General features: G+C 64.8%; 110 protein-coding genes, 1 tRNA gene and 4 pseudogenes (1 of these 115 only partly in view). 43 read left to right on the top strand and 72 right to left on the bottom strand.

Annotated features, from left to right (window positions below; translation table 11 throughout):
* The 8 genes from B0G57_RS12470 to B0G57_RS12435 all read right to left on the bottom strand — a co-directional run.
* Window positions 1-828, bottom strand: the 5' portion of a protein-coding gene (locus B0G57_RS12470) for an alpha/beta hydrolase (RefSeq protein WP_018443684.1). The gene continues 189 nt to the left of window position 1, outside the view; 828 of the gene's 1017 nt are visible here — the first part of the coding sequence; its start codon is at window positions 826-828; the stop codon falls past the left edge of the window.
* A gap of 103 nt (window positions 829-931) precedes the next feature.
* Entirely contained in the window at window positions 932-1381 is a 450-nt protein-coding gene (locus B0G57_RS12465; protein ID WP_026230232.1) for a CHRD domain-containing protein, read from the bottom strand.
* 115 nt (window positions 1382-1496) lie between these two features.
* The gene (locus tag B0G57_RS12460) at window positions 1497-2006 is read right to left on the bottom strand and encodes a surface-adhesin E family protein (RefSeq protein WP_146013361.1); all 510 of its coding nucleotides are present in this window, start codon (window positions 2004-2006) and stop codon (window positions 1497-1499) included.
* 137 nt (window positions 2007-2143) lie between these two features.
* A complete protein-coding gene (locus B0G57_RS12455; protein WP_018443681.1) occupies window positions 2144-2776 on the bottom strand; it encodes a lytic transglycosylase domain-containing protein in 633 nt (210 codons plus the stop codon).
* Window positions 2777-2975: 199 nt separating this feature from the next.
* Complete coding sequence (locus B0G57_RS12450; RefSeq protein WP_018443680.1) at window positions 2976-3758, bottom strand: ATP-binding cassette domain-containing protein; 783 nt, start codon at window positions 3756-3758, stop codon at window positions 2976-2978.
* An 11-nt stretch (window positions 3759-3769) separates the two neighbouring features.
* Window positions 3770-4627, bottom strand: coding sequence for an aliphatic sulfonate ABC transporter permease SsuC (ssuC, locus tag B0G57_RS12445; RefSeq protein WP_018443679.1), 858 nt, complete (start codon window positions 4625-4627; stop codon window positions 3770-3772).
* A gap of 72 nt (window positions 4628-4699) precedes the next feature.
* Window positions 4700-5857 (bottom strand): FMNH2-dependent alkanesulfonate monooxygenase, encoded by a 1158-nt coding sequence (gene ssuD / locus B0G57_RS12440; RefSeq protein WP_018443678.1) that lies wholly within the window; start codon window positions 5855-5857, stop codon window positions 4700-4702.
* Window positions 5858-5875: 18 nt separating this feature from the next.
* Window positions 5876-6874 (bottom strand): sulfonate ABC transporter substrate-binding protein, encoded by a 999-nt coding sequence (locus B0G57_RS12435; RefSeq protein WP_018443677.1) that lies wholly within the window; start codon window positions 6872-6874, stop codon window positions 5876-5878.
* 269 nt (window positions 6875-7143) lie between these two features.
* Here B0G57_RS12435 and B0G57_RS12430 point away from each other — a divergent pair, with 269 nt between their 5' ends.
* Window positions 7144-7518, top strand: a complete 375-nt coding sequence (locus B0G57_RS12430; RefSeq protein ID WP_051090134.1) for a hypothetical protein — start codon at window positions 7144-7146, stop codon at window positions 7516-7518.
* Window positions 7519-7646: 128 nt separating this feature from the next.
* Here B0G57_RS12430 and B0G57_RS12425 read toward each other — a convergent pair whose 3' ends face one another.
* Window positions 7647-8162: a hypothetical protein gene (locus B0G57_RS12425; protein ID WP_026230230.1), complete on the bottom strand. Its 516-nt coding sequence runs from the start codon at window positions 8160-8162 to the stop codon at window positions 7647-7649.
* Window positions 8159-8788 carry a hypothetical protein gene (locus tag B0G57_RS12420; RefSeq protein WP_223258654.1) on the bottom strand — a complete coding sequence of 210 codons (630 nt, stop codon included), beginning with the start codon at window positions 8786-8788 and terminating at the stop codon, window positions 8159-8161. The genes B0G57_RS12425 and B0G57_RS12420 overlap by 4 nt, the downstream gene beginning before the upstream one ends.
* Before the next feature lie 114 nt (window positions 8789-8902).
* On the opposite strand from B0G57_RS12420, the gene B0G57_RS12415 reads away from it, so the two are divergent.
* Window positions 8903-9280 (top strand): YcgJ family protein, encoded by a 378-nt coding sequence (locus tag B0G57_RS12415; RefSeq protein ID WP_051090129.1) that lies wholly within the window; start codon window positions 8903-8905, stop codon window positions 9278-9280.
* A 353-nt stretch (window positions 9281-9633) separates the two neighbouring features.
* Here B0G57_RS12415 and B0G57_RS12410 read toward each other — a convergent pair whose 3' ends face one another.
* The gene (locus tag B0G57_RS12410) at window positions 9634-10161 is read right to left on the bottom strand and encodes a single-stranded DNA-binding protein (RefSeq protein ID WP_018443672.1); all 528 of its coding nucleotides are present in this window, start codon (window positions 10159-10161) and stop codon (window positions 9634-9636) included.
* Window positions 10162-10365: 204 nt separating this feature from the next.
* Window positions 10366-11553 (bottom strand): MFS transporter, encoded by a 1188-nt coding sequence (locus B0G57_RS12405; RefSeq protein ID WP_223258655.1) that lies wholly within the window; start codon window positions 11551-11553, stop codon window positions 10366-10368.
* Window positions 11554-11754: 201 nt separating this feature from the next.
* Between B0G57_RS12405 and uvrA the strand changes: the two genes are divergently transcribed.
* Complete coding sequence (gene uvrA / locus B0G57_RS12400; RefSeq protein ID WP_018443670.1) at window positions 11755-14616, top strand: excinuclease ABC subunit UvrA; 2862 nt, start codon at window positions 11755-11757, stop codon at window positions 14614-14616.
* A 73-nt stretch (window positions 14617-14689) separates the two neighbouring features.
* Complete coding sequence (locus tag B0G57_RS12395) at window positions 14690-15775, top strand: AI-2E family transporter (RefSeq protein ID WP_018443669.1); 1086 nt, start codon at window positions 14690-14692, stop codon at window positions 15773-15775.
* Between the two features lie 47 nt (window positions 15776-15822).
* Here the strand turns inward: B0G57_RS12395 and purU are convergent, their stop codons facing one another.
* The 4 genes from purU to B0G57_RS12375 all read right to left on the bottom strand — a co-directional run bounded on the left by purU (window position 15823) and on the right by B0G57_RS12375 (window position 20359).
* Window positions 15823-16692 (bottom strand): formyltetrahydrofolate deformylase, encoded by an 870-nt coding sequence (purU, locus tag B0G57_RS12390; protein WP_018443668.1) that lies wholly within the window; start codon window positions 16690-16692, stop codon window positions 15823-15825.
* A 57-nt stretch (window positions 16693-16749) separates the two neighbouring features.
* The gene (locus B0G57_RS12385) at window positions 16750-17616 is read right to left on the bottom strand and encodes an NUDIX hydrolase (RefSeq protein WP_018443667.1); all 867 of its coding nucleotides are present in this window, start codon (window positions 17614-17616) and stop codon (window positions 16750-16752) included.
* Window positions 17617-17674: 58 nt separating this feature from the next.
* Window positions 17675-18241, bottom strand: coding sequence for an adenine phosphoribosyltransferase (locus tag B0G57_RS12380; RefSeq protein ID WP_018443666.1), 567 nt, complete (start codon window positions 18239-18241; stop codon window positions 17675-17677).
* A gap of 114 nt (window positions 18242-18355) precedes the next feature.
* The gene (locus tag B0G57_RS12375; RefSeq protein WP_026230227.1) at window positions 18356-20359 is read right to left on the bottom strand and encodes a monovalent cation:proton antiporter family protein; all 2004 of its coding nucleotides are present in this window, start codon (window positions 20357-20359) and stop codon (window positions 18356-18358) included.
* A gap of 137 nt (window positions 20360-20496) precedes the next feature.
* On the opposite strand from B0G57_RS12375, the gene kdsD reads away from it, so the two are divergent.
* The 11 genes and pseudogenes from kdsD to B0G57_RS12320 all read left to right on the top strand — a co-directional run bounded on the left by kdsD (window position 20497) and on the right by B0G57_RS12320 (window position 29987).
* The gene (kdsD, locus tag B0G57_RS12370) at window positions 20497-21480 is read left to right on the top strand and encodes an arabinose 5-phosphate isomerase KdsD (RefSeq protein WP_018443664.1); all 984 of its coding nucleotides are present in this window, start codon (window positions 20497-20499) and stop codon (window positions 21478-21480) included.
* The gene (locus B0G57_RS12365; RefSeq protein WP_018443663.1) at window positions 21480-22028 is read left to right on the top strand and encodes a KdsC family phosphatase; all 549 of its coding nucleotides are present in this window, start codon (window positions 21480-21482) and stop codon (window positions 22026-22028) included. Before kdsD ends, B0G57_RS12365 begins: the two co-directional genes overlap by 1 nt.
* Window positions 22025-22624 carry an LPS export ABC transporter periplasmic protein LptC gene (lptC, locus tag B0G57_RS12360; RefSeq protein WP_018443662.1) on the top strand — a complete coding sequence of 200 codons (600 nt, stop codon included), beginning with the start codon at window positions 22025-22027 and terminating at the stop codon, window positions 22622-22624. Before B0G57_RS12365 ends, lptC begins: the two co-directional genes overlap by 4 nt.
* 23 nt (window positions 22625-22647) lie before the next feature.
* Window positions 22648-23307 (top strand): lipopolysaccharide transport periplasmic protein LptA, encoded by a 660-nt coding sequence (lptA, locus tag B0G57_RS12355; RefSeq protein ID WP_026230226.1) that lies wholly within the window; start codon window positions 22648-22650, stop codon window positions 23305-23307.
* Window positions 23304-24110, top strand: coding sequence for an LPS export ABC transporter ATP-binding protein (gene lptB / locus B0G57_RS12350; RefSeq protein WP_018443660.1), 807 nt, complete (start codon window positions 23304-23306; stop codon window positions 24108-24110). The genes lptA and lptB overlap by 4 nt, the downstream gene beginning before the upstream one ends.
* A 220-nt stretch (window positions 24111-24330) precedes the next feature.
* Window positions 24331-25836 carry an RNA polymerase factor sigma-54 gene (locus B0G57_RS12345; RefSeq protein WP_018443659.1) on the top strand — a complete coding sequence of 502 codons (1506 nt, stop codon included), beginning with the start codon at window positions 24331-24333 and terminating at the stop codon, window positions 25834-25836.
* A 181-nt stretch (window positions 25837-26017) separates the two neighbouring features.
* Window positions 26018-26374 (top strand): ribosome hibernation-promoting factor, HPF/YfiA family, encoded by a 357-nt coding sequence (gene hpf / locus B0G57_RS12340; RefSeq protein ID WP_018443657.1) that lies wholly within the window; start codon window positions 26018-26020, stop codon window positions 26372-26374.
* Between the two features lie 344 nt (window positions 26375-26718).
* Window positions 26719-27232 (top strand): annotated as a pseudogene (ptsN, locus tag B0G57_RS12335) (PTS IIA-like nitrogen regulatory protein PtsN).
* Window positions 27233-27360: 128 nt separating this feature from the next.
* A complete protein-coding gene (gene hprK / locus B0G57_RS12330) occupies window positions 27361-28329 on the top strand; it encodes an HPr(Ser) kinase/phosphatase (protein WP_018443655.1) in 969 nt (322 codons plus the stop codon).
* A 70-nt stretch (window positions 28330-28399) separates the two neighbouring features.
* Window positions 28400-29314 (top strand): RNase adapter RapZ, encoded by a 915-nt coding sequence (gene rapZ / locus B0G57_RS12325; protein ID WP_018443654.1) that lies wholly within the window; start codon window positions 28400-28402, stop codon window positions 29312-29314.
* Between the two features lie 37 nt (window positions 29315-29351).
* Entirely contained in the window at window positions 29352-29987 is a 636-nt protein-coding gene (locus tag B0G57_RS12320) for an LON peptidase substrate-binding domain-containing protein (RefSeq protein ID WP_018443653.1), read from the top strand.
* 44 nt (window positions 29988-30031) lie between these two features.
* On the opposite strand, the gene mutY is transcribed toward B0G57_RS12320, so the two are convergent.
* Entirely contained in the window at window positions 30032-31144 is a 1113-nt protein-coding gene (gene mutY / locus B0G57_RS12315; protein ID WP_018443652.1) for an A/G-specific adenine glycosylase, read from the bottom strand.
* Window positions 31145-31180: 36 nt separating this feature from the next.
* Window positions 31181-32008, bottom strand: coding sequence for a bifunctional DNA-formamidopyrimidine glycosylase/DNA-(apurinic or apyrimidinic site) lyase (gene mutM / locus B0G57_RS12310; RefSeq protein WP_018443651.1), 828 nt, complete (start codon window positions 32006-32008; stop codon window positions 31181-31183).
* 157 nt (window positions 32009-32165) lie between these two features.
* Between mutM and B0G57_RS12305 the strand changes: the two genes are divergently transcribed.
* The 7 genes from B0G57_RS12305 to pth all read left to right on the top strand — a co-directional run bounded on the left by B0G57_RS12305 (window position 32166) and on the right by pth (window position 38367).
* Window positions 32166-34007 (top strand): tetratricopeptide repeat protein, encoded by a 1842-nt coding sequence (locus B0G57_RS12305; protein ID WP_018443650.1) that lies wholly within the window; start codon window positions 32166-32168, stop codon window positions 34005-34007.
* 62 nt (window positions 34008-34069) lie between these two features.
* Window positions 34070-34720, top strand: a complete 651-nt coding sequence (gene lolB, locus B0G57_RS12300; protein WP_026230223.1) for a lipoprotein insertase outer membrane protein LolB — start codon at window positions 34070-34072, stop codon at window positions 34718-34720.
* 82 nt (window positions 34721-34802) lie between these two features.
* Window positions 34803-35708, top strand: a complete 906-nt coding sequence (gene ispE, locus B0G57_RS12295) for a 4-(cytidine 5'-diphospho)-2-C-methyl-D-erythritol kinase (RefSeq protein ID WP_018443648.1) — start codon at window positions 34803-34805, stop codon at window positions 35706-35708.
* A gap of 53 nt (window positions 35709-35761) precedes the next feature.
* Window positions 35762-35838: transfer RNA gene (locus tag B0G57_RS12290), tRNA-Gln, on the top strand.
* Window positions 35839-35877: 39 nt separating this feature from the next.
* Window positions 35878-36834: a ribose-phosphate pyrophosphokinase gene (locus tag B0G57_RS12285; protein ID WP_026230222.1), complete on the top strand. Its 957-nt coding sequence runs from the start codon at window positions 35878-35880 to the stop codon at window positions 36832-36834.
* A 207-nt stretch (window positions 36835-37041) separates the two neighbouring features.
* A complete protein-coding gene (locus B0G57_RS12280) occupies window positions 37042-37659 on the top strand; it encodes a 50S ribosomal protein L25/general stress protein Ctc (protein ID WP_018443646.1) in 618 nt (205 codons plus the stop codon).
* A gap of 105 nt (window positions 37660-37764) precedes the next feature.
* On the top strand, window positions 37765-38367 hold the full coding sequence (pth, locus tag B0G57_RS12275; RefSeq protein WP_018443645.1) for an aminoacyl-tRNA hydrolase: 603 nt from the start codon (window positions 37765-37767) through the stop codon (window positions 38365-38367).
* Between the two features lie 130 nt (window positions 38368-38497).
* Here the strand turns inward: pth and B0G57_RS12270 are convergent, their stop codons facing one another.
* On the bottom strand, window positions 38498-38764 hold the full coding sequence (locus B0G57_RS12270) for a YfhL family 4Fe-4S dicluster ferredoxin (RefSeq protein WP_018443644.1): 267 nt from the start codon (window positions 38762-38764) through the stop codon (window positions 38498-38500).
* 297 nt (window positions 38765-39061) lie between these two features.
* On the opposite strand from B0G57_RS12270, the gene B0G57_RS12265 reads away from it, so the two are divergent.
* Entirely contained in the window at window positions 39062-39541 is a 480-nt protein-coding gene (locus B0G57_RS12265) for a tetratricopeptide repeat protein (RefSeq protein WP_018443643.1), read from the top strand.
* Between the two features lie 90 nt (window positions 39542-39631).
* A complete protein-coding gene (locus tag B0G57_RS12260) occupies window positions 39632-40432 on the top strand; it encodes a hypothetical protein (protein ID WP_018443642.1) in 801 nt (266 codons plus the stop codon).
* 85 nt (window positions 40433-40517) lie between these two features.
* Here B0G57_RS12260 and coaD read toward each other — a convergent pair whose 3' ends face one another.
* A complete protein-coding gene (gene coaD / locus B0G57_RS12255; RefSeq protein ID WP_018443641.1) occupies window positions 40518-41024 on the bottom strand; it encodes a pantetheine-phosphate adenylyltransferase in 507 nt (168 codons plus the stop codon).
* Window positions 41025-41135: 111 nt separating this feature from the next.
* A complete protein-coding gene (gene rsmD, locus B0G57_RS12250; protein WP_051090128.1) occupies window positions 41136-41804 on the bottom strand; it encodes a 16S rRNA (guanine(966)-N(2))-methyltransferase RsmD in 669 nt (222 codons plus the stop codon).
* Between the two features lie 293 nt (window positions 41805-42097).
* On the opposite strand from rsmD, the gene ftsY reads away from it, so the two are divergent.
* Window positions 42098-43312 carry a signal recognition particle-docking protein FtsY gene (ftsY, locus tag B0G57_RS12245; RefSeq protein WP_018443639.1) on the top strand — a complete coding sequence of 405 codons (1215 nt, stop codon included), beginning with the start codon at window positions 42098-42100 and terminating at the stop codon, window positions 43310-43312.
* Window positions 43313-43334: 22 nt separating this feature from the next.
* On the opposite strand, the gene maiA is transcribed toward ftsY, so the two are convergent.
* Together maiA and B0G57_RS12235 are read right to left on the bottom strand one after the other, a co-directional pair.
* Window positions 43335-43979 (bottom strand): maleylacetoacetate isomerase, encoded by a 645-nt coding sequence (maiA, locus tag B0G57_RS12240; RefSeq protein ID WP_018443638.1) that lies wholly within the window; start codon window positions 43977-43979, stop codon window positions 43335-43337.
* Window positions 43980-44028: 49 nt separating this feature from the next.
* A complete protein-coding gene (locus B0G57_RS12235) occupies window positions 44029-44745 on the bottom strand; it encodes a fumarylacetoacetate hydrolase family protein (RefSeq protein WP_018443637.1) in 717 nt (238 codons plus the stop codon).
* Between the two features lie 217 nt (window positions 44746-44962).
* On the opposite strand from B0G57_RS12235, the gene ybiB reads away from it, so the two are divergent.
* Together ybiB and leuA are read left to right on the top strand one after the other, a co-directional pair.
* The gene (gene ybiB / locus B0G57_RS12230) at window positions 44963-45937 is read left to right on the top strand and encodes a DNA-binding protein YbiB (protein WP_018443636.1); all 975 of its coding nucleotides are present in this window, start codon (window positions 44963-44965) and stop codon (window positions 45935-45937) included.
* A gap of 409 nt (window positions 45938-46346) precedes the next feature.
* Window positions 46347-47993, top strand: a complete 1647-nt coding sequence (leuA, locus tag B0G57_RS12220; protein ID WP_018443635.1) for a 2-isopropylmalate synthase — start codon at window positions 46347-46349, stop codon at window positions 47991-47993.
* An 89-nt stretch (window positions 47994-48082) separates the two neighbouring features.
* Here the strand turns inward: leuA and B0G57_RS12215 are convergent, their stop codons facing one another.
* Window positions 48083-48466 (bottom strand): nuclear transport factor 2 family protein, encoded by a 384-nt coding sequence (locus B0G57_RS12215; protein ID WP_018443634.1) that lies wholly within the window; start codon window positions 48464-48466, stop codon window positions 48083-48085.
* A 94-nt stretch (window positions 48467-48560) separates the two neighbouring features.
* Window positions 48561-49127, bottom strand: coding sequence for an acyloxyacyl hydrolase (locus B0G57_RS12210; protein ID WP_018443633.1), 567 nt, complete (start codon window positions 49125-49127; stop codon window positions 48561-48563).
* 380 nt (window positions 49128-49507) lie between these two features.
* On the opposite strand from B0G57_RS12210, the gene rpoH reads away from it, so the two are divergent.
* Window positions 49508-50443, top strand: a complete 936-nt coding sequence (rpoH, locus tag B0G57_RS12200) for an RNA polymerase sigma factor RpoH (protein ID WP_018443632.1) — start codon at window positions 49508-49510, stop codon at window positions 50441-50443.
* Between the two features lie 79 nt (window positions 50444-50522).
* Here the strand turns inward: rpoH and nagE are convergent, their stop codons facing one another.
* From nagE to B0G57_RS12150, 10 genes are all read right to left on the bottom strand, one after another.
* Window positions 50523-52289, bottom strand: coding sequence for an N-acetylglucosamine-specific PTS transporter subunit IIBC (gene nagE, locus B0G57_RS12195; protein WP_026230221.1), 1767 nt, complete (start codon window positions 52287-52289; stop codon window positions 50523-50525).
* Between the two features lie 114 nt (window positions 52290-52403).
* Window positions 52404-55001 (bottom strand): phosphoenolpyruvate--protein phosphotransferase, encoded by a 2598-nt coding sequence (ptsP, locus tag B0G57_RS12190; protein ID WP_018443630.1) that lies wholly within the window; start codon window positions 54999-55001, stop codon window positions 52404-52406.
* A 40-nt stretch (window positions 55002-55041) separates the two neighbouring features.
* On the bottom strand, window positions 55042-56058 hold the full coding sequence (locus B0G57_RS12185; RefSeq protein WP_026230220.1) for an SIS domain-containing protein: 1017 nt from the start codon (window positions 56056-56058) through the stop codon (window positions 55042-55044).
* Entirely contained in the window at window positions 56042-57145 is a 1104-nt protein-coding gene (gene nagA / locus B0G57_RS12180; RefSeq protein WP_018443628.1) for an N-acetylglucosamine-6-phosphate deacetylase, read from the bottom strand. Before nagA ends, B0G57_RS12185 begins: the two co-directional genes overlap by 17 nt.
* A gap of 464 nt (window positions 57146-57609) precedes the next feature.
* Window positions 57610-58362 (bottom strand): MetQ/NlpA family ABC transporter substrate-binding protein, encoded by a 753-nt coding sequence (locus B0G57_RS12175; protein WP_223258663.1) that lies wholly within the window; start codon window positions 58360-58362, stop codon window positions 57610-57612.
* 248 nt (window positions 58363-58610) lie between these two features.
* Window positions 58611-59231: an SCO family protein gene (locus tag B0G57_RS12170; protein WP_018443625.1), complete on the bottom strand. Its 621-nt coding sequence runs from the start codon at window positions 59229-59231 to the stop codon at window positions 58611-58613.
* Window positions 59231-60139 (bottom strand): heme o synthase, encoded by a 909-nt coding sequence (cyoE, locus tag B0G57_RS12165; protein ID WP_018443624.1) that lies wholly within the window; start codon window positions 60137-60139, stop codon window positions 59231-59233. Before cyoE ends, B0G57_RS12170 begins: the two co-directional genes overlap by 1 nt.
* Before the next feature lie 15 nt (window positions 60140-60154).
* The gene (locus B0G57_RS12160) at window positions 60155-61264 is read right to left on the bottom strand and encodes a COX15/CtaA family protein (RefSeq protein WP_018443623.1); all 1110 of its coding nucleotides are present in this window, start codon (window positions 61262-61264) and stop codon (window positions 60155-60157) included.
* A gap of 73 nt (window positions 61265-61337) precedes the next feature.
* The gene (locus B0G57_RS12155) at window positions 61338-62018 is read right to left on the bottom strand and encodes an SCO family protein (RefSeq protein WP_223258656.1); all 681 of its coding nucleotides are present in this window, start codon (window positions 62016-62018) and stop codon (window positions 61338-61340) included.
* A gap of 16 nt (window positions 62019-62034) precedes the next feature.
* Window positions 62035-62742 carry an SURF1 family protein gene (locus B0G57_RS12150; protein WP_026230217.1) on the bottom strand — a complete coding sequence of 236 codons (708 nt, stop codon included), beginning with the start codon at window positions 62740-62742 and terminating at the stop codon, window positions 62035-62037.
* 111 nt (window positions 62743-62853) lie between these two features.
* Here B0G57_RS12150 and B0G57_RS12145 point away from each other — a divergent pair, with 111 nt between their 5' ends.
* Window positions 62854-63063 (top strand): twin transmembrane helix small protein, encoded by a 210-nt coding sequence (locus B0G57_RS12145; protein ID WP_018443620.1) that lies wholly within the window; start codon window positions 62854-62856, stop codon window positions 63061-63063.
* A gap of 240 nt (window positions 63064-63303) precedes the next feature.
* On the opposite strand, the gene B0G57_RS12140 is transcribed toward B0G57_RS12145, so the two are convergent.
* The 7 genes from B0G57_RS12140 to B0G57_RS12110 all read right to left on the bottom strand — a co-directional run bounded on the left by B0G57_RS12140 (window position 63304) and on the right by B0G57_RS12110 (window position 69427).
* Entirely contained in the window at window positions 63304-64161 is an 858-nt protein-coding gene (locus B0G57_RS12140) for a cytochrome c oxidase subunit 3 (RefSeq protein WP_018443618.1), read from the bottom strand.
* 29 nt (window positions 64162-64190) lie between these two features.
* Window positions 64191-64388: a DUF2970 domain-containing protein gene (locus B0G57_RS12135; RefSeq protein ID WP_018443617.1), complete on the bottom strand. Its 198-nt coding sequence runs from the start codon at window positions 64386-64388 to the stop codon at window positions 64191-64193.
* A 36-nt stretch (window positions 64389-64424) separates the two neighbouring features.
* Entirely contained in the window at window positions 64425-64559 is a 135-nt protein-coding gene (locus B0G57_RS12130) for a cytochrome oxidase small assembly protein (protein WP_083925817.1), read from the bottom strand.
* A gap of 119 nt (window positions 64560-64678) precedes the next feature.
* Window positions 64679-66286 (bottom strand): cytochrome c oxidase subunit I, encoded by a 1608-nt coding sequence (gene ctaD / locus B0G57_RS12125; RefSeq protein ID WP_018443616.1) that lies wholly within the window; start codon window positions 66284-66286, stop codon window positions 64679-64681.
* 53 nt (window positions 66287-66339) lie between these two features.
* Window positions 66340-67731: a cytochrome c oxidase subunit II gene (gene coxB / locus B0G57_RS12120; RefSeq protein ID WP_083925810.1), complete on the bottom strand. Its 1392-nt coding sequence runs from the start codon at window positions 67729-67731 to the stop codon at window positions 66340-66342.
* Window positions 67732-67799: 68 nt separating this feature from the next.
* Window positions 67800-68276, bottom strand: a complete 477-nt coding sequence (locus tag B0G57_RS12115; RefSeq protein WP_018443614.1) for a DUF2244 domain-containing protein — start codon at window positions 68274-68276, stop codon at window positions 67800-67802.
* A 149-nt stretch (window positions 68277-68425) separates the two neighbouring features.
* The gene (locus B0G57_RS12110; protein ID WP_018443613.1) at window positions 68426-69427 is read right to left on the bottom strand and encodes a methyltransferase domain-containing protein; all 1002 of its coding nucleotides are present in this window, start codon (window positions 69425-69427) and stop codon (window positions 68426-68428) included.
* A 97-nt stretch (window positions 69428-69524) separates the two neighbouring features.
* On the opposite strand from B0G57_RS12110, the gene B0G57_RS12105 reads away from it, so the two are divergent.
* Complete coding sequence (locus B0G57_RS12105; protein WP_035469660.1) at window positions 69525-70361, top strand: ComF family protein; 837 nt, start codon at window positions 69525-69527, stop codon at window positions 70359-70361.
* 17 nt (window positions 70362-70378) lie between these two features.
* The gene (trmL, locus tag B0G57_RS12100) at window positions 70379-70849 is read left to right on the top strand and encodes a tRNA (uridine(34)/cytosine(34)/5-carboxymethylaminomethyluridine(34)-2'-O)-methyltransferase TrmL (RefSeq protein ID WP_018443611.1); all 471 of its coding nucleotides are present in this window, start codon (window positions 70379-70381) and stop codon (window positions 70847-70849) included.
* Between the two features lie 83 nt (window positions 70850-70932).
* Here trmL and B0G57_RS12095 read toward each other — a convergent pair whose 3' ends face one another.
* From B0G57_RS12095 to B0G57_RS12080, 4 genes are all read right to left on the bottom strand, one after another.
* Complete coding sequence (locus B0G57_RS12095; RefSeq protein ID WP_020566536.1) at window positions 70933-71940, bottom strand: NAD(P)H-dependent glycerol-3-phosphate dehydrogenase; 1008 nt, start codon at window positions 71938-71940, stop codon at window positions 70933-70935.
* Between the two features lie 37 nt (window positions 71941-71977).
* Window positions 71978-72448, bottom strand: coding sequence for a protein-export chaperone SecB (gene secB, locus B0G57_RS12090; RefSeq protein ID WP_026230215.1), 471 nt, complete (start codon window positions 72446-72448; stop codon window positions 71978-71980).
* Window positions 72449-72629: 181 nt separating this feature from the next.
* Complete coding sequence (gene grxC, locus B0G57_RS12085; RefSeq protein ID WP_026230214.1) at window positions 72630-72890, bottom strand: glutaredoxin 3; 261 nt, start codon at window positions 72888-72890, stop codon at window positions 72630-72632.
* 13 nt (window positions 72891-72903) lie between these two features.
* The gene (locus tag B0G57_RS12080; protein WP_026230213.1) at window positions 72904-73314 is read right to left on the bottom strand and encodes a rhodanese-like domain-containing protein; all 411 of its coding nucleotides are present in this window, start codon (window positions 73312-73314) and stop codon (window positions 72904-72906) included.
* 178 nt (window positions 73315-73492) lie between these two features.
* Here B0G57_RS12080 and gpmA point away from each other — a divergent pair, with 178 nt between their 5' ends.
* The 3 genes from gpmA (at window position 73493) to B0G57_RS12065 (ending at window position 76687) form a co-directional block, all read left to right on the top strand.
* Entirely contained in the window at window positions 73493-74239 is a 747-nt protein-coding gene (gene gpmA, locus B0G57_RS12075) for a 2,3-diphosphoglycerate-dependent phosphoglycerate mutase (RefSeq protein ID WP_018443606.1), read from the top strand.
* Window positions 74240-74367: 128 nt separating this feature from the next.
* Window positions 74368-75921, top strand: coding sequence for a S41 family peptidase (locus B0G57_RS12070; RefSeq protein WP_018443605.1), 1554 nt, complete (start codon window positions 74368-74370; stop codon window positions 75919-75921).
* A gap of 13 nt (window positions 75922-75934) precedes the next feature.
* Window positions 75935-76687, top strand: coding sequence for a HesA/MoeB/ThiF family protein (locus B0G57_RS12065; protein ID WP_018443604.1), 753 nt, complete (start codon window positions 75935-75937; stop codon window positions 76685-76687).
* A gap of 61 nt (window positions 76688-76748) precedes the next feature.
* On the opposite strand, the gene ptsP (B0G57_RS12060) is transcribed toward B0G57_RS12065, so the two are convergent.
* The 7 genes from ptsP (B0G57_RS12060) to B0G57_RS12030 all read right to left on the bottom strand — a co-directional run bounded on the left by ptsP (B0G57_RS12060) (window position 76749) and on the right by B0G57_RS12030 (window position 84551).
* The gene (gene ptsP / locus B0G57_RS12060) at window positions 76749-78506 is read right to left on the bottom strand and encodes a phosphoenolpyruvate--protein phosphotransferase (RefSeq protein WP_026230212.1); all 1758 of its coding nucleotides are present in this window, start codon (window positions 78504-78506) and stop codon (window positions 76749-76751) included.
* A gap of 290 nt (window positions 78507-78796) precedes the next feature.
* Window positions 78797-79066, bottom strand: a complete 270-nt coding sequence (locus B0G57_RS12055; protein WP_018443602.1) for an HPr family phosphocarrier protein — start codon at window positions 79064-79066, stop codon at window positions 78797-78799.
* A 44-nt stretch (window positions 79067-79110) separates the two neighbouring features.
* Window positions 79111-79632 (bottom strand): PTS sugar transporter subunit IIA, encoded by a 522-nt coding sequence (locus B0G57_RS12050; RefSeq protein ID WP_018443601.1) that lies wholly within the window; start codon window positions 79630-79632, stop codon window positions 79111-79113.
* Window positions 79633-79863: 231 nt separating this feature from the next.
* A complete protein-coding gene (gene gshB / locus B0G57_RS12045; RefSeq protein WP_018443600.1) occupies window positions 79864-80820 on the bottom strand; it encodes a glutathione synthase in 957 nt (318 codons plus the stop codon).
* Window positions 80821-80919: 99 nt separating this feature from the next.
* Entirely contained in the window at window positions 80920-82209 is a 1290-nt protein-coding gene (gene gshA, locus B0G57_RS12040; RefSeq protein WP_018443599.1) for a glutamate--cysteine ligase, read from the bottom strand.
* Window positions 82210-82717: 508 nt separating this feature from the next.
* Window positions 82718-84178 carry an ammonium transporter gene (locus tag B0G57_RS12035; protein WP_020566535.1) on the bottom strand — a complete coding sequence of 487 codons (1461 nt, stop codon included), beginning with the start codon at window positions 84176-84178 and terminating at the stop codon, window positions 82718-82720.
* A gap of 34 nt (window positions 84179-84212) precedes the next feature.
* Window positions 84213-84551, bottom strand: a complete 339-nt coding sequence (locus tag B0G57_RS12030; RefSeq protein ID WP_020566534.1) for a P-II family nitrogen regulator — start codon at window positions 84549-84551, stop codon at window positions 84213-84215.
* Window positions 84552-84936: 385 nt separating this feature from the next.
* On the opposite strand from B0G57_RS12030, the gene B0G57_RS12025 reads away from it, so the two are divergent.
* From B0G57_RS12025 to B0G57_RS12020, 3 genes and pseudogenes are all read left to right on the top strand, one after another.
* The gene (locus B0G57_RS12025; protein ID WP_018443594.1) at window positions 84937-85191 is read left to right on the top strand and encodes an accessory factor UbiK family protein; all 255 of its coding nucleotides are present in this window, start codon (window positions 84937-84939) and stop codon (window positions 85189-85191) included.
* A gap of 161 nt (window positions 85192-85352) precedes the next feature.
* Window positions 85353-85745, top strand: a pseudogene (locus B0G57_RS32350) (magnesium chelatase domain-containing protein); the annotation flags it as partial.
* Between the two features lie 87 nt (window positions 85746-85832).
* A pseudogene (locus tag B0G57_RS12020) lies at window positions 85833-86954 on the top strand (YifB family Mg chelatase-like AAA ATPase); the annotation flags it as partial.
* Window positions 86955-87207: 253 nt separating this feature from the next.
* On the opposite strand, the gene B0G57_RS12015 reads toward B0G57_RS12020, so the two are convergent.
* Together B0G57_RS12015 and B0G57_RS12010 are read right to left on the bottom strand one after the other, a co-directional pair.
* A complete protein-coding gene (locus B0G57_RS12015; protein WP_018443325.1) occupies window positions 87208-87786 on the bottom strand; it encodes a pyridoxamine 5'-phosphate oxidase family protein in 579 nt (192 codons plus the stop codon).
* Between the two features lie 13 nt (window positions 87787-87799).
* A complete protein-coding gene (locus B0G57_RS12010) occupies window positions 87800-89374 on the bottom strand; it encodes an alpha-amylase family glycosyl hydrolase (protein WP_018443324.1) in 1575 nt (524 codons plus the stop codon).
* Between the two features lie 35 nt (window positions 89375-89409).
* Between B0G57_RS12010 and B0G57_RS12005 the strand changes: the two genes are divergently transcribed.
* Window positions 89410-91074, top strand: coding sequence for an alpha-amylase family protein (locus B0G57_RS12005; protein WP_018443323.1), 1665 nt, complete (start codon window positions 89410-89412; stop codon window positions 91072-91074).
* A 445-nt stretch (window positions 91075-91519) separates the two neighbouring features.
* On the opposite strand, the gene B0G57_RS12000 is transcribed toward B0G57_RS12005, so the two are convergent.
* Window positions 91520-92056 carry a hypothetical protein gene (locus B0G57_RS12000; RefSeq protein ID WP_223258658.1) on the bottom strand — a complete coding sequence of 179 codons (537 nt, stop codon included), beginning with the start codon at window positions 92054-92056 and terminating at the stop codon, window positions 91520-91522.
* Window positions 92057-92478: 422 nt separating this feature from the next.
* Here B0G57_RS12000 and B0G57_RS11995 point away from each other — a divergent pair, with 422 nt between their 5' ends.
* Window positions 92479-93006 (top strand): TlpA disulfide reductase family protein, encoded by a 528-nt coding sequence (locus tag B0G57_RS11995; protein ID WP_018443236.1) that lies wholly within the window; start codon window positions 92479-92481, stop codon window positions 93004-93006.
* 131 nt (window positions 93007-93137) lie between these two features.
* Here B0G57_RS11995 and B0G57_RS11990 read toward each other — a convergent pair whose 3' ends face one another.
* From B0G57_RS11990 to B0G57_RS11965, 6 genes are all read right to left on the bottom strand, one after another.
* The gene (locus B0G57_RS11990; protein WP_018443237.1) at window positions 93138-94532 is read right to left on the bottom strand and encodes a sigma-54-dependent transcriptional regulator; all 1395 of its coding nucleotides are present in this window, start codon (window positions 94530-94532) and stop codon (window positions 93138-93140) included.
* A gap of 54 nt (window positions 94533-94586) precedes the next feature.
* Window positions 94587-96641 (bottom strand): sensor histidine kinase, encoded by a 2055-nt coding sequence (locus B0G57_RS11985; protein ID WP_018443238.1) that lies wholly within the window; start codon window positions 96639-96641, stop codon window positions 94587-94589.
* Between the two features lie 2 nt (window positions 96642-96643).
* Window positions 96644-97939 carry a dicarboxylate/amino acid:cation symporter gene (locus B0G57_RS11980; protein WP_018443239.1) on the bottom strand — a complete coding sequence of 432 codons (1296 nt, stop codon included), beginning with the start codon at window positions 97937-97939 and terminating at the stop codon, window positions 96644-96646.
* 217 nt (window positions 97940-98156) lie between these two features.
* A complete protein-coding gene (gene lipA, locus B0G57_RS11975; RefSeq protein WP_018443240.1) occupies window positions 98157-99161 on the bottom strand; it encodes a lipoyl synthase in 1005 nt (334 codons plus the stop codon).
* A complete protein-coding gene (lipB, locus tag B0G57_RS11970; RefSeq protein WP_018443241.1) occupies window positions 99158-99952 on the bottom strand; it encodes a lipoyl(octanoyl) transferase LipB in 795 nt (264 codons plus the stop codon). Before lipB ends, lipA begins: the two co-directional genes overlap by 4 nt.
* Window positions 99953-100093: 141 nt before the next feature.
* On the bottom strand, window positions 100094-100420 hold the full coding sequence (locus tag B0G57_RS11965) for a DUF2917 domain-containing protein (protein ID WP_020566493.1): 327 nt from the start codon (window positions 100418-100420) through the stop codon (window positions 100094-100096).
* A gap of 101 nt (window positions 100421-100521) precedes the next feature.
* Here B0G57_RS11965 and B0G57_RS11960 point away from each other — a divergent pair, with 101 nt between their 5' ends.
* On the top strand, window positions 100522-101517 hold the full coding sequence (locus tag B0G57_RS11960; RefSeq protein ID WP_018443243.1) for a transcriptional regulator GcvA: 996 nt from the start codon (window positions 100522-100524) through the stop codon (window positions 101515-101517).
* Here the strand turns inward: B0G57_RS11960 and B0G57_RS11955 are convergent.
* From B0G57_RS11955 to B0G57_RS11915, 8 genes are all read right to left on the bottom strand, one after another.
* Window positions 101483-101752 carry a DUF493 family protein gene (locus B0G57_RS11955; protein ID WP_018443244.1) on the bottom strand — a complete coding sequence of 90 codons (270 nt, stop codon included), beginning with the start codon at window positions 101750-101752 and terminating at the stop codon, window positions 101483-101485. The two genes, B0G57_RS11960 and B0G57_RS11955, sit on opposite strands and share 35 nt — an antisense overlap.
* Window positions 101753-101777: 25 nt before the next feature.
* Window positions 101778-103046, bottom strand: a complete 1269-nt coding sequence (locus B0G57_RS11950) for a D-alanyl-D-alanine carboxypeptidase family protein (protein ID WP_018443245.1) — start codon at window positions 103044-103046, stop codon at window positions 101778-101780.
* A 320-nt stretch (window positions 103047-103366) separates the two neighbouring features.
* A complete protein-coding gene (locus tag B0G57_RS11940) occupies window positions 103367-103993 on the bottom strand; it encodes an alpha/beta hydrolase (protein WP_018443248.1) in 627 nt (208 codons plus the stop codon).
* A 32-nt stretch (window positions 103994-104025) separates the two neighbouring features.
* Entirely contained in the window at window positions 104026-104349 is a 324-nt protein-coding gene (locus B0G57_RS11935) for a (2Fe-2S) ferredoxin domain-containing protein (protein ID WP_018443249.1), read from the bottom strand.
* Between the two features lie 158 nt (window positions 104350-104507).
* Window positions 104508-105140 carry an ABC-type transport auxiliary lipoprotein family protein gene (locus B0G57_RS11930; RefSeq protein WP_018443250.1) on the bottom strand — a complete coding sequence of 211 codons (633 nt, stop codon included), beginning with the start codon at window positions 105138-105140 and terminating at the stop codon, window positions 104508-104510.
* Window positions 105141-105201: 61 nt separating this feature from the next.
* Window positions 105202-106167: an MlaD family protein gene (locus tag B0G57_RS11925; protein ID WP_018443251.1), complete on the bottom strand. Its 966-nt coding sequence runs from the start codon at window positions 106165-106167 to the stop codon at window positions 105202-105204.
* Window positions 106168-106197: 30 nt separating this feature from the next.
* Entirely contained in the window at window positions 106198-107076 is an 879-nt protein-coding gene (locus B0G57_RS11920; RefSeq protein ID WP_018443252.1) for an ABC transporter ATP-binding protein, read from the bottom strand.
* Between the two features lie 7 nt (window positions 107077-107083).
* The gene (locus B0G57_RS11915) at window positions 107084-108211 is read right to left on the bottom strand and encodes an MlaE family ABC transporter permease (protein WP_026230147.1); all 1128 of its coding nucleotides are present in this window, start codon (window positions 108209-108211) and stop codon (window positions 107084-107086) included.
* Window positions 108212-108352: 141 nt separating this feature from the next.
* Here B0G57_RS11915 and B0G57_RS11910 point away from each other — a divergent pair, with 141 nt between their 5' ends.
* The 3 genes from B0G57_RS11910 to B0G57_RS11900 are packed head-to-tail and all read left to right on the top strand — an operon-like array spanning window position 108353 to window position 110437.
* On the top strand, window positions 108353-109327 hold the full coding sequence (locus B0G57_RS11910) for a biotin--[acetyl-CoA-carboxylase] ligase (protein WP_018443254.1): 975 nt from the start codon (window positions 108353-108355) through the stop codon (window positions 109325-109327).
* The gene (locus B0G57_RS11905) at window positions 109324-110175 is read left to right on the top strand and encodes a type III pantothenate kinase (protein ID WP_018443255.1); all 852 of its coding nucleotides are present in this window, start codon (window positions 109324-109326) and stop codon (window positions 110173-110175) included. Before B0G57_RS11910 ends, B0G57_RS11905 begins: the two co-directional genes overlap by 4 nt.
* A gap of 22 nt (window positions 110176-110197) precedes the next feature.
* Window positions 110198-110437, top strand: coding sequence for a Clp protease/crotonase-like domain-containing protein (locus tag B0G57_RS11900; protein ID WP_018443256.1), 240 nt, complete (start codon window positions 110198-110200; stop codon window positions 110435-110437).
* Window positions 110438-110471: 34 nt separating this feature from the next.
* On the opposite strand, the gene rfaE2 is transcribed toward B0G57_RS11900, so the two are convergent.
* Both rfaE2 and B0G57_RS11890 read right to left on the bottom strand, forming a co-directional pair.
* Window positions 110472-110957, bottom strand: coding sequence for a D-glycero-beta-D-manno-heptose 1-phosphate adenylyltransferase (gene rfaE2 / locus B0G57_RS11895; protein ID WP_018443257.1), 486 nt, complete (start codon window positions 110955-110957; stop codon window positions 110472-110474).
* Window positions 110958-110984: 27 nt separating this feature from the next.
* Window positions 110985-111249: pseudogene (locus B0G57_RS11890) on the bottom strand (ferritin-like domain-containing protein); the annotation flags it as partial.

Here is a 111249-nt window from a genome sequence, read left to right as displayed (position 1 = left end):
GGCGACACGCCGCGCATCGTCGAGCAGCACCTCCGTGCTGCCGGCCTGAATCATCAGCGGCGGCAGGCCCGTGAAATTTCCGTAGAGCGGCGACGCATACGGGTGCCTGGGATCCGCGCCGGCCAGATAGAGACGCGTCGCGCGCTCGATGGCCGCACCGCGAAACATCGGATCGGCTCCGTCGTTCGTGACGAGCGTCTTGCCCGTCGCCGCAAGGTCGGTCCAAGGGGAGAACAGCAGCGCCGCGGCAGGCAACGCGTCTTTCGCGTCGCGCAACGCGAGAAGAAGCGCGAGCGCGAGGCCACCGCCCGCCGAGTCCCCCGCTACCACGATCGAATCGGGCGGTATCCCGTCGGCGAGCAGGCAACGATAGGCGGCGAGCGCGTCGTCGACGGCGGCGGGGAATGGATGCTCGGGCGCAAGGCGGTAATCGAGCGAAAACGCGCGGGCGCCCGCACGCACCGCCAGCGGAAAAACGAGCGAGCGATGCGATCTTGGCGAGCAGAAGTAGTAACCGCCGCCGTGCAAATAGAGTAGCGTGCGCATCGGCGCGCCAGCGTCGGGCACGGCCGCACTATCGAGAGGCGCCGTCGCGGCGGGATGGGCAGGGGCGCCGAGTTTGCCAGCCGGCTGGAGCCATTCGCCGCGTAACGGCGCGTCGTCGACGCCGTAGTGCTCGGTGAGCCGCCAGCCGGCCGGCACCTTTGGCGACCAGACGCGCTCGGCCGTGCGCGTACGGGCACGCTCGACGCTCACATGAGGCTTCTCCGTCTCCGGACGAAACTGCTTCTTGAGAACCCAGCTGACGACGGCGCTTTGCCAACTCATCGCGGCCCACTCCCTGAACGCGGCAAACGATCATGGTACTTGCGACGAACGTGCCATGTACGAGCGGTTCTCGAATATCCGATCTAGACCGGATGGACAGAAGTTAGTGCGGCACAGGGGGCGACGGCAACAACTGGCCACGTATTTCGCCGCTCTTGTATTGCTCCGTATAAATATTGAAGTACCACTTGCCCGTCTCGAGGTCGTTGATCTGCGCGTCCGTCAACGTGGCTTGGCCTTCGATGTCGCCGCGCAGCGCCTTCGCGAGCGGGGCGTCGATCTGCACGGCGGCGTTTTGGCCGACCGATGCCGGTCCCTGAAACCGCGCCATCGTGGCGGGGCCGGAGAGCCCCTGAAACGAGCCGGCCCACTTGAGGAGCTTCGTCGAGGTGTCGAACATCGCTTTCAGCTCACCGCTTCCCCTGCTCGTCGTCGGCGGCACCTCGCTCGACGGCTGCAGGCTTGCCTTGTAGACGACTTCGTCGGCGAGCGCCGCGCCGATCGTCAAAACCGACAGCAGCGCAGCAACTCCGAGCTTGCGCGTCATACGCATATTGTCCTCGCGATCGAGACGTCTCCGCCGGCACAGCGCGTCGCTGTGCATGCGGGTCGGCAGCAATGGTAGACCAAAGCATCAGGCCGTATGGGGTTCCCGCGTACACGGTCGCTCAGCACACTTTCCGAAACATCAGGTCGACGACGGTGCCGGGCCCAATGGGCGTCCAAGCCGCATCCTTGGGTTGGGCCTTGCCTGCCGGCTCGCCCTCGGCCGTCATATAGTTGGTATCGATCGCGCGCCACGCTTTATGGTCGCAGTCGATTTGATAGCGGGTGATGGAGACGGCAACAGGCTTCGTCGCCCCGGAAAGCATCGCGGGGACTTTCCACAGTGTCTTCCCAACGTACTCCAGATAGCCATCGGGACCGCTTTTGACGCTATCCATGTCGACCTCGTAAGAGAGATCGCGTTCGCTCGCCAGATGGACCCATTGCGCCGCATCGGATTGGGAGCTTGCCGCAAGCGCCACGAAACAAATCAGCAATCGACGGAGCAATTTCATTATCTTTCCTATGATCGAAATTGGCCCACGACGTCGATTCGAATTTGTTCCGGACTTTTTAGTATCGCCCTTCTTGCCGGCGTCTTCGACGTTACTGGATTCTAGCAGAGCGATCATTCACCGCGCGCAGCGATATGGAAAATTCGACATGCCCGAACGACTCGAGCCCCGAGCGCGTGGCGCGCGTAGCGAAAGGGCATTGCTGACTGCTCGAGGCACGGGAAGCGGGGTTCGGGAAACGGATGCAGCGAGCGCTAGCGCGCACCGCTCGCGTCGAATGCGATGTCAGGCGCGCTTGCCCCGACGCCCGCCTCGAAATCATGGACGCGCAGGCTCACTTTGCGGGCATAGGCCGACGATCCGCCGTAGCTCTTGAGCGCCGCGGCCACGTCGCCCTGGGCCGACTCTATATAGCCATGAAGGATCGCGGACCCGGCTTCGATATTGGCGGCGGGCTCCGTCAGATCGATATGGCTCACCAGGCGGCGGTGTGCGGCGGGCACGACCTGCATGAGTCCGGTCGCGCCGTGCAGGCCATGCGCCTTCTCGCGAAACCGCGACTCGATCGAGATGATTGCAAGCACGAGCGCCGGCGGCAGCGAGTACTTCGATGCCGAGGAGACTACCGCGTTGGTGATCTCTTCCGCCTTCGCACGGGCGAGGCCGAATTTTTCCACGAGCATGCTCGAGATGCGATGCGTCTGCGCAGTCGCGGCTTCGCTCACGGATGCGTGGGCGGGTGCCGAGGCGCCGCTTGCTTGCGCTAACGACGATGTGTCGATTCCACTCGTTGCGGGTGCGGGTACGGCTGTCGATTCAGAGCCCTCGGCATAGGCATGCGTCAGGATTCCGAACGAAATCAGCAGTGCGCAGAGGACTCGGCTCATGGGTCGATGCGGAACGAATGGTCCCGCATTATAACGGCGCCCACTAATCAGCAGACGAGAAGACTCGGATATCGATGGAGCGCTCTACGAAGCCCGAAGCACGTGGATCGTCGACGGCAGCCACCAGATCACAATGGAATGACAATGGAAGTGACGACTCACTTGCAGCCGCGGGCACAGCCGGACGCGAAGCGGTTTGTCAGCTCGCGGGCTCGAGCACACGCTGAAGCACGGCGTCCTCGATCGCGGCGAACGCGGCCGTGCCACGCGCTCGCGGCCGCGCGAGCTCGATCTGCCGATCGAGCGCGATGCGCCCGCGCTCGATGAGCAGAATTCGGCTCGCGAGCGCCACGGCTTCCTGCACATCGTGCGTCACGAGCAGCGCGGTGAACCGGTGCTCGCGCCAAAGCCGCTCGATGAGCTCGTGCATTTCAATGCGCGTGAGCGCGTCGAGCGCGCCGAGCGGCTCGTCGAGCAGCAACAGATCGGGGCGATGCACGAGCGCACGCGCAAGCGCCACACGCTGCCGCTGGCCCCCTGACAACTGCGCGGGCCAGTCGTGCTCGCGGGCCGAGAGCCCCACCTCGTCCAGTGCCGCGCGCGCTTCATCGCGCGCCGCGCGCGGCAGGCCGAGCATGACGTTAGCGAGCACGCTCTTCCACGGCAATAGTCGGGCATCCTGAAACATGATGCGTGTGCGGGGCGCTCCACGCGGCTCGCGACGGCCGCCTTCGCCCCTTTCGCCCCTGACGAGCTCGCCGTCGTCGGGCGTCTCCAGACCGGCCACGAGGCGCAGCAGCGTCGACTTTCCGCAGCCGCTGCGCCCGATGATCGCAACGAAGCTTCCCTTGGCGACGGTCAGGTCGAGACGATCGAGCACAACGCGCTCGGCATAACGCTTCGAAATCGACTTCAGGACGATCGCCGCCTCGGTGCCCGTTTCGAGCGTGGCAGCGTTTGCCAGGCCGATCCCGTCCGCCATTGTCGAGGCACTCACGCCTTCACTCCTCGCCACCCGTGCGGCCGCTTGACCGCCCTCGTCCACCTCGCGCCGAGGCGCGTGCGCGCCGCGCGCGGACGCACGGCACTGCCCGCATAGGCCGGATGCCAAGGCAGCAGACTTCGTTCGAGCCCGCGCGCGAGCATGTCGGCCAACTTGCCGAGCAATGCGTAAAGCAGAATGCCGACCACCACGACGTCCGTTTGCATGAATTCGCGCGCATTCATCGTCATGTAGCCGATGCCCGACTGCGCGGAAATCGTCTCGGCGACGATCAGCATGACCCACATCAACCCGAGCGCGAAGCGCACGCCGACGAGAATCGAGGGCAACGCGCCCGGCAAAATCACATGGCGGTAGAGCGCCAATCCCCGCACGCCATAGCTCCTCGCCATTTCGACGAGGTTGCCGTCCACCGAGCGGATTCCGTGAAAGGTGTTCACGTAGATGGGAAAGAACACGCCCAGCGCGACGAGAAAGAGCTTGGCCTGCTCCTCGATGCCGAACCAGAGGATGACGAGCGGGATCATCGCGAGCGCGGGGATGTTCCGAATCATTTGGACGGTCGAATCCAGCGCCGCTTCGATCGACTTGAAAAGCCCCGTCGCGAGCCCGAGCGCAAAACCGATGCCGCCGCCGATCGCGAAACCAACCAATGCGCGCCACGCGCTCACCTCGACATCGGTCCACATTTCGCCGCTGAGCATGAGCCCCCATGCCGCTCGCGCAACCGCAAGCGGTTCCGGCAAGACGCGCGCGGAGAGCCAACCGATGCGTGCGCTCACCTCCCACGCGAAGAGGATGAGGGCCGGGACGATCCACGGCACGATGCGTCTCGTCAGCACCTGCATTTTCACGTGCTTCCCCTTTCGATAATTTCGTAGTGCGAACGATTACGTCACCCGCGTCCGAGCAGGTTCCACTCAGCCGTGCGCTGCTTTCGGCAAGTGCGTCACGCCGACGATTTCGCCGAAAGGCCCTGGCAGCGCCGACCCCAGGTTCTCGCGCACCCGCTGCGGTAGTCTTGGAAAGACGAGTTCGGCGAAGCGATAGGCTTCTTCGAGGTGCGGATAGCCGGAGAGAATGAACGTGTCGATGCCGAGCTCGGCATACTCGGTCATGCGCGCCACGACCTGCTCCGGAGTGCCCACGAGCGCGGTGCCGGCCCCCGTCCGCACGAGTCCGATGCCGGCCCAGAGGTTCGGATAGATCTCGAGCTCAGCCCGTGTGCGGCCCTTGCCGCCATGCAATGCAGCCATGCGGCGCTGCCCTTCCGAATCCATCTTGGCGAAGTCGGCTTGCGCTTTCGCGGCGGTTTCGTCGTCGACGCGGCTGATGAGCCGGTCCGCCTCGGCCCATGCTTCGTCCTCGCTTTCACGCACGATGACATGGAGCCGGATCCCGAACTTGACCTTGCGCCCCTTGCGCTCGGCCTTCGCGCGCACGCTGGCGATCTTCTTGGCCACCGCGTCCGGCGGCTCGCCCCAAGTCAAATACGTATCGATATGATCGGCCACGATCGCCTGGGCAGCTTCCGACGATCCGCCAAACCACAATGGCGGATGCGGCCGCTGGAACGACGGGTAGAGCAGCTTGCCGCCTCGCGAGCTCAGATGGCGCCCCTCGAAGTCGACCGACCCGCCGTCATGGGCTGTCCTGAAGTGGTCGCGCCAAATCGACAGAAACTCGTCGGTGATTTCATAGCGAACGTCGTGATCGGCGAAGAAGCCATCGCCTTCCAGCTCCACGGGGCTGCCGCCCGTCACGACGTTGATGAGAAGCCGGCCCTTCGAAAGCCGGTCGAACGTCGCCGCCATCCGGGCCGAGAGGCCGGGTGAGCTGAGCCCCGGCCGAATGGCGACGAGAAACTTGAGTCGACGCGTTGCCGCGATGAGGCTCGATGCGACGACCCATGCGTCCTCGCAGGAACGGCCCGTCGGTAGCAGCACGCCTTCGTAGCCGAGCGTGTCGGCTGCCACGGCAATCTGCTGGAAATAGTCATAGGTGGCGGCGCGCGCGCCTTCGGACGTGCCGAGATAGCGCGAATCGCCGTGCAGCGGGATGAACCAGAAAACCTTCATGCGCTTCTCTCCGCTCTCTCAGGCAAGCCACTGCGCGTCTTTGACGGCGATTTGTTTCGGAATGAGCCTGAGCTCGCTGAACGTATCGGCGATCGTTTGCTGTGATGCCAGCACGTTTGCCGAGACCGGACGGGCGCCATACGACGAGCGGCGCGCCGCGACTTCGACGATGGCCGGCTCGAGGCCGACGAGCGGCGCGAGCTGGGCGGCAACCGCGGCCGGGTTCGCCTTTGCCCAGGCGTCCGCGCTCGCCAGCTCCTCGAGCGTCGCGCGCACGAGCTGCGGCGCGCTCGATGCGAAGCGCTTCGACGCCAGATAGAACTGCGTGTTGTCGACGAGACCGGTGCCGTCGGCGAGAATGCGCGCGCCGGTTTGCTTCTCGATCGCGGCGAAGTAGGGATCCCAGATTACCCATGCGTCGACGCTGCCTTGCGTGAACGCGGCGCGCGCGTCGGCCGGCGCGAGGTAAGCAGGCTGAATGTCGGCGTACTGAAGGCCGGCGTGTCTCAACGCCCGCACCAGAAGGTAGTGGACATTCGATCCCCTATTGAGCGCAACCTTCTTGCCGCGCAGATCCGCGACGGACTTGATCGGCGAGTCGTGCGGCACGACGATCGCTTCCGCGGCAGGCGACGGCGGCTCATTCGCGACATAAACGAAATCGACGCCGGCGGCCTGCGCGAAGATGGGAGGCGTTTCCCCGACCGTGCCGAAATCGACGGCTCCTGCGTTCAGTCCTTCGAGCAGTTGCGGGCCCGCGGGAAACTCGAGCCACGAAACCGTGACACCTTGGCTCGCGAGACGCTTCTCGAGCGTGCCGCGTGCCTTCACGAGCACGAGCGAGCCGTACTTCTGATAGCCGATACGCAAGGTCTTGGCAGCCGCGCCTTGTGCCAGCGCCCACTGCGGGTATCCGGCGCCGAGCGCGCCGCCCGCCAGCGCGGCGCCGCTCGCGGCGGCTACCTTGAGCCAGCGACGGCGTGCGGGTTGATGAAGCTCGTTGTTCTTCCAAGACATGACTTCTCCACGACGCTGGTTGAGCGCCTTTGGCACAAAACTGTTCGGTTTCAAGAGAAAGGGGATCGAGCGGCGCTACCGCTACGGGAACCGACAGTCTAGGAAAGGCGCGATGCGATGAGAACGATTGTTTTCAGCTTTGCTCTTGCCGGATCGTCATATGGCGAAATCGTGCAGACGATTTGACGTCCACGCAGATCTCGGATGCCTGGCGCGCCGGCACGCGAGTTGCGGCGCAAGAGAAATACGATGGCGATCGGGAGAAAACGATGGGGACGCGACCGCAGACGGACTTGCCGCAATTCGACCGGCCGTTCCGACTATTCGCAACCGGAACGCGCGTGCTCGCGCAAAACGCGGCGGGTAAATTGATCGACCTTGGTGCGATCGACTGCAGCGAAGGAGGCGCGTGCACGATCCGCCTCGACGTGGACGGCATCGACAGCGGCCCGCAGGCTGGAGCCGAGGCCGCGCTTCGAGCCCTGGTGCCGATGTTGAGCTTCGACTACCTCGATGGCCTCTTTACGAGCGAGGCCGACGCGCAGTTCGATGGGTTGCTCGACGATTTACCACATGTCGCCTTTACACTGCCCGAGTCGGCTCCGCGCGAATTCGTCGATCGCAGACCACCTGAACTCTTCTAGGTCTAAGGCGGCACTGGCGCGGCGCCCCTCGCGCCCGTCGACGCTTCGAACGCGAACGCAGCCTTCACCAGAGGCATGACTTGGGCGCCTGAAAATGGGCGAACGCGGCACGCACCCATGCGGCGTACCTACTGCTGCTCCAAGTTGCCCCACCGCGCCACCGCCGGCTCGGCATCGGCCCACTTCCATCGCGTCCCTTGCTGACAAGCGCTTGCCGTATACCAATCCTCGTGTGCGTCCGGACCGTCGCCATGCGCGACGGAGAACACGAAGTCCTTGCAAAGGGCGAGCGGGGTCGCGAATGCGCGCGTCACGCGCACGCGTCCGCGCCCGTTCTCGATCGGTAGCCAATGCTTGACACGCCACGCCCCGCTTTCATCGACGGGCAGCGCGCCGACGACGGCCGCGATCGCATCCTGCTGATCCTGGTGCAGATGGCGCGTCGTACGCCTGACCGCTTCATCCGTTGCCGCCTCCACCGCAATGCCAACACCGATTCCGATCGCAGGGTTCGTCGTCGCGGCCCCGGTCGCCACGCCGGCCGCGGCGCCACTTGCGGCGCCAATCGACTGGCAACCTGTTCCGACGATCATCCAAAACACGCCAGCGATCGCGGCGACCCCGGCGAGATAGCGTGCGTTCATTGCATCGGACCCCATCGGCTCGTCGCGGGCTCGGCGGACGCCCATTTCCACTTGGCGCCGTCGCGGCATATCGATGCGACATAGAACTCGTTTTGGGCCGGCGACTCACTGACTTTTACCGCACTGGCGGCGCTTGCAGCATTTGCAGCACCGGCCGAGCGCTTGTCGACCGGCCGATCGACCGAAAAAACGATCTCCTTGCAGTCGAGAGCACCCGTGCTGATGACGCGGCTGACGGTCACGCGTCCATGTTGGTTGGGCTCGATTGGAATCTTGTGCGAAACCGACCAGGAGGCCACTGCGCCGACGTCGAGCGGCCCTGCTGCTTCAGCGATGCGATCTTGTGTTGCGTTGTGCGCGACGCGCTGCGTATACGCGACTCCTGCGCGAGCCGCGGCCACCGCGCCGAGACCGATGCCCGTCGCGACCGCGGCGTTGCGCGTTACCTTCGATGCCGCGGCGGCCCCGGCGATACCCGCACCCGCATTGGCGCTCTCGGTATAGATGGAATTGCAACCGCCGAGGGCTAACGCGCTCGCGCACGCAACGATCGCGAGCGCGATCGAGGCGCCTGTCCCGCGCCACGTTGCCAGAAACGACCCAGGTTCTCCGATCGCATCCGCCATCGCTATCTCCTTGCCTTGCATCCCGCTATCTGCAATCGGCGTGCCGAAGAAAGGGCTCCATAGGCGTGAGAGTAAGATCGCGTTGATGTCGACTGACTTTTCCGGGCTCTTCAAATGGACCTAATCACTTTCACTCGCGGCCCTGTCCGGCTCATTTGCCCGGCGCTGTTGCTTGCGCTGACATTAAGCGCCGCCGAAGCCGGGCAAAACGCCAGTGTTCGCTCACCTGCTTCCGGCGTCCTCTGTGATCGATATATGTGCGCGAACGACAAGGGCGTCTCTCGCGAGTTGACGTCTCGGTATCTGGGAAAGAAGGCTGCGGCAAGGCTTTTTTCACAAGGCGAATTCAGCCAGACGGAATTCACCTTCGCCAACGGGATCTTCTGCGACGTCAAGGAACGTCTTTGCCGCGAAAATCGCTTCTACGGTGCGGATGGCAAGCACAGTGGGGCGATATCGGAAAAATACACGGCGCAGCTTTTCGGCAAGTAACGGGCGCGGTGTGCGTTCGGGGAGCACACCTGAAAACGTTCGTCGAGATAGGCTGAAAGCGTCGGATCCGTCTGCACCGAATCAGCGACTACCCAATCGCGCACTGTCGGCGTTGTAGATAAGACAACATTCGTTGTCCATTCAACAACACCCTGGATGCCGTTGCTCGATGACTGGCTGTGAGCACGCGAAGATTTACCCGCTAGGGACTTCTAATCACTGGAATTCTGGTACCTCGCCCGCCCGCTCGAAAGAAACCTCAGCACAACACAAGCGGCCCCGAGAATCTCACCGAATCGTCGATTCGAATGAGAAACTCGGGGCCGCGCTGACACCAGTGGATGAAGCTACCTCTAGAAGGGAATATCGTCATCCATCTCGTCGAGCCCGCCACCGGCCGGCGCGCTGGGCCGGCCACCGCCCGCGCTGCCGCTGCCGCCGCCGCTGCGCGCCGCGCCACCGCCCGCTGGCCTACCCCCTCGTTCGGCCGGCTCACGGCCATATCCACCGCCTTCATCACCCATGCCGCCACCGCCGCCCGAACCGCCACGGCCGCCGAGCATCTGCATCTGATCCGCGACGATTTCAGTCGAATAGCGGTCCTGACCGTCCTGGCCCTGCCACTTGCGCGTGCGAATGCGCCCTTCGATATAAACCGACGAGCCCTTCTTCAGATACTCGTTGACGATCTCGGCAAGCCGCCCGAAAAACGCGACGCGATGCCACTCGGTGGCTTCCTTCATTTCACCGGTCGTCTTGTCCTTGTAGCGGTCGGTCGTCGCGAGACGAATGTTCGCAATGGCGTCCCCGCTCGGCAGGTAACGCACTTCAGGATCGGCACCGAGGTTACCGACGAGAATGACCTTGTTGACGGATGCCATATGTTTCTCCAGTTGATTCCGTGTTGCCCGAGAGAGTCGCGCAAGCAGCGACTCCGGCCCCATGCATAGCGCTATTGTGCGGCGACGCCGTTCGTGTGGACAGGAACAGGAATCAGCGCGAAAAGCAGCCGCCCCGATCCCGCGCCGGTTGTGTCCTGAAGGCCATCTTGCCTCGAACCACCCTCACCGGCTGCCGGCTCCCGTTCACGCCTTGCGCGGCGGCGGCTTCATATTCGCGGCGATTATAAGCCACCCGAAAACGAGCCCCGAGCACGCGAAAAACACCGCATTCTGCCCGACCGATTTCAGCAGCCAGCCGCCGATCACACCGCCCAACGCGAGCCCGACGGACTGCGTCGTGTTATAGACGCCGGCCGCCGCGCCCTTTCTCGTGCCGGGCGCAAGTTTCGAAACGAGCGAAGGCTGCGACGCTTCCAGGATATTGAAACCGAGGAAGTAGACGAACAGAATCGCCGCCACGGACAAGATGGTATGCGGTGCCGCGCCGAGCAACAATTGGCCGATCAGGATAAGCACAATGGCACCGAGCAGCACCGGCTTCATCTTGCCGCGCTTTTCCGCGGCAATGATCGCGGGCACCATCATCACGAACGAAAGCCCCATCACGGGCAGGTACACCATCCAGTGCGAGGCGACGGGCAAGCCGCCTGCCTCGAGAATCCGCGGCACGACGAGAAAGAGCGCCGTTTGCGTCGCGTGAAGCACGAGCACACCGAAGTTCAGGCGCAAGAGCTCCACGTTGTGAAGCACCTCGGCAAAGGGCGCCGGCACGTGCACCGGCTTTGGCGCGTTGGGCACGATCCAGAGCACGACGCCGACGGCGACGAGCGACAGCACGCCGACGAGCGCGAACAGCCCGTTCATGCCGATCCAATGGAAGACGATAGGCGCGCCGACGATGGCCACCGCGAAGGAAATGCCGACGCTGCCGCCGATCATCGCCATCGCCTTCGTCCGGTGCTCCTCGGCCGTCAGATCCGCGATGAACGCGATGACGGCCGATGAAACGGCGCCCATCCCTTGAATTACGCGCCCGGCGATGATCCAGGCCATCGAGTGCCCAATGGCCGCAACGAAGCTTCCCAGCGCAAAAACCGCGAGCCCCACGGCGATCACAGGCTTGCGGCCCAGCTTGTCCGATGCCCACCCGTAAAAGATGTAGAGCATCGACTGGGTGACGCCGTATGCGCCGAGCGCAATGCCGACCAGCAGCACGTTGTCGCCGCCGGGAATCGTCTTCGCGTAGATGGAGAACACCGGCATGATCATGAACAGACCGAGCATGCGCAGCGCGAAGATGCCCGCGAGCGACACGGTCGCGCGCAACTCGGGCGCGCTCATGCGTGAGGAAGTGACGGAAGCGTTCGACATCAGGGGAGCGGATCGGTAGCGGTGGCGACGCCGTTCGACGTCTGGTTCACGCCGCGTCCCGTCCGCCGAGGGGACCTTCCCTCAACGGGATTTCCTCGGGGCGCCAGGCCGTCCCAGCGGAGGCGCTGTAAGGACGCCGTAACGGCTGTCTGCAAAAGTCGTTATAGTAGCAGGTTTGGTCCGCCTCCTCCTCGCTCAGGTATGGAACAGATTCGCATCCGTGGGGCTCGCACCCACAACCTGAAAAACGTCAATCTCGACCTGCCGCGTCACAAGCTCATCGTCATCACCGGGCTCTCCGGATCGGGCAAATCGTCGCTCGCCTTCGATACGCTCTACGCCGAGGGGCAGCGCCGCTATGTCGAGAGCCTCTCCGCGTACGCGCGCCAATTCCTGCAGCTGATGGAGAAACCCGATGTCGACCTGATCGAGGGGCTCTCGCCCGCCATCTCGATCGAGCAGAAGGCGACCTCGCACAACCCGCGCTCGACGGTCGGCACCGTCACCGAAATTCACGACTACCTGCGCCTGCTCTACGCCCGCGTCGGCACGCCCTACTGCCCGGATCACGGCATTGCGCTCGAAGCGCAAAGCGTCTCGCAGATGGTCGACACCGTCCTCGCGCTGCCCGAGGACACGAAGCTGATGATCCTCGCGCCCGTCGTCGCCAATCGCAAGGGCGAGCATGCGGAGCTCTTCGAGCAGATGCAGGCGCAGGGCTTCATCCGCTTTCGCATCCGCTCGGGCGGCGGCACCGCCAACGAGGGTGAAGCGCAGATCTACGATGTCGATTCGCTGCCGAAGCTCAAGAAGAACGACAAGCATACGATCGATGTCGTCGTCGATCGCCTGAAGGTGCGCCCCGACATCAAGCAGCGTCTCGCCGAATCGTTCGAGACGGCGCTGCGGCTCGCCGACGGCCGGGCGGTCGCGCTCGAGATGGATGCCGGCCAAGAGCATGTATTCAGCTCGAAATTCGCCTGCCCGATCTGCGCCTATTCGCTGCCGGAGCTCGAGCCGCGCCTTTTCTCGTTCAATAACCCGATGGGCGCGTGCCCCGATTGCGACGGGCTCGGACAGATCACGTTCTTCGATCCGAAGCGCGTCGTCGCCTATCCGTCGATTTCGCTCGCGGCAGGCGTGGTCAAGGGATGGGACCGGCGCAACCAGTTCTATTTCCAGATGCTGCAAAGCCTCGCGGCCTACTACGAGTTCGACATCGATACGCCGTTCGAGGACCTTCCCGAAAAAATCAAGAAGCTGATTCTCTTCGGGTCGGGCAAGGAGACGATCCCGTTTTCCTATATCAACGAGCGCGGCCGCGCGACGGTGCGCGAGCACGTGTTCGAGGGCATCGTCCCGAATCTCGAGCGGCGCTATCGCGAGACCGATTCGGCCGCCGTGCGCGAGGAGCTCGCGAAGTACCAGAACAATCAGCCCTGCCCGTCGTGCGACGGCTCACGGTTGCGCCGCGAGGCGCGCTTCGTGCGGCTCGGCGCGAATGGCGACGCGCGCGCCATCTATGAGGTGAGCGGCTGGCCGCTGCGCGACACGCTGGGCTACTTCCAGACGCTCAAGCTCGACGGCGCAAAGCGCGAAATCGGCGAGAAGGTCGTGAAGGAAATCGTCGCGCGGCTCATGTTCCTCAACAACGTCGGGCTCGATTATCTTTCGCTCGAGCGCAGCGCAGACACGCTCTCGGGAGGTGAAGCCCAGCGCATCCGCCTCGCCTCGCAGATCGGCTCGGGGCTCACGGGCGTCATGTACGTGCTCGACGAGCCGTCGATCGGCCTCCATCAGCGCGACAACGATCGCCTCATCGCGACGCTCAAGCACCTGCGCGACCTCGGCAACTCGGTCGTCGTCGTCGAGCACGACGAGGACATGATCCGCATGGCCGACTATATCGTCGACATGGGCCCGGGCGCCGGCGAGCATGGCGGCATGATCATCGCGCAGGGCACGCCGGTGCAGGTCGAGGGCGATCCGGCGTCGATGACGGGTCAATACCTCTCGGGCACACGCCGGATCGAGTTTCCGGACGAGCGCAAAGACCCCGACGAGCGCCACCTGCGCATCGTCGAAGCGCACGGCAACAATCTGAAGCGCGTCACGCTCGATCTGCCGGTGGGCCTTCTGACCTGCGTGACGGGCGTCTCGGGCTCGGGCAAGTCGACGCTCATCAACGACACGCTCTATAACGCGGTCGCGCAACATCTGTACGGATCGTCGACTGAACCCGCGCCTTACGAATCGATCGAGGGTCTCGAGCACTTCGATAAGGTCATCAACGTCGATCAATCGCCGATCGGCCGCACGCCGCGCTCGAATCCGGCCACCTACACGGGTGTGTTCACGCCGATCCGCGAGCTTTTCGCCGGCGTGCCGGCCGCCAAGGAGCGCGGCTACGATCCGGGGCGCTTCTCGTTCAACGTCAAAGGCGGCCGCTGCGAAGCCTGCCAGGGCGACGGCGTGCTGAAAGTGGAGATGCACTTTCTGCCCGATGTCTATGTGCCTTGCGACGTCTGCCACGGCAAGCGTTACAACCGCGAGACGCTCGAGGTTCACTACAAAGGCAAGAACATCAGCGAGGTGCTCGACATGACGGTCGAGCAGGCGCACGAGTTCTTTGGCGCCGTGCCCGTCATCGCGCGCAAGCTGAAGACGCTGCTCGACGTCGGCCTCGGCTACATCCGGCTCGGGCAATCGGCCACGACGCTCTCGGGCGGCGAGGCCCAGCGCGTCAAGCTTTCGCTCGAACTATCGAAGCGCGATACGGGCCGAACGCTCTATATCCTCGATGAGCCCACGACCGGCCTGCACTTCCACGACATCGCCCTTCTGCTCGAGGTGATCCACCGGCTTCGCGATCACGGCAATACAGTCGTCATCATCGAGCATAATCTCGATGTAATCAAAACCGCCGACTGGGTGATCGACCTGGGCCCCGAAGGCGGCGCGGGTGGCGGGCAGATCATCGCCCAAGGCACGCCCGAGCAGATCGCGAGATCGAGGGCGAGCTTCACAGGGAAATATCTCGCACCGCTGCTCGAGCGGCGTTAAGGCCGCGAGCGAGGCGCATGCCGCACCGCGCAAGCGCGTTGCCTCGCAAATACGGGTGGAGACACAAGGCGTCATGGGTAATCGCAACGAAGCACCGAAGGAACTTGCCACACGGGACAAGGCTGCGCGTCCCGTGCGGCTCACGAGCGACATGAGCCTGCCCAAGCTATCCGTCGTCGAAGCCTGCAGCTACGTCGCCGCCTTGGCCGGCATGTGGGCCGTCATGCACCTGAAGCTGCTCGCCGCGCTGCTGGCCGGCATGCTCGTGCATCAGCTCGTCCATATGATCGCGCCGGTGATCGAGCGGCATATGTCGAGCCACCTGGCACGCCTCGTCGCGGTCGTCATCCTCGCAACAGTCGTCGTCGGCGGATTGACGAGTCTCGCGATCGCCATGATCGAGCACTTCGAGCAAACCGTGCCGAACATCCAAAATCTGCTCGGGCAGGTCATGCAGATGATCGAGCAGGCGCGCTTGCGCACGCCCGACTGGATTTCGACGATGCTTCCCGTCGACGCCGAGCAGATGAAAGCGAAGGCCGGCATGCTCGTCCATTCTCACATGGACCAGCTGCAGCAAGGCGGCAAAAACGTCGCGCGCGCGTTCGGACACGTGCTCATTGGCATGATCCTCGGCGCCTTGATCGCGATCACGGCCGATCGGCACGCGCAGCGACTGCCGCTCGGTCGGGCACTGGCGACGCGAGTCGGGCGTTTTTCCGATGCGTTCAGACGTATCGTCTTCGCTCAGATCAAGATCTCGGCGATCAATGCGGTATTCACCGCGCTCTATCTGCTCGTCGCCCTGCCCATTTTCCACGAGCGGCTGCCGCTCTCGAAGACGCTCGTCCTCATTACTTTCATCGCGGGGCTCCTGCCCGTCATCGGCAACCTCGTCTCGAATACGCTCATCGTCGCGATATCGCTATCGGTCAACCTGCCGACGGCCGTTGCCTCGCTCGGCTTTCTCATCGCGATTCACAAACTCGAATACTTTCTGAATGCGCGTATCGTCGGCGGCCAGATCGAGGCGCGCGTGTGGGAGCTGCTGCTCGCCATGCTCATCATGGAAGCGGCATTCGGCGTCGCCGGCATCATTGCCGCGCCTGTCTTTTACGCTTATATCAAGCGCGAGCTCATCTACCTGCGGCTCGTTTGAATGCCCGCGGCAGGCCGAACGTGCCGCGGGAGATTTCCTGGCGTCGCTTATCGGAAAACGACGGTCTTCGTCCCGTTGAGCACGATCCGATGCTCGGTATGCCACTTGACGGCGCGCGCGAGCGTCACGCATTCGACGTCGCGCCCGATCGCCGTCAGCTGCTCCGGCGTCATGCTGTGATCGACGCGCTCGACCTCCTGCTCGATGATCGGACCTTCGTCCAGATCGGTCGTGACGTAGTGCGCCGTGGCGCCGATCAGCTTCACGCCGCGATCGAAGGCCTGGTAGTAAGGCTTCGCGCCCTTGAAGCTCGGCAGGAACGAATGGTGAATGTTGATCGCGCGCCCCGCCAGCCGCTCGCAAAGCGTCGGCGAAAGAATCTGCATGTAGCGCGCGAGCACGACGAGATCGGCCTGGCTTTGCTCGATGACCTCGTAGACGCGCGCCTCCTGCGCAGCCTTCGCATCGGCCGTCCCTTCCGTCAGCGGAAAATGATGGAACGGAATATCGTAGCTCGCGGCGAGCTGATAGAAATCCTTGTGGTTCGAGATGATCGCCGGAATCTCGATCGGCAGCTGACCCGTGCGATAGCGGAACAGCAAATCGTTCAGGCAGTGGCCGATCTTCGAGACGAGAATGACGACGCGCGGCTTCACCAAGGCGTCATACGCCTCCCAGCTCATCGAAAAACGCTCGGCGAGCGGCGTAAATGCCGCGCGCAGCGCGTCGAGCCCCGGGTCGCCGCCGACTTGCTGAAAATGTACGCGCATGAAGAACTCGCCGGTGCGGCTGTCGCCGAATTGGGCCGAGTCGAGAATGTTGCCGCCACGCTCGTAAAGAAAGCCCGAGACGGCGTGCACGATGCCGGGCCGGTCTGGGCACGACAGTTTCAGGATGAAGCTGTGTTCGGTCGACATGACCAGCGAAAACTCCTTTCGTTTTTTAGCGATTCCTGTCGGCGAGCCGCGCCGCCTTCATATCGACGGCGGCATGCCCGGCGCGGGCGGCGCGAAGAGCGCCTCGATGCCGGCGCACGCCTCTTCGTCGATCCATCGATGCCGCAGCATGCAATCGAGCGTCGCGAGGCTCGCGTCGACCGTCAACGCGCCTTCCTCGATCCAACGCGCCACCTCGTCGATGCGCGCGAGCCGGTGCTCGCCGACTTCGCCGTCCTGGTTGTGAGGCGTGAAATCGTCAGGCAGCGGAAGATCGTAGACAAATATCTGCTCAGCTTGCGTCCCTTCGGGAATCGACTGCAGCACATAAACGGTCCGGCCGCGTGCGGCGCGCTCGGCCAGATGCACACCGATGCCCGCCTCTTCCCAGCATTCCTTCGCGATCGTCGCCTCGATCCCGAGACCCCAGGCGATGCCGCCCGCGACGACGTTGTCGAGCATGCCGGGATCGGTCGCCTTCGTCTCGCTGCGCCGCGCAATCCATAGCTGCGGCGCGCGATCCGCGTATTTTACGATGCCGTTCAAGTGAACCGCATACGTCATCGTGCCGAAAAAGCGCGCCGCCGCGCGTTCGATGTAGGCGAGCGGCTCATCGTCGAACGCATTGCGGATCGCGTAGATTTCGTCGCGCCAGCCGACGATGCTGCCGGCGGCGGCCAGCGCGCCGATCACGGCGCCGAGCGCGGAGGACCGGCTGTCGGGGGTTCCGTCAAAGCGCGAGGCGAGCACGACGCGGGCCGGCTCGATATCGAAGACGTCGGGCCAGCGCTCGAGCTGCGCCAGATCGCTCTCGCGGATCCAGCCGACCTGGCGTCCGGCGAGCCAGAACGAACGGTGGGCGCGGGAATCGAACCGGCGCGCCGCGACGATGCAAGGCAGAGTCATCTCCGCCCTCCCGCGCGAGCGGGCAAGGGACGAAGTGAGCGTGGACTTCGCGCCATCTTCAGTGCCCGCCGAACTCGGTGACCGTAAAAAGCGGCAGCCCGTTCTCGCGCAGCAGCTTGGAGCCGCCGAGATCGGGCAGATCGATGATCGCCGCGCCTTCGACGACGACAGCGCCAAGCCGCTCGAGGAGCTTCTTGCCGGCCATCATCGTGCCGCCCGTCGCGATCAGATCGTCGAGGATGACGACTCGATCGCCGGCGCCGCATGCGTCCTCGTGGATTTCGACCGTCGCCGTGCCGTACTCCAGCGCATACGATTCGGACACGGTCTTGTACGGCAGCTTGCCGATCTTGCGGATCGGAATGAAGCCGATATTGAGCTCGTAGGCGACGATCGGCGCGATGATGAAACCACGCGCATCGAGGCCCGCCACATAATCGAGTTTCGCTTCGACATAGCGCTCGATGAAAAGGTCGATGAGGACCCGCAGCGTCTTCGGCCGCTGCAAGAGCGGTGTGATGTCGCGAAACTGCACGCCGGCCATCGGCCAGTCGGGAATCGTGCGAACCTGGCTCTTGATGAACGCGGCGGCGTCCTGCGGCGTGTCCGCGGGCGCGTAGGGCATGGACTTCTCCGAACAAAGGCGGTCCGCCCTCGGTTTGGCGGACCTGATCGATCAAAAACGGTGAGTGGGCGACGGGCTCGAGCACATGGCGAGCCCGGCGACGTCCGGCGCCGCTCAAACGGCCGTGGCACCCGCGCGGCGGCTCCTCGTCAAGCGTTCCTCGGCCTGCGCGAGCGCTTCGGGCTGGCCGCGCAGCACGACGATGTCGGCGGCGCGCAGCTTCGTCTCGGGCCCCGGCTCGACACCGCGAATGCCGTGGCGTCTGATCGCGGTGACCTCGACCCCGAGTCCGGCGAGCCCGAGTTCCTCGAGCGTGCGTCCGACGGCTTCGGCATTGTCGTCGACAGGCACCGATTGTAGCCGCACCTGCTCGTGCCCGTCGTCGTCGCCGAGATCATCGGCGCCGCGGAAATACCCGCGCAACAGGCTGTAGCGCTCATCGCGCATCTCCTCGACGCGGCGCACGACGCGCCGCATCGGCACGCCCATCACCACGAGCGTATGCGACGCGAGCATCAGGCTGCCTTCGACGATCTCGGGGATCACTTCCGTCGCGCCGGCGGCGAGCAATCTTTCGAGGTCGGCGTCGTCGACCGTGCGCACGATGACGGGCAGCGCGGGCTCGAGCTCATGCACGTTGTGCAGCACGCGCAGCGCGGACGGCGTATTGGCATAGGTGATCGCAAGCGCCGCGGCGCGATGAATGCCCGCGGCGACGAGCGATTCACGCCGGGCCGCATCGCCGAACACCACCGATTCGCCCGCTGCCGCAGCGGCCGAGACGCGATCGGGATCGAGGTCGAGCGCGACATAAGGAAGTCCCTCGTGCTCGAGCATGCGCGCGAGGTTCTGGCCCGCGCGACCATAGCCGCAAATGATCACGTGAGCCTGCTGACGCAGGCTCTGCGTCGCGATCCGCGTCATTTGCAGCGACTGCTGCAGCCATTCCGTCGACGACAGCCGCAGCACGATCCGATCGGCGTTCTGAATGATGAGCGGCGCCGCGAGCATCGAGAGCAGCATCGAGGCGAGAATCGCCTGCAGCAGCGTGGCATCGACGAGATGCTTGTCCTCGATCAGGTTCAAGAGCACGAAGCCGAACTCGCCGGCTTGCGCGAGCCCGAGTCCCGTGCGCATCGCGACGCCGGGCATCGCGCCGAAAAGCCGCGCGAGGCTCGTGATCATGACGACCTTGAGCAGAACCGGCCCGATCAGGAACGCCAACACCATCAACGGATGCGCGAGCAGCACGCGCGGGTCGAGCAGCATGCCGGTGGTGATGAAGAAAAGGCCGAGCAGCACGTCGCGAAACGGCTTGATGTCTTCTTCGACCTGATGCCGATACGGCGTCTCGGCGATGAGCATGCCCGCGATGAACGCGCCGAGCGCGAGCGAAAGGCCGAACTTGTCCGTGATGAAGGCGGCGCCGAGCGTGACGAGCAGCACGTTCAGCACGAAAAGCTCCTGCGAGCGCCGCCGCGCGACGACGTTGAACCAGCGCGTCATGAAGCGCTGCCCGACGAACAGCAGGAGCGAGAGCGCGACGACGATTTTCAGCGCCGCCACGGAAAGCGTCGCCGGCAGATCGTGCGTGTCGCCGCCCAACGCGGCGATGACGATGAGCAGGGGCACGACCGCGAGATCCTGGAACAACAGCACGCCGAAGATGTTGCGGCCGTGCTCGGTCTCGATCTCGAGGCGCTCGGCGAGCATCTTGCTGACGATGGCTGTCGACGACATCGCCAGCGCGCCGCCGAGCGCGACCGATCCCTGCCAGGTCACATGCACCCATCGCTCGAAGATCGCGCCCGTGAGCACCGCGACCCCGACCGTGCCGATCACCTGCAGCAGGCCCAGGCCGAACACGAGCTTTCTCATTGCGCGCAGCTTGGCGAGCGAGAATTCGAGGCCGATGGAAAACATCAGGAACACGACGCCGAACTCGGCGAGATGCTGCGCGCGCTGGGTATCCGGCGCGATGCCGAGCGCGTGGGGCCCGACGATGATGCCGACCGACAGGTAGCCGAGCATCGGCGGCAGGTTGAGAATCCGAAACAGCACGACGCCTGCCACCGACGCGAGCAGCAGCAGCAGGGTCATCTCGAGCGGGGATATCACGTGCGAAGCGTCCTCGTTCGTCTCATCTGCGACAGCCGCGCCGCGCGTTGGAAGGAAAGCGCCGCCCCGGCCCGCCGTGCGCCTAGCTCGGCCCCGGCGGCGTCCGGCGCGGCAAACGCCTTTGTTATACTCGCCGAATGATAGCGAAAATCAATGGCGACCGGGCGGTGGCGCTCGCCCGGAACGTGCTCGACATCGAGGCCGATGCGGTACGCGCCCTCGCCGAGCGCATCGACGGCGGCTTCGTCGCCGCCGTCGGTCTATTGCTAGGCTGCAGAGGGCGCGTCGTCGTCTCGGGCATCGGCAAGTCGGGCCACGTCGCGCGCAAGCTCGCCGCGACGTTTGCAAGCACCGGCACTCCGGCCTTCTTCGTCCACCCGGCTGAAGCCAGTCACGGCGATCTCGGCATGGTCACGGCCGACGACGTCTTCGTTGCCGTCTCGAATTCCGGCGAATCGGAAGAGCTCATCGAGATCCTGCCGCTCGTCAAGCGCATCGGCGCCAAGCTGATCGCGATGACGGGCCGCCCCGAATCGACGCTCGCGAAGCTCGCGGACGTCCATCTGGACTCGGGCGTCGAGAAAGAGGCATGTCCGATGAATCTTGCGCCGACGGCCAGCACGACGGCGGCGCTCGCGCTCGGCGATGCGCTCGCCGTCGCGGTGCTCGACGCGCGCGGCTTCGGCCCCGACGATTTCGCACGCTCGCACCCGGGCGGCGCGTTGGGGCGGCGGCTGCTCACCTACGTGCGCGACGTGATGCGCACGGGCGATCAGCTCCCGAAGGTGCCGACCACGGCAACCGTCAGCGACGCCCTCTTCCAATTGACGGCGAAGCGCATGGGAATGACGGCGATCGTCGACGACGGCGATCGCGTGACGGGCATCTTCACCGACGGCGACCTGCGCCGTGTGCTCGAGCGCACGGGCGATTTTCGCGAACTGCCGATCATCGAGGTGATGACGCGCGGGCCGCGCACGATCGTGGCCGATCACCTCGCCGTGGAGGCCGTCGAGTTGATGGAGCGCTACCGTATCAATCAGTTGCTCGTCGTCGACGACGCGGGCAAGCTGATTGGCGCGCTCAACATGCACGATCTGTTTTCGAAGAAGGTGATCTGATGGCCGCTGCGCCGCTCACGGCCGCCGAACGCGCGAGCCGCGTCAAGCTGATGATTTTCGACGTCGATGGAGTGCTGACCGACGGCAGCCTCATGTTCACGGCCGAAGGCGATTACATGAAACCGTTCAATTCCATGGACGGCTACGGCCTGAACCTGTTGCGCAAGGCCGGCATCGAAACGGCGATCATCACGGGCCGACACTCCGAGATCGTCGTGCGGCGCGCGCAGGAGCTGAAAATCTCGCATGTCCACCAAGGCGCCGCGAACAAGGCCGTCGTCTTCGCGGAACTGCTGCGCGCCACGGGCCACACGCCCGACGTATGCGGCTACATGGGCGACGACTGGCCCGACCTCGGGGTCATGGTGCAATGCGGCTTCGCGGCCGCGCCGGCCAATTCGCATCCCGAAGTCATCGCGCGCGCGCACTGGGTGTCGCAAGCACGCGGCGGCCACGGCGCCGCCCGTGAAGTCTGCGAAGTGCTCCTGCGGGCCCAGCACCGCTACGACGAAATGCTCGCCCTTGCATTGGGAGCGCCCGGCGCATGAACGCTACGCGGCTCACTTCGCTGATCTCGTTAATCGCGATGACCGCCCTCGCGGGCGGGACCTACTGGTTGCTCCAGGCCACGCGGCCGCCCGCGAGCGAGGGCGCCGAGCGGGCGAAGACGCATTCGCCCGACTATTTCGCCGAAAGCTTCTCGGTTTCGGAGCTCGATCAATCGGGCGCGACACAGTACCGGCTCACGGCGACGAAGATGATCCATTACGAGGACGACGACAACAGCGACCTCACGCACCCGGCCATCCGCGCATTCCAGCCCGGCAAGCCGATCGTGACGGCCACGGGCGAGCGCGGCACCGTGAATGCCGACGCGTCGATCGTCGATCTCTACGACCACGCGCGCATCCTGCGCGCGCCGGGCTACGGCGATCCCGAAATGCAGGCCGATTCCTCGCACTTTCGCGTGCTCGTCAACGACGACGTCATCGAGACCGAAAAGCCGGTTAAACTGCGGCGCGGCCTGTCGATCACGACGGCCAACGCAATGAATTACAACAATGTCACCCGGGTCATGCAGCTATTCGGGAACGTCCGCGGAAACATTGCCGCATCGGACGCTTCCGGGGCCAAGGCGAAGTGACCCCGTCCTTACGTATGGACCGCATGAACGAAACGTCCTTTTTCCACGGGCCACATCGCACGCGCGCGTTTCTCGCGGCGATGCTCGCCGCGCTCGCATGCGCGACGCTCTCGCCGCGCGCGCACGCCGAACGCGCGGACCGCGACAAGCCGCTCAACATCGAAGCGGACAACATGACGTACGACGACCTGAAGCAGCTCACGATCTTTACGGGTCACGTCGTCGCGACGAAGGGCACGATCGTCATCAGAGCCGATCGCGTCGCGGTCCACCAGGATCCCGAGGGGTATCAATACGCGACGGGCACGATGAACAAGGGCAGTACCGATCTCGCCTATTTCCGGCAAAAACGCGACGGCGTCGACGAGTACATCGACGGCACCGCCGAGAAGATCGACTATGACGGCAAGCAGGACTTGACGACGCTCACGACGAATGCGACCGTGCGTCGATTGCAGGGCCTCTCGACGGTGATGGACACGGTCCACGGCAGCGTCATCACCTACGACGGGCAAACCGACTTCTATACGGCCAAGGCCGGCAAGGACGTGGCGAGCCCCGGCAACCCGACCGGCCGCGTGCGCGCCATGCTCGCGCCGCGCAACGGCGCGCCGCCCCCGCTTGGCGGCGCTTCGGCGACGCTCGCGCCGGCCGCCGGCATTCAAGGAACACCGCAGCAGTGAACACGCTCTCCAGCACCGCCGCACAGGCTGTCGCCACTCCTCGGAGCGAGCCTGCCAAGGCGACGAGCTCGCTCGTCGTGCGCAATCTGAGGAAACGCTATGGCTCGCGCACCGTCGTCAAGGACGTGTCGCTCGACGTGAAGAGCGGCGAAGTCGTCGGCCTGCTCGGGCCGAACGGCGCCGGCAAGACGACGTCGTTCTACATGATCGTCGGGCTCGTGCCGCTCGACGCCGGCGAAATCGTGCTCGACGGCAATTCGATCAGCCTCATGCCGATTCACAAGCGCGCGGCGCTCGGACTCTCCTACCTTCCCCAGGAGGCCTCGGTGTTCCGCAAACTGACGGTCGAGCAGAACATCCGTGCCGTGCTCGAGCTGCAAACCGATGAAAACGGCAAGCGGCTCTCGAAGTCTGCCATCGAGGCTCGCACGGAAGCGCTGCTCGACGAGCTGCAAATCGCGCATCTGCGCGAGAATCCGGCGCTTTCGCTGTCGGGCGGCGAGCGGCGCCGCGTCGAAATCGCGCGCGCGCTGGCGACGAATCCGAGTTTCATTCTGCTCGACGAGCCGTTCGCGGGTGTCGATCCCATCGCCGTGCTCGAAATCCAGAAAATCGTCAAATTCCTCAAGCAGCGCAATATCGGGGTGCTCATCACCGACCACAACGTGCGCGAAACGCTTGGCATCTGCGATCACGCCTACATCATCAGCGACGGCAGCGTACTCGCAGCGGGGGCCCCGCGCGAGATCATCGAGAACGAGAGCGTCCGGCGCGTCTACCTCGGCGAGCACTTCCGGATGTAACGGGACGCGTGGGGCCGACGCGAGGCGGCGCGGCCCTGACCCGACCTCCCCCCGCGCCGCGCCGCGCCGCGCCGCGCCGCCGGCCGAGCCGCGCCAGCCTGCGGACCCGGGGTTTTCGGGGCCACATGGAGCCCGGCACTCCCCCTTCCGGGATAGTCGAGCACTGCGTCATCGAGGTTTCGCGCCGATGGCAAAGTCTCTACAATGAAAGCCAACCGCCATGAAAGCCAGCCTCCAACTCCGCCTATCGCAGCATCTTGCGCTCACGCCGCAGCTGCAGCAGTCCATCCGGCTGCTCCAGTTGTCGACGCTCGAACTCCAGCAGGAGGTCGCGACGGCGTGCGCGCAAAATCCGCTGCTCGAGACCGAGGACGAATGGATTGCGAGCCCGCTGCGGGTCGCCGCGGACGGCTCGGTCATCGCCCAGACCCCCGCGCCCGCCGCGGCTGAGCCGATGAGCGGCTCGGCGCCCGCGACCGAATCGGATCGCGCCGACGGCGCTGAGCCGGCAGCGACCGACGAATACAACGGACTGTCGTCATCCGACAACGCCGATGCGTCGCAGTGGAATCTCGACGATTACGGCCGCTCGGCCCCCTCGTCCGACGACGACGACTTGCCGCCGCTACAGATCCACGAATCGACGACGACGCTGCGCGACCATCTCATGGCGCAACTGCGCGTTACCCAGGCGGGTCCCCGCGATCGGGCACTCGTCACCTTCCTCATCGAATCGCTCGACGACGACGGCTACCTGACGTCGTCGCTCGATGAAGTGCTCGCCGACATACCGGAAGAGCTGGAGGTCGATCTCGACGAGCTGTCCGCGGCGCTCGCGCTGCTGCAAAGCTTCGATCCGGCCGGCGTGGGCGCGCGCTCGGCCTCTGAATGCTTGAAGTTGCAGCTCTTGCGCCTGCCCGATAGCGCCACGCGCAAGCTTGCGCTCGAAATCGCCGCGCATCATCTCGAGCTGCTGGCCGCACGCGACTTCACGCGCCTGAAAAAGCAGCTGAAGGCAAGCGACGATGCCTTGCGCGACGCGCACGCGCTGATCCGCTCGCTCGAGCCGTTCCCAGGGGCGGCCTATGGCAAGGCGGAAGCCGATTACGTGGTGCCCGACATCATCGTCAGAAGGACGACGCAGGGCTGGCAAGCCGAGTTGAATCCCGAGGTGGTGCCGCGCCTTCGAATCAACCATCTCTATGCGAACATCCTGCGCAACAACCGCGGCGATCCAGGCAGCGGCTCGTTGCGTCAGCAGTTGCAGGAGGCGCGCTGGCTCATCAAAAACATTCAACAGCGTTTCGAGACGATCCTGCGCGTCGCGCAGGCGATTGTCGAGCGCCAGAAGAACTTTTTCGCGCACGGCGAAATCGCCATGCGCCCCTTGGTTTTGCGGGAAATAGCTGATACGCTGGGCCTGCACGAGTCGACCGTCTCACGTGTCACGACGGGGAAGTACATGCTTACCCCGTTCGGAACGCTCGAGTTCAAGTTCTTCTTTGGTTCGCACGTGTCGACCGATACGGGGGGCGCGGCCTCGTCGACGGCCATTCGCGCGCTCATCAAGCAACTGATAGGAGCAGAAGACTCGAAGACGCCTCTTTCAGACAGCCGCATAGCCGAACTGCTGGCGGAACAGGGCTTCGTGGTGGCACGCCGGACAGTGGCGAAATACCGCGAAGCGCTCAAGATCCCGGCAGTGAATCTGCGTAAGTCTCTTTGAGCTCGCCGCACCGGATGTTCCGGGCGGATCGAGCGTTTCCGGCCGCGATGCTGTTGGCGCAAATGGCCGGCCGATACGACCCGCCGCTCGTCGATCACACGGGGTGATGATTCGAGCGGGCCGCTCCCGACCGGTTTTGCCGCACCAAAGGTGTCAGGCGGCCATTCGTTTGGAGAGCACTATGAATCTGAAGATCAGTGGACGCCATCTCGAAGTCACGCCCGCGCTGCGGGAATACGTGATCACCAAGCTCGACAAGGTGCTACGACACTTCGATCAGGTGATCGATGGCAATGTGGTCCTCTCGGTCGACAATCAGAAAGAAAAGGATAAGCGGCAAAAGGTTGAAATCAACCTCCACCTGAAGGGCAAGGACATCTTCATCGAAAGTGCCAACGGCGATCTCTACGCCGCCATCGATCTCATGGTCGATCGTCTCGATCGGCAGGTCGTCCGCCACAAGGGGCGCATTCAAGAGCACCAGCACGCGCCGATCAAGCATCAGGAGCTATCGGTCGGCGAGCAACCGCAGCAATAAGCCGGACGCGGCACGAGGCGCCCGCGTCGGCGCCCGCCGCTCTCCCGCGCAAAGCGCGGGTTTCCCGCGAAAACCGCCCGGATTCGGGCGGTTTTTTCGTTCCGGCCGCTGGAGCGGGCCGCCCCCGTGGCGGCCTCCCACCGATGCGCCGGCAGGGCCGATGCGCGCGGCATTGCGCGAAAAGCGCGCCACCCAGCATAATGCATGCAACATTGCGGTTGCCGCGATGCAACATTGAATGGGCCTGATCTATAATGTGACGGTAATTTTGATGGGGCAGCCGGCCGAGTTGCCATTCGCGAAGTCAGGGCCATGCGTCCATGATCCGCCGGGCAAGGCCGAAAATGGACAACCAGTCAGTTGCCGCGAGGAGCGCACAGGCGACGCGTCAAGCCTGCCAACATGAATCGTTTAGCCAAATTCCTTCCCCTCGATAACGTCGTTATCGGACTTTCCGTCACCAGCAAGAAACGCGTCTTCGAGCAAGCAGGGCTTATCTTCGAAAACCAGAACGGCATCGCGCGCAGCGCGGTCACGGACAATCTGTTCGCGCGCGAGCGGCTCGGCTCGACAGGGCTCGGCGAAGGCGTCGCGATCCCGCACGGCCGGATCAAGGGGCTCAAGCATCCGCTCGCGGCCTTCGTGCGCCTCGAGCAGCCGATCCCGTTCGAATCGCCCGACGGACAACCGGTTTCGTTGCTGATTTTTCTGCTCGTGCCCGAACAGGCCACGCAGCAGCATCTCGAAATTCTTTCGGAAATCGCGCAACTGCTGTCCGATCGCGAAACACGCGAGCGGCTGCATAACGAAGCGAGCCGCGAGGAGTTGCATCGGCTGATCACTGAGTGGCACCCTTGACACTGTCACGGCCCGCGCGCCACGCACGCGGTGCAGGAGGCGCTTGCAGCCGGTGACTCGGCAAGGGCCCAGCCGCGCGCGTCCAGCGTGAGGCGGTCTCATGCGGCCCAACCAGGAGCCAGCGATACATGGATACATCCAGCATCAACGCCCAGAGCATCTTCGACGACAACGCCACCTCACTCAAGCTGAGCTGGCTGACGGGGCATGAGGGCTGGGAACGCGGTTTTTCGGCGGAGACGGTCGCGAATGCGACTTCGAGCGCCGACCTCGTCGGCCACCTGAACCTCATCCACCCAAACCGGATCCAGGTGCTCGGCGAAGCCGAAATCTACTACTACCAACGTCAGACCGACGAAGACCGCTCGCGCCACATGGCCGAGCTGATCGCGCTCGAGCCGCCGTTTCTCGTCGTGGCCGGGGGCGTGCCGGCACCGCCTGAGCTCGTGCTGCGATGTACGCGTTCGTCGACGCCGCTCTTCACGACGCCGATGTCAGCGGCGGCCGTCATCGACAATCTGCGGCTTTACATGTCGCGCATTCTCGCGCCGCGCGCGACGCTGCACGGCGTGTTCCTCGACATCCTGGGCATGGGCGTGCTGCTGACCGGCGATTCGGGCCTCGGCAAGAGCGAGCTCGGCCTCGAGCTGATCAGCCGCGGGCACGGGCTCGTCGCGGACGATGCCGTCGACTTCGTGCGCCTCGGCCCGGACTTCGTCGAGGGGCGCTGCCCGCCGCTTTTGCAAAACCTGCTGGAAGTTCGCGGCCTCGGCCTGCTCGACATCAAGACGATCTTCGGTGAGACCGCTGTGCGGCGGAAGATGAAGTTGAAGCTCATCGTCCAGCTCGTGCGTCGGCCCGATGGCGAGTTTCAGCGGCTGCCGCTCGAGAGCCAGACCGTCGACGTGCTCGGCCTGCCGATCAGCAAGGTCACGATCCAGGTGGCGGCGGGTCGCAACCTTGCCGTGCTCGTCGAGGCAGCCGTGCGCAACACGATTCTGCAGCTTCGCGGCATCGATACGCTGCGCGATTTCATGGACCGTCAGCGTCTCGCCATGCAGGATCCGGACAGTCAACTTCCCGGCAAGCTGATGTGACGCGCGCGAAGCGGCGGCTCGCGATAGAGCCGGAACCAGGTGCTATGATGAAACGAACGGGTCATCCTCCATGCGCATTGTTCTGATCACCGGCATCTCCGGCTCCGGCAAATCCGTCGCATTGAACGCGCTCGCGGACGCGGGCTACTATTGCGTCGACAATCTGCCGCCGCGCTTTTTGCCCGAGCTCGCGCAATTCCTCGCGAACGGCGAGGAATGTCACGAACGGCTCGCCGTCGCCATCGACGCGCGCTCGAGCGCCTCACTCGACGAAATGCCCGGCATCATTCGCGATCTCGCGAGCGAGCACCATGTGCGCGTGCTGTTTCTCAACGCGAGCACTCAAGCACTGATTCAACGCTTCTCCGAAACGCGGCGGCGCCATCCTCTATCGGGACCTCCCGCGCGCGACGCCGACATCGGGCTCATGGCGTCGCTCGAGGAGGCGATCGAGCGTGAGCGCGAGCTCGTCGCGCCGCTTGCCGAGTTCGGCCACCAGATCGACACGAGCAACCTGCGCGCGAACGTGTTGCGCGCCTGGGTCAAGAGCTTCATCGAAGACGAGCGTGAAGGGCTGCTGCTGATGTTCGAATCGTTCGGCTTCAAGCGCGGCCTGCCGCTCGATGCCGATTTCGTCTTCGACGTGCGCGCGTTGCCGAATCCCTATTACGACCACCGGTTGCGTCCACTGACGGGGCGCGACGAGGCCGTCATCGAGTATCTGGATGCGTTGCCGATCGTGCATGAAATGATCGACGACATCCGTTCGTTCGTCCTGAAATGGCTGCCGAGGTTTCGCGACGACAACCGCAGCTACCTGACGATCGCGATCGGTTGCACGGGGGGGCAGCACCGATCGGTATTCATCGCGGAGACGCTCGCCGCACGTCTCGCTCGCGAAGCAACGGTTATCGTGCGGCACCGTGACGCGCCGATGGAAGTCGGCGAATCGTCGAGATCAGTGGCCTCTGGCCACATGGCCTAACTTGCCGCGCACGCGCGGCCCCTCTGAAGCTCGCGCCATGTCCTCGAACCCAGCCGTCTGCGCCGATCTACCGCTCTTTCCGCTTCACTCCGTGCTCTTTCCCGATGGCCTCTTGCCGCTCAAGATTTTCGAGGCACGGTACCTCGACATGACCCGGACCTGCCTGCGCGAAAGCAGCCCATTCGGCGTGTGCCTCATCAAGAGCGGCTCCGAGGTCGCGAATGCCGACGAGCCCTGCGTTCCCGAGCCAGTCGGATGCCTCGCCTCGATCGAGGAATGCGACGTCGACACGTTCGGCATGCTGCACGTGTGCGCGCGCGGAGGCAAGCGCTTTCGGCTGCGCTCGCATCGAGTGGAGCCGAGCGGCCTTCTCGTCGGCTCGGCCGAGCTGCTGCCCGACGACATTCCGCTCGAAGGCAGCGACGCGCTCGCCAAGTTCGGCGCCTGCGCCGAAGTGCTCGAGCGCATCATCGAGACGATCCGCGAGCGCGACGCCGACAGCCTGCCGTTCGCCGAGCCGTTCCGCTTCGACGATCCCGCCTGGGTGTCGAATCGGCTCGCGGAAGTGCTTCCGATTCCCCTGCGCACACGCCAGAAGCTCATGGAGATGACCGACGCGGGTGCGCGCATCGATTGCGTTCATCACTACATGCAGCACCGCCAGCTGCTTTGACGCCTCCGCCGTCTATCGAGCCCGCTAAAACCTGCGAAAGCCGGCTAAAGCAAGCTGCCCTGCAAGGCATCGAGCAGCTTACGAACGGGGGCCGGCACGCCGTAAGCCTCGATGTCGGCGAGCGGCACCCAGGCGCTGTCGTCGTCGCGCGCATCGAGACTGGCCCGCGTCGCGGCGACGTCGAGCCGGCCCACGCGCGGCTCGATATCGAGCCTGAAGTGCGTGAACGTATGCGTGAGCGGCGCGAGCGTATCTAGCGAGGCCGTCGCCCCCAGCGTGCGCGCGCGCTCGGCGAGCGACGATTCGTCGGCCGCTTCCGGCAAGCTCCAGAGCCCGCCCCAGATGCCCGCGGGCGGCCGCCGTTCGAGCAGCACGGAGCCGCCGTCGCGCAACACGAGCATCCATGTCCGGCGCGTCGGCACGGCTTTCTTCGGACGCGCCGCCGGCAATTCGCGCTGGCGGCCCGTCGCGTTGGCGACGCAGTCCTCGGCGAACGGGCAGCGCGCGCAATCGGGCTTGCCGCGCACGCAGAGCGTTGCCCCGAGATCCATCAAGCCTTGCGTGTAGGCCGAGAGATCGGCGTCGCTCGCATCGGCGGCCGGCATCAGGGATTCCGCCAATGCCCACAGGGCGTTTTCAACGCGCTTTTCTCCCGGAAAGCCGTCGACGCCGAACACGCGCGCGAGCACACGCTTGACGTTGCCATCGAGAATCGTTGCACGCGCACCGAATGCGAACGACGCGATGGCGGCAGCCGTCGAGCGGCCAATGCCGGGCAATTGCGCCAACGCATCGGGAGTCGCGGGAAAGGCGCCGCCAAACTGCTCGACGACGACCTGCGCGCAGCGATGCAGATTGCGGGCTCGCGAGTAGTAGCCGAGCCCAGCCCATGAGGCCATGACATCGTCGATCGGTGCCGCGGCAAGCGCGGCGACGTCGGGAAAGCGCGCAAGAAACTTCGCGTAATAGGGGATGACCGTCGCAACCTGCGTCTGCTGGAGCATGATTTCCGAAAGCCAGATCCGGTATGGATCGCGCGTGTTCTGCCAGGGCAAGTCGTGGCGGCCGTGACGGCGCTGCCAGGCGATCAGGCGCTCGGCGAAAGCGAATTGCAGGGCGAAAGTGGGTGAAATCGAAGCGATCGCGGGTTCGGACATGGAAAGGTAAGGTATCGGCTTGAAGCCGCGGCCGGCTCAGCGCTGGCAGCGAGGGCAATGATAGGTCGACCGCTGCCCCTGCACGAGGTGGCGAATCGGTGTCCCGCATACGCGGCAGGGCTGTCCTGCTCGATCGTAGACGAAGCAGTCGAGTTGAAAGTAACCGCTCTCGCCGTCGCTGCCGACGAAGTCTTTCAATGTGCTGCCGCCACGCGCGATCGCGTCCGCTAGCGTCGCGCGGATCGCGTCGGCAAGCCTGTCGCAGCGCGCCGCCGAGAGGCGCCCCGCCGCCGTGGTCGGCCGCACCCCCGCGCGAAAGAGGCTTTCGGAGGCGTAGATGTTGCCGACGCCCACGACGATTTCGCCGCCGAGCAGCGCCTGCTTGATCGACATCGTGCGTCCGCGCGTTCGCTCGTGGATGAGCCGGCCCGAGAACTCGGTCCCGAACGGCTCGACCCCGAGCCCGGCGAGCAACGGGTGCGTGTTCACGTCGCCCGCCGCGCGCGGGTGCCAGAGGACGGCACCGAAACGGCGCGGGTCGCGGTAGCGCAGCACGAATTCGTCGAAGATCCAGTCGATATGATCGTGCTTGGCGGGCGCGGGCAGGCCGGCATGCGGCAGCACGCGCAGCGTGCCCGTCATGCCGAGGTGAACGATGAACCACCCCTCGTCGACTTCGAAGAGCAGATACTTGCCGCGCCGCCCCACGCCGATGATCTTGCGGCGCGAGAGCGTCGCGCCGAGCTCGGGAGGCACGGGCCACCGCAAAGCGCCGGAGCGCACGTCGACGCGCTCGACGAGGCGGCCGCGGACGTACGGCTCGATGCCGCGCCGCGTCACCTCCACTTCTGGCAGTTCAGGCATGTGGGCGCGCCTCCCCGGGCAGCGAACGCGGTGAGCGTACGGGCGGTCTCATAAATGGCGGTTAATAGCGAGGAATGGGTGTGTAACTTGCATCGTCGAATCTGCGTGTATTGTAGCGAGCGCGTTACAATCGTCCGAAACCCTCGAACGGATCTCCATGATTTTGTCCCTGAAGCCGCAATCGCCGCGCGCAGGCAGCGTGCGCTCCGCCCGGCGCGCCGCGCCGCTCGGCCGCATCGCCGCCGTCGTCTGTGCCTGGACGCTCGCCCTCGCCGCACCGGCGTTTGCGCAAGATCCCTCTCCTTCTGACGATTCGGCGTCGGCCGCGCCGGCGGACGCCTTCGCGCCGTCGCTCCCCGCCGAGACGCAGGACCTGCCGAACGTCGAGTTGTCGAGCCAAATCGTATTTCAGGTCCTCGCGGCCGAGATCGCATTGCAGCGCAACGAACCGGCCCCGGCGTACCAAACCTATCTTTCACTCGCGCGCGACACGCACGATCCGCGCATGGCTCAGCGCGCGGCCGAAATCGCTATTGCGGCGCAGAGCCCCGCTGACGCATTGACCGCCGCTCAGCTTTGGCGCCAGTACGCGCCCGATTCCGAGCGCGCCGCCCAACTCGACGCGTCGCTGCTCGTCCTGTCAGGCAAGCCCGAAGATGCCGAGCCGCTGCTCGCGGCCGAGCTCGCCAAGGTCCCGGAACAGGACCGGGGCAACGCGATCGTCGCGCTGCAGGTGCTGCTCGCGCGCGGACCGAATCACGTGGGTGGGCTGCAGGTTCTGAAAGATCTCGCTAAGAACGATCTCGGCCGGCCCGAGGCGCAGCTCGCGGTCGGCCGCCAGCAGCTGCTCGCCGACGACCAGCCGGGCGCGCGCTCGTCGTTCGAGCGCGCGCTGAAGCTGAAGCCCGATTACCTGCCTGCCGCGCTCTCGCTCGCGCAGATGGGTCCCGATGCGCGCAACGAGGCCATCTCGACGTTCGAGTCATACGTCAAGCAGAACCCGAAGTCGCACGACGCCAGGCTCGCGCTCGCGCAGCTCTACCTGTCGAGCGACCGCATCGACGATGCGCAAAAGCAGTTCGAGGCGATGCACAGCCTGGATTCGCACGATCCGACGCCGTTGATGGCGCTTGGCCTCATCAAGGTTCAGCAAAAGCAGTACGACAGCGCGCAGAAATACCTGCAGCAATATGCCGAGCTGACCGAGAAGACGCCGGGCGCGGACCCGGGGCAGGCTTACATCTTCCTCGCGCAGATCGCGCTCGAGCAGAAGAACGAGGGTGAGGCCGCGAAGTGGCTCGACAAGGTCTCGCCGGACAGCCCGCGCTATACCGCGGCGCGCGTGACGCGCGCGCAGTTGCTCGCGAAGGCGGGCAAGATCGACGAGGCGCGCAAGATGCTGGCCGATCTGCAGAGCCCGGACCCGCATGCGCAGGCGCTCATCGCGCGCACCGACGCCGCGATCCTCTTCGATGCCAAGCGCTACCCCGAGGCGGAGAGCCGGCTCGCGGCCGCCGACGACGCGATGCCCAACGATCCCGAGATCATCTACGACTACGCAATGGCCGCGGAAAAGAACGGCCATTTCGATCTGATGGAGTCGAAGCTGCGCCAGCTCATCAAGGTTCAGCCCGACAATCCGCAGGGCTATAACGCGCTCGGCTACTCGCTCGCCGATCGCAACAAGAATCTCGACGAAGCCGAGAAGCTCATCGAGAAGGCCTCGGCCCTGGCGCCGAACGACGCTTTCATCATGGACAGTCTCGGCTGGGTCAAATACCGGCTCGGCGATACGACGGACGCGGCCAAGCTCTTGCGCCGCGCCTTCGATCTTCAGCCGAACGCCGAGATCGGTGCCCATCTCGGCGAAGTGCTCTGGAAGAGCGGAGACCAGGCCAAGGCGCTTGCCGCATGGCGCGACGCGCGCAAGCTCGAGCCCGACAACGATACGCTCGTGAAGACGCTCAAGCGCTTCCAGGTGAACAGCAACGATCTTTGATGCACGTGAACGTCAGCGATTTTCTGGCGCGCGTTGCGCGCTACTTCCGTTTTGCGCGTCCGATGCATGCCGGGCGGCTCATGGCTCTCGCGCCGCGCCGCACGCGTGGCATCGCTTTGCCGCTCGCGTCGGCGTCGGCAACGGCGATGGCCATCGCATTGCTCGCGGGCTGCTCGTCCGCGCCAACGCGCGGACCGTCGACGTCGAATGCCGCGACGGCGCTTTCGACACAAACGAGTCGCGCTTATCATGGCCGGTTCTCGGTGAGCTACACCGACCGCTACGGCCGGCCGCAAAACGCCTACGGCAATTTCGACTGGCAGGAACAAGGCGATACCGTCACGCTGCAGCTCTTGAACCCGTTCGGCCAGACACTGGCAATCGTCACGTCGTCGCCGTCCGCCGCGACGCTCGAGCTGCCCAATCGTCAACCGCTCACGGCCGACAATGTCGGCACGCTGATGCGTAATGCCCTCGGATTTGCATTGCCCGTCGAAGGCCTGCGGTACTGGCTGCAGCCGTCGCCGGCTCCGACCTCGCAAGCGAAAACGATCGTCGACCCGCAAGCCGGAACACGGCTCAAGGAGATCGATCAGGATGGCTGGACGATCCAGTATCTCGCCTACACGGATGCACCCGAGGTCGGCGTCAAGCGCGTCGATTTGACGCGCCGCGATCCGCCGCTCGCGATCAAGCTCGTGCTGGATCGCTGATCGCCGTGCCGGCTGACGAGAGGGCCGCGAACCAACCGGGCGGCGCACTGCCCGCCGCCACTGCTTTTCACGAAACGAAAGCATGATCGAAACGAAAGACTCGCTGCGGGATTGCCCGGCGCCGGCCAAGCTCAATCTCTTTTTGCACATCACGGGCCGCAGACCGGACGGCTATCACTCGCTGCAGACCGTATTTCAGCTGCTCGATTGGGGCGACAGGCTTCACTTCACGCTGCGCGCCGACGGAGAGATCCGCAGGCAGACCGAGGTGCCGGGCGTGCCCGAATCGGCGGATCTGGTCGTGCGCGCCGCATCGCTATTGAAAGCGCACACGGGCACGCGCTTCGGGATCGACATCGAAATCGAGAAACGGGTGCCGATGGGCGGCGGCCTCGGCGGCGGGAGTTCCGACGCGGCAACGACGCTGCTCGCGCTCAATCGGCTCTGGAAGCTCGGATTGCCGCGGGACACCCTGCAAGCGCTCGGCCTCGAGCTCGGCGCCGACGTACCGTTTTTCGTGTACGGGAAAAATGCGTTCGCGCAGGGCGTCGGCGAGGCGTTGGCGGCCGTGTCGCTGCCGAGCCGCTGCTTTCTCGTCGTGACACCGAACGTGCACGTGCCGACCGCTGCGATTTTTTCCGACGAGTCGTTGACACGCGACTCGAAAGTCGTCACAATTACGGACTTTCTCGCACAGCAAAGTTGCGATGCAAGATGGCCAGACAGCTTCGGCCGGAATGACATGCAACCCGTTGTCGTGGGAAAATACGCGGAAGTCGCGCAGGTGCTCGAATGGTTTGACGATACGTTCGGAGATACGGCACCCGCGCGGATGACTGGTTCAGGGTCGAGCGTGTTCGCTGCCTTTTCCAGCGTCGCCGAAGCGGAACAAGCGCAAGCCAAGCTGCTTGCGAGTGGTCGAGCGGATTGGAGGAGCGCTCTCGCGCCGAGTCTCGATACGCATCCGCTCTTCGCCTTCGCGGGGTGAAAGTTTCGCCTCGTCGGACTGCCTACAGGTCCGGCGAAGCGCTGAGTCAGTGTAGGGGAGTCGCCAAGTTGGTCAAGGCACCGGATTTTGATTCCGGCATGCGAGGGTTCGAGTCCTTCCTCCCCTGCCAAACATTCTCGTAGTTCCCGCCTCGAGCAGCAGGTGCATGATGAGCAGCCATGACGGCCTGATGGTGTTTACTGGCAACGCGAATCCAGCGCTTGCACAAGAAGTCGTCAAAATCCTCGGCATTCCCCTCGGCAAAGCGATGGTGAGCCGTTTCTCCGACGGCGAGATCCAGGTTGAGATTCAGGAAAACGTGCGCGGCAAGGACGTCTTCGTCCTGCAATCGACTTGCGCGCCGACGAACGACAACCTGATGGAGCTCATGATCATGGTCGATGCGCTGAAGCGCGCGTCGGCAGGGCGGATCACGGCGGCCATCCCCTACTTCGGCTACGCGCGTCAGGATCGCCGTCCGCGCTCGGCGCGCGTCGCGATTTCGGCGAAGGTCGTGGCGAACATGCTGGAGATTGCCGGCGTCGAGCGGATCATCACGATGGATCTGCACGCCGATCAAATCCAGGGCTTCTTCGATATCCCCGTGGATAACATCTACGCGACGCCCGTTTTGCTCGGCGATCTGCGCAAGCAGAACTACGAGGATCTGCTCGTCGTGTCGCCCGATGTCGGCGGCGTCGTGCGGGCGCGCGCGCTTGCCAAGCAGCTCAACTGCGATCTCGCGATCATCGACAAGCGCCGTCCGAAGGCGAACGTCGCCGAAGTGATGAACATCATCGGAGAAGTCGAGGGGCGCACCTGTGTGATCATGGACGATATGGTCGACACGGCGGGTACGCTCTGCAAGGCCGCGCAAGTGCTGAAGGAGCGCGCGGCGAAGCAGGTCGTCGCTTATGCCACGCACCCGGTGTTGTCGGGCGGCGCGGCCGAGCGCCTCGCGAACTCGGCGCTCGATGAGCTCGTCGTGACTGATACGATTCCGCTCAGCGACGAAGCGCGCGGATCGTCGAAGGTCCGGACGCTCTCGTGCGCGGGGCTGCTTGCCGAGACGTTCTCGCGGATTCGTCGCGGCGATTCGGTGATGTCGCTGTTCGCCGAGAGCTGAGCAAGCGGCAACAATGATAGTGCTTGCGGAGAAGGCGTTGCATGAAGCGGCGCCTTTTCCGTGTAATGGGCGCGGTGAGCCTCTGGTTGGTTGGGCAAGCGCGCCGTTTTCGCAGGGCGGTCATTTGGCGCCGTGTGCGATCGTTCGCATGCGAGCCGAAGCGCCCTTATTCACTGCCTGGTCGCGGGCAGTTCATGGAGATTGAACATGAAAGTCGTCGCTTTCGAGCGCAACCTGCAAGGTACGGGTGCGAGCCGCCGCCTGCGCAACTCCGGCAAGACGCCGGGGATCGTGTATGGCGCAGCAGATCAACCGCAACTGATCGAGCTCGATCACAACGCCCTCTGGCACGCGCTGAAGAAGGAAGCCTTCCACTCGTCGATCCTCGACCTCGAAGTGGCCGGCAAGTCGCAGCAAGTGCTGCTGCGCGACGTGCAGTACCATCCGTTCCGTCAGCTCGTGCTGCACGTGGACTTTCAGCGCGTCGATGCGAAGAAGAAGCTGCACACGAAAGTGCCCGTGCACTTCATGAATCAGGAAACGAATCCGGCCGTGAAGCTTGGCGGCGCCGTGATCTCGCACGTCGTGACCGAGGTCGAAGTTGAGTGCCTGCCCGGTGATTTGCCCGAGTTCGTCGAGCTTGATCTCTCGAAGATCGAAGCCGGCCAATCGCTGCACGCCAAGGACATCACGCTGCCGAAGGGCGTTTCGCTCGCGGCTCGCGTCGAAGCGGAAAATCCCGTCGTCGCGGCCGCCGCCGTGCCGGCCGCCGCGGTTTCGAGCGAGGCTGCCGAGGGCGAAGCCGGCGAGACGCCTGCCGCCTAAGGATTTCGTCGATCGATATCCTCTCGATCCGTTTCGCTGAAACGGACGACGTGACCCGCCGCGGCTCGCCCCGGCGGGTTTTTTTTCGAGGGTAGCAAGAACGTCATGATCAAACTGATCGTCGGGCTCGGCAATCCGGGCGCCGAATATACGGCCACACGGCATAACGCGGGCTTCTGGTTCGTCGATCAGCTCGCGCGCGAGGCCGGCGTCGCCTTGCGCGACGAGCGGCGCTTTCACGGCCTATACGCGAAGGCCAGGCTTTTCGGCGATGAAGTCCATCTGCTCGAGCCGCAGACGTTCATGAACCGATCGGGGCAATCGGTCGTCGCGCTCGCGCATTTCTTCAAGATCCTGCCGGATCAGATTCTCGTCGCACATGACGAATTGGACCTGCCGCCCGGCGCCGTCAAGCTCAAGCTCGGTGGCGGAAGCGGCGGCCATAATGGACTCAAGGATATTTCGGCGCATCTTTCGTCGCAGCAGTACTGGCGGTTGCGCATCGGCATCGGACATCCGCGAGATCTCATTCCCGAAGCCGCTCGTGCGGGTGCGAAGCCTGACGTCGCCAACTTCGTGCTGAAGCCGCCGCGCAAGGAAGAGCAAGAAGTGATCGACGCGGCTATCGAGCGGGCGCTCGCCGTCATGCCGCACTTCGTCAAAGGGGAAACCGAGCGCGCAGTGATGCAGCTGCATCGCGGCGCGTAGTGACAAGCGGCTCGCGGTCGTGGGTCGCGGTTGCGAGACGCGATGGCGCGCTCGGAATGGGGCCGCAGCCACCCAATTACAACGACAGCGATCGCCGCTGATGCTCCAGCCTTCAGCCAAGCATCACCGGCTAGGCGTCCTCTCCCTTTTTAGCCTGCTGCAGCGAGCCATACTTCGCGAGTAGCTGCTCCCGCGTTTCGACATGCTCGGGGTTGATCGGGATGCAGTCGACCGGGCACACCTGCCGGCATTGCGGCTCATCGAAGTGACCGACGCACTCGGTGCACTTCGAAGGGTCGATCACGTAGATATCCTGCCCCATCGAGATCGCGTCGTTCGGGCACTCGGGCTCGCAGACGTCGCAGTTGATGCACTCGTCGGTAATCATCAGGGCCATGCTTTTCACCGGAAAACTTCAACGGGAAGAGCTGCTGACAGGCCGCCGAGGGGCGTCCGCGTAGCCGGGCCGCCTGGGTGGCTGAACGCCATCGCTCTTCCGAACGCACTATTTTACCCCTAACACGGGAGGCACCTTCGAACCTGCCGTCATTCCATCGTCGGGTCCGAACGGCCGTTCCCAATGAAGGATGAATTTCAATTTTTTGGAAGGATCGGCGATTTATAGAAGGGGCTGCGGCGTCGCTCGCCTATCCTGCTTTGAACTTGGTGCCTTTTCAAAGGAGGTGGGACGGCAATGAGCGAAATCGACGAAATCGCACAAGAAGATGAAGCCGCATTTATCGCGCAATATGCGGCACTAATCGAGAAACACGGCAATCTGGCTGATCTACTCGGTATCGCCGACCACGAGATGGAAGACTGCTATCAAGAAGCGCTAACGAGCTACTACGACGGCGATTATCTTTTCGCGTCTCGCTGTTTTTCCGCTTTGACATTTGTAAACCCGCTGGATGGCGAGCTACATTTGGCGACGGGCAACGCAATGCAGCAACTGGGAGAGCATAGCGCGGCGTTGCAGTACTTTTCGGCCGCGGCGAGGCAATTGCCAGCCGACCCCGGCGCATGGTTCCGCGTGGGCGAATGTCAGGTGGCGTTATCGCAGTATGACGAGGCGCGCGACACCTTGCGTCATTGTTTGAGCCTTTGCGCGACAAGCAATGCGCGCCCCGGCCTATACCCGCACGCCAAGGCGCTGATGGATCAACTGCTCTGATTTCGGCGGGCAGCCCGCCCGCTCCGTTCCCGCCTTACCAAGGCCCGAGGGCGGCTCGGCGCCGCACCCAATTGCAACCGACTTTAGGACATGGAAATGACCATTCGATCGCTGTCATTCACCCAGTTTCAGTTCGACACCACCGCTCCCATCACGCGAGAGCCCCCTTCAACCCCGCGGCCGACGGCGAATGCCGATACCGTTGCGCCACCAGACAAGATCACCCTTTATCTCAGTAAAGACACCGCTCACAAGAATCCGCTGACGCTGCAAAAAACCGAGGTTGACGTTGCGACGTTCAAAGATAAGCACGGTAAGGAATATAAGTACGGCACAATAAACGATAGCCCGAACGTATTTACAGATCGGAAAGGTAGAAACGTTTATGTGCTGGATTCTCCGGAGCACCGCAGGGCGCTTATCGACCTCCAAGAGAAGGCGGACAGACAGGGCGAGCACCTCGCGGACGTACCTTTACCCAAATATGTCAAATACGCGACGGCAGCGGGCGCGATCTTAGGCGCGGAAGTAGGGTCGGCCGTTGCTCCTGTCGTGGGCGTCGTGCCGGGTGCCGTCATTGGCGCGGCGCTCCTCGGCGGGTCCGCGGCAGGCGTTGCCAACCTGGTTCGTCACAAAGACCAATTCACGCTCAGGCAGAAAATCGCCGTACTGCAAGACACCGGAGTCGAGCGCCGAGCAGAGACGTTGAGGGCCGCTGTCTCCCATAGCAGCGGAATGCCGGTGGCGCTCGCTGAGTGCTTGCTTAGCACAGCCGGCGATGTACATGAGATCGCAGAGAATGAACTGACGCGCAGGATGGAAGTATCCGCAGTTCGGGCCGGCAACGATAACCGGTCAGCGCCCATCGGCGAAAAAGCCGTATCGTCTTAGCGAAGGGCGTGCCGAAGGGACGACACGAGAGCCGTATGGCTGCTGCGGACTGCCGGCACCCAAAGTCTCACGGGACGCATCGCCTTCACGGCTGCGTCCCCGCCCCGTGCCCCATCGCGGCGACTTTGTCCGTAAGCCACTTCTCGACCGACGGGAACACGAACTTGCTGACGTCGCCGCCGAGCTGGGCGATTTCGCGCACGATCGTGCCCGAAATGAATTGATACTGATCCGACGGCGTCATGAACATCGTCTCGACATCCGGCAGCAGATAGCGGTTCATGCCGGCCATCTGAAACTCGTACTCGAAGTCCGATACCGCCCTCAAGCCCCGCACGATCACGCGGGCGCTATGCGCACGCACGAAATCCTTCAGCAGCCCCTGAAAGCTCATCACATGCACGTTCGAGTAGTGGCCGAGCACTTCCTGGGCGATGTCGAGGCGTTCCTGCAACGTGAAGAACGGCTTCTTGGCGCGACTGTCGGCCACGCCGACCACGAGGGTGTCGAATATGCTCGCCGCACGGCGCACGAGGTCCTCGTGACCGCGCGTGAGCGGGTCGAATGTACCCGGGTACACGGCGACTACCATCGGCATCTCCTCTGATCGTTTATTCCCCGGCGGTCCGAAATGACGAGCGGTCACCCGCCTTGCCAACCGCTACGCACGTCGCGGCACCGGGCGGCGCTTTCGGAACGCGCATTATTCACCATTTTCGCGCTGCAGCAAATGGTAGTGGACCGCGCCCGCCCTATCGTGGCGGACGATGGTCCAGCCGGCCAAAAGCGGAGCCTCCTCATCGAGCGGATCACCCGACTCGACATAGAGAAACCCTTCGACGCCGACCAGCGGCATCGCCAGCTCGAGCGCGCGCTCGAGCATTCCGCTTTCGAACGGCGGGTCGAGAAAAACGACGTCGAACGAGCCGGGCGCAAGGCCTGCCGCGAGCCGCAGGCCGTCAGCCTCGACGACCTCGATCATGCGAGCGGAAAGCCGCGCTTGATTGTCGCGCAGTTGCCTTGCGGCGCGCGCGTTGCGCTCGACCATGACGACGCGTGCCGCGCCGCGCGAAGCGGCCTCGAAGCCGAGCGCCCCGCTCCCCGCGAAGAGATCGAGGCACCGTTGACCGTCGAGCCGTTGCCCAAGCCAGTTGAAGAGCGTCTCGCGCACGCGGTCGGGCGTGGGCCGCAGGCCCTCGAGGTCGAGCACCGGCAGCGGCGTGCGCTTCCAGTCGCCGCCGATGATGCGCACGGAGTGCTGCTTGCCGCTGCGGTCCGGCGTTGCCGCCTTGCCCCGCGTTGCCGAGGAACGCCTTGCCTCGGAAGAAGACGGAGAAGGCGAAGAGGAAAAGGTAGACGAAGACGGGCGCATGCGAAAAGTCGAAAAATCTTCAAGGGAAGCCGGTGCCTCACGCTCCAGCCATTCGACACGGCGTTGAAGCGCAAAACCGACGGCCAACGTTACCACAGCGCACTGGCCCGCGCCTGTCGGCGGCGCCCCGCCTAAAGAGTCGCCCCTGATAAAATACCCCCCTTCCCGCGCATCGTGGAACGCTTGCCGCCGCTCGATGCCGCGGCATCCGGCCCTTGCGCGCCGGCGCGAAGCCGCGCGGGGCCCACGAAGGCCTCTGCGGCGCCGCGGCGCGACGTCCATCGACTATACCCATGTTCAGTTTTTTCAAACGCTTCAAGGGCTCGAAAACGCCCGAAAACGGCCAAGAGAGCAACGAGCAACCGGCCGAGCCCGCGGCCCCGGCGCCATCGTCGCCGGCTGCGGCGACGCCCGCGTCGAGCGCTCCTGCCCCATCCGCGGCCCGTTCGGCTCAGGTCCCGTCCGCGCCCCCATCGACGCCGACACCGTCGCCGCCGGCATCTCCGCGCAACGGTGCGGACAAGCCGGGCGGCTCATCGGCAGGCCCGGCCGCGGACACGGCCACCGAAACGATCGAAATCGTGCCCCCGCCGCCCATCGAGCCGGCCGCCCGGCAGTCCTGGCTTGCCAAGCTCAGATCGGGGCTCGCCAAAACGAGCGCCGGCCTCACGGGCATCTTCGTCGGCACGAAGATCGACGACGTGCTTTACGAAGAACTGGAAACGGCGCTGCTGATGTCCGATGCGGGCGTCGAAGCGACCCATTACCTGCTCGACGCATTGCACGAAAAGGTCCGAGCCGAACGATTGACCGATCCGCTGCAAGTGAAGGCGGCCGTGCGCACGCTGCTCGTCGACCTCCTGAAGCCGCTCGAAAAGTCTCTGGTCCTCGGCCGCGCGGAGCCGCTCGTCATGATGATCGCGGGCGTGAACGGCGCCGGCAAGACGACGACGATCGGCAAGCTCGCCAAGCATCTGCAGCGTTTCGAGCAGTCGGTGCTGCTCGCGGCCGGCGACACATTCCGCGCCGCGGCGCGCGAGCAGCTCGCGATCTGGGGTCAGCGCAACAACGTGACCGTCGTCTCGCAGGAAAGTGGGGACCCAGCCGCCGTCATCTTCGACGCCGTGAGCGCCGCGCGTGCGCGCGGAATCGACGTCGTGATGGCCGATACGGCCGGCCGCCTGCCCACCCAGCTGCATCTGATGGAAGAGTTGCGCAAAGTGAAGCGCGTGATCGGCAAGGCGTACGAGGGCGCGCCGCATGAGGTGCTGCTCGTCATCGATGCGAACACGGGCCAGAACGCGCTCGCGCAGGTGAAGGCGTTCGACGATGCGCTCTCGTTGACGGGGCTCATCGTCACGAAGCTGGACGGCACGGCGAAGGGCGGCATTCTCGCCGCGATCGCACGCCAGCGGCCCGTGCCCGTCTATTTCATCGGCGTCGGCGAGAAAGTCGAAGACCTGCAGCCGTTCAGCGCCGAAGAGTTCACGGACGCGCTGCTCGGTTGATCGGGTCTCGTCGATTCGGCCGTCATTCGGCGTCGGGTTGCGCGCCCGGCGCCGCGCGCGCAAATGCATCGAGGCCGCACGCATAGTCGTAGATGCGCTGGATCGTCGGATAGCGGGCGGTATCCACCTTGAAGCGTTGGGCGTTGAAGACCTGCGGCACGAGGCAAAGATCGGCAACCGTGGGCTCGTCGCCGAACGCGAGTTTGCCCACGCGGCGCTCGGTCGACAATCGCGATTCCAGCGTTTCGAATCCCGCCTCGATCCAATGCCGGTACCAGCCGTTTTTCGCCTCGTCCGAAAGGCCGAGCTCGTGGACGAGATATCTCAGCACGCGCAGGTTGTCGAGCGGATGAATCTCGCAGGCGATCTGCTGCGCCACGGCTCTCACGTAGGCGCGATCGACAGGATCGCGCGGCAGTAGCGGCGGCTCCGGGCGCGTTTCCTCGAGATACTCGACGATCGCGAGCGACTGCTGCAGCGTGACATCGCCGTCGACGAGCGTCGGCACGAGCCCGTCGGGATTGAGCTTGCGGTATTGCGCCGTCAACTGCTCGCCGCCCGAGCGCAGCAGATGCACGGGGACGTACTCGTAAGGCAGGCCCTTCAGGTTCAGCGCGATACGGACGCGGTACGACGCCGAGCTGCGGAAATAGCTGTAGAGCTTCATGCGGACCCTCCCTCGTCTCTCTTCGTCCCGTGTCGCCTCATGCGGGTGTTCAGACCACCCGCACGCTGAATTCGCCGAGTCCGTCGACGCCGCCCTTCATCAGATCGCCCTTCACCACCGCTCCCACGCCCTCGGGCGTGCCCGTGAAGATGAGATCGCCGGGCTGCAATTCGAAGAGCTTCGAGAGATGCGCAACGGTTTCGGGAATCGACCAGATCAGTTGCGAAACATCCGAGCGTTGCTTCTCCACGCCGTTGACGCTGAGCCAGATCGCGCCGCGATCGATATGGCCGATCGCGGCAACAGGATGGATCGGCCCGAGCGGCGCCGAATGGTCGAACCCTTTGGCGGGCTCCCAGGGCCGGCCGAGCTTCTTCGCTTCGGCCTGCAAATCGCGGCGTGTCATGTCGAGCCCGAGCGCATAGCCGTAGACATGATCGAGCGCGTGCTCGACCGCGATGTCCCGCCCCCCTTTGCCGATCGCGACGACGAGCTCCATCTCGAAATGGACGTTGCTCGACAGCGTGGGATACGGAAATTCGCCCGTCGCTCCCGGTGCCACGTAGAGCACCGCGTCGGCCGGCTTCGAGAAAAAGAACGGCGGTTCCCGGTCCGGGTCGTGCCCCATCTCGCGCGCATGCGCTTCGTAGTTGCGCCCCACGCAATAGATGCGGCGCACCGGAAAATGCCGGCGGGCGCCGGCGGATCCTGCGGTCTCGACGATCGGCACAGCAACCGCGGGCGCGGGGGCAAACGCGTAATCCATTCGATTCTCCATGTTGTTGGAACGCATCAGCGACGAGCGCCGCCGCGTTCGGCGAAGAATTCGAGTTTAGCGCGGTGGCTTAGGACGTGCCTCGAACCGGCAACGGCGCTCGCTACAGCCCACTACAGCCCCTGGTCCGCTTGCCGGATGCCGTCGCATGCGATACTGAGCATCGTTACACGCGTCCCAAAGGAAAGGCTCGCCCGCCGCTGCTTCGATGACAGAATCCGCTGCTACCGTCCCTGCCGCATCGTTTTCGTGCGCCCGCTTCATCAAGGAGATCGGGCGCGGTCCGAACGGCGCGCGAGCGCTGTCGCCCGAAGATACGCAGGCGCTATACAGCGCCATGCTCGACGGTCGCGTCTCCGACGTCGAGCTCGGCGCCGTGCTGCTCGCCTATCGGCTGAAGGGCGAGACAGCGCCCGAGCTGGCAGCCATGCTCGCGGCTGCCCAGGCTTCGTTCGAGCCCATCCGGGTTGCCGCCGATGCCTACCGGCCCGTCTCGATTCCAAGCTACAACGGAGCTCGCAAGCAGCCCAATCTCGTGCCGCTGCTCGCGCTGCTGCTCGCCCGCGAAGGCGTGCCGACGCTCGTGCACGGGGTGACGTCCGATCCGGGCCGCGTGACGAGCGCCGAAATCTTCGTCGCACTGGGGATCGAGCCGTGCGAATCGCATGCGTCGATCGGAGCGGCCCTCGCCGAGCGGCGTCTCGCGTTCGCCCCGATCGACGTACTCGCTCCAAAGCTCGCGCGGCTGCTGGCGCTGCGTCGAATCATGGGCGTGCGCAACTCCACGCACACGCTCGTCAAGATTTTGCAGCCGTTCGCGCCGGCCGGCCTGCGGCTCGTCAACTACACACATCCTGACTATCGCGAGAGCCTCGCCGAGCTTTTTCTCTCTCACCCCGACGCCGCCGCGGGCGGAGTGCTACTCGCGCGCGGGACCGAAGGCGAAGCCGTCGCCGATACGCGCCGGCAAGTCCGCATCGAGTGGCTTCACGACGGCGCCGCCGACATACTCGTCGAAGCCGAGCGCTCCTCTCCGGAAACAGAACCCGTGGAGTTGCCCGAGTCGCGCGACGCGGCGGACACCGCGACCTGGATCAGGTCGGTGCTCGCCGGCGATACGCCTGTTCCGCCCACACTCGCGCGCCAGGTCGAATCGATCGTCCGGCTCGTAAGCGTGGCGTGAATCGATCGAGGGCCGGCCGCGCGACCGTCTTCGTGCACGAGGCCCCTCGACGCGCATCCGTGCTGTTGACATGGCCCCGATCACTGTCATAAAGTGCATGCCATGCGTTCCTTTCCGAACACCCTCCGAATTACTTCCGGCCGTCTAGCGCGGTCCCTATCGCTACGACTAGCGTAAGCAAGTCGTAGCGCCGCGAGCCGTTTGCGCGGTCCTCCAGCAGTTCGCAGCACTCCGTTTCACCCCAAACCGCAGTTCCTTTTACAACCCGTAGTCGTCAGCATTCGGCCGAATACCGTTCGGACGATTCGCGAAAGCCTCGGCCACCGTTGGACGTCGCAACGATCGGCACGACGACGAGCTGGCAGCTTATGCGTAGCTTTCGCAGACGACCGAACGAACGAGGTTCACCATGCTCCGCAACCCTGCCGAGAAATACCGATCATTCGAGCCCGTGCGTCTTGCCGCCCGCAAATGGCCGAGCCGGACGATCGAGCGCGCGCCGATCTGGATGAGCACCGATCTCCGAGACGGCAATCAATCGCTGATCGAACCGATGACCATTGCGCAAAAACTGGAGTTCTTCGAGACGCTCGTCGCGATCGGCTTCAAGGAAATCGAGGTCGGTTTCCCCTCCGCCTCCCAGACCGATTTCGATTTCGTGCGCAAGCTCATCGTGGAAGGCAGGATTCCCGAAGACGTGACGATCGAGGTGCTCGTGCAGTCGCGTGCCGATCTCATCGCACGAACGTTCGAAGCGCTCGAAGGGGTCCCGCGCGCCATCGTGCATCTTTACAACGCGATCTGCCCGTCGTTCAGGCGGATCGTATTCAATGCATCGAAGGCCGACGTAAAGGCGCTGGCCGTCGAAGGGACGCGACTCATCAAGGAAGAGGCCGAGCGCAGGCCCGGCACGCATTGGACCTACCAGTACTCGCCCGAGACGTTCAGCATGACCGAGCTCGCGTTCTCGCGCGAAGTGTGCGACGCGGTCGCGCAAGTCTGGCGCCCAACGCGCGATCACAAGATGATCGTGAATCTGCCGGCGACCGTCGAAGCCGCCACGCCGAATGTGTTCGCCGATCAGATCGAATGGATCGACCGCAATCTCGCCTATCGCGACAGCATCGTGCTGTCGGTGCATCCGCACAACGATCGCGGCACGGCCGTCGCCGCAGCCGAGTTGGCGCTGCTCGCGGGCGCGGACCGTATTGAGGGCTGCCTTTTCGGCAACGGTGAGCGCACCGGCAACGTCGACCTCGTCACGCTCGCACTCAATCTCTACACGCAAGGCATCGACCCGAAGCTCGACTTCTCCGATATCGATGCGGTACGGCGCGTGGTGGAGCGCTGCAACGCGATTCCCGTACATCCGCGCCATCCTTACGCCGGCGACCTCGTCTTCACGGCGTTCTCGGGATCACATCAGGACGCCATTCGGAAAGGATTCGCGCGGCAGCAGAGCGACGCGCCGTGGGAAGTGCCCTATTTGCCGATCGATCCTAAAGACTTAGGCCGCAGCTACGACGCGGTAATTCGCGTCAACAGCCAGTCCGGCAAAGGCGGCGCGACCTATCTCATCGAACGCGGACTCGGTTTCGCGCCGCCGCGCAGGCTGCAAATCGAGTTCAGTCACGCGGTGCAGAAGATCGCCGACGAATCGGGAGCCGAGGTGACAGGTGAAGCCGTTTGCGAGCGCTTCAAGCAGGAATACGTTGGTGTAGAGGGGCCTTGCTCGCGCAAGGACTCGACGGTGCGTTGGCACCGGCGCGAGGTGGCACGGATCGCGCAAGGTGAAAACGATGTCCAAGCCACCATCGAAGCGCTTGCGCGGGCGCTTGGGAGCGCGGCGCCACGCGAGGTCGAGCTTTGCTCGTTCGAGGCGATGCCGACAGCCGGCGGCGGCTGGGCCGCGTTTGTCGGCTGCAGGGTCGCGGGCGAGCCGTTGCGCCACGGCGTGGGCATCCACGCCGATGCGGCAACGGCCGCGGCCGACGCGCTCGTCAGCGCCCTCAATCGATTCGATTGGGATAGCGACAAGCGACAGGCAGCGGCATAAGGCTGACGCGCGACGCGCTCAGGCAAGTGAGCCGGCAGCGAACATCAAGAGGGAGACCGGGGACGATAGCGTAGGCGAGCCCGCCGGTCTCACTCGAGCGCGCAGCGTGTCGCGTGCCATGCGACAAGACGCCACTGGCCGCCTTCCTGAGTCTGGATGGCCGTATAGGCGATCGGATAGAGCAGCGCCCCGCTGTTCGCCTCCATCTCGAAGAGCGCGCGCCCCGTGACGACACAGGTCTCGCTGCCGACTGGCAGGACCTCCTGCGATTGAACTTCGATCTGCCGATAGCGGCGATGGCCGGCTGAGATTGCATCGATGAACTGCTGCTTCGTCTCGCGCTTGCCGTTCGTATGGACGAAGCTCGCGTTATCCGAGAGCAACTCGTTCAGCAACGGAACATCGCCGTCGACCATCGCGCGAAAGCGGTCGCGCTCCAGCACGCGAATCGCCTCGATTACCTTTGCCGCCATCGCTCAGCCCCCATGCGCACGGACGCCCGCGGGGAGCATCCTTGTCGGGGCTCCGGGAGGAAGCCCTTTTGGAGGCGCCGCATGGGTATCCGCGTCAGAAGTTGTACTGCAAATATAGCTGGCTGAAATTTATACCAGGATTCGGCTCTTTGATACCGGCATTCGAGATATGTTGAAAACGCAGCCCGGCCTGGTATTGCTGATGGCTGCCGAACTGCGCGCCCACGCCGACGATCTCGGTGAACTGAAAGGCCGTCCCGAGTCGATAGTCGTCGTTGACGGTGGGATGCGTGAGCCCACGCACGCCCGCGCCCGCTTCGATGTATGGCCGGATGGCGCCCGAGTCCTTGATGAAGCGCACGAGCGGATTGACGCCCAGTTCATAGACGTCGTTGCGTGAAGTGCCTTCGCCCGAGTGCCAATAGGCGACGTGAGCTTCGCCGATCAGAGCGAAATGCCAACCGCCGATGTACGACCAGTTGATGCCCGGATCCCAGACCAACCCGAGATCCACCTTGTCGACTTTGTGCTCCCCCAGTCCACCGGCTACCTGCACGCCGAACGAATCGGCTCGGGCTGCCGCCGAGCAAAGGAAGAGGACCGCTGCCGCGCCGGCCAGCAGTGCGTGGGGGCGCGAGTACCGGTTCTTGTTGTCGAGCATGTGTCAGTCTCCGAAAGACTCCGTTTAAGGTCGCGGCGCCCCGGAAAACGATACGGGGACGAATCGTCATGCCGCGAAATATTACGGTACTTGAGATTTCGCAATCATTCAGCGCCACGCAAAACAGCATCTCGCTAAACGACGGTTGCCACCCGGCGCCGCAATGCGATTGCGCCCTTTTTCCGTCCTTTTGCGCACTGCAGGGCCCCGAGGAGAAGAGTATCATCACTATTGAAACCGACGATTCGATAGCTACAAGGGAACTTACGCCGAATGAGCTACTCCAATACTTAGCAGTCGGCTCCCTGGAGTGCTAATATCCCCGAGGAGTCGCATTCGTGACTGAGCAGTCCGCAGTCTGATTTCAAGGAGTTTGCTACGTGAGCAATGCACTGACCCTTCCGAGCCCGCTCGCCCAGGCGTCCGCCAAGGCCGCTTCGGCAGGTGCTCTGACGCTCGCGCCTGCTTCGATGCTGCCCGGCCAGCTTGGCAACATCGACGCCTACATTCAGGCGGTCAATCGGATTCCGATGCTGACGGCAGCGGAAGAGCGGCAGTACGCCAACGAGTACCGCGAGCACAACAACCTCGAGGCGGCGCGCCGCCTCGTGCTCTCGCACTTGCGTCTCGTCGTATCGATTGCGCGCAACTACCTCGGCTATGGTCTTCCGCATGCGGACCTGATCCAGGAAGGGAACATCGGCCTCATGAAGGCCGTGAAGCGCTTCGACCCTGAGCAAAACGTACGCCTGGTGTCGTATGCGATCCATTGGATCAAGGCCGAAATCCACGAGTACATCCTGCGCAACTGGCGCATGGTGAAGGTGGCCACGACCAAGGCGCAGCGCAAGCTCTTCTTCAACCTGCGCAGCCACAAGCAGGATCTGCACGCGTTCACGCCCGAGGAGATCGACGGCCTCGCCAAAGAGTTGAACGTGAAGCGCGAAGAGGTCAGCGAGATGGAAACGCGCCTCTCGGGCGGCGACGTCGCGCTCGAAAGCCAGGTCGAGGATGGCGAAGAAACGTATGCGCCGATCGCCTACCTGACGGATCCGCACAGTGAGCCGACGGCCGTCTTGGCCGCGCGCCAGCGCGACAAACTGCAGACGGACGGGATCGCGCAGGCGCTCGATTCGCTCGACGCGCGCAGCCGCCGCATCATCGAAGCGCGCTGGCTCAACGTCGAGGACGATGGGTCCGGCGGCTCGACGCTGCACGAACTCGCAGACGAGTTCGGCGTCTCGGCCGAGCGCATTCGCCAGATCGAGGCGAGCGCAATGAAGAAGATGCGCAACGCGCTGACTTCCTACAAGTAATCGCGCGGATGCCGATCTCGATCGATCGGCATCGCGTTGCGGAGTGCATCCCGCCGCCTTTCAGAGCGGCGGGATTTTTTTAGGCGGGCTGCGGCGCCGGTCCGCCCGGTGCAGCCAGGCGCGTCGACAACACCGAAGCGTAGCGTTGGGCCGCCGGCCCGCAAACGAGATGGAACGTGTCGCCCGAGACCCACGCAACGTCGAGCAAGCCTAGCCGCTGGCGGTCGACGGCGGATGCGTCGCGCACGACGACACGCAGCCGCGTTTGAGCGATGGCGTCGAGCGAAACGACGTTCGTCGCACCGCCGAATACGGCCAGCCAGCGCATCGGATCGGGATCGAGCGGACCCGCTGCGCCCGCCGCGGAGGCCGTAGCGGCTGCCGCCGCCGGCGCTTCCGCCGTCGCGACTGCACCGGCGGCCGAATCGCTGCCGAGCGCGGCCCGGATTTCGTCGGCGATGAGATCGGCTTCCGGTCCGATCACGACCTGCACGTTGTGCGCATCGCGCTTCAGCACACCGCGCACGCCGATCTGCTTCAGCTGAGACTCGGAAATCTTTTCAGTGTCGACGACCGAAAGGCGCAGACGTGTCGTGCAGGCATCGACGAGCGTCAGGTTCGACGAACCGCCGAGCGCCGCGATATAACGGGCCGCGCGCGGTGCGCTTGCACCGGCCGTCGGTGCGACGAAGCCGCCCGACGCATATGAGTCGACTTGCGCGTCCACGGTAGCCGGCTCTCGGCCCGGCGTCGCCATGTTGAACTTGCGGATGAAGAAACGGAAGAGCCCGTAGTAGACGACACCGTACGCCAGGCCGATCGGGATCGCGAGCCAGCCTTTCGTCGACAGTCCGTAGTTGAGCACGTAGTCGATCGCGCCGGCCGAGAAGGTGAAGCCGAGATGAACGCCGAGCGCTTGGCAGATCGCAAGCGAGAGACCCGTCAGCACCGCGTGGATCACATAAAGCACGGGCGCGAGGAACATGAAGCTGAATTCGACCGGTTCTGTGACGCCGGTCAGGAACGATGTGAGCGCCATCGAAAACAGCAGCCCGCCGACCATCGCGCGGCGCTCCTTCGGCGCTTCGTGAAACATCGCGAGACATGCGGCCGGCAGCCCGAACATCATGACCGGGAAGAAGCCCGTCATGAAGCCGCCCGCCGTCGGGTCCCCGGCGAAGAAGCGATGCAGATCGCCGGTGACGGGCGCGCCGCCGCCCGCAGGCGTGAACGTGCCGAACACGAACCATGCCAGCGAGTTGATGATGTGGTGCAGCCCCGTCACGAGCAGGAGCCGGTTCAACGTACCGTAGACGAACACGCCGATCGCGCCGGCCGTCGTGAGCCAGTGACCCGTCGCATCGATGGCCGCCTGGACCGGTTGCCAGACGTAGCCGAAGACGACGCCGAGCACCACACAGGCAAGCCCCGTGACGATCGGCACGAACCGCTTGCCGCCGAAGAACGCCAGGTAATCGGGCAGCTTGATGTCCTTGTAGCGGTTATAGAGCATCCCCGCGACGATGCCGGCGATGATCCCCGACAACACGCCCATGTTGAGCTTGTCGTTGATGTCCTTCATCACCGCGATTTCGATCAGGTAGCCAATGCCGCCGGCGAGCGCGGCCACGCCGTTGTTGTCCTTCGCGAAACCCACGGCCACGCCGATGGCGAAAAGGAGCGGCAGGTTGTCGAAGATCGTGCCGCCCGCGTCGGCAATGAGCTTGATGTTGAGCACGTCGGCCTGACCGAGCCGAAGCAGGATGCCGGCCACCGGCAGCACCGCGATCGGCAGCATCAGCGCCCGCCCTAGGCGCTGTATTTTCAAGAATGGATTCCCGTCCATATGATCCTCCTGGTGGTTTCTCGTCGTCGTGCTTGTGTCAATGTCGAGGGAAGCGACCTCCGGTCCCGCGGCGAGTCGGCAGCGGAGCGGCACCTGCGAGCCGCTCCGGCGACGTCACTCGAGCGGCCAGATTTCGCGGCTTGCTGCTCTTACCGCCTGCGCCGATTCGAGCGCCAACAGATCCCCGGCGCGCTGGCGGCACAGTTGATAATCGAGGCGGCGCACACGCGCCTTGATGCCCGGCACGGCCACCGGGTCCACGGAAAGCTCAGTCACGCCGAGGCCGACGAGCAACGGCACGGCGAGCGGATCGCCCGCCAGCGCGCCGCATACGCCCACCCACTTGCCGTATTTCGCCGCGCCGCGCGTCGTCGCTTCGATGAGCCGCAGCACGGCCGGATGGAGGCCGTCGGCCTGCGCCGCGAGGTCGGGCTGGCAGCGGTCCATCGCGAGCGTGTATTGCGTGAGATCGTTCGTGCCGATCGAGAGGAAATCGGCGTGGCGCGCGAGTTGATCGGCCAGCAACGCCGCCGAAGGCACTTCGATCATCACGCCTACCTCGATCGGGTCGCTTCGGCCCATCGCGTGCGCGAGGTCGTCGATTCGCTCGCGCAGCCGCGCGAGTTCGTTGGCGTCGGTCACCATCGGCAACAGAATGCGCACCGCGCCGTGCGGCGTCACGCCGATGAGACCGCGTAATTGATCGTCGAGCAGATCGGGGCGCACTTGCGCGAGCCGCACGCCGCGCAGACCGAGCGCCGGGTTCGCTTCGGGGGGCAGCGTCAGATAAGGCACTTCCTTGTCCGCGCCGACGTCGAGCGTCCGGATGATCGCCGTGCGGCCTTCGAGCGCGTCGACGATCGACTGGTAGCTCGCGCGATGCTCGTCCGTGCTGGGCGCCGTCGCACGATGAATGAAAAGCAGCTCGGTGCGCAGCAGACCGACCGCATCGGCACCGTTCTCGACGGCCGTGCGCGCGTCGTCGAGCGTCGCGATGTTCGCGGCGACTTCGATCGCGCGGCCATCCGTCGTCACGGCCGCCTCCTGCGACAAGCGGCGGTTTGCCTCGCGCACGCCCGCGAGGCGCTGGCGCTCGACGCGCGCACGCTCGACGTCGAGCGCCGTCGGCGCGTACTCGAGGCGGCCCGCGCTCGCGTCGACGACGACTTGCGTGCCCTCCGGGATCGCATGGAGCGCATCGCCGACGGCAACGAGCGCCGGAATGCCGAGCTGACGCGCGATGATCGCCGCATGCGACGTTGCGCCGCCGCCGGCCATCACGAGCGCCGCCACGCGTGTCCGGTCGAGCGACGACAAGTCCGAAGGCGTGAATTCGGCCGCGGCCAGCACGGCGTCGGCGGGCAGCGCGCGAGCCGTCTGCCGCACGTAGCCGAGCTCACGCAGCACACGCTTTTCGATATCGCGCAAATCGGCGGCGCGCTCGGCGAGCAGCATGTCTCCGAGGTTGTCGAGAACCGCTATCTGCGCGCGGATCGCCTCGCGCCATGCGAAACCCGGGCTCTTGCCGAGGCTGATGAGATCGCGCGCCGTATCGATGAGCGTCGGGTCCTCGAGCAGCACGCGATGCACCGCGAAGATTCCCGCCTCGCCGACGGCTCCCCGCTGCGACGCGTCGCGCACCGTAGAATCGAGCTCCGCATCGACGGCCGCGAGCGCACGATCGAGCTTGCGGCTTTCGGCGGCCGACGGCCCGCTCGCGGCCTCGGGCAGCTCGAGCTCCGCATCGTCCCAGCGCACGAGCGGGCCGACGGCGATACCGGGCGCGGCGCATACGCCCGCGAGCGTGTTCGGATCGAGCGGCGTGGCGGACGCGCGCGGCGCCTGCCGTGGCGCGGGCGAAGCAAAGCGCGCGGGTGTTTCATCGAGCTCGCCATGCACTTCGCGCAGCAGCTCGTGTGCGACAGCTTCGACCGCCTTCGATGCATCGGGCCCGACGCCATGGATTTCGACCGTGGCGCCCTCTCCGGCCCCGAGGCCCATCAGCGCGACCACGCTCTCGACGTTCGCGACGCGCGCCTCGTGCCTCACTTCGACGCGCGCCTCGAGACCGCGCACCGCTTCGCGCGCACGCGCCGCCGGCCGCGCGTGCAGACCGCCCGCCACCGAGAGCGTAATGACGCGTGACGCGTGGAAGCTGGCGCTCGCGGTCTGCCCGCCGGCAGAGGCAGAGGCAGAGGCAGAGGCAGCGGCAGCGGCAGCGGCCGTTGCGCCCTTGCGCCGCAAGACGAGCAGCTTGTCGCCGCTCTTCACCATCGAATGCCCCGCGCCGCCCGCGCGCTCGACGATCTCGAATGCATCCGAGTTCGCGACGGCAACGACGGACACAAGGCTCGGCGCCTTCGTCGCAATCGAATCCTGATCGAACTCGATCAGCAGATCTCCCGCTTTCACGTGTGCGCCTTGCTGCACCTTTGCCGTAAAGCCCTGCCCGTTCAGCTCGACCGTGTCGATGCCGATGTGAAGCAAAATCTCGGCGCCTTGCGGTGTTTGCAGCGTGAGAGCATGACCCGTGCGCGCGAGATGCGTGACGACACCGTCGCATGGTGCGACGAGCCGCCCCTCGAGCGGGTCGATGCCGATGCCGTCGCCGAACATGCCGCCCGCGAAGACCGGGTCGGGCACGTCGGCAAGCGGCACGACGGGACCGGTCAGGGGTGCGAGCAAGATGATTCGTTCCTCTATCTGGCTCATTAATCGGGACTCCTCAGCTCGTTCCATCGGGATTTCTCGCTCAGTGTGTTTCGGTGATCTTGTTCAGGTAGCGCGGCTGATCGGGATCGCGCCCGCGCGCGGAAGCCAGCTCGGCGGCCATGACGTAGAACGACTGGATCGCGGCGATCGGATCGAGTGCCGCGTGCTTCGTCGGCTCGAGCCGCAATTCGGCGCCGCTCACGTCGTAAGGCGCCGCAAGCAGAACCCGCGCGCCGCGCGCTCGCATATCGGCCGCGAGGCGCACGAGCCCTGCCTGCTCGGGTCCGCGCGGCGCAAAGACGATGAGCGGGTAGTCGCGATCGATGAGCTCCATCGGACCGTGCCGGACCTCCGCGCTCGAAAACGCTTCGGCCTGGATGCCGGACGTCTCCTTCAATTTCAGCGCCGCTTCCTGCGCGATCGCGAGGCCAAGGCCTCGACCGATGACGAACATCCGCTCGACGCCGACGAGCGCCTCGACGGCCGGCGCCCAATCGAGCCGCGCCGCCGCGCCCAGCGCTTCCGGCAGCGCGCGCAACGCTTCGAGCAGCGGCTCGTCGTTCTGCCAGAACGCGACGAGATGCGCCGAGAGCGAGAGCATCGCGATGTAGCTCTTCGTGGCCGCGACGGAGCGCTCGGGGCCCGCCTGCAACGGCAGCTCCCATTCGCAGGCACTTCCGAGCGGAGAATCCGGCGCATTGACGGCAGCGACAGTCAGCGCGCCGGCCTCGCGCAGGTTCGTCATGGTGTCGATGAGATCGGGACTCCTGCCCGACTGGGAAAACGCAATCGCCAGCTCGCCGACCACGCGCAAAGGTGCGGCCTGCAGTGTCGCGATCGACATCGGCAGGGAGGCGACGGGCACGCCGATGCGGCTCATCGCGAGGCTCGCGAAAAAGCTCGCCGCATGGTCGGAGCTGCCGCGCGCGACGGTCAGCGCCACATGGCAAGGTCTCGCGGCGAGCGCGGCCGCGAGCGCCTCGACGCGCGAGGTGTCGGCGCATTGCGCCGCGACGGCGGCACCCGCGGCGAGCGCCTCGTCAAGCATATTCGACAATCTCTTCTCCTTCGACGTAGGTCGCCGCAAGCGTGAGGTCGCGCTCGAACACGACGATGTCGGCCCAGGCGCCGCGCGCGAGCCTGCCTCTGTCCTCGATCCCGAGATAGTCGGCCGCATAGCGCGACATGCGGTTCGACACGTCCGCAAGCGGCAGACCCAGCGAAACCAGGTTGCGCAGCGCTTCGTCCATCGTCAGCGTGCTGCCGGCCAGCGTGCCGTCGGCAAGACGCACTCCGCCGAGACACTTCGTGACTTGCTGGCTGCCGAGGCGATACTCGCCATCGGGCATGCCCGTCGCGGACGTGCTGTCCGTGACGACGTAAAGGCGCGGAATCGCGCGCAGCGCGGCACGGATCGCACCCGGGTGGACGTGCAGCAGGTCCGGGATGATCTCGGCGAACTCGGCATGCGCGAAGGCGGCGCCGACCAGGCCAGGATTGCGGTGATGCATCGGCGACATCGCATTGAACAAATGCGTGAAACCGCAAGCGCCATGTTTGAGCGCGGCGACCGCATCGTCGTACGTGGCGAGCGAATGCCCGAGCTGCACACGCACGCCCCGCGCGGCCATCTCCGAAATGATGTCCATATGGCCGGCAATTTCCGGCGCGAGCGTGACGACGCGAATCGGCGCGATCGACAGATACTTGAGCACCTCGTCGAGCGCGGCCGAGACTGCCGCGTCGGGCTGGGCGCCGAGCTTGCCGGGGTTGATGTAGGGTCCTTCGAGATGCACGCCGAGCACGCGCGACGCGCCAGTCGGACGGCGGCGCGACGCATCGCCGAGACCGGCGACGACGGCCATCAGCTCGTCGCGCGGCGCGGTCATCGTCGTCGCGAGCAGGCTCGTCGTGCCGTGGCTCGCATGCGTGCGGGCGATCGTCTCGATCGCCGCGCCGCCCTCCATCACGTCGGCTCCACCGCCGCCGTGCACATGCAGATCGATGAAGCCCGGAAGGATGTAGGGGCTCTCGTTCGTCGAGGGGTCCGCGGGCGTTCCCTCGATCGAAGCGATACGTCCGTTTTCGAATTCGAGCGTGCCGTGGATCCAACCATCGGGCGTCAGGATGTTTCCGTTGAGCATGAGTGTTCAGTCTCGGGTGATGCGGGGTGCCGCGGTCTTGCTGCGAGGAGCGTGCGAGTGGGCGAGCCGCCGGCCCTCATGCGGCCGGCGATGCATCGGCCTCGTCGTGAGCCGGGCTGCAAATTGGAGCCCATTATATAACCAGCTTAGTACCAGTCAATCGCTGATCAAAAATAGGCGAATGCGCCGGAAATCCTTGCTGGATAAGGCTTCTATCGTAAATCGGGCGGACCGACCGGTATTGAAGTGGAGTCAGTGATTACCCGTAGCGCATGGGAAGGCGGCTCACGTTTCGTCAGCGGAAAACCCGCACTTGCCATCCGTCATTCCCTTGACCGCGCGAGCATATCGGCTTGAATGGGCGACGAATATGACGTGCCCACCGATAAAAAAAACGCGCCGCGGCAACATCGCCGCAGCGCGCTTTTTTATCAGCTCGAATTGAGCTGAGAACGATGGTCCGATTAGAACGACGGAACGACGGCGCCCTTGAATTGCGTGTCGATGAAGTGCCGCACGTCTTCCGATTGATAGGCGGCGATGAGCTTCTTGACCCAGGGCTTGTCTTTGTCCTGCGCGCGCACGGCGATCAGGTTCGCATAAGGGCTATGCACGTCTTCGCGCGCGATCGCGTCCTTCGACGGTTGGAGCCCCGCTGCCAGCGCGTAGTTGGTATTGATCGCGGCGGCGTCGACGTCGCCCAGCGCGCGCGGCAGTTGAGCGGCGTCGAGCTCGACGAGCTTGACCTTCTTCGGATTCGATTCGATGTCGAGCGGCGTCGCGTTGTTGCCGTTCGTACCTGCGCCGGCCTTCAGTTTGATCACGCCTTGTGCCTGCAGCAGGAGCAGCGCTCGGTTCTCGTTCGATGGATCGTTGGGCAGCGCGACCTTCGCGCCCTGAGGCAGCTCGTTCAGCGCCTTGAGCTTCTTCGAATAGATGCCGAGCGGCGAAATGTAAGTGAGCCCGACACTGACGATCTTATAGCCGCGCTGCTTGATTTGACTGTCGAGATACGGCTTGTGCTGGAAGCTGTTGGCGTCGAGATCGCCGGCGTCGAGCGCCGCGTTCGGCTGAACATAGTCGTTGAATTCGACGACCTTCACATCGAGGCCTTCGCGCTTCGCAACCTTCGTGACGACGCTCCAGATTTGCGCATCGGGACCGGATATGACGCCCACCTTGATCGCTTTGTCGTCGGCGTGCGCGCCGGTGCTCATGACGAGTGCGGTCGTCGCGGCGGCTGCGAAGAGGATTTTGGAAACAGCTTGGGGAAGCGTTTTGAACAGCATGAATACTCGCTTTCTCATTGGAGATGACTTTGGAAAGACGGCCATCGTCTCACAAGCGCGATCCGAGGGGAAATACCGTGATCGCATATCCATATGAGCATCGATCCCGGCCGCGATGAAGGCGCGGCACAGCGGCTCGTGCTTCGAATAGCGCGCGATGAGCGATGCCGGACGCGTCAGCTCAGCAGCAGCTTCAGATCATGCACCCACGACTGCGCGCCCTGTCCATCGCGCGCGAAGAGCCGTAGCTTGCCCGACGGATCGAACACATAGCTCGCCGCCGTGTGGTCCATCGTGTAGCTATCGGGCGATTTGCCGGGCACCTTCGCGTAGTAGACGCGAAAATCCTTCGCAACTTTGGCGAGCTCGGCGTCGTCCGGGCGCAGGCCGATGAAGGTTGGATTGAATGCCGACACATACTGCGAGAGCACGTTCGGGGTATCGCGAGCAGGATCGATCGTGACGAAGAGCACCTGCACGCGCGCCGCATTGGTCCCGAGCTGCTGCAGCGCCTGCGACAGCTCTGCCATCGTCGTCGGGCACACATCGGGGCAATGCGTGTAGCCGAAGAAGAGCACGACTGCCTTGCCCTTGAAATCGGCGAGCGTGCGCATCTTGCCGCTCGTATCGGGCAAGGCGAAGTTCGAGCCGAACTGCGTGTTGCCGGTGATGTCGAGATTCTGGAAAGCGGGAGCGTCGTTGCCGCAGCCCGCCAGCAGCAGCGCGCCGCCGACGACGCAGGCGGCGAGCAGCGCGCACACGCGCCGCGTGACCGAGGAGATGCGCACGCCGTTCATCACGCGCCGATCAGCCCGCGCGCATAGTGATCGACGAGCAGCGCGCCGAAGAGCAGCGAGAGATAGACGATCGAGTAACGGAAAGTCTTGCGCGCGAGCGCGTCGGAATATTCGCGGTGGATCTTCCAGGCGTAAGCGAGAAAAACCGCGCCGAGCAGAACGGCCGATACGAGGTAGACGATGCCGCTCATCCGCGAAATGAACGGCATCAGCGACACCGCGAAAAGAATGATCGTGTAGAGCAGAATGTGGAGCCGCGTGTACTGCTCGCCGTGCGTGTTCGGCAGCATGGGCAGGCCGGCATTCTCATAATCCTGACGCCGATAAAGCGCGAGCGCCCAAAAATGCGGCGGCGTCCAGACGAAGATGATGAGCACGAGAATCCAGGCATCGCCGGGCACATGACCCGTCACGGCCGCCCAGCCCAGTGCCGGCGGCATGGCGCCCGAGGCGCCGCCGATGACGATGTTCTGCGGCGTGGCCGGCTTCAGCAGCAGCGTATAGACGACGGCATAGCCGACGAACGTCGCGAGCGTGAGCCACATCGTCAGCGCATTCGTGAACATGTAGAGCGTCCACATGCCGAGCCCGCCGAGCACGGCCGAGAACGCCAGAATTTGCGCCGTCGTGATTTCCCCGCGCGCGGACGGCCGCCATGCCGTGCGACGCATCATCGCGTCGACCTTTTGCTCGACGAGGCAGTTGATCGCGAACGCTGCGCCGGCGAGCAGCCAGATGCCGACCGTTCCACCGACGAGGACCGTCCACGGCACCATCCCCGGCGTCGACAGGAACATGCCGATCACGGAGCAAAAGACGGCAAGCTGCGTGACGCGCGGCTTCGTCAGCGCGAAGTACTGCGAGAACCGGGAGCCGAAGCTGTGGGGAAGTGTCGTGCTGTTGGTCATGTCAGTCACGCTCAGTCATGCGGGAGCGGCGTCGCGCGTCGGGACGGCGGCGCGGCCGGGACGGCTGGAGGCGGTCCGAAAGTTTAGCATAACGACCAAAAGCAGCAGGACCGCGGCGCCGCCGTTGTGCGCGACCGCGATCGGCAACGGCCATTGCAGCACGATGTTCGAAAGGCCGGTGGCAAATTGAATCGCCAGCACGAGAAGCACGCTGTTCGCCGGCCGCCGCAGCGACTCGTATCCGCGCAACCGCAGTGCCAGCGCGACGAGGTACGCGATGACCGCGAACGCGAACGTGCGATGCGTCCAGTGGATGGCGACGAGCGCATCCTGCGTGATGACGTCGCCGTCGGCCGTCATGCCGAGCGCGCGCCAAAGATGAAAGCCGTGTGCGAAGTCCATCGGCGGAATCCACTGCCCGTTGCAGGTCGGAAAGTCGGTGCAGGCCAGTACAGCATAATTCGTGCTGACCCACCCGCCGAGCGCGATCTGGACGATCAGCAGCGCGAGGCCCACGGCCGCGGCGAAACGGTAACGCGATATCTGGGGCTCGTAGACGGGAATCGGCGTCAGGCGGGCCGCGAGCCAGCCGAGCGTGCCGAGCAGCGCCAGGCCCAGCAAGAGGTGCGTCGTGACGATGATCGGCTGCAGCTTCATCGTCACCGTCCAGGCGCCGAATGCGCCTTGCACGCCGATCAGCATCAGCAGCGCCGTCGGCCACCACGGCGAAACGTGAAGCGGCAGGCGCTTGAAGCGAGCCCGCCAGGCAATCGCGGTTTGGGCGACGATGAGCACGCCGATCGCCATCGCGAAGTAGCGGTGGATCATTTCGATCCATGCCTTCGTCATGCTGACCGGTCCGCTCGGCAGCGCCGCGTGCGCGGCTGCGATCTGCGCATGAGCGACGAACGGCGACGCCGTGCCATAACAGCCAGGCCAGTCGGGGCAGCCGAGCCCCGAATCGGTGAGGCGCGTGAAGCCGCCGAACATGACCAGGTCGAGGGTCAGGAACGTCGTCATCCAGACGAGCTTGCGAAATTTGTCGTCGCTCGCTTTCACCCAGACGTAGCTGAGCGGCAACAAGGCAACGCAAAGCCCGATCAGCCCCAGTTCCAACACGAACATGTCATCTCTCTCAAGAAAGCGCCGGGCCGCTGCAAAACGTAGCCAAACGCTGCAACGACCGATACCACGCGGATTAACCGATGCTCGACCACTTCAACAGCTTCGTCACGTCGCCCTTGATCTTGCTCGGATTCGGATCCTTCGGAAAACGCATCATCAAATTCCCGTTGGGATCGACGAGATAGATGTGATCGGTATCGCGCGAGCCCGGCTCGGCGGGCAGCCACGCGGCGATGGCGGCCGGATCCGCGACGAGCATCCGCGTGTCCGGATAAGCGCCCTTGATCACGTCGGGCACCGCGCCCGCATCAGTGAGCAGCCAGACCATCGCGATCCGCTCGCGCTCATCCGCCTGCGTCGCGCGCACCTGCCTCATGAAGTAGAGCTTCGTCGCGCAGGCTTTGTCGCAGGCGCTCGCGTCGACGGCAATCATCAACCAGCGCCCGCGCAGCGCGGCAAGCTTCATCGGCTTGCCAGTCTCATCAGTGACGACGAGCGTGTCGGGAATCGGCCGCTGCGGCTCGATCAACGCCCCATAATTCGTCGCACCGCCGCTCGGCTTGAACACGTAGTAGGCGAGATACGACGCGACCACGGGCGCCGCAGCCACTAGCGCGAGCAGGACCAGGACCCAGCGGCCACGCCGCCCGGGGCGGCGTGTGGAAGCTGAAGCTGGAGACGACGCGCCCGCTGCGCCGTGCCCGCCGGCAGGCGGCCGGGTACGGCCCGGACGATTGGAATCGGAAGATGGCATCAAAAAAAGTTCAACCTCATGAAACGGTCTTTTTCGCGGCGCGGCGAGCCGCGTAAAGACCGAATGCGAGCGCCGCCGCGGCCATCGCCCACCATTGGACCATGTAGCCGTAATTGCGCTCGACGCCGGTCGTCGGCGCCGGCCAGTCGCGCACGAGTCCGTCGTCGAGATCGCTCGTTTGCTGAATCACGAACGGCTGCAACGGCAAGCCCGTCTCTGCCGCATAAGCCGGGACATCGACGTTTTGCCGAATCGCCTGATGTGGCGCCGATCCACCGTGACCCAGCTCGAACGCGCGCGATGCATCGGCGCGCGCAATGCCCTCTATCGTGACGTCGCCGGACGGCGTCTTATAAGGCGCGATGGCCGTCCGCACGTCCGCGTTGCGCGGCAGCCAACCGCGGTTGACGAGCACGTAGCCGCCGTCGGCGAGCTGGAGCGGCATCACGACGTAAAAACCTGGCTGGTCGCGATACGGGCGATTGTCGAGATAAACGACGTAGCGCGGCAAAAAGCGCCCCTTCGCCCGCATCCGATGGAACTCTACCGCCTTCAGAGAGACCGGTGCGGAACTCACCGTGGCGGGCGGTGCATGCTCATAGCGCGCGATCCGTGCCGCGAGTGCTTCGCGCTGGTGGGCGCGATCGAGCTGCCAGAACCCGAGCCGGATCGTGATGGCCATCACCACGAGGACGGCCAGCGCGGGAATCAGACGAATCTTCACGCAGCCGTCCTTGGATACCTTGCGCCGCCGCATAGACGGCCGCGCGCCCGAAACGCCACGGGTGCGATAATTGCGGCTATCGTTTTGCCTTTTCGATCATTCGTTGATTCCATGCACATCATTGTCGCTATCGCATTCGTCATCATCATCGGCAGCATGGCATCGGCACTCTACTTCATGATGCACGACCGGGGCAGAACGAAGCGGATGGTCTGGTCGCTCGCCACGCGCGTCGGCTTCTCCATTTCGCTCTTTCTCTTCCTCCTCGTCGCACATTGGCTCGGCTGGATTCACTACAGCCAGGTGCCGATCGGCCGCTGAGCAACGCGGTTCTCGCCAACACCGACGGTTCGCGTAGCGCGGGCCGCCCACCTCGCTTCGGCCTGCGTCGTTTTGCCACAGTCCACCACGCATAAAGCGCAAACGCCGCCTCGACGAAATCGAAGGCGGCGCGTGGCCGATGCATTTTGCGTTCGAGCGCGCGCTCTTTCTGGAAGAGGCGCGCGGCCCGCCCGGCGACCGTATTCAGCAATCGCGGCCGCCGTACCGCTCGCTCGATCGTTACAGCCAGTAGACGACGACGTAGAGGCCGAGCCACACGACGTCGACAAAGTGCCAGTACCACGCGGCGCCTTCGAACGCGAAGTGATGATCAGGGTTGAAGTGGCCGCGAATCAGGCGGACGAGGACGACCGACAGCATCGTGCCGCCGAGGAACACGTGGAAACCGTGGAAGCCCGTCAGCAGGAAGAACGTCGAACCGTAAATGCCCGAAGCGAGCGTCAGGTTCAGTTCGTTGTAGGCGTGGATGTATTCGAACGCCTGCATGCAGAGGAACGCGAACCCGAGCACGACCGTCGCCGCAAGCCAGGCAATCGCCTTGTTGCGGTGATCGTCGCGCAGCGCGTGGTGCGCGACCGTCAGCGTCGCACCGGAGCTCAGGAGCAATGCCGTGTTGATCGTCGGCACCGGGAACGGCACCATCGCCTTGAAGTGACCGGCCAGCGCCGCGGGCCCTTCGTTCGGCCAGACCGCCGAGAAATCCGGCCAGATCAGCTTATAGTCGAGGCTGCCGAGTTGGTGCATCGCGATCTCGCGTGCATAGAACAACGCGCCGAAGAAAGCGCCGAAGAACATCACTTCGGAGAAGATGAACCAGCTCATGCTCCAGCGGAACGAGAGATCGACGCGCTTGCCGTACATCCCGCCTTCCGATTCGGAGATCGCATCGCCGAACCAGTGCCAGAGCACGAAGAGCAGCCAGAGCAGCCCGGCGAACATCGTATAGGGTGCCCACGGCGTATCGTTGAGCCAGAGCCCGAAGGACCCGAGCATGATCAGGAGCCCGATGGACGCAGTGACCGGATGCCGGGACGGATTCGGCACGAAGTAATACGGGCTATCGTTTTGGCCACTCATCGTTGATTCTCCACTTCAGTCCAGTTTGTTTATTTGCCCACCACGAGGTGCACGATCGCGATCAAGACCGCAATGAAAAGCGCGGCCGCGATCACGGCGGCGATGATCACGTGCAGCGGGTTCAGCTGCGAGGCATCGGCCGCATGATCGCGCCCCTTGCGCACGCCGAAGAACGACCAGAGCACGGCCTTCATCGTCCGAGCGAAGCTCCCCTTGCCGTCGGCCATACCGCCTCCCCGCCTTTTCTCGCCTGCCCGTCGAACTCAGCGGAACAACCACTGATTGAGGACGGCACCCAAAAAGAAGGCGGCGACGATCGACAGCAATATCAAGCCTAGTCGCAAATTGCCGGCACGGATCTGCGCCGGGGTTCGTCTTTTTTCTGGATCCCGCGTCATGCTCAACATCTCTTTATAGCGAGGCGGCAACCATGCCGCCTCTTCGCATCTCGTCCGGGCCGGCTCCGCGAAAAGCTGGCGATCGCCACCAGCACGAACGCACAGCCCGGCTCGACTCTTTACTCGACCGTCGGCGGGGTCTCGAACGTATGGAACGGAGCCGGGCTCGGCACCGTCCACTCGAGGCCCGTCGCGCCGTCCCAGGGCTTGTCGCTGGCCTTCTGCTGCTCACCGCCGCCGCGATAGGCGGGCAGCACGACGGCGAACAGGAAGTAGACCTGCGCCAGGCCGAAGCCGAACGCACCGATCGTCGCGACCTGGTTCCAGTCCGTGAACTGGGCCGGGTAGTCCGCATAGCGGCGCGGCATGCCGGCGAGGCCGAGGAAGTGCATCGGGAAGAACGTCAGATTGAAGAAGATCTGCGACGCCCAAAAGTGAATCTTCCCGCGCGTTTCGTTGTACATCCAGCCCGTCCACTTCGGCGACCAGTAGTACCAGCCCGCGAAGAGCGCGAACAGCGACCCGGCGACGAGCACATAGTGGAAGTGAGCGACGACGAAGTACGTGCCGTGGTACTGGATGTCGAGCGGCGCCATCGCTAGCATCAACCCGCTGAGGCCGCCGAACGTGAAGACGAGGAGGAATCCGATCGCGAACAGCATCGGCGTCTCGAACGACATCGAGCCGCGCCACATCGTCGCGACCCAGTTGAACACCTTTACGCCCGTCGGCACGGCGATCAGCATCGTCGCGTACATGAAGAAGAGCTGGCCCGTCACGGGCATGCCCGTCGCGAACATGTGGTGCGCCCAGACCATGAACGAAAGGATCGCGATCGAGGCCGTCGCATACACCATCGAGCTGTAGCCGAAGAGCGGCTTGCGCGCGAACGCCGGAATCACCTGCGAGACAATGCCGAACGCCGGCAGAATCATGATGTAGACCTCGGGGTGCCCGAAGAACCAGAAGATGTGCTGGTACATCACCGGGTCGCCGCCGCCGGCCGCGTTGAAGAACGACGTGCCGAAGTGGCGATCGAACAGCACCATCGTGATGGCACCCGCGAGCACCGGCATCACCGCGATCAGCAGGTAAGCCGTGATGAGCCACGTCCAGACGAACATCGGCATCTTCATCAGCGTCATGCCCGGCGCGCGCATGTTGAGGATCGTCACGATGATGTTGATGCTGCCCATGATCGACGACGCGCCCATGATGTGCAGCGCGAAGATCGCGAAGTCCATCCCCGGGCCCATCTGCGTGGAGAGCGGCGTATAGAGCGTCCAGCCCGCGGCCGTCGCGCCGCCCGGCGCGAAGAACGAGCCGACGAGCAGCACGGCCGCCGCCGGCAGCAGCCAGAACGAGAGGTTGTTCATCCGCGCGAAGGCCATGTCGGCCGCGCCGATCTGCAGCGGAATCATCCAGTTCGCGAAGCCGACGAAGGCCGGCATGATGGCGCCGAACACCATCGTGAGCCCGTGCATCGTCGTGAGCTGATTGAAGAACTCGGGGCGCATGATCTGCAGGCCCGGCTCGAACAGCTCGCTGCGAAGCATCAGCGCTTCGACGCCGCCCACGAGGAACATGGTGAACGAGAACACCAGGTACATCGTTCCGATGTCCTTGTGGTTCGTGGCGAAGAGCCAACGGCGCCAGCCGTGCGGCGTCGCATGCGCATGATCATCGTGGCCGTGACCCGCGACTACATCGTGTCCGATGCTAGACATGAGAATCTCCTAAAGCGAATGGTGCAGCACCGACTGTGACGAACATGCGCACGTCAAGCGGCCGAACCGGTACGAGCGTGCGCGGCTTGGACTCGCGCGCGGCCCGTGCCCGGCTCCGACTGGTTCTTTTGATCGGCATCAGCCGTCCGGACCGTTGCCGGCGCGGCGATCGACGCTTGCGGCCCGCTCGCGGCCCCGCTCGCACCGCCGGCGGGCTCGCCGCCTCCTGCCGGAGCACCCGTCAGATGATCTCCGCCCTCGGGAAGCTTCCCGTTGCGGGCATCGGCCACCTGGCGCGGCTGCAGAATGTCGCCCGTATGGTTGCCCCACGAGTTGCGCTCGAACGTGATCACCGAAGCGATCTCGACATCGTTGAGCGTCTTGCCCCAGGTCGGCATCGCATTCTTGCCGTTCAGCACGATACTGACGTGCTGCGCGATCGGGCCGTTCGCGATCTTGCTGCCGTCGAGCGCCGGGAAGGCGCCCGCACCCTTGCCGGTCGGCTGATGGCAGACCGCGCAGTTCGACGAGTAGACCTGCTGCCCGCGCTGCATCAGCTCGGCCATCGTATAGGTCTTGTTCGGGTCGTCGTTCGCGGACGACATTTTCTTCTTCTCGTCGTCGACCCACTTCGCGTAGTCGTCGTCGGACAGTACCTTCACGACGACGGGCATGTACGCGTGCTCCTTGCCGCAGAGCTCGGTACAGAAGCCGCGATAGATGCCGACTTTCTCTGCCTTGAACCAGGTGTCGCGCACGAAGCCGGGAATCGCATCCTGCTTCACGCCGAACGCGGGCACGTACCACGAATGAACGACGTCGGCGGCCGTCGTGATGATGCGGATCTTCTTGCCGACGGGCACGACGAGCGGATTGTCGACTTCCTGCAGATACGTATCGGTGATCGGCGCCTGCCCGTTCACTTCCGTGCGCGGCGTGCTCAGCGTCGAAAAGTAACTGATGCCTTCGCCGGGACCCTTGACGTAGTCGTAGCCCCACTTCCACTGGTAGCCCGTGACCTTGACCGTCACGTCCGCGTTGCTCGTGTCTTTCATCGCCACGACCGTACGCGTGGCCGGCAGCGCCATCAACACGACGATGATGAACGGCACGATCGTCCAGATGATTTCGACGGTCGTGCTTTCGTGGAAGTTGGCGGCCTTGTGGCCTTTGGACTTGCGGTGCGCGAAGACCGAATAGAACATGACCCCGAACACGCCGACGAAGATCACCGTGCAAAGGATGAGCATCATCGTGTGGAGGTGATAGAGCTCCTCGGCGAGAGCGGTGACGGGCGGCTGGAGGTTGATCTCGTTCACGGCCGGACCGCCGGGGCTGTCGCCGACCGCCCATGCGGCCGAGGCGCCGGCAAGCGCACTCGCCGCCAGCACGCCCGTGAGGGCTCGCTTGATTGTTTTCATAGCTTCCTTACCCAAAATTTCCATTCAAACCTCGCCCCCTTTTGCCGTCGCCCTTTGCTTTCGCCGCCGCCCGCATCCGACGGGCGCATCGCTCAGCCGCATCGCCGCAGCGACACACGCAGCTCGTTGGCGAACTGCGCGCGCCGGTAGTGCGCGAGATGATGCCCGAGCGCAACCGTCTGGCCGCGCGATACGAGCTTGATCGGCTCGCGGGGCGTTGCCCCCGGCTCCACCCGCACCCAGCGCGGATTGAACTCGAACCGCACCACCCGCTCCGCGCTCACCTGCTCGACGACGAGCCGGTTCGGATAGAGCCGGATGCGCTCGTAATCGACCGCGTGGCGCGCGTACATCACGAACGCGACGCCGACCACCAGAAGCTCGACGCCGGTGAACGGCGCGATCGGCCAGGCGCCCCGTGCGGTCAGCAGCACTGCAATCGCCGACGAGCACAACGCCAGCGACAGAAAGAACAATACGAACTGCCGCGGCGACACGGAGCAGTTTCGCTTCATCAGCCAGTCCTCGAGCACCGGCTCCGCATCGGTCAGCAGGGTTGCCGTGTCCATCGCCACCTCCCGCGCATGCCGTCGCACACCGCGCCGCACTGCGCATTCGGCGCCGCGCCGCCTTGTATCGTGGGGTTCCCAAGGCGACAAACTGACGCATTATAGTCGTCACACCGCAAGCAGCCAATCGCCCGATGCAGCCCGCCGCGTCATGTCGGACGCCGCCGTCCGATGTCCTCGAGGCGGACGACGCCATACCCTTCGGCCGTTTTGCGCGGGACTGCCTTCCATGCGTGTCCGTAGATGACTTCGAACGTGAGGGCAATCGTGCCGTCCTCGCGTCGACGCGCCTCGAGCGCCGCGATCAGTGCCGCATGCAGCCGTCTCGCGAGCGCACCCGCGAGACCGCCGGCGCCTGCGGCTCGCGAGCCGCCGGCTGGCCCGGCCAGCGTCCGCGCAAACGGATACGCGCCCCAGCGGCGCACGTCGGCGAGGAGCGATTCGGGCGATTGATAAGTGATCGTCAACGTTTCCTGATCCATTACCGGGATCTCGAATCCGCTCTCGACGAGCATGTCGCCGAGGTCGTGCATATCGACGAAATCGATCACGTGCGGACGGCTTGCGACGCCATGCGCCGCCTCGACTTCCGCATAAGCGCCGCGCAGCTCGCGCAGCGTGTCGGGCCCGAGGGTGCTGAACATCAGCAGCCCGCCGACCTTCAGCGCGCGTTGCCACTCGGGAAAGACGAGGTCGGGACGCGGATGCCATTGCAGCGCGAGATTCGACCAGATGAAATCGAATGCGCCCGCCGCGAACGGCAGCGCCGCGAAATCGGCTTGCGCGAGCCGCGGGCCGTGCGCGCCGAGCGCGCGCTGCAGCGCCGCCGGCAAGAGGCGCCGCCAGCTCGCGTCGCCGCCCGCTCGGGCAGTCGCGCGCGCCAGCATCGCGTGAGAAAGGTCCGTGCCGAAGACCGGCGCCTCGGGAAAGCGCTCGCGCAGCGCGGAAAAATCGTCGCCGGCGCCGCAACCCGCATCCAGAATACGGGCGGGCTCGACCTTGATGAAGTCGAGCCGCTCGCGCATGCGCTGAGCAATCTCACGCGGAAGAAACGAGACTTCGCCGAATGCCGCCGCGCGGCGATCGAAGATTCGCCTCAAGAACCCGGCATCATAGGCCGGACGGCCGGATTTCACGGAATTGGAGGACATGACGGTCGAACGGGCGAGGAGCCCGAAGTATACTCGCTCGCTCCGTTCCGTTCACTAAACGAAGCTCATGGAACCGCATCGCAACGCGCTTTCCACGATGTCCGCGAAATGGCGTGCGCGTGCGCTCGGCCGCGGCGACGCGAGCCGCGTTCAAGCCCTCGCTGTCCGGGCGCTGACGCGGATCGGCCGCCTGGCGCTCTCGCAGACCTGCGTGTTGTGCGGAGCATCATGTGGCGCGCGCGACCAGACGAATGCCGCTGCGTGCGTCAATATGTCGCAACGCCCGCTCTGCCCGGGGTGCGACGCCGCCTATTGGAACGAGCCGCGTTTGCGCTGCGTCCTCTGCGCATTGCCGCTTTCGTTGCGAAGCGGCGGGCCGCGCGGCGAGGCGCGCTATCTGTGCGGCACCTGCCGCGGCGCTCGGCCGCCGTTCGACAGGACGCTCGCGCTCGCCGATTATCGCGCCCCGCTCGAGCGCCTTGCCCTCGGCCTCAAGTTTCGCGCGCGGCTCGTCGTTGCGCGAGAATTCGCGCAGGGGCTCGCGCGCCTCGCCAGCGATAGCCTCCCCGCCGACGATTGGCCCGACGTCGTCGCGCCCGTGCCGCTCGCGCATGCTCGCCTCGTCGAGCGCGGTTTCAATCAGGCTTGGGAGATCGCGAGACCGTTCGCCCGGGCGATCGGCGTACCGGCCGATGCAACGCTCGTCACGCGCCTCGTGCATACGTCGCCGCAGTCGCGCCTCGATCTCGATACGAGACGGCGAAACGTCGGAGCCGCGTTCAGCGTCTCACGGCGCGTCGCCGGCTTGCATGTCGCGCTCGTCGACGACGTGATGACCTCGGGCGCGACGCTCGAAGCAATCGCGCGCGTGCTGAAGGCCGCGGGCGCGCGCAAAGTCACCAACTTCGTCGCGCTGCGCACGGCGAAAGATTGACCCAGGCTCAACTCACCATGTTCAACGTCGTCCTCGTCGAACCCGAAATTCCGCCGAATACCGGCAACATCATCCGGCTTTGCGCCAACACAGGCGCGAGGCTCCACCTCATCGAGCCGCTCGGGTTTCCGCTCGACGACGCGAAGATGCGCCGCGCGGGTCTCGACTATCACGAGTATGCGCAAATGCGCGTGCATCGCGATTGGGATGCATTCATCGCCAGTGAAACGCCCGATCGCTCACGCATGTTCGCGTTCACGACGCGTGGCTCGAGCCGCTTTCACTCGCACGCCTTCGCCCCCGGCGATTGGTTCGTGTTCGGCGCCGAAACGCGCGGCCTGCCCGATGCGCTGCTCGCGCAGTTTTCGAACGAGCGCCGTGTGCGTCTGCCGATGCGCCCCGGCAACCGCAGCCTCAATCTCTCGAATACCGTGGCCGTCGTCGTATTCGAAGCGTGGCGTCAAGCCGGCTTCGAAGGTGGCGATTGAGATGGCGGGCAAAGCGGACAGACGTCTGATCGACGCCCGATGAGCGTCGCGGCCGCGAAGACCGCGAACCGCCAATCGAACCGTCAATGCTTGGACTCGGCGCGCGCATCGCGGCGCAGCAGCGCGCTCACCGCGTCGCGCGGCGCGACGCCTTCGAAGAGCACGGCACAGACCGCCTGCGTGATCGGCATGTCGACGCCATACGCATGCGCAATCGCGAGCACGGCCTGGGCGCAGCGCACGCCTTCGGCCACATGCCCGAGCGCGGCGAGGATATCGTCGAGCGTGCGCCCCTCAGCCAGTCGAAGGCCGACGGTACGATTGCGGGAAAGGTCGCCCGTGGCCGTCAGAATGAGATCGCCGAGGCCCGTCAGTCCGGTAAATGTCCCGGGTTGTCCGCCGAGCGCCACGCCCAGGCGCGACATTTCGGCGAGCCCGCGCGTGATGAGCGCGGCGCGTGCGTTGAGCCCCAGCGCGAGGCCATCCGCGATGCCGGTCGCGATGGCGAGCACGTTTTTCACGGCGCCGCCGACTTCGACGCCAACGACGTCATCGCCGGTATAGATCCGCATCGCGCCATGGTGAAACGCGCCGAGCGTCCGCTCGCGGCATACGGAGGACGCACTCGCGACAGTCAAGGCGACCGGCAGGCCGAGCGCCACCTCGCGCGCGAAGCTCGGCCCGGACAGCACGCCGTTGCTCGCATGGCCGGCCAGCTCCGCCGCGACGACCTGATGCGGCAGCAACTGCGTATCGGCCTCGAACCCTTTGCAGACCCAGACGATATGCGCGGGCACCCGCCGGGCATCGCGCATCGCCCGGAAAAGCGCGCGCAAACCCGCGACGGGTGTCGCCACCACGCAAAGCGCGTCGTCTTCGGCGCAGTGCGCGAGCGCGGCCGCGAGATCGGCTTCGCAGCGAAGCTCGGCCGGCAGCGTGACACCGCCGAGGTAGCGCTGGTTCTCGCGCGTCGCGCGCAGCTCGTCGACGAGCGAGCCGTCGCGCGCCCACAGCAGCGCGTCGTGACGCCTTGCCAGATGCGCGGCGAGCGCCGTGCCCCAGGCACCGGCGCCAAGAACGGCGACCTTCATCGTCGGCACCTCGATGCGCGTCTAAAGCCGCTCGGATTCAATGCTGCGTCGGGGTTGACGACGCGTCGTTCTGCGCATTGAGTTGGGCGAGGCGCTGCTCGTAGAGCGCCTGGAAGTTGATCTCGGCGAGGTGAATCGGCGGAAAGCCCGCGCGCGTGATCGCATCGGCGATGTTCGAGCGCAGGTACGGGAAGATGATCGTCGGACACGCGATGCCGACGAGCGGATCCACCTGCTCGGCGGGAATATTGCGAATGTCGAAGATACCGGCCTGCTTCGCCTCGATGAGAAAGGCGACTTTTTCCGAGATCTTCGCCGTGACGGTACCGGTGACGATCACTTCGAAGATACCCTCGGCGAGACGCTCCGCCTTCACGTCGACTTCCACTTCCACCGAAGGCATTTCCTGCTCGAGGAAGATCGCCGGCGAATTGGGCTGCTCGAGCGAGAGGTCCTTCAGATAAATGCGCTGAATGTTGAAGAACGGCTGGTTGTTCTGGTCCGACATGATGACTCCGGTGGATGGATTCTTGTGGGCGGGTTCGACGGTGCGCGCGTCGAACCCGCCGCCGATATGCGTTTCAGGCGCGGGCGCGGGGGCGCCAAGGCACCCGCGTCGCAAGCGCGCGGCCCTGGCTGCGCCGCGCGCGAAGAACTGACGGATCGGGCATCAGACCGCCGTCGCGGCGTCAGGCCGCCTCGAGCAACGGCGTGAGACCGCCCGCGCGATCGAGCGCGGAAAGGTCGTCGTAGCCGCCCACGTGCGTCTCGCCGATGAAAACCTGCGGCACCGTGCGACGCCCCGTTCGGCTCATCATTTCCTGGCGACGCGACGGGTCTCTGTCGATCAGGATTTTCTCGATATGCTGCACGCCGCGCGACTTCAACAGGCGTTCGGCCATCTGGCAGTACGGGCAAACCTGCGTGCTGTACATGACGACGGTATTCACGCTTGCGACTCCTCTACTTGACGACCGGCATGCCGGCCTGCTGCCAGGCGTTCAGGCCGCCTTGCAGAATATGGACTTCGGTGTAGCCGGCCTCCCTGACGATACGCGAAGCCTTGTTCGACTGCAGACCGTTCTGACAGACGAGCAACACCGGGCTAGCCTTATTCTTCGCGATCTGGCCGATTTTTGCTTGGAGCTCCGAAAAGTCGAGGTGGCGTGCCGACGGCAGATGGCCGTTCGTGTAGTCGGCCGCGGGGCGCAGATCGACGACGACGGCGTTGCGCCGGTTGATGAGCTGCGTCGCCTCGGCCGCGGAAAGGCCGCCGCGCCCGCCGCCGGTCAACATCGGCCAGAGCAGAAACCCGCCCGAAACGAGGAGCGCGACGAGGAGCACGAGGTTCGTGTAATCGGTAAAGAACGTCACGGAAGATCCGCCAAGAAGGAAGAAAACCAAAAGGGCAATCCCGCCATTATAAAATAACCGTTCGACGCGATGGCGACGCCCCCTTTCTCGCGCGTCCCGCAGCCGGCGGCCGCGGACGGAACGCAGGCGGAACGCGGGCGCCGACGTCCGAGGCTTCCTTACTACCGACCGACACACCATGCACAAGCTCGTCCTCATCCGCCACGGCGAATCGACGTGGAACAAGGAAAACCGATTCACCGGCTGGGTCGACGTCGACCTCACCGAGCAAGGCATCCGTGAAGCCGAGCAGGCGGGACGCCTGCTCAAGGACGCCGGCTACACTTTCGACATCGCCTACACCTCGGTCTTGAAGCGCGCGATCCGCACGCTTTGGCTCGTGCAGGACCAGATGGACCTCATGTACATCCCCGTCGTCCACTCCTGGCGGCTCAACGAGCGCCACTACGGCGCGCTCGCGGGCCTCGACAAGGGCGAGACGGCGGCCAAGTACGGCGACGAGCAGGTGCTGATCTGGCGCCGCAGCTACGATACGCCGCCGCCCGCGCTCGAGCCGTCCGATCCGCGCGCATCCTACGAAGATCCTCGCTACGCGAAGGTACCGCGCGAGCAGCTGCCGCTCACCGAATGCCTGAAGGACACCGTCGCGCGAGTATTGCCGATCTGGAACGAATCGATCGGTCCGGCCATCAAAGCCGGTAAAAAAGTACTCATCGCCGCGCACGGGAATTCGATGCGCGCGCTCGTGAAGTATCTCGATCACATCTCGGATGCCGATATCGTCGGCCTCAATATTCCGAATGGGGTACCGCTCGTGTACGAGCTCGACGAGGACTTGAAGCCGATTCGTCACTACTACCTCGGCGATCAGGAGGCGATCGCCAAGGCGCAGGCCGCCGTCGCCAACCAGGGCAAGGCGCGTTGACCGGCATGGCGCCGCTCTTGGGGCGGGCGCCATGTGACAACCATCCCGCACCATCAAGGTCGAACAGTTATACTTGACCGTCCTCCGCTTTTCGGCGCTCCCGCCGTTTCCAGACCGCACCAGACTCTATGCGCACGAAACTCAAGAACATCGGCCTGATCGCCGCGGGCCTCGCAACCGGCGTGTTCGCGACGCTGCAGTTTTCCGCCGCGGCGCAGCAACAGGTTGCCACTGCGCCATTGCCGCTCGATCAGCTCAGGCTTTTCGCCGAGGTGTTCGGCCAGATCAAGCACGACTATGTCGTGCCGGTCGACGACAAGAAGCTCCTGACCGAAGCGATCAAGGGCATGGTTTCGAGCCTCGATCCGCACTCGTCGTACCTCGACAAGACCGACTACGAAGAGCTGCAGGAACAGACGAAGGGGCGGTTCGCGGGTCTCGGCATCGAGATCTCGCAGGAGGACGGCCTGATCAAGGTCATCTCCCCGATCGAGGATACGCCTGCCTTCCGCGCGGGCATCCGGCCCGGAGACCTCATCACGCGCATCAACGACAAGCCCGTGCGTGGCATGACGCTCGACCAGGCCGTCAAGCAGATGCGCGGCGACCCGGGCACGAAGGTCACGCTGACGCTCTTCCGCAAGAGCGAGGACCGCACGTTCCCCGTCACGGTCACGCGCGCGATCATCCGCGTGCAGAGCGTGAAGACGAAGGTGCTGTCGCCCGGCTATGCCTACGTGCGGGTCACGAGCTTCCAGGAGCGCACGGTGCCGGATCTCGCGGCCAAGCTTGCCGACATCGCGCGCGAACAGCCGAACCTGAAGGGGCTCGTGCTCGATTTGCGCAACAACGGCGGCGGCCTGCTGCAAAGCGCGGTCGGCGTGGCCGGCGCGTTCCTGCCGCCGGACTCGGTCGTCGTGTCGACGAACGGCCAGATCCCCGATTCGAAACAGGTTTATCGCGATACCTATTCGAACTACCGGCTCCCGTCGTTCGATTCGGACCCGCTCAAGAGCCTGCCGGCCATCTATCGAACGGTGCCGATGGTCGTGCTGACGAACGCTTATTCGGCGTCGGCATCGGAGATCGTGGCCGGTGCGCTGCAAGACCAGCACCGCGCGCTGATTCTCGGCAAGACGACCTTCGGCAAGGGCTCGGTGCAGACAGTGCGGCCGCTCACGGCCGATACGGCGCTGCGGTTGACGACGGCCTACTACTACACGCCGAGCGGCCGCTCGATTCAGAACAAGGGCATTCGGCCGGACATCCCGGTCGATCAATACGCCGACGGCGATCCTGACGATGCCTTCGTGACGCGCGAGGTCGATTACACGAACCACCTCGCAAACACGCAGGATCCGAACGAGAAGAAAGAGCAGGAGCAGCGCGAGCAGGACCGCCTGCAGCAGCTGCAGCAGCTCGAGCAGCAAGAAGACAAGATGACGCCCGAGCAAAAGGCCAAGGAGCGCGATCGCAAGCCGGTCGATTTCGGCTCGCCCGACGACTTCATGCTGCAGCAGGCGGTGAACAAGCTCGAAGGCAAGCCTGTGCTGGAATCGAAGTCGGTAGCCGAGCGCAAGCTTGCGCAGCGCAAGGTCGAGCAGTCCGCTTCCGCGCCTGTCGCCGTCAAGCCGCAGTCGTCGACACCGCTGCCTGCCTCGAGCCCCGCGCCGAGCAAGTAATCTGGCGTAATCCTTGAACGACGATCAGCTTCTTCGCTACTCGCGGCACATCCTCGTCGACGAGCTCGGCATCGAGGCGCAGCAGCGGTTCCTCGATGCCCATGCGATCGTCGTCGGCGCGGGCGGGCTCGGCTCGCCCGCCGCCATGTATCTGGCCGCCGCGGGGATCGGCAAGCTGACGCTCGTCGACGCCGACACCGTCGATCTCACGAATCTTCAGCGGCAGATCCTGCACGTCACGGCCTCGATTGGCCGTAAGAAGGTCGAGTCGGGGCGCGATGCCATCGCCCGCTTGAATCCTGAGGTGATCGTCGAAGCCGTCGACGAGCGCGTGAGCGACGCGTGGCTCGAGGCCGCCGTGCCGCACGCGAGCGTCGTCCTCGATTGCACGGACAACTTTGCTACCCGGCATGCGATCAACCGCGCGTGCGTGGCGCACGGTGTGCCGCTCGTCTCCGGCGCGGCGTTGCGTTTCGACGGCCAGATCAGCACGTTCGATTTCCGCAATCCTGCTTCGCCCTGCTACGCATGCATCTTTCCCGAGGATCAACCGTTCGAGGAAGTGGCGTGTTCGCAGATGGGGGTGTTCGCGCCGACGGTCGGGATCATCGGCGCCATGCAGGCCGCCGAAGCCCTGCGCATTATCGCGGGCATCGGGGAATCCCTGACGGGGCGGCTCATGATGCTCGATTCGCTGCGGATGGAATGGACGACGATGAGCATCGCGCGCCAGCCCGACTGCCCAGTGTGCTGCGGCAGAGGTTAGCGCTTCAGCGCTTACCTATGCCCATGCAAAGCTCTGCGGCAGGGGTTAGCGCTTTAGCGCCCTAAGCCTCCGCGACACACTTGAGCGCCGCCTGCACCTCCTCGGGCTCGAATGCCGCGAGCACGTCCGCGACAGGCTTCTCGAGCTTTCTGAGATCAGCGCGCAAGATTTCCTGCTTCACCACGAGGAGCTGGCTCGGATGCATCGAAAACTCGGTCAGCCCCATGCCGAGCAAAAGGCGCGTGAGCTGCGGATCGCCAGCCATTTCCCCACAGACCGAAACGGGCATGCCGGCGCGCTTTGCTTCGCGCAGCGTAAAGGCTATCAAATGCAGGACGGCCGGATGAAGCGGGTCGTACAGATGCGCGACTGAGTTGTCGGCGCGATCGATCGCGAGCGTGTACTGGATCAAGTCGTTCGTGCCGATCGAAAGGAAATCGACGCGCTTCAAAAACAGCGGTAAGGCGATGGCCGCCGCCGGAATTTCGATCATCGCGCCGACCTGCACGCCAGGATCGTAAGCAAGGCCGGCGTCGTCCAACTGCCGTTTCGCTTCGCGGATGAGATCGAGCGTCTGATCGATCTCCTGCGCATGCGCGAGCATCGGAACCAGGATCTTCACCTTGCCGAACGCCGATGCGCGCAGGATCGCACGCAGCTGCGTCAGGAACATCTGCGGCTCGGACAGGCTCCAGCGAATCGCTCGCAAGCCCAACGCCGGATTCTGCGCCGACTCGAAACCGTCGCCGCCCGCCAGCGTCTCGAGCGGCTTGTCGGCTCCCACATCGATCGTGCGGATCGTCACCGGCAACCCGCCCATCAGCTCGACCGCGCGCCGGTAGGCTTCGAATTGATCCTCTTCCTCCGGAAGGCGATCCTTGTGGTTCATGAAGAGGAACTCGGTGCGAAAGAGCCCCACCCCGACGGCGCCTGCCTCGATCGCCGCGCGGGCATCGTCCGGCAGCTCGATGTTGGCGCAAAGCGAAATCTTGTTGCCGCATAGCGTTTGCGTCGGCGAAAACTTGAGTCGCTGCAGCTTCTTCTGCTCGAGCGCTTTCTCGGTTTGCCGATACGTGTACTCCTCGAGCACGATCGGCGCCGGATCGACGATCACGATACCGTGATCGCCGTCGACGATGATGAGATCGTCCTGTCGGATCAGCGCGCTCGCATGCTGCACGCCGACCGCGGCGGGGATGCCGAGGCTGCGCGCGACGATCGCCGTATGCGAAGTGCGTCCGCCGAGATCGGTGACGAAGCCTTGGAACGTTTGCGTCTTGAACTGCAGCATGTCCGCGGGGGAGATATCGTGCGCCACCACGATCATTTCCGCGCGCGAATCGCCGTTCGCTCCGTCCACGAGGGCCGCGGCCGAAGGCGCGCCCGCCAGCGCCTTCAAGATACGCTCGACCACTTGCTGGATGTCGGCCTTGCGCTCGCGCAGATACTCGTCTTCGATGTCGTCGAAATGGCGTGAAAGGCGCTCGAGTTGCTCAGTCAACGCCCACTCGACGTTGTATTTGCGCGTGCGGATCAAATCGATCGTTTCCTGAACGAGCATCGCATCGTTCAGGATCATCGTATGGACGTGAATGAAGGCGCCGACTTCGCTCGGCGCGTCGGCCGCCAGATCCTCCGAGAGGCGCTCGAGTTCGTTCTGCACGGTTTTCAGCGCTGCGCGGAAGCGCTCGATCTCGCCCTCGATCCGCGGCGCATCGACCAGATAGTGGTCGACGTCGAGCGCAGCCGGCGCGATCAGGTAAGCCCGCCCGATCGCGATGCCGCGTGACACTGGGATTCCATGCAGCGAAAACGACACGCGCACCTCCTCGAGTTATGTGATGCCGCGGGAGTAATACCGCTGCAATGGGCGTTTGACCCTGATCGGCAATTATAGATTCCGTCGACGATGGCTGACAGCGTGCGGCGCAGCAATGCATGCTTCGACACGAGACGTCGCGGGGCAGCGCTCGCGTCGCCATTGCCATTGCGATTGCCCGACGGCCTTGAGCGGCCGCACGGCTTGCGTTTTAGCGCACATAGAAAAAGCCGCGAAAAATCGCGGCTTTTGTCATTACCCGATGCGCCGGCCGGCGCCGCTCCTGACGTTCATTGTCCTTCACCGAATTTATCGGCGATGAGCTTCAAGAGTGCGTCCATTGCCTCCTTTTCATCGGGCCCCTCCGTCTCGATCGTGACGGTGCTTCCGATTCCGGCCGCGAGCATCATCACGCCCATTATGCTTTTCGCGTTGATGCGGCGCCCGTTTCGCGTCATCCAGATTTCCGCCTGGAAGTTGCCGGCCAGTTGGGTCAGCTTGGCCGATGCGCGCGCATGCAAGCCCAGTTTATTGACGATCGTCGTTTCTTGTTGGAGCATCGGTTGTCCTGGTGGGGCAAAGGATTGGAGAAAAGCGGAGCCGGTTACGACTGGGCCGGGCCTTCGTCCGCGCGAGGCGACGCGCCGACCACGGAGGCGGCGGCGGGCATGGCGCCACCGGCCGCCGAAGCGTTGGACGGCAGACAAGTGGTGGCGTTGGCTGACTCGCACGGCGACATTTGCGGCCCCACCGCATGGACTCCCTTCGCGGCCCCCATCAACGCTTTTTCGACGAGCTGATCGAGTGGCGCGGCCCGGTAGCAGACGGCACGCACGAGCATCGGCAAATTGACTCCCGCGAGCACGCGCACGTCCGACGAACCGGCGAGCCGGCACGCGATGTTCGCCGGTGTCGCACCGTACATATCCGTCAGAACGAGCGCGCCGTTTTCTTCTCGCAGCCGATCGATTTCCGCTTCAGCATCGCGAATGACCTGGGCCGGATCGCAGTCGGGAAGGACATCGATTCCGCCGATGCGTGCCGGAAGCCCGCCGTAGATATGCGCGATGCACTCTTTGAGAGCAGTGGCGAGCGGCGCATGCGCGATGATCAGGATGCCTGCCATATCTGTCTTGCCAACCAAAAACGGCGCGGTGCGCGCGATAACGAGCGGCCGGCCGCGCCCTGTCCAGGCCCGCCACCGATGGTGGCGGACGCCGCCATGCCGTCCCGCACCCGCGAGACCGGCATTGTAGCAGGGTCATTTTCGCGCGATTCCTCGCGCCGCGCTGTCGGCCTGCGAACGATTCGACTGTCGGCGCAAACCGGCGGCGCGACCCTTTCGAGCGGTGCGCGTCTAGGCGGCCGCGCGCTCCAATGCGTCAATGAACATCGCCGCCACATCGAACCCCGTCTGGTCCATGATTTCGCGAAAGCATGTCGGGCTCGTGACGTTGACTTCCGTCAGCCAGTCCCCGATTACGTCGAGCCCGACGAGCAGCAGCCCGCGCGATGCGAGCACAGGTCCGAGCGTCTCCGCGATCTCGCGGTCGCGCGCCGAGAGCGGCTGCGCGACGCCAAGCCCACCCGCGGCCAGATTGCCGCGCACCTCGTTGCCCTGCGGAATGCGCGCAAGCGAATAGGGCACCGGCTCGCCGCCGATCAACAGAATGCGCTTGTCGCCCGCCGTGATTTCCGGGATGAACTTCTGCGCCATGACGGAACGCACGCCGTCGTGGCTCAGCATTTCGATGATCGAGCCGAGATTCATGCCGTCGCTCTTCACGCGAAAGACGCCCATGCCTCCCATTCCGTCGAGCGGCTTGAAGATGGCATCGCCGTGCTCGGCATGAAACGCCCGCAGCCGTGCGGCATCCCGCGTGACGATCGTCGGCGCGACGAACTGCGGAAATTCGCCGATCGCGAGCTTCTCGGAATGATCGCGGATCGCCTGCGGTTTATTGAAGACATGCGCGCCGGCGCGCTCGGCGAGCTCGAGCAGCCAGGTCGAAGTCACGTACTCCATATCGAACGGCGGGTCCTTGCGCATCAGCACCGCGCCGAACGACGCAAGCGACCGACTCTCATGCGGAGCGCTCTCGTGCCACGGTTGGCGATGCGGATCGGACTCGTCGCCGACGAGCGTCACGCGCCGCACAGTCGCTTCGACGTCACCGGACGCCCACGCGAGATGCTTCGGCTCGCAGGCGAAGAGCGCATGTCCGCGCCGGGCCGCTTCGGCCATCATCGTGTAGGTCGAGTCCTTGTAGATCTTGAACTTGGCGAGCGGGTCGGCGATGAAAAGGATGTCCATGAAGGTCCTGCCCCGGGGCGGGCTTTGTCGTTGGTGGGATGCCGCGAAAGGATTGAAGACGCCGCGCCGCGGCCACGGGCCGCGCCCAGGCGCCGGCGTTCAAACCTGGATGGCCTCCGGGTCGGTTTTCTCGAGCTCGACCGAGGCCGCGAGCAGCCCGAGCCGCGCAACGACGCCGTACATATAGAACCGGTTCGGCGGCGCGGCGCCGGGCTTGGCATGCGCATCGGGCAACGCCGTATGCTCGAAGCCGAGCGGCACATAGTGCATTCCCGGCGCGTGCAGGTTCTGATCGCGCTCGCGGCTGCCGTGCACGCGGTAAAAGCCGCCGACGACATACCGGTCGATCATGTAGACGACGGGCTCGGCCACTTCGTCGCCAATGCGCTCGAATGTATAGACGCCTTCCTGCACGATCACGTCGTGCACTTGCAAGCCGCTCTTCGTCGTCGACATGCGCGCGCGCTCGCCCTTGGTCAGGCTCGTCACCTCGCTCGCGTCGTGCACCGTCATGACGCCGCGGCCGTCGGTTCCCGCATCGGACTTGATCACGACGTAAGGCTTTTCGCTGATGCCGTACTCGCGGTACTTGCGCGCGATTTTCTTGATGACCGCGTCGATGGCGCCGGCGAGCGCTTCGTCGCCCGCGCGCGCTTCGAAATCGACGCCTTCGACATGCGCGAAGTACGGATTCACCATCCACGGATCGATGTCGACGATCTTCGCGAACTTCTTCGCCACGTCGTCGTAGCAGGAGAAGTGCGTCGATTTACGCCGCACGGCCCAGCCTGCATGGATCGGCGGCAGCACGTACTGTTCGTGCAGATTCTCCAGCACGGGCGGCACACCGGCCGAGAGGTCGTTGTTGAGCAGGATCGAGCAGGGGTCGAAGTTCTTCAAGCCGAGTCGGCGCGGTGTGCGCTCGAGCGGCTCGAGGACGATCTTCTGCCCGTCGGCGAGGGAGATCGTGACCGGTCCCGCGATGGATTCGTCGAGCGTGCCGAAACGCACGTTGAGGCCCGCCTGCCGCATGATCGTCGCAAGTCGCGCCACGTTCTCGAGATAAAACGCGTTGCGCGTCTCGCGCTCGGGAATGATCAGAAGATTCTTCGCGTCCGGGCAAATCTTTTCGATGGACGCCATGGCGGCCTGGACGGCGAGCGGCAGCACTTCATTGGGTAGATTGTTGAAGGCGCCCGGAAAAAGGTTCGTGTCGACGGGCGCAAGCTTGAAGCCCGCGTTGCGCAGGTCGACCGAGCAGTAAAACGCCGGCGTGTGTTCCTGCCACTCGAGGCGGAACCACCGCTCGATCGCCGGCGTGGCATCGAGGATCTTCCGCTCGAGATCGAGCAGCGGACCGTTTAACGCCGTAACTAGGTGCGGAACCATTGAGCACTCGCGGAACAGGGGAGAAAAAGATTGTAGAGCATGTGGAGCAATTGCCCTGCCGATTTGGGGGCAGCGCGTTCATTCGCAAGGGCTCGGGCGCAATCGCTTTTTCTATTGACCCGATAGACGGTGGGGTGAAAGGGGAGCCATCCGAAAGCAGCATATGAAGGACGCCGCATCCGGGCGCAGCGCTTCGGAAAAGCCAACGGCCACCTCGAAGTGGCCGTTGTAGGCGGGACTCTCTATCTGCCTTGCGACAAAACTCCCACTCCTGGTGGGACCCGGTGACCCGGGCGGCACTACGCTTTCTACACCCGCTCGCACGTAGCCTTGAACAACAATCGTACCAATTTGGTCGCCCCTGGTCAACTTGCGAGAGGCTTGCGCGCGGACTGACTAATCGATCTGCTGCTTGAAGCGTCGAGCCGAGATCGAGTGAAAAAAGCCCGCCATAAAGGCGGGCTGAATCGCTGTAGTACGAGCGGTTTCTGGAGAGAGGAGTTGCTTCTTATTCGACGTGCTCGCCGTGCAGCACGACGTCGAGACCTTCACGCTCTTCTTCTTCGGCCACGCGCAGGCCGATGACGAGGTCGATTAGCTTCAGCAGGACGAAGCTGATGACACCACTGTAGACGACCGTGGTCAGCACGCCCTTGAGCTGCAGGATCACGCTGCCGTCGGCGCCGCCGATGTCCTTGACCGCGAAGACGCCGGTCAGAATCGCGCCGACGATCCCGCCGACACCATGCACACCGAAGCAGTCGAGCGAATCGTCATAGCCGAGCTTGGACTTGAGCCACGTAGCCGACCAGAAGCAGATCACGCCCGCCGCGATGCCGATGACGAACGCGCCGGTTACCCCGACGTAGCCGGAAGCCGGCGTGATCGCCACGAGACCCGCCACGGCGCCCGATGCGATGCCGAGCGCGGACGGCTTGCCCTTGGCCACCCATTCGGCAAACATCCACGCGAGCGCCGCCAGGGCCGTCGCGACTTGCGTCGTCAGCATCGCAAAGCCCGCGCGGCCGTCAGCCGCCACCGCCGAGCCCGCATTGAAGCCGAACCAGCCCACCCACAGCATCGCCGCGCCCATCAGCGTCAGCACGAGGTTGTGCGGCGCCATCGCTTCGCGGCCATAGCCCACGCGCTTGCCCAGCACGAGGGCGCACACGAGACCCGCGATACCAGCGTTGATGTGCACGACCGTGCCGCCCGCGAAGTCGAGGATGCCCGCCGCCGAAAGCCAGCCGGTCGGCTCCCACACCATGTGCGCGATCGGCGAGTAGACGATGATCGACCAGAGGCTCATGAACACGATCATCGCCGAGAACTTCATGCGGTCCGCGAACGCGCCCGTGATCAGCGCCGGCGTGATGATCGCGAACGTCATCTGATAGACGAAGTAGACCGTTTCCGGAATCGTCGTCGCGAGATGGCTCACCGTCAGCGTCGTCGCCTTGTCGCCCTTGATGTAGTTCATGCCGGCAAGGAAGAAGCGCGACAAGCCGCCGATGAACGCGTTGCCGGGCGTGAACGCGAGGCTGTAGCCGATGACGGTCCAGAGGACGGTCACGATGCAGGTGATCGCAAAGCTCTGCATGACCGTCGCGAGCACGTTCTTCTTGCGGACCATGCCGCCGTAAAAGAGCGCGAGGCCCGGAATCGTCATGAACAGAACGAGTGCCGTCGAGGTCAACATCCAGGCCGTGTCGCCCGAATTGATCTTCGACGAATCGACCGAGATCGGAGCGGTCGGCGCGGCGGGGGCGGCGTCGGAGGCCGCGGCGGCCGACGCGGGCGCCGCGGCGGAAGCAGCCGCCGCACCCGACGCATCGGCGCTCGGTGCGGAGGCGGTCGCGGCGGGTGCCGACGCGGCGGCGGCACTTGCCGCATCGTCCGCCAAGGCGGCGCTGACGCCGCCCGCAAGCAGCGTGGCGGCCATCGCCACGGACATCAGGAATTTGCGCATCTTTCGGTTTCCTCTTATCGCTAACTTTTTCGACTTATAGGGCGTCCGCGCCCGTTTCCCCAGTACGGATCCGAATCACCTGCTCGATCGGCGTCACGAAGATCTTTCCGTCGCCGATCTTGCCCGTGCGGGCAGCCCGTTCGATGGCTTCGATTGCCTGGTCGACGATGTCGTCGGACACGGCCGCCTCGATCTTCACCTTGGGCAGGAAGTCGACGACGTATTCGGCGCCGCGATAAAGCTCGGTGTGCCCCTTCTGACGCCCGAACCCCTTCACTTCCGTCACGGTGATGCCCGAGACGCCGATCGCCGACAACGCTTCGCGCGCCTCATCCAGCTTGAACGGCTTGATGATTGCGGTAATGAGCTTCATGAAATCCTCTTTTCGTTGCGTGAACCCCGTTGCCATGCGGCGGAAAGTCTCGCAGGCGACGCCGTACGCCCGCCGACATCCGCGCGCCGCCGGTGCGGGCCGGATAGAGCAACTAGCGTGCCATCGGGCGCTACGGGCGACGGGACGCAGGTCTCGACGAGGCGGCCGCGGCGTCGGCCAAACGGCCAACGCCGGGCCGCCGCGCTGGCGCCGCCCATCGATCATTGCTAGAGTGTTCACACGGCCCGCGACATGAATCGCGCACCAGCAGCGCTCATGTTCGCGAAGACGGCGCGGCGCGCGCACCAAATTCGATCATCGGTGCGTTGGATCGCGCCCTTTGACGACTAAATGCACGTTTTTTGTGCAATCAAGAGGAACCATCATGAAGCAACCGAACGATTTCTTTCAGGACTTTCAGGCGCGCATGAGCGATCTGCTCAAGAATTCGCCCGCGAAAGACGTCGAGCGCAACGTGAAGGCGATGCTGTCGCAGGGTTTCTCGAAGCTCGATCTCGTCACGCGCGAGGAATTCGACACGCAGACTCAGGTGCTGTTGCGCACGCGCACGCGCCTCGAAGAACTCGAGCGGCGCGTCGCCGAGCTCGAGCAGAAGCTCGCCACGGCGGAGGAATCTTGAGGCTCGTCGAACCGGCATCTTTGCGAAGCGAACCCTAAAGCAGGTAAAGCCAGACCCGCGCTCGGCAAGCGAGCCATACAGTCAGTTCCGCCAGGGCCATCCCGGCCCTCGTCATCGAAAAGGGCGGCGCGTTCCGCTGCCGCCCTCCCCCAGGAGAATCCATGTCGCTTGCCGTGGTGCGTTCGCGCGCGCCGGCTGCCGGCCGTGCGCCTGAAGTGACCGTCGAAGTTCATCTCGCCAACGGGCTGCCGTCGTTTTCGATCGTCGGCTTGCCCGACCTCGAAGTGCGCGAAAGCCGCGAGCGCGTGCGAGCCGCGCTGCAGAACTGCGGCTTCGATTTCCCCGTGCGGCGCATCACCGTGAACCTGGCGCCGGCCGATCTCCCCAAGGAATCGGGGCGGTTCGACTTGCCGATCGCGCTCGGCATTCTTGCCGCGAGCGGGCAGATCCCCGAGTCGTCGCTCGGCGAGCGCGAGTTCGCGGGCGAGCTGTCGCTGACGGGTGCGCTGCGCCCGATGCGCGGCGCGTTCGCGATGGCTTGCGGAACGGCGCGCCGCCATGGCTCAGAGCAAGTGTGGAGCGGTACGCGCGAGCGCGGCCATGACGGCGACGCCCAGCCCGACGAGCCGCCAGGCGATCATGCGCCGGAGCTCTACCTGCCGCTCGAGAGCGCCTACGAGGCCGCGCTGGTTCCCGGTGTCGACGTCTACGGCGCGGCCGATCTGCCGTCGCTTTGCGGGCACCTCGCGGGCTCATCCGATGGCAGGCTGGAACCGCTCGCCGTCCCGAAGATCGATCGATCGGCGATGGCCGTCGCACCGGACATGGCCGACGTCATCGGCCAGCCTGGCGCGCGACGGGCGCTGGAAGTGGCCGCTGCCGGCGGGCATCACATGCTGATGGTCGGTCCGCCCGGAGCCGGCAAATCGATGTTGGCGGCGCGTCTGCCGAGCTTATTGCCGCCGATGAGCGACGAAGAGGCGTTGACTTCCGCGGCGCTGCTCTCAGCCAGCGTGCTCGGCTTTTCGCCCGCCCAATGGCGGCAACGGCCGTTTCGCGCGCCGCATCACTCGACGAGCGCGGCGGCGCTCGTCGGCGGCCGAAATCCGCCGCAACCGGGCGAGATCACGCTCGCGCATCTCGGCGTGCTCTTTCTCGACGAACTGCCGGAATTCGACCGTCACGTGCTCGAAACGCTGCGCGAGCCGCTCGAAGCGGGTCGCATCACCATCTCGCGCGCGGCATTGCAGGCGGACTTTCCGGCGGCCTGTCAGCTCGTCGCCGCGATGAACCCGTGTCCGTGCGGCTGGCGCGGCGACCCTGCCGGCCGATGCCGCTGCACGCCCGAAATCGCCGCCCGCTATCTGCGTAAGCTCTCCGGTCCACTGCTAGATCGGATCGACATACAGATCGAGCTACCCGCCCTGACGGCAACGGAGCTGTCGTCGCGCGCGACCGCGCAAGGCGAACCGAGCGCGACGGTAGCGCGCCGCGTCGCGGCCGCGCGCAAGCGGCAGCAGGCGCGGCAAGGAAAGATGAACCGCGAGTTGAGCGGTCGCGAAGTCGATGAAGTCTGCCGCCCCGACGCCTCGGGCGAGTTGTTGCTGCGCGAAGCGAGCGAGCGGTTCGGCTGGTCGGCCCGCGCCTACTATCGCGTCCTCAAAGTGGCGCGATCGATCGCGGATCTGGCCGGCGACGAAGCGCCGAACGCGGCACACGTCGCCGAGGCGATCCAGTACCGGAGGGTGTTTGGCACGCCTTGATTAAAAAGCGCGCGGGAAGACTTATGCACAGCTCCGCGCTTGCGAATACCGGACAGTCGTTTGAAGACGTCGCGTTATCCGTCATGCTGCCCGGGGACGTCTGTGATAACTCGTACATTGCTCGACGCACGCACATAAGGTCTGCAAATGACATCCGGCGGCGATGTTGCGCGCAAAGTGGCTCGGATTCCAAATGCGCTTGACAGCATCAGCCATGCGGCAGCGGTTGCCGCGCTGGTTGGCCCATGAGTGATCACGGCGCAATCCAGCTGTGGATCCAAAGATCGCCTTGACGTACATAGCGCGCCCGTTGCGGCCGATCCCAGGTAGAAAGATCTAGCCAATCCAAGCGCGCGGGGCGAACCTCGACGACGCAGAAATGCTTGAGACCTTCGGCCGGATCCAAAACGTCCCGCGTTTCGTCAAATTCATCGCCCGCGTGGCTCATCGGTGTTCCCGGCGCAAGGCGCGTGCGATAAACGATCAGGTCGTGGTCGGGACTGCAGCGCCATGCATCAAGTCGTGCTTTCCCATCCCGAAGGATTCGAGTTTCCCCGAACACACGGATTTGCACGTTACGAACGGAATCGACGCCGACGAGGGCGATGCGCGGATCATGGCTCAGTTCGGCGATCTTCGGCGAACGCACGTCGGTATGAAAAGTGAGCAGGTTCTCTCGCTCGCTCACGCCCCGAAGCAGGACCGTGCGCACGTTCGGGGAACCGTCAAGGCCGATCGTCGCCGCCTGCATCACCTTGAACGGCAGCTTTTCTTCCCGCACAGCAGCAGCCAAGCAATCCCAAATTCGGGCATAGACCTGCTCGAGGTTCATCGGGCCCGCTCCTCTACGCCGCCACGACAAGCGCCTCGCCTGCCGAAATGCGAATGACGCCTGCTTCCAATGTTTGACCGTCGCGATCCGCAAACGTCGATAGCAAGACCACGCCTGCTGGCGAAAGCACGGCGGCATTTTCGCTACCCATGTTCAGCGCGATGAAAAGCCGTTGATCGCGGTAGCACCGTTCATACGTCAGCACATCGCCGTGCGCCGCGACGTTCTCGATCGTGCCCGCCAAGAGCGCGGCATTGCCGCGCCGCAACGCCAACAGCCGACGATAGAGCGACAGCATGCTGGATGCGTCACGCTCCTGTTCCCTCACGCTCGTGGTCGTGCCAATAGGTAACCAGGGCCGGCCAGTGGTAAAACCGCCATTGGGCAATGAGCTGTCCCATCGCATCGGAGTGCGTTCCGGATCACGCCCCTGGCCGAGGCCGGGTTGTCGAAGCTCCGCCGGGTCCCGAATCTCATCGGACGCGATATCCCCGTCTGTCATGCCGATTTCATCCCCGTAATACAGCGTCGGCGTACCGCGCAATGTCAGCAGCAGAACCGCGGCCACTCGCGCCTGCACCGTGCCGACGCGCGAAGCGACGCGCCGATTGTCGTGATTTCCCAGTACCCAGTTGGGCCACGCGTACTCCGGTAAGGCGCGATCGTAATCCTTGATCACGCGAGCGATCTCGCTCGCCTTCCACGGCGTATTGAGCAGCTGAAAATTGAACGGCATGTCCGCGCCATCGCCGTTGGTGCCGTAGTACTTCACGAGTTGCGGGACGGGCAGGTAGATTTCGCCGATCAGCACGCGCTCGCCATACTCGCTAAGCGTGGCGCGCATCGAGCGTACGATGTCATGCACTTCCGGCTGATCCTCGGTGTAAGTCTGCAATTGCCGGTGATGCTGCGGCTCCCCGGGCCGATAGGCTGGGTTCGGCGGATTGTCGCGAAACTGCGCGTCTTTGATCAGCAACCAGAGCACATCCACGCGAAAACCGTCGACACCGCGATCAAGCCAGAAACGCAGCACGTCATCCATTGCGCGGCGCACTTCCTGATTGCGCCAGTTCAGGTCCGGTTGTTCCCGTAAAAACGCATGGTAGTAGTACTGCCCCGTGAGCTTGTCCCGCTCCCACGCTGAGCCCCCCATCCTGCTCAGCCAGTTGTTTGGCGGCCCGCCATCGGGCGCCGGATCGCGCCACAGGTACCAGTCGCGCTTCGGATTGTCACGCGACGACCGGCTTTCCTCGAACCAAGGATGCCGATCCGATGTGTGATTCGGCACAAAGTCCAGCAGCACCTTGAGCCCGAGCCGGTGGGCGTGGCCCACCAATTGCTCGAACTCGGCAAGCGTGCCGAACACCGGATCAATGTCACAGTAATTCGCGACGTCGTAACCAAAGTCGGCCATCGGCGATGGATAGATGGGTGCAATCCAGACCGCAGTGACGCCCAGGGCGGCGACATATTCCAGGCGTGCGAGGATCCCCGTCAGGTCGCCGACGCCGTCGCCGTTGCTATCCTGAAACGAGCGAGGATAAATCTCATAGATGACGGCACTTTTCCACCAAGCTCGCTCAGACATCGTTATTCCTCTCCGCGCTTGATCGTTTGGCACCCATGCTCAATGACCTTTGGTACAAGAACGCCATCATCTATTGCCTTTCGGTAGGTACGTTCCTGGACGCCAACGGCGACGGCGTCGGCGATTTCCAGGGGCTAATGCGCCGGCTCGACTACCTGCAGGGCCTGGGCGTGACGACGATCTGGCTGATGCCCTTCCAGCCATCGCCCGGGCGCGATAACGGCTACGACATTTCGGACTATTACAACGTCGATCCGAAATACGGCACGCTCGGCGACTTCGCGGAATTCACGCACGCGTGCGGCGAGCGCGGCTTGCGCGTGATCATCGATCTTGTGGTGAATCACACTTCCGACGAGCATCCATGGTTCAAGTCAGCACGTAGCGATCCCGGTTCGAAATACCGCGACTGGTACGTCTGGTCTGACAGGAAGCCGTCAAAAGTGGATGACGGCGTGGTGTTTCCGGGTGTGCAGAAGTCGACCTGGACTTTCGACAAGCACGCAAGGCGCTGGTACTTCCATCGCTTCTACGAGTTCCAACCGGACTTGGATACGGCCAATCCCTACGTTCATGCCGAGTTGCTGAAGATCATGGGCTTCTGGATCCAGCTGGGCGTATCGGGGTTCCGCATGGATGCAGTGCCTTTCGTGATTGCGGCGAAGGGTGCGAAGGTGCGCGGGCATGTCGAGCAGTACACGATGCTGCGCGCGTTTCGCGAGTTTTTGCAATGGCGCGAGGGCAATGTGATCGTCCTCGGGGAAGCGAATGTGCTCCCCGATACAGACTTCGAATACTTCGGCGACGCAGGCGAGCGGTTGCCGATGATGTTCAACTTCCAGCTCAATCAGAATACGTTTTACACACTAGCAACGGGCGACACCAAGCCGCTGAAGAAAGCGCTGCTGGCGACGAAGCCAAGGCCGGCAACGGCCCAATGGGGCGTGTTTCTGCGCAATCACGACGAGCTCGATCTAGGCCGCCTGACACCCGAAGCGCGCGAGGCAGTATTCGCCGCGTTCGCCCCGGAGCCGGACATGCAGCTATACGGGCGCGGCATTCGCCGCAGACTCGCGCCGATGCTGTCGGGCGACAGGCGCCGGCTCGAACTCGCCTACAGCCTAATGCTGACCTTGCCGGGCACGCCCGTCATCCGTTACGGCGATGAGATCGGCATGGGCGATGATCTTCGCCGCCCCGAGCGCGAAAGCACGCGCACGCCGATGCAGTGGTCGGCGGAGCCCCACGGCGGGTTCACCAAACATCCTAAGCCGCCCGTCCCCGCGATCTCCGGCGGTGCCTATGGTTTCCAGCGCGTCAACGTGGCTAACCAGCGGCGCGATCCGGATTCGTTTCTCAACTGGACGGAACGGGTCATCCGCATGCGGCGCGAAATGCCGGAAATCAGTTGGGGCGATTTCGAAGCGCTGCGCACATCGCGAAACGATGTGCTTGCACTGCGTTACGACTGGCGTAACAGCTCGGTTCTGTGCGTGCATAACTTTGGCGCCAAGACGTGCACAGTCAAATTCCACTCCGGCTGCAATGGGCCGGGCGACGAGCGGCTGATCAACGTTTTGTCGGACGACCACAGTCAGGCTGGCGGTGACGGCCGGCATACGGTCGTGCTCGAGCCTTACGGATACAGGTGGTACCGAGTCGGCGGTCTCGATTATCTGCTGAGGCGCGCTGAGATTTAGATCGCGGATCTGGCCGGCGACGTAGCGCCGAACGCGGCACACGTCGCCGAGGCGATCCAGTACCGGAGGGTGTTTGGCACGCCTTGATTAAAAAGCGCGCGGGAAGACTTATGCACAGCTCCGCGCTTACGAATACCGGACAGTCGTTTGAAGACGTCGCCTTAGAAAGACACAGCAAGCCACTGAATTTAGAGATATTTCCATGCCGACAGCGAAACCGCCGATGGAGCGCTAGCCAGGTTGGGGGCCACCATCTGAGAAGATCCCCGATCTTTTCAACAAAGTTATCCACATCATCTGTGGATAGGCATGAAAAGCGCCAAAGAATCGCCGCGTTAGCGTTCCTTGTTACGAAGGAACTTTGAATTGGCAAACTGTCTTCGCCGTTCGCCCTCCACCGCTGAGCATGGCCCGCATGCTTCGCGCGAGCCGCGCGAACCGCCGCTCAGAATACCTTGAACGATCCGAAAAACTGGTCCGACTGTTCTGGCGGCGGCGCCCTGTCGGCCGCAATGACAGCCTGATAGACGTGCCTGCCGCGCGCCACGAGCCACGCGTGCAGCATCTTGTGTTCATGCTCGTCGCCGGCCGTGCCGCTCAAAGCGATTTCGAGCGCCGGCACCTGCCCACCCGCGGCCAGCGGCACGCCAATGGCACGCGAGTTGGGCGCCGCGCCGAGATTGCGCGCAAGCCCAGTGCGAAGGTAGTCGAGCACCGTGCGCTGCAGCTGCGGATCGTCGCTCGGCAAGACGATCGTGCCCACGGCGAACACGGCACCCTTCAAGTGCGCCGCTCGCATATGCATCGGCAGCGATTGGCCCGCGATATCGACTGAGCGTTCATCTTCCGTCGGCTTAGCCGGAAGATCGATAGCGTAGCCGTCCGAGTTGTCGGTGATCGTCCGCCAATCGTATGTGGGGGAGCAGCCCGCCAGCACGGCGGCAGTCAGCGCCGCGCCGGCGGCTAGACGCCACCATGGCAAGCCCGGCCCGCGCGCCGCGCTCGAGGATCGGGCGGATCCGTTGGATTCCAGTCGGAGCTGAATCGTTCGGCGCGGCGAGCGGGGCGCCGATCGGGGGGCGAAGCGCATGCGGAACATCGAAGCCAGAAGAAGAAGAAGAAGAAGCGGAGGGCGAGCCGGCGACGGATACCTATAGCCGTGCCGGATAAACTTCGATTATCCGCCATCGCGAGGCGCGGCCGCGCGGAACAGCCGATCCACGAAGCGGTGCGCGGAACACCGGACGAAAAACCCAAAGTCCTCGCATCGACCGCGGATCCGCGCGGCACCGGACATAACGGCATGATTCACGCCGGGCGCAGCGCTCGCCCCCGCTCCACCGATTCCCGAATGGCGCTAAAATTGCAGCGCTATTTTCGCACCGTCTGCCTTCGAGGTCGCCCATGAGCCAGACCCCTGCTTCTCCCGCGCGCCGCGGGAGCCCGCTCCGCTCTCTCGCGCTGGCGCTTGGCGCATGCGCAATCGCCGTGGCCGGCTATTTCACGTTCGGTACGTCGCAGCACGTGCCCGACGCCACGTTCACGTTGTTGTCGGGCCAGAAGGTCTCGACGGCCGATCTGAAGGGCAAGGTCTACCTCGTCAACTTCTGGGCGACGAGCTGCACCACGTGCATGCACGAAATGCCGCAGATGGTCGAGACCTACAATCGATTCAAGGATAAAGGGCTGGAGTTCGTCGCGGTCGCGATGAACTACGATGCGCCGATGTACGTAGCGAACTACGCGCAGACGCGCCAGTTGCCATTCAAAGTCGCCATGGACGACGGCAGCGCGGCGAAGGAATTCGGCAATGTGCAGTTGACGCCCACGACGTTCGTCATCGACAAGAACGGCACGATCCTCAAGCGCTATGTCGGCGAGCCGCAGTTCGCCGAGCTTGACAAACTGTTGCAAAAGGCGCTCGGCGCCTGAACTGGCGCGGCGCGCGACGCGCCAGCCGCGGAAATTCGGCGACGCCGCGCCGCCTCGCGCTTTCGCTGCGCGGCCGCGCTTGCCGGCGCTCCCCCGTTTGCCGGCCACCGCGCCGATCGAAGCCGCTTTATTCAGGTCTCCTTTCCGCCGCCGTCGCTGCGCTCGGCCAAGCCGTATCGCTTGATTTTCTCGTAAAGCGTCGCCTTGCCGATTTGCAGCCGGTCCGCGGCGATCGCCACGGCACCGCTCGTCTGCTCGAGCGCATCCGCAATCGCCGCGCGCTCGAATCGCTCGACGCGCTCTTTCAGGGAGAGCGCCGCTCCCGCGTCTTCTTCTACGAGACTCCCACCGATCGGCGCTTGCGGATCGGCAATGCCGAGCACGAATCGCTCGGCCGCATTACGCAGCTCCCGCACGTTGCCCGGCCAGTCGCGCTCCATGAGGCGTTGCCGCTGGCGTTCCGTCAGGACGGGCGCGGGCCTTTCATAGCGCACGGCGGCATCGAGTACGAAATGCTCGAAGAGCGGCACGATATCCTCTCGCCGTTCCGAGATCGGCGGCAGCGCGATCGTCACCACGTTGAGCCGATAGAGCAGGTCGCGCCGGAAAGTGCCGGCGGCGACATGCTCGGCCATATCGCCCTTCGCGGCGGCTACGACGCGGCAGTCGACGCGGATCGGCTGATTCGAGCCGAGCCGTTCGAGCACGCCGTCCTGCAGCACACGCAGCAGCTTCACTTGAAGCGAGAGCGGCATGCTCTCGATTTCGTCGAGAAACAGCGTGCCGCCCGATGCGTACTCGAGCTTGCCGATGCGGCGTTTCGCCGCACCCGTGAATGCGCCCGGCTCGTAGCCGAACATTTCCGATTCGAACATCGGCTCGGGCAGCGCCGCGCAATTGACGGCGACGAACGGTTTCGCGCGGCGCGGCGAAAGCTCGTGCAGGCTGCGCGCGATCAACTCCTTCCCTGCCCCCGTATCGCCGTTGATGAGCACCGATGCGTCGGTCGGCGCCACTTTGGCGATGAGCCCGCGGACCTGCTCGATCGCGGCGCTGCGGCCGATGATGCGCGGCACGAGCGCATCGCGCTCGGCAAGCTCTCGCCGCAACGCGACGTTTTCGAGCACGAGGCGCCGCCGCTCGAGTGCGCGGCGCACCGTCTCGATGAGCCGCTCCGAGGCAAACGGTTTTTCGACGAAGTCGTACGCGCCGTCGCGCATCGCCTGAACGGCCATCGAAATGTCGCCGTGTCCCGTCACGAGAATGACCGGCACATCGGGCACGCGCTCGCGGCAAAATTCGAGCAGCTCGAGGCCGCTCGCCCCGGGCAGCCGGATGTCGCTGACGATCACGCCAGGCGGCGTCGCCGCCGCGTCGAGCACCGGTCGAGCCGCCTCGACGGACGCGTAGCCCGCCACGTCGAAACCGGCAAGCTGCAGACTCTGGACGCTCGCGCGCCGAACGAGTTCGTCGTCCTCGATGAAGATCACTTGAAGGCTGTCGGTCGCCGTTGCTGAGGCTTTCATGGCTGCTTCCGCGTCGGGAAATGAGGGATATCGAATCGTCGAACGTGGCATGCGCTACTGCGACGAAGTCTCCGACGGCGCGCTCGCCACGATGGCGCGCCGCAACGTGAGCACGAACGCCGCGCCGCCTTCGGGCATATTGCGCGCGACGAGCGAGCCGCCGCAGTCGCGGGCAATCGACGATGCGATCGCCAGCCCCAGACCCAGGCCCTGCCCCATGCCCTTCGTCGTGAAGAAGGGCTCGAAGAGCCGCGGCAGGACATCGTCCGGAATGCCCGGCCCATTGTCGCGCACCGTAATCGAGAACGTCGCGAGCGTTGCGTCGACGTCGATCCCGATGCGCGGGTCGGCCGCGCCCGCCACCGCGTCGAGCGCATTGCCGATCAGGTTGATGAGCGCCTGCTCGAGACGCAGATCGTCGCAATAGGCGACGAGCGCGGGATAGTCGGCATCGAGTTCCAGCCGCTTGCGCGGCGCGTCGGCCGAGCCATCGGTCTCACGCAGGGTGAGATCGAGCGCCACGCCCTGAAATCGCTTTTGCAGCAGGTTCAGCGCATTGCGAACCGCGCGCGCCACGGGCGCTTTCGCCGTGCGCGGCTGCGCGCGTCCGATGAAAAGCTTGAGCTGGTTCGTGATCTTGCCCATGCGCTCGGTAAGCGCCGAGATCGCCTCGAGGTTTTCGCGCGCCGCCGTCTGGTCGCCGCGCTCGAGCAGCACGCGCGTGTTGTCCGAGAACGCCCGCAACGCGGCGAGCGGCTGATTGAGCTCGTGTGTGATGCCGGCCGCCATCTGACCGAGCGCGGCAAGCTTGCTCGTCTGCACGAGCTCGTCGTGCGCCGCGCGCAGGTCGTTTTCGGCGCGCGTGCGCTCGCTGACTTCCGTTTGCAGACGCGCATTGGCCGCCGAAAGGTCGGCGGTCCGCTCGGCCACGCGCTCGTTCAGCTCGGCATAGGCGGCCTGCAGCATGGCGCGGCTGCGCATCATTTCGCGCACGCGCGCACGCCGCGTCCGCCAGTAAAACGCGAGCAGGCAGAGCGAGACGAATCCGAAGCCGGCGGCGGCCGTCGCATTGCGTGCGTCGTCGAGAACAGGTGTGACCGAGGAAAGCGTGATCAGCTGCCAGTCCGGCGTGCCGAGCGTGCGCCGCGTCACCAGGTAGTGCGGCCCGAACCGCTCGTCGCCGATGCGGACGATCTGGGCGTCGTCGACCCGCCGCACGGTCGAGAACGGCAACTGGGTCATCGGCTGGCTCGCATACTGGCGCGTTTTCTCGATCGCCGCCGCAAGTGAAGCCGGCAGCGGCGCGAGGGCGCGATATTTCCAAGCCGGCACCGACGACAGGAAAACCACGCCGTGGTTATCGGCGACGATGAGCGGCTCGCTCGCGTCGGTACCTGGAAACCATTCGAGGTTCAACTTGATGACAGCCGCGCCGACTATCCGCCCATCGCGGTGCACCGGCTCGGACAGGTAGTAGCCCGGCTCGCGTGAAACGGTGCCGATGCCGAAGAAACGGCCGACCTCGCCTTTCATCGCATCGACGAAATACGGCCGGAACTGGTAGTTGGAGCCGACGAAGCTATCGCCCTGGTCCCAGTTGCTGGCGGCGACGCACAGACCGTCGGCGCGGATCACATAAGTGACGTTGGCCTGCGCGTGACGGTTGGCATCCTGGAGATAGCGGTTGGCGCGCGTGGCATTGTCGGGCGTCGAGTGCTCGAGCGCGTCCTTCACGAGCGGATGATTCGCGAGCAGATAGGCCAGCGATTCGTAGCGATCGAGCGTGTCCTTGAGCGCGCTCGCCGTGCGGTCCGCGCGCACGGCCGCTTGCTGTCGCAGCGCGTCGACGCCGCGCTCCCAGGCGATGCGCCAGGTCAGCGCGCAAACCGCCGAAAGCGCCACGGCGAGCAGGAAGACGACGGTGAAGCGACGCGCCACGGTGGCCGATTCCAGCAATGACAAAGGCTCATTGTGGCATAGCGGCGCGATGGCGCCGCCGTCCACGCCTGCCGAGGCTTGCCCGGCGTCCCGCTGGTTCGATGCGGGCTTGGCGCCGCTGCCGCGAACGATCCGTGAAGGCAAGCGCCCCGGCAGCGACTCGGCAGCCAACGTCAGACGCGTGCCGCTTCCGTTTCCGCGACCGCCGCCTCGCCACGCAGCGTGCGCGTGAGCTTGGCGCGATCGAGCTCCTTCTCCCACGCCGAGACGACCACGGCGGCGACGCCATTGCCGACGATGTTCGTGAGGGCGCGGCATTCGCTCATGAAGCGGTCGATACCCAGGATGAGGACCATGCCGGCGAGCGGGATCGTCGGCACGACGGCGAGCGTGGCGGCAAGCGTGATGAAACCCGCGCCCGTCACGCCGCTGGCACCCTTCGAGGTCAGCATCGCCACGGCGATCAGTGTCAGCTGCTGCGTGAGCGTGAGATCCGTGTTCGTCGCTTGCGCGATGAAGAGCACGGCCATCGTCATGTAGATGTTGGTGCCGTCGAGGTTGAACGAGTAGCCGGTCGGCACGACGAGGCCGACGACCGAGCGCGAACAGCCGAGCTTCTCGAGCTTTTCCATGAGTTGCGGCAAGGCGGCCTCGGACGAGCTCGTCCCGAGCACAATCAACATCTCTTCCTTGATGTAGCCGACGAAGCGCACGATGTTGAAGCCGACGAGGCGGGCAATCGTGCCGAGCACGACCAGCACGAACACGATCGACGTCAGATAGAACGTGCCGACCAGCTTCAGCAGCGGCAGGAGCGAGCCGATGCCGTACTTGCCGATCGTGAACGCCATCGCGCCGAAGGCGCCGATCGGGGCGAGCTTCGTGACGATGCGCACGATGCCGAAGAGGACATGCGAGAGGCTCTCGATGAAGTTCGTCACGGGCTTGCCGCGCTCGCCGATCGTCGCGAGCACGCTGCCGAAGAGCAACGCGATGACGAGGATCTGCAGGATCTCGCCTTGGGCGAACGCGTCGACGAACGTCTTCGGTATCAGGTGCATGAAGAAGTCGACGACGCTTTGGCCGTGCGCCTTCTCCGCGTACGAGGCGACGGCTTTGCCGTCGAGCGACGCGACATCGACGTTGAAACCTGCGCCCGGCTTCAGCAAGTGCGTGGCGATGAGGCCAAGCAAGAGCGCGAACGTCGATACGATTTCGAAGTAAAGCAGCGCCTTGCCGCCCACCCGCCCTACCTTCTTCATGTCCTCCATGCCTGCGATGCCGGTGACCACGGTACAGAAGATGATCGGGCCGATCACCAGCTTGACGAGGTTGATGAACGCGTCGCCGAGCGGCTTCATGTCGATCGCGAGATTCTTCGCGTAGTGACCGAGCACGACGCCGGCGATGATCGCGGCGATCACCTGCACATAAAGGATTCGATAGAACGGTTTCTTGAGGCGGGGCATTGGATGTCTCCTTGCTCTTGACTAATGGTCCGAGCGGAAGGGGAGCCGCTCGGCTGTGGGGTCGTCAATTGCAAGGTCGATGCCAAGGCGAGGCACGCTTCAAGCTGCTGATTATTAAGGAAAAGAAATCGCGGGCACAAGCGCGCCATCCGGTTTCCTGGATTTCACCGCAAAACAGAATCCGGCAATCCGGAAACCCTCGAGCCCACGAGCGCTATCAGACAACGCCTGCTTCGTGCGCCTGCACATCGGCGTGGTAGCTCGAACGCACCATCGCGCCGACGGCCGCGTGCGTGAAGCCCATCTTGTACGCTTCCGCCTCGTACATCTTGAACGTATTGGGGTGGACGTAGGCCCGCACCGGCAGGTGATGCTCGGACGGTTGCAGGTACTGGCCGATCGTTAGCATGTCGACATCGTGCGCGCGCAGATCGCGCATCACCTGCAAGATCTCTTCTTCGGTTTCGCCGAGGCCCACCATCAGCCCCGATTTCGTCGCCACCTCCGGATGCAGCGCCTTGAAGTCCTTCAAGAGCTTCAGCGAATGAGCGTAGTCCGAACCCGGCCGCGCTTCCTTGTAAAGGCGCGGCACGGTTTCGAGGTTGTGGTTCATCACGTCGGGCGGTGCGCTCGTCAAAATCGACAGCGCGCGATCGAGCCGGCCGCGGAAGTCGGGCGTCAGGATTTCGATGCGCGTTGCGGGAGAAAGCTCGCGCACCTTGCGAATGCATTCGACGAAGTGCGCGGCGCCACCGTCGCGCAGATCGTCTCGATCGACGCTCGTGATCACCACGTACTTGAGCTTGAGCGCGGCAATCGTTCGCGCGAGGTTCAGCGGCTCTTCCTGATCGAGCGGATCGGGACGGCCGTGGCCCACGTCGCAAAACGGGCAGCGCCGGGTGCACTTGTCGCCCATGATCATGAACGTCGCGGTGCCCTTGCCGAAGCACTCGCCGATGTTCGGACAACTCGCCTCTTCGCAGACGGTATGCAGGTTGTGCTCGCGCAGAATCTGCTTGATTTCGGAGAAGCGCGAGCTGCCCGTCGCCGCCTTCACGCGAATCCACTCGGGCTTCTTGAGCTTTTCGATCGGCACGATCTTGATCGGAATCCGCGCCGTCTTGGCCTGTGACTTCTGCTTGGCCGTCGCGTCGTAGGCGGTCTGGGGCGCGTCGGCGCTCGAAGCGGCCGGCCCGTTCGGGTGGGCGGTAACGTCAGTCATTCGGTAGGTCCATTCTTTGGGCGATGCGCGACGGCGCTATCGAGGTTCGCGGCAAGACGCGCCGCCAGGGTTCGGGCCGCATCGTCCCAGCCGGCAGCGGCGCCGAGCGTCGCCATATCGACTGTTTCGAGCCCTGCGTAGCCGCATGGATTGATCGCGAGAAACGGCTGGAGATCCATCTTCACGTTCAGACTCACGCCGTGGTAGCTGCATCCGTTGCGAATCTTGAGGCCGAGCGCCGCGATCTTCGCGCCCGCGTGCGCACTGGCCGTGGGCCCGGGCGCGACATAGATGCCGGGAGCGCCATCACGGCGCTCGCCGGCGAGATTATACGCCGCCAACGTCTCGATCACGGCCTCCTCGATCAGCGTGACGAGTTGGCGCACGAGCAGACCGCGCCGCCGCAGGCTCACGAGCAAATAGGCGACGACCTGACCGGGACCGTGATAGGTGATCTGGCCGCCCCGATCGACTTTGACGAGCGGAATCGCGGAATCGGCCGCGAGCAGATGCGCGGGGTTGCCGGCCTGGCCGAGCGTGAAAACGGGCGGATGCTCGACGAGCCAGATCTCGTCCACGGAATCCGCGGTGCGCGCCTCGGTGAATTCGCGCATCGCGGCGAAGCTCACTTCATACAATTCGACGCCGCGCCAGACCAGTTCGAGGTCCGGCGCGAGCCGCTCGCGTAAAGGGAGGCCGCAAAGCGGCGCGCAAAGCGCTGAGACGGGCGCCGCCGCGTCGGACGATGTCACTGGCGTGGCGAGCGGTTCGGAGAGCGGAACGGCAGACATGGTGCCGGCAGTTTACCGGAATCAGACGCGCGGCGCCGATGCCGGGCGGGGCCGGCCCGCCGCTCCACTGCGCCGACTACCGACGGCAACACTCACTACCACCCGCCGCAACCCTCGAACGACGGGCGTGCCGAGCGTCGGTTAAACCGTCCGCCAGCCGCCGCGCCAGCGCATGCCGAACAGCTCCCCCAGCGCGGCAAGCGCGCCTCGCAGGCGCTCGCCAGCCAGAAGCGGGCCGTGGAACGCAACACGCGCCGGCCCGTCACCGTCGACGCTCAGCCAGAGCCGCTCGCCGCGCCGCAAGGTCAGCGACGACCCCGGCAGTACCCAATAATCCTCGACATCATTGCTGCGCGAGACCCAGACTGATGCGCCTTCGACATTGAGGCGCGTGCTGTGCGCAATCATCACAGGTATCGTCTCACCCCGTTCGATCTCGAACGTGACGCTTGAAGAAATCTCTCTCATGACCGCCTCCACCCAAAGTGTCTTCCATGGCTAGAATCCTAGGCGTGGTAACGTTCGGCGTAAAACGATCAATTCTCACGCGTATGTGAGGCAAATTCACAATGGATCTGAGGAAGCTGCCCGCGCTCAACGCGCTGCGCACGTTCGAGGCCGCCGCCCGGCACGAGAGTTTTTCGCGCGCGGCCGACGAGCTCTTCGTCACGCACGGCGCGGTCAGTCATCAAATGCGCGCGCTCGAGGAGGAGCTCGGCGTCGCGCTTTTCGTGCGTACTGGTAAGCGCGTCCGGCTGACGGACGCCGGCAACCGTTATGCGAAGTCGGTCCGCGCCGCGCTGATGACGCTCGCGGACGCGACGCGCGACGTCCGAAGCGGCGAGCGCACGCGGCGTCTCGTCGTCTCCTCGTCGCCGTCATTTTCGGCCCGCTGGATCACGCCCCGCATCGGCAGCTTCATGGACCGCCATCCCGAGGTCGATCTCGATTTGCTCTCGACGAACGCGCTCGCCGATTTTTCGCGCGACGACGTCGACGTGGCGATCCGCTATGGCCGCGGCAACTATCCGGACCTGCATGTCGAGCTGTTGCTCGATGAAGTAGCGTTCCCGGTCTGCTCACCGAGGTTCAACGGCGGGCAACTGCCGAAGACGCCCGCGGACCTCCTGCACGTCCCGCTTTTGCGCTCGGACACGGATCTCTGGCGCCCCTGGTTCGAAGCCGCCGGCTTGCCCGATGCCACCGAACCGCGGCGCGGCGTGCTCTTCGACGATTCGTCGAATCTTTTGCTTGCGGCAGGAGATGGCCAAGGCGTCGCGCTCGCGCGTAGCTCGATCGTCATGCAGGAACTCGTGGCGGGACGCCTCGTGCGCCTGTTCGATGTCGAAGCGGCGTCCCCGTGGAGCTATTACTTCGTCTGCCCGCCCCCGCTCTTGACGAGCGCACGCGTGCAGGCCTTCCGCGCGTGGATCTTCGAAGAGGTGAAGCGCTTTCGCGCCGTCTACGAGCAAACGTGCGGCGGCGTAAGAAGCGGCGTGAACGAAAGCGGTCCGCTCGCGCCAGCTGCCGTCAAAGGACGACCTTCACCATCGGATGTCCGGTGAGCGCCCGATAGATGTCGTCGAGCTGCTCGCGACTGATGGCGCGCACGGTCACCGTCAGGCCGACATAGTTGCCGCCGCTCGACGGCCGCGTCTCGACCCGCGTCGCGTCGAAGCTCGCGTCGAACTGACGCACGACGGACGCGACCGTGTCGGCGAAATCCGGGTGCGCCTTGCCCATCACCTTGATCGGAAAGTCGCACGGAAATTCGAACAGCGATTCGTTGACCGGGCTCATCGGCTTCACTCCCACACTTGCACCATCACTTCTTCTTGCTGAACATCAGCATCAGCGAGTCCCAGATCCGTCCGCCGATGCCGGCTTGCGGCACCGGCTGCAGCGCGACGATCGGAACCTGCGCAAGCGTCTTCCCATCCGCCGCGATCTGTACCGCCCCCACTTGCTGACCATCGGCGATCGGCGCGATCAGCGGCGAATTCAGGGTGACTTGTGGCTTCACTTTGTCGCCCATGCCGCGCGGCACGGTAACGTACTGGTCGCTCTTCACGCCGACGGGCACGCTGTCGGCCACGCCCTTGTAGACACGCGGAGTCTGCACCGGCTGATTCGCCTTGAAGAGGCGCACCGTGTCGTAGGCGCTGTAGCCGTAATTCAACAGCTTCATGCTGTCCTGTACGCGCTCGTGCTCTTTCTGCTCGCCCATGACCACGGCGACGATGCGGCGCGATGCATCGGCCACGCCCGGCAGCGGGCGCTTCGCCGTCGCGATCAGGCAGTAGCCGGCCGCCTCGGTATGCCCCGTCTTCAGGCCGTCGACGGTCGGATCGAGCCAGAGCAGGCGGTTGCGGTTCGGCTGCTTGATCTTGTTATAGGTGAATTCCTTGACCGAGAAGATGCTGTAGTACTCGGGGAAGTCGCGAATGAGGCGAGCCGAAAGCGTGGCGAGATCGCCCGCCGTCGTGTAGTGCTGCGCATCGGGCATGCCGTTCACGTCGGCATAGTGCGTCCCTTTCATGCCGAGCTTCTGGGCTTCGGCATTCATCATCTCGACGAAATGCGATTCACTGCCGCCCACGAGCTCCGCGAGCGCGATTGCCGCGTCGTTGCCCGACTGCACGATCATGCCGTAGACGAGATCGTGCACGGTCACGGGCTTCTCGGCCTCGATGAACATCCGCGATTCGTCGTTGCGCACGCGCCGCACGGCCAGGCTCGGCGTCACGACCTGATCCATCGAGATCTTCTTGGTCTGCAGCGCCTCGAAGACGAGATAGGCCGTCATCAGCTTCGTCAGCGAGGCCGGCTCGACGCGTTCGTCGGCATTGCCGGAAGCCAGCACCTGATTGGCCGTAGCGTCGATCAGCACCCACGAGCGCGCCGTTACGGCCGGCGGGGGCACCTGGGCCGACGCGCGCGGCGCATAAGCCGCGGCACCGGCCGCGAGCGTCGCGGCGACGAGAAGGCTCACGGGCGCGCCGCGCGCAATCGATTGCGGGATGAACGACGAAGCGAACGACGAGATCGACGGAATCGAAGGCGCCGACGAAGGGCCGAAGAAGGAAGAGCGCATAGGGTCAGTTCGTGCGAAAGAGAGCATGCGCGCATGGCGCGCGGCGGAAAGAGGCGGCCGCGCCAACGCGAGCGGCGCCGCGACTCGCGGAAAACGATCGGAATGCGGTGGCGGCGAAGCAGCGATTGGACACAGGCGAATGCGACTGGTTCGCGCAAGCGGCCTCGATGGGACGACGCTCGCGCAAAAAAATTGCGCCCATTATACGCGGCGCGCTGCTTCGAAATCGCGTTTTATGAGGACCTGTATGCGCAAATCGATGCATCCTCGCGAGGCGAGCCGCCGCGATCGCGCGCTTTTTTCGCGCGCCGCGCCGCCACTCACCTCCAGGCGTCGACGACGATGCGCTTCAGCAGATGCAGCTTGCGATGCAGAAAGTGTTCGGCGCCCGGGATGACGACGACGGGCAACTCCTGCGGCCGCGCCCACTCGAGTGCCGCCGCGAGCGGGACCGTGTCGTCGATTTCGCCATGAATGACGAGCGTATTGTCGGGCACGGGCGCCACGTCCCAGCGGCTCGCCGCCGTGCCCACGAAGACCATGCGCTCGATTTCCTCGCCCGCCTCGCACAATGCCGCCGCGACGTGCGACAGCACGACGGTGCCGAACGAAAAGCCGGCGAGCACGAGCGGAGCATCGCTTTGACCCGGCTGCGCGCGCATGTGAGCGATCACGGCGCGCAAGTCGTCGCGCTCGCCGATGCCGTTGTCGTGTTCGCCTTCGGTCTGCCCCACGCCGCGGAAGTTCGAGCGATACGTGACGTAGCCGAGCTGCACGAGCGTACGCGCGAGCGTGACCGCGACCTTGTTGTCCATCGTGCCGCCAAAGAGCGGATGCGGATGCGCGACGAGGGCGATGCCGCGCGGCGCGCCATCGGGCCGATCGAGCGCGACCTCGATCTTGCCGACGGGCCCGTCGATCAGGAATCGTTGCGTTTGGGCATTCATGTGGGCCGTTTTCTCTCGATGCTCGCGGCCGATCAGCGATCGATCAGCAGACGCTCGACGATCTTGCCGTTGGCAAGGTGCGAATCGACGATTTCGTCGATGTCCGATTCGTCGATGTACGTGTACCACGTGCCTTCGGGATAGACGACGACGGTCGGGCCCTGCTCGCAGCGATCGAGGCAGCCGGACTTGTTGATGCGAACCTTGCCGGGACCGGCGAGGCCGAGCTGCTTCACGCGTTTTTTCGCGTATTCCTGCATCGCCTCGGCGTTGCAGTTCGCGCAACTCGGACGATCGGCGCCGGGGGCGCGTTTGTTCAGGCAGAAAAAGACGTGGTATTTGAAGAAGGGATCCATGATCTCGTGGCAATGAAAGGGGCGCCGATGAGCCGGCCGATTATAGCGAGCGGCAGGCACTGGCGCTCGCGAGCCGCACAGGGCGCCCCGCCGTCGAAAAGCTCGTTGAAGCGATGGACGCAACGCGCGCGCCCGCGTTCGGCCGCCACCGTCAGCCGTCAGCGGGACGCCACCGGCGCCTGCATGCCGAGCCAGGCGACGAGCTGTGCGACGAAGTCGTCACTCGCCGCCGAGAGCGCGCCTACACCGGCCGCCGCGTTCGGCATCATGGCCGGCGCGCGCGCAATGAACGTGTGCTGGGCGAGGACTTGTCCATCGCGCATCAGCGTCGCGCGAGCCGTAATCGCACCGTGGCTCTCGCCCTCCGAATCGAATACCTGCTCGAACTGCTCGAGGTCGACCGTCAAAAGCGGCGCGGCGATATCGCCGCCCGCGAGCACGACGCCTTGCGCCGATAGCGCGGCACGAACACGCTGCGTCAGCAAAAGCGCCGGCGGCATCGTCCAGTGGCTGTGCGCGTAGACAGCCGTGCGGTGCGGATCGGCATAGCTCAACCGGTAGAGGATGTCGTCGCTCTCGAGCGAGCGCGGCGCCCGCACGTCGAAGACCCTCACCGCCGGCAACGGCTGACTTTGGGTGGAAGCGCTCGGCGCCGGCCCGAGGTCGTAACGGAGGTCCGATACGGCGGCGGGCGTAGCGAGCGAGCAGCCGCTCACGATGAGCATCGCAACGAATCCGGGCAGCAGCGCTCGCGCGGCCGGCGAAAAAAGACGGTCGATCGAATATGGCATTTGTCGATTTCCCCTGCTTGGCTTGATCGTTCAGTTCATCCGGGCCCTCGGCCCGCGTCGTTCAGCGTGCGGCGGGCGGCGCCGCGGGCCATCGGAATCCGGCCTCGCCCGGGCCGGGCTCCGCGGGTGCGACGCCGAACAGCACGCTTCTCGGGCTCGAGCCGAACACGGCGGCGGCGTGGTCGATCGAGCGCGCCGCGCCGCCGACGTCGGCGGCCAACTCGTTCACGCGCGGCAGCGTGTCGTACTGGACACGCGTCGACATGTTCTCCAGCGAAGCGTCCATCTGCGTGATCGCGGCACTCGCGCGATCGGCCGCGGAGCCGAGCCTCTCGAGGTTCGAGTAGAGCGGCCCGCGCGGCGCGTTGAGATTCGTGACGAGCGCGTTGGCCGAAGCGAGCGTGCGCTGCAGTTGCGTCAGCGTGGCCGGCAGTTGCGTCGCCGCGGGGCCGGCCGCGTGCGCGAGTTCGGTCACGGCGTCGGCCGCGTGCTGAATGCTTGCCGCGCTCGCGAGAAGCTGCGTCTGCACCTCGGGCGAAAGCATGGCATCGGCGTGCGTCGCGACGCTCTCGAGTTCGTGCAGCAATACATCGCCGCGTTCCTGCAATTGCTCGAGCAGGCCGGCGTGCATCGGCAGCTGCGCGACATGCTTCGGCGAAGAAGCAATCGGCCTCGGGTCGGCCCCGGTATCGTCGAGCTGCACGAACGCGAGGCCGGTCACGCCTTGCAATGCCAGCGTGCCGAACGTGGAGTGCGTCATCGGCGCGTGCTTGTCGACGAGAATGCGAATGATGATCTGCCCCGGATGCGCCGGATCGAAGCGCAGCGACTGCACCTTGCCGACGTCGAGCCCGCGATAGCGGACCGCGGCATCGGTCGTGAGGCCGGTCACGGCCGAGCGCGAGACGAGGTCGTATGGCACACGCACCGTCCGATCGAGATTGAACCAGAAAACGGCGAGCCCGATCGCGACCGACAAGCCGATCGCGAAGAGCCCGGCCCAGAATGCATGCGACTTGTTTTCCATGCGCGGATTCCCCTGCTCTCCTGTCTGTCGTTACAGCGACACTTCCGCCGATGCGGATGCCAGCGCGGCCGGCGGCAGCTTCGCGCGACGCTCGGGCGGCAACGCCTGCAGGGCGCGCCTTCCGCGCCGCCCGAGAAAGAATTCGCGGATGAACGGATGCTCGACGCCGCAGGCCTCCTCGATCGGCGCCGCGACGAGCACTTTGCGATCGGCGATGACCGCCACGCGCGTCGAGAGCGACGTCATGGTATCGAGATCGTGCGTCACCATGACGACGGTGAGGCCGAGCGCGCGATGCAGCGTCGCGACGAGCTCGACGAATTCTTCGGACGATTGCGGATCGAGCCCGGCCGTCGGCTCGTCGAGAAAGAGCAACTCGGGCTCGAGCGCGAGCGCGCGCGCGATGCCGACGCGCTTCACCATGCCGCCCGAGAGCGCGGCCGGCATCTTCGACGCATGCTTGCAAGGCAGGCCGACCATTTCGAGCTTGAGCATGACGATGTCGTGAAGCAGCGCGCGCGGCACGCGGCCGAGCTCGCGCAGCGGCTGCGCGATGTTGTCGAAGACGGACAGCGACGAAAAGAGCGCGCCCTGCTGGAACAGCATGCCGACACGGCTACGCATGAGACGCGCGGCATGCGGATCGATCGTCGACATGTTCTCGCCGAAAAGCGAGATATCGCCCGAGGTCGGCTGCTCGAGGCCGAGGATCTGCCGCACGAGCGTCGTCTTGCCCGAGCCCGAGCCGCCGACGATCGAGACGATCTCGCCGCGCCGCACGTCGAAATCGAGATGCTCGTGCACGACATTGCCGCCGTAGCGCTTCGTGAGGTCGCGCACCTCGATCACCTTTTCGGCGATGGCGGGCGGCGGACGGTCGCGTACGGCGGCGGAAAGCGGTGCAGTCATTCGATCCTCAGAATCCGACGTTCTGGAACATGATGGCAAAAACTGCGTCGGCCAGAATGACGACCGTGATCGAGGTCACCACCGACGAAGTCGTACCCGTACCCAGGCTTTGCGAGTTCGGCTTGATCCTGAAGCCGAAGTGGCAGGCGACGAGCGCGATGAGGATGCCGAACGCGGCCCCCTTTCCTAGCCCGATATAAAGGTTCGCGATCGGCACGACCGCGGGCAGCGCTCGCGCGAAATAGGCCACATCGATGCCGAGCACGAGCTGGGCGGCGAGCGCGCCGCCCACGAGCGCGACGATGTCGGTCCACATCACGAGAAGCGGCATGGCGACGGCGAGCGCGACCACGCGCGGCAAGATGATGCGCAGCCCGTGCGGAATCCCCATCACGCGCATCGCATCGAGCTCCTCCGTCACGCGCATCACGCCGATCTGCGCCGTGATCGCCGAACCCGAGCGTCCCGCGACGAGAATTGCCGCCAGCACGGGCCCGAGCTCGCGGATGACCGCGAGTCCGAGAATGTTGACGATGAACTGATTCGCCCCGAAGAGCCGCAGCTGCTGAGCCGACAGGTAGCTGAGCACTATGCCGATCAGGAACGCGACGAGCGCGGTGATGGGCAGCGCCTTCGTGCCGGCACTGTAGACGTTGGCCGAGATTTCCGTCCACGGCGCGCTGGCCGGCCGGCGGACGATGGTGAGCGCGTCGAGCACCACGCGCCCGAACATGGCGACGCCGCCGTAGACGTGATCGGCGAAGCCGAAGATCGCATAGCCGAGCCTCGTCACCGGACTGGTCCGCTCGACGGGCTCGGGGTCTTCGCGATGCGTCTCCAGCAACGCGATGCGGGCGAAGATGTCGCGCTGCGTCTCGGTGAGCGTGATCCGCTCGGGCATTTGGCGTCCCCAGACACGCCAAAGCGCCTGGCCGCCGACATGGTCCATGCGCTCGACCGCGGAGAGATCCCACTGCGCGGCCGTGTTCCCGATCAGCGACGAGAGCCGCATCGTCGCGCCGGCGCGAGCGCGGTCGCGCGCGAGCGCGAGCGCCGTCCACTGCCCCGACAGCCGGACGAGCGGGCCCGGGCTGCCGGCGCCGATCTGCAGGCCGGGTGGCGTATCGAAGTCCAAGGGAGCGGTGCTCATCCGTTGTGAACAGCGGCCATTGTAGCCAGCGAAGCGTCGATCGTATGCGTCGTTGGCGGCACGTGTCGCCGACATCGCGTCCGAACCGGCGGCGGGGGCACCCGCAGCGCCACTACAATAGCGCCTATGACCGACACCACCCATCCCGCGCGGCCCGTCGCGCCGGCACCTGTCGCGCGCGGCGCGCTCGCGCCCGCCTGCGACGACTGGCGCATCGACCCGGCGCGCGTGCTCTCGGCCACTCGGGCTGTCTTTCCCGCCGAGCGGCTCGAAATCGTCGACGAAACGGGCTCGACGAATACCGACCTCATGCAGCGCATGAGAAATCTGCCGCGCGATGCGGCCGAGCCGGGCATGCAAGCCGTTCGCGTCGCCTACCGGCAAACGGCGGGGCGAGGACGCCAGGGGCGCAGTTGGCACGCCGAACGCGGCCGCGCTTTGACGTTCTCGCTCGCCTGCGTGCTGCCGCGCCCGCTGGCGGGCCTGGCCGGTTTGAGCCTCGCGGTCGGCACGATGCTCGTCGAAGCATTGCGCGCCCTGCCGGCGCTCGCCCCCGGCGACGCCGCCCGCATCAGGCTGAAGTGGCCCAACGACATCCTGCTCGACGACGACAAGCTCGCCGGCATCCTCGTCGAGACGGCGTGGAGCACGCCACTCGCAACGGCCGCCGTCATCGGCGTCGGCATCAACGTGCGCGACGACGTCACGCTCTCGGCCGAACAGGCTACCGCCGCCGAAATGGAGCCGCAGCGAGCCGCACTCACACGCCCGATGACGCCCGCGGCGCTCTCTCGCGTGTATCCGAACGCTAACCTGACCGAAACGCTCGCGGCCGCGCTCGACGCACTCCTCGGTACGATCGATCGCTTCGCGGCCGAAGGTTTCGCGCCGTTCCGGCCGCGCTGGAACGCCTTCCACGCCTATGCAGGCCGCGACGTCGCGCTGATTGAGCAAGGCGTGGAGGTGATGCGCGGCACGGCCATCGACGTCGACGAGTCGGGGCAGCTGCTCGTCGCCACCCCACAGGGGGTCATGCCGATCGCAACGGGCGACGTGTCTTTGCGCCCCGTGCCCGTCCTGGGACAGTCCAACCATCTATGAAGCGCGCGGCCTCTCCGCCCTTTTTGCTGATCGACGCGGGCAACAGCCGTATCAAGTGGGCGCTCGCCGAAACGCCCGGTCTGTTCTTGAGCCAAGGTGTCTTCTCGCACGAGAACGGAAACGGAAACGGGAACGACAGCGTGCCGCCACCGGACGCTGCGACGAGCCTGACCGCCGAGCCCGACTGGTCGTCGTTGCCGCCTCCGGGCGGCGCATGGATCTCGAACGTTGCGGGCGCCGAAGCGGCCGCTCGGATCGACGCGCTGATCGAGCGCCATTGGCCGGCGCTGCCGCGCACGACGATTCGCGCGCGCGATCGTCAATGCGGCGTGACGAACGGCTACGCGGAACCCGCGCGCCTCGGCAGCGATCGCTGGGCCGGGCTCGTCGGCGCGCATGCGGCGTTTCCGGGCGAAGATCTGCTCATCGCGACGCTCGGCACCGCGACGACGCTCGAAGCGCTCCACGCCAACGGCACGTTCGAAGGCGGGCTCATCGCACCCGGCTGGACGCTGATGATGCGCTCGCTCGGCGAGCATACGGCACAATTGCCGACACTCGCCGCCGATTCGGCGCGCGAGCTGGCCGGCGACGCGCTCGCGCGCCGCTGGCTCGCGACGGACACGCGGCAGGCCATTTCGGCGGGCTCACTGCTGGCACAAGTCGGGCTCATCGAACAGGCGTGGCGCGAGTTTTCGCGGGCGCGCCAGGCGCCCATGCGGCTTGTGCTGGGAGGCGGGGCCGCCGACGCGGTAGCGCGCGCCCTAAGCGTGCCTTGCACGCGTCACGACGGGCTCGTGATCTCGGGGCTTGCGCTCATCGCGGCCGACGACGCTCGATTGCTTTGAATCAAAGAGGGGGAAGTCAACGATGTTGCGCTGGCTGATCGCCATTCTCGTGCTCGCCAACCTGGTCGCCTTCGGGCTCGCGAGCGGCATGTTGGGGCCGCTGCCCGCATCGGGGCCGCGGGAGCCGAATCATTTGAATCGCCAGGTTCATCCGGAATGGCTGAAGACGCGCCCGATCTCGGCGGCGGACGCCAACGATCAGGCGATCGTCGGCAAGGCTGCGCCCGAGCCGGCCGTGAAGGCTTCGGCGCTCACGCAGTAGCATCGGGGACCCGTACGGGTGCGCGAGAAGTCGCTCACGCGCCGTGCGCGCGCACCTTCTTCAAGAGCGCCGTGGTCGACCGTTCGTGCTCGAACGGAATCGCAAGCGCGCGCCCACCCCAGCCGCGCACGAGCGACGATTCCGGCAAGGCGTCCATATCGTAGTCGCCGCCCTTCACGAGGATGTCCGGCCGCAGCGCGGCGATGAGATCGATGGGCGTCTTCTCCTCGAAGCGGACGACCCAATCGACGCTTTCGAGGGCCGCAAGCAGCGCCATCCGGTCCTCTTCGCGGTTGATCGGGCGATCGTCGCCCTTACCGAGCATGCGCACCGATGTGTCGCTGTTGACGCCTACGATGAGGCACGCGCCGAGCGCGCGCGCCTCGGCAAGGTAACTGACATGCCCGCGGTGGAGAATGTCGAAGACACCGTTCGTGAAAACGACGGGCGCGGGCAGTTCGGCACGGCGCACAGCGAGGGCTTCGCGCGTGACGATCTTGCGTTCGAAGGGGCTCGGCACAGGCTTGTCTGATTCGAAGCGAATGCGTCAGGCAGGTTGATGCTGAGAATCGGACGGGCCCTGCGACTGCAGCCGCGTCGTGACTTCCTTCCGGTAGCGGTTGAGCTCCTGCGCCGTCGTGAAGGTCCGCTCGAAGAGCACCGACAGGTTGTGCAGGATGCGCTCGACGACCTTCTTCTCCCAGCCGTCGTCAAAACGGATCTGCTCGTCGAGCCAGCGCTCGAGCCATTCGGGATCGGGCAGGCGCGATTGCACCGTGTCGCGCGGGAACAGCGCCTGGTTCACGTGCAGG

Source organism: Trinickia symbiotica (genome assembly GCF_002934455.1).
In the GTDB taxonomy this organism is placed as follows: Bacteria; Pseudomonadota; Gammaproteobacteria; order Burkholderiales; family Burkholderiaceae; genus Trinickia; species Trinickia symbiotica.
This window is presented reverse-complemented; position numbering and strand designations above follow the sequence as displayed.

What these genes read in the sequence shown, in the direction of transcription:
- B0G57_RS12465 (WP_026230232.1), bottom strand. Translation starts at nt 1,381, where the DNA reads ATGCGTATGACGCGCAAGCTCGGAGTTGCTGCGCTGCTGTCGGTTTTG.
- B0G57_RS12460 (WP_146013361.1), bottom strand. Translation starts at nt 2,006, where the DNA reads ATGATCGCTCTGCTAGAATCCAGTAACGTCGAAGACGCCGGCAAGAAG.
- B0G57_RS12455 (WP_018443681.1), bottom strand. Translation starts at nt 2,776, where the DNA reads ATGAGCCGAGTCCTCTGCGCACTGCTGATTTCGTTCGGAATCCTGACG.
- B0G57_RS12450 (WP_018443680.1), bottom strand. Translation starts at nt 3,758, where the DNA reads ATGGCGGACGGGATCGGCCTGGCAAACGCTGCCACGCTCGAAACGGGC.
- ssuC (WP_018443679.1), bottom strand. Translation starts at nt 4,627, where the DNA reads ATGCAGGTGCTGACGAGACGCATCGTGCCGTGGATCGTCCCGGCCCTC.
- ssuD (WP_018443678.1), bottom strand. Translation starts at nt 5,857, where the DNA reads ATGAAGGTTTTCTGGTTCATCCCGCTGCACGGCGATTCGCGCTATCTC.
- B0G57_RS12435 (WP_018443677.1), bottom strand. Translation starts at nt 6,874, where the DNA reads ATGTCTTGGAAGAACAACGAGCTTCATCAACCCGCACGCCGTCGCTGG.
- B0G57_RS12430 (WP_051090134.1), top strand. Translation starts at nt 7,144, where the DNA reads ATGGGGACGCGACCGCAGACGGACTTGCCGCAATTCGACCGGCCGTTC.
- B0G57_RS12425 (WP_026230230.1), bottom strand. Translation starts at nt 8,162, where the DNA reads ATGAACGCACGCTATCTCGCCGGGGTCGCCGCGATCGCTGGCGTGTTT.
- B0G57_RS12420 (WP_223258654.1), bottom strand. Translation starts at nt 8,788, where the DNA reads ATGGCGGATGCGATCGGAGAACCTGGGTCGTTTCTGGCAACGTGGCGC.
- B0G57_RS12415 (WP_051090129.1), top strand. Translation starts at nt 8,903, where the DNA reads ATGGACCTAATCACTTTCACTCGCGGCCCTGTCCGGCTCATTTGCCCG.
- B0G57_RS12410 (WP_018443672.1), bottom strand. Translation starts at nt 10,161, where the DNA reads ATGGCATCCGTCAACAAGGTCATTCTCGTCGGTAACCTCGGTGCCGAT.
- B0G57_RS12405 (WP_223258655.1), bottom strand. Translation starts at nt 11,553, where the DNA reads ATGTCGAACGCTTCCGTCACTTCCTCACGCATGAGCGCGCCCGAGTTG.
- uvrA (WP_018443670.1), top strand. Translation starts at nt 11,755, where the DNA reads ATGGAACAGATTCGCATCCGTGGGGCTCGCACCCACAACCTGAAAAAC.
- B0G57_RS12395 (WP_018443669.1), top strand. Translation starts at nt 14,690, where the DNA reads ATGGGTAATCGCAACGAAGCACCGAAGGAACTTGCCACACGGGACAAG.
- purU (WP_018443668.1), bottom strand. Translation starts at nt 16,692, where the DNA reads ATGTCGACCGAACACAGCTTCATCCTGAAACTGTCGTGCCCAGACCGG.
- B0G57_RS12385 (WP_018443667.1), bottom strand. Translation starts at nt 17,616, where the DNA reads ATGACTCTGCCTTGCATCGTCGCGGCGCGCCGGTTCGATTCCCGCGCC.
- B0G57_RS12380 (WP_018443666.1), bottom strand. Translation starts at nt 18,241, where the DNA reads ATGCCCTACGCGCCCGCGGACACGCCGCAGGACGCCGCCGCGTTCATC.
- kdsD (WP_018443664.1), top strand. Translation starts at nt 20,497, where the DNA reads ATGATAGCGAAAATCAATGGCGACCGGGCGGTGGCGCTCGCCCGGAAC.
- B0G57_RS12365 (WP_018443663.1), top strand. Translation starts at nt 21,480, where the DNA reads ATGGCCGCTGCGCCGCTCACGGCCGCCGAACGCGCGAGCCGCGTCAAG.
- lptC (WP_018443662.1), top strand. Translation starts at nt 22,025, where the DNA reads ATGAACGCTACGCGGCTCACTTCGCTGATCTCGTTAATCGCGATGACC.
- lptA (WP_026230226.1), top strand. Translation starts at nt 22,648, where the DNA reads ATGAACGAAACGTCCTTTTTCCACGGGCCACATCGCACGCGCGCGTTT.
- B0G57_RS12345 (WP_018443659.1), top strand. Translation starts at nt 24,331, where the DNA reads ATGAAAGCCAGCCTCCAACTCCGCCTATCGCAGCATCTTGCGCTCACG.
- hpf (WP_018443657.1), top strand. Translation starts at nt 26,018, where the DNA reads ATGAATCTGAAGATCAGTGGACGCCATCTCGAAGTCACGCCCGCGCTG.
- hprK (WP_018443655.1), top strand. Translation starts at nt 27,361, where the DNA reads ATGGATACATCCAGCATCAACGCCCAGAGCATCTTCGACGACAACGCC.
- rapZ (WP_018443654.1), top strand. Translation starts at nt 28,400, where the DNA reads ATGCGCATTGTTCTGATCACCGGCATCTCCGGCTCCGGCAAATCCGTC.
- B0G57_RS12320 (WP_018443653.1), top strand. Translation starts at nt 29,352, where the DNA reads ATGTCCTCGAACCCAGCCGTCTGCGCCGATCTACCGCTCTTTCCGCTT.
- mutY (WP_018443652.1), bottom strand. Translation starts at nt 31,144, where the DNA reads ATGTCCGAACCCGCGATCGCTTCGATTTCACCCACTTTCGCCCTGCAA.
- mutM (WP_018443651.1), bottom strand. Translation starts at nt 32,008, where the DNA reads ATGCCTGAACTGCCAGAAGTGGAGGTGACGCGGCGCGGCATCGAGCCG.
- B0G57_RS12305 (WP_018443650.1), top strand. Translation starts at nt 32,166, where the DNA reads ATGATTTTGTCCCTGAAGCCGCAATCGCCGCGCGCAGGCAGCGTGCGC.
- lolB (WP_026230223.1), top strand. Translation starts at nt 34,070, where the DNA reads ATGCATGCCGGGCGGCTCATGGCTCTCGCGCCGCGCCGCACGCGTGGC.
- ispE (WP_018443648.1), top strand. Translation starts at nt 34,803, where the DNA reads ATGATCGAAACGAAAGACTCGCTGCGGGATTGCCCGGCGCCGGCCAAG.
- B0G57_RS12285 (WP_026230222.1), top strand. Translation starts at nt 35,878, where the DNA reads ATGAGCAGCCATGACGGCCTGATGGTGTTTACTGGCAACGCGAATCCA.
- B0G57_RS12280 (WP_018443646.1), top strand. Translation starts at nt 37,042, where the DNA reads ATGAAAGTCGTCGCTTTCGAGCGCAACCTGCAAGGTACGGGTGCGAGC.
- pth (WP_018443645.1), top strand. Translation starts at nt 37,765, where the DNA reads ATGATCAAACTGATCGTCGGGCTCGGCAATCCGGGCGCCGAATATACG.
- B0G57_RS12270 (WP_018443644.1), bottom strand. Translation starts at nt 38,764, where the DNA reads ATGGCCCTGATGATTACCGACGAGTGCATCAACTGCGACGTCTGCGAG.
- B0G57_RS12265 (WP_018443643.1), top strand. Translation starts at nt 39,062, where the DNA reads ATGAGCGAAATCGACGAAATCGCACAAGAAGATGAAGCCGCATTTATC.
- B0G57_RS12260 (WP_018443642.1), top strand. Translation starts at nt 39,632, where the DNA reads ATGGAAATGACCATTCGATCGCTGTCATTCACCCAGTTTCAGTTCGAC.
- coaD (WP_018443641.1), bottom strand. Translation starts at nt 41,024, where the DNA reads ATGGTAGTCGCCGTGTACCCGGGTACATTCGACCCGCTCACGCGCGGT.
- rsmD (WP_051090128.1), bottom strand. Translation starts at nt 41,804, where the DNA reads ATGCGCCCGTCTTCGTCTACCTTTTCCTCTTCGCCTTCTCCGTCTTCT.
- ftsY (WP_018443639.1), top strand. Translation starts at nt 42,098, where the DNA reads ATGTTCAGTTTTTTCAAACGCTTCAAGGGCTCGAAAACGCCCGAAAAC.
- maiA (WP_018443638.1), bottom strand. Translation starts at nt 43,979, where the DNA reads ATGAAGCTCTACAGCTATTTCCGCAGCTCGGCGTCGTACCGCGTCCGT.
- B0G57_RS12235 (WP_018443637.1), bottom strand. Translation starts at nt 44,745, where the DNA reads ATGGATTACGCGTTTGCCCCCGCGCCCGCGGTTGCTGTGCCGATCGTC.
- ybiB (WP_018443636.1), top strand. Translation starts at nt 44,963, where the DNA reads ATGACAGAATCCGCTGCTACCGTCCCTGCCGCATCGTTTTCGTGCGCC.
- leuA (WP_018443635.1), top strand. Translation starts at nt 46,347, where the DNA reads ATGCTCCGCAACCCTGCCGAGAAATACCGATCATTCGAGCCCGTGCGT.
- B0G57_RS12215 (WP_018443634.1), bottom strand. Translation starts at nt 48,466, where the DNA reads ATGGCGGCAAAGGTAATCGAGGCGATTCGCGTGCTGGAGCGCGACCGC.
- B0G57_RS12210 (WP_018443633.1), bottom strand. Translation starts at nt 49,127, where the DNA reads ATGCTCGACAACAAGAACCGGTACTCGCGCCCCCACGCACTGCTGGCC.
- nagE (WP_026230221.1), bottom strand. Translation starts at nt 52,289, where the DNA reads ATGGACGGGAATCCATTCTTGAAAATACAGCGCCTAGGGCGGGCGCTG.
- ptsP (WP_018443630.1), bottom strand. Translation starts at nt 55,001, where the DNA reads ATGAGCCAGATAGAGGAACGAATCATCTTGCTCGCACCCCTGACCGGT.
- nagA (WP_018443628.1), bottom strand. Translation starts at nt 57,145, where the DNA reads ATGCTCAACGGAAACATCCTGACGCCCGATGGTTGGATCCACGGCACG.
- B0G57_RS12175 (WP_223258663.1), bottom strand. Translation starts at nt 58,362, where the DNA reads ATGAGCACCGGCGCGCACGCCGACGACAAAGCGATCAAGGTGGGCGTC.
- B0G57_RS12170 (WP_018443625.1), bottom strand. Translation starts at nt 59,231, where the DNA reads ATGAACGGCGTGCGCATCTCCTCGGTCACGCGGCGCGTGTGCGCGCTG.
- cyoE (WP_018443624.1), bottom strand. Translation starts at nt 60,139, where the DNA reads ATGACCAACAGCACGACACTTCCCCACAGCTTCGGCTCCCGGTTCTCG.
- B0G57_RS12160 (WP_018443623.1), bottom strand. Translation starts at nt 61,264, where the DNA reads ATGTTCGTGTTGGAACTGGGGCTGATCGGGCTTTGCGTTGCCTTGTTG.
- B0G57_RS12155 (WP_223258656.1), bottom strand. Translation starts at nt 62,018, where the DNA reads ATGCCATCTTCCGATTCCAATCGTCCGGGCCGTACCCGGCCGCCTGCC.
- B0G57_RS12145 (WP_018443620.1), top strand. Translation starts at nt 62,854, where the DNA reads ATGCACATCATTGTCGCTATCGCATTCGTCATCATCATCGGCAGCATG.
- B0G57_RS12140 (WP_018443618.1), bottom strand. Translation starts at nt 64,161, where the DNA reads ATGAGTGGCCAAAACGATAGCCCGTATTACTTCGTGCCGAATCCGTCC.
- B0G57_RS12135 (WP_018443617.1), bottom strand. Translation starts at nt 64,388, where the DNA reads ATGGCCGACGGCAAGGGGAGCTTCGCTCGGACGATGAAGGCCGTGCTC.
- B0G57_RS12130 (WP_083925817.1), bottom strand. Translation starts at nt 64,559, where the DNA reads ATGACGCGGGATCCAGAAAAAAGACGAACCCCGGCGCAGATCCGTGCC.
- ctaD (WP_018443616.1), bottom strand. Translation starts at nt 66,286, where the DNA reads ATGTCTAGCATCGGACACGATGTAGTCGCGGGTCACGGCCACGATGAT.
- coxB (WP_083925810.1), bottom strand. Translation starts at nt 67,731, where the DNA reads ATGGAAATTTTGGGTAAGGAAGCTATGAAAACAATCAAGCGAGCCCTC.
- B0G57_RS12115 (WP_018443614.1), bottom strand. Translation starts at nt 68,276, where the DNA reads ATGGACACGGCAACCCTGCTGACCGATGCGGAGCCGGTGCTCGAGGAC.
- B0G57_RS12110 (WP_018443613.1), bottom strand. Translation starts at nt 69,427, where the DNA reads ATGTCCTCCAATTCCGTGAAATCCGGCCGTCCGGCCTATGATGCCGGG.
- B0G57_RS12105 (WP_035469660.1), top strand. Translation starts at nt 69,525, where the DNA reads ATGTCCGCGAAATGGCGTGCGCGTGCGCTCGGCCGCGGCGACGCGAGC.
- trmL (WP_018443611.1), top strand. Translation starts at nt 70,379, where the DNA reads ATGTTCAACGTCGTCCTCGTCGAACCCGAAATTCCGCCGAATACCGGC.
- B0G57_RS12095 (WP_020566536.1), bottom strand. Translation starts at nt 71,940, where the DNA reads ATGAAGGTCGCCGTTCTTGGCGCCGGTGCCTGGGGCACGGCGCTCGCC.
- secB (WP_026230215.1), bottom strand. Translation starts at nt 72,448, where the DNA reads ATGTCGGACCAGAACAACCAGCCGTTCTTCAACATTCAGCGCATTTAT.
- gpmA (WP_018443606.1), top strand. Translation starts at nt 73,493, where the DNA reads ATGCACAAGCTCGTCCTCATCCGCCACGGCGAATCGACGTGGAACAAG.
- B0G57_RS12070 (WP_018443605.1), top strand. Translation starts at nt 74,368, where the DNA reads ATGCGCACGAAACTCAAGAACATCGGCCTGATCGCCGCGGGCCTCGCA.
- B0G57_RS12055 (WP_018443602.1), bottom strand. Translation starts at nt 79,066, where the DNA reads ATGCTCCAACAAGAAACGACGATCGTCAATAAACTGGGCTTGCATGCG.
- B0G57_RS12050 (WP_018443601.1), bottom strand. Translation starts at nt 79,632, where the DNA reads ATGGCAGGCATCCTGATCATCGCGCATGCGCCGCTCGCCACTGCTCTC.
- gshB (WP_018443600.1), bottom strand. Translation starts at nt 80,820, where the DNA reads ATGGACATCCTTTTCATCGCCGACCCGCTCGCCAAGTTCAAGATCTAC.
- gshA (WP_018443599.1), bottom strand. Translation starts at nt 82,209, where the DNA reads ATGGTTCCGCACCTAGTTACGGCGTTAAACGGTCCGCTGCTCGATCTC.
- B0G57_RS12035 (WP_020566535.1), bottom strand. Translation starts at nt 84,178, where the DNA reads ATGCGCAAATTCCTGATGTCCGTGGCGATGGCCGCCACGCTGCTTGCG.
- B0G57_RS12030 (WP_020566534.1), bottom strand. Translation starts at nt 84,551, where the DNA reads ATGAAGCTCATTACCGCAATCATCAAGCCGTTCAAGCTGGATGAGGCG.
- B0G57_RS12025 (WP_018443594.1), top strand. Translation starts at nt 84,937, where the DNA reads ATGAAGCAACCGAACGATTTCTTTCAGGACTTTCAGGCGCGCATGAGC.
- B0G57_RS12015 (WP_018443325.1), bottom strand. Translation starts at nt 87,786, where the DNA reads ATGAACCTCGAGCAGGTCTATGCCCGAATTTGGGATTGCTTGGCTGCT.
- B0G57_RS12010 (WP_018443324.1), bottom strand. Translation starts at nt 89,374, where the DNA reads ATGTCTGAGCGAGCTTGGTGGAAAAGTGCCGTCATCTATGAGATTTAT.
- B0G57_RS12005 (WP_018443323.1), top strand. Translation starts at nt 89,410, where the DNA reads ATGCTCAATGACCTTTGGTACAAGAACGCCATCATCTATTGCCTTTCG.
- B0G57_RS11995 (WP_018443236.1), top strand. Translation starts at nt 92,479, where the DNA reads ATGAGCCAGACCCCTGCTTCTCCCGCGCGCCGCGGGAGCCCGCTCCGC.
- B0G57_RS11990 (WP_018443237.1), bottom strand. Translation starts at nt 94,532, where the DNA reads ATGAAAGCCTCAGCAACGGCGACCGACAGCCTTCAAGTGATCTTCATC.
- B0G57_RS11980 (WP_018443239.1), bottom strand. Translation starts at nt 97,939, where the DNA reads ATGCCCCGCCTCAAGAAACCGTTCTATCGAATCCTTTATGTGCAGGTG.
- lipA (WP_018443240.1), bottom strand. Translation starts at nt 99,161, where the DNA reads ATGACTGACGTTACCGCCCACCCGAACGGGCCGGCCGCTTCGAGCGCC.
- lipB (WP_018443241.1), bottom strand. Translation starts at nt 99,952, where the DNA reads ATGTCTGCCGTTCCGCTCTCCGAACCGCTCGCCACGCCAGTGACATCG.
- B0G57_RS11965 (WP_020566493.1), bottom strand. Translation starts at nt 100,420, where the DNA reads ATGAGAGAGATTTCTTCAAGCGTCACGTTCGAGATCGAACGGGGTGAG.
- B0G57_RS11960 (WP_018443243.1), top strand. Translation starts at nt 100,522, where the DNA reads ATGGATCTGAGGAAGCTGCCCGCGCTCAACGCGCTGCGCACGTTCGAG.
- B0G57_RS11955 (WP_018443244.1), bottom strand. Translation starts at nt 101,752, where the DNA reads ATGAGCCCGGTCAACGAATCGCTGTTCGAATTTCCGTGCGACTTTCCG.
- B0G57_RS11950 (WP_018443245.1), bottom strand. Translation starts at nt 103,046, where the DNA reads ATGCGCTCTTCCTTCTTCGGCCCTTCGTCGGCGCCTTCGATTCCGTCG.
- B0G57_RS11940 (WP_018443248.1), bottom strand. Translation starts at nt 103,993, where the DNA reads ATGAATGCCCAAACGCAACGATTCCTGATCGACGGGCCCGTCGGCAAG.
- B0G57_RS11935 (WP_018443249.1), bottom strand. Translation starts at nt 104,349, where the DNA reads ATGGATCCCTTCTTCAAATACCACGTCTTTTTCTGCCTGAACAAACGC.
- B0G57_RS11930 (WP_018443250.1), bottom strand. Translation starts at nt 105,140, where the DNA reads ATGCCATATTCGATCGACCGTCTTTTTTCGCCGGCCGCGCGAGCGCTG.
- B0G57_RS11925 (WP_018443251.1), bottom strand. Translation starts at nt 106,167, where the DNA reads ATGGAAAACAAGTCGCATGCATTCTGGGCCGGGCTCTTCGCGATCGGC.
- B0G57_RS11920 (WP_018443252.1), bottom strand. Translation starts at nt 107,076, where the DNA reads ATGACTGCACCGCTTTCCGCCGCCGTACGCGACCGTCCGCCGCCCGCC.
- B0G57_RS11910 (WP_018443254.1), top strand. Translation starts at nt 108,353, where the DNA reads ATGACCGACACCACCCATCCCGCGCGGCCCGTCGCGCCGGCACCTGTC.
- B0G57_RS11905 (WP_018443255.1), top strand. Translation starts at nt 109,324, where the DNA reads ATGAAGCGCGCGGCCTCTCCGCCCTTTTTGCTGATCGACGCGGGCAAC.
- B0G57_RS11900 (WP_018443256.1), top strand. Translation starts at nt 110,198, where the DNA reads ATGTTGCGCTGGCTGATCGCCATTCTCGTGCTCGCCAACCTGGTCGCC.